Genomic DNA, 115,343 nt, shown 5'->3' on the forward strand with positions numbered 1-115,343 from the left:
CAAAAATCAATCCTGCGGCAAGCCAGATAAGGCCGCCGGTGTTGAATTGTGACGCGGCACGCTGAACTGTGTCGCCGTCGCTACTGGAAATGCCTAGCGCTTCGTTGCGCGCCGCCTCGAACCCGGCAAGCTCGTCGGGTGAATACTCTTTCGTCTTGAACACCGTCCATGCGACCGCAGCAAACAAGGCCGCGCCGCCAATGTAGAATGCCCATTGCACCGTTTCGGGAATCTCGCCTTCGGGCGCGACGTTGGATAGCCCCATCCAATTGGTCATAATCCACGGCAGCGCCCCAGCGATCACCGCCCCCACACCGATGAAAAAGCTCTGCATCGCATAGCCCTTGGTCCGCTGCCTATCGGGCAAATTGTCGCCGATAAAGGCGCGGAACGGCTCCATCGTGATGTTCAGGGACGCATCCATGATCCACAACATTCCAGCGGCCATCCAGAGCGTGGGCGAATTGGGCATGATGAAAAGCGCGAGGCTCGCAAGGATTGCACCGATCAGGAAGTAAGGACGGCGTCGGCCAAAATTGCCCGCAAATTTGGCCCAAGTGTTATCGGAAAGGTGGCCAACAATCGGCTGGATCAAGAGGCCGGTCATGGGCGCTGCAATCCACAGGATCGCCAGCTCGCTCACTTCGGCGCCAAGCGTCTGGAATATCCGGCTGACATTGCCGTTTTGCAGGTCAAAGCCGATCTGGATCCCCAAAAAGCCGAAGCTCATGTTCCAGATCTGGCCGGCATTCATTGCAGGCTTACGGCCTTCCCCGCCTGGTTGCGCTGTCGCCATTATCCCTCTCCCTTCCAGCCCGGTGCAGTGGTACTGCCTACAAACTGGCGTCAGTATCATCCAACTCGGCCCGCATTGCAGCCGCAGATTTCTTCGCTCTCGTCGATCAAATTGCCGATACTGCAAAATTTTGCAAGTTTGTTTGCATATTTGAATTAAGCGCTCTCCTAATATTCTCGGTTATTCCATATTATATTGCTATTTTTCCTGTGCTTAAGCCAACTTTTCTCGCTCTTGATAGGCTCGCACAAAGATTTGCAAAAATTCTCATTTGATGGCAATTAGCGCGCGGGAGACATGAGCATGAGACGAATCTGGGTTGCGGGCTTGGCCGCGTTAGCAGTGTTGGGCGGGACCGTATCCGCGATGGATGGCCCGCCCGAAGCGGAAAGCGCATTGCGCGAACGCCCGCCTGAGGACGAAGTGATCTATTTCGTGCTCCCCGACCGCTTCGCCAATGGCGATCCGACTAATGACAAGGGAGGCATTGAAGGCGAAGCTCTCGACCATGGTTTCGACCCCGCTCACAAAGGGTTTTATCACGGCGGCGACCTTGCCGGCCTCACCGCAAAGCTCGATTACATTCAGGGCATGGGCGTCACGGCTGTCTGGTTTGCACCGGTGTTCCAGAACAAGCCCGTTCAAGGGCCTCCGGGGCAGGAAAGCGCAGGCTACCACGGCTATTGGGTGACCGACTTCACCAGCATCGACCCGCATTTTGGCACCAATGAAGAGTTCAAGGCATTCGTCGATGCGGCGCACACGCGCGGGATGAAGGTCTATATGGACATCATCACCAACCGCACCGCCGATGTGATCCGCTATGCCGAAGGAGACGAGACCGGATATGTCTATCGCAGCAAGGGCGATTTTCCTTATTCGCGCAAGGGCGGAATTGGCGGCGAGCCCATCAATGAAGGATTTCTGGGTGATGAGGTTCAGACCGAAGAGAACTTCGCCAAGCTAACCGATCCGTCCTACGCCTACACGCCGGTTGTGCCAGAAAATGAGCGCGACGTGAAAGCGCCCGCGTGGCTCAACAATCCGATCTATTACCATAACAGAGGCGACACGACCTTCCGCGAGGAAAGCAGCCGCCACGGCGATTTCGTGGGCCTTGATGATGTGTTCACTGAACACCCGCGCGTGCTCGCAGGTATGATCGACATTTATGCGACCTGGATCAAGGAAACCGGCATCGACGGTTTTCGCATTGATACCGCGCGCCACGTGAACCCTGAGTTTTGGCAGACTTTTATCCCGGCCATGCTGGAAACCGCACGCGAAGAGGGCATTCCCAACTTCCATATCTTCGGCGAGGTTTACCGCGATGGTTCGGACAATGGATATATCGCGCAATACACCCGCCGCGATACGCTTCCCACGGTCCTTGATTTTGCCTTTCAGGCCGCAATGGTCGAAACGATCGCGCAAGGCCAAGGCACTGTGAAAATTGCAGAAATGTTTGACGGCGATGTGCTTTACGAAGGCGGCGAGGAGACAGCTCTCACTATGCCGACCTTCCTTGGAAATCACGATGCTGGGCGTTTCTCCACCTTTGTGCGCGGGGCCAATCCCAGCATCACTCAGCAGGAATTGCTCGACCGGGTTATGCTGGGCCATGTCATGATGATGACGCTCAGGGGATCTCCCACGATCTATTCCGGGTCAGAGCAAGGCTTTGTCGGGGACGGCAACGATCAGGCCGCGCGCGAAGACATGTTCGCGAGCCTTACCGATAGCTACAATGACAATGATCTTATCGGAACAGATGCAACAACGGCGAGCGAGAATTACGACACCGAGCATCCGCTTTACCGCCTGATTGGCGAGATGGCCCGCATCCGCAACAGGAACCCGGCCTTGAGGCGGGGCCTGCAAACCATGCGTGCCTACCGCGATGAGCCTGGCATCTTTGCTCTCACTCGCCATGATCCAGCAAGCGGGCAGAAGGTCCTGCTCGCCTACAACACTTCGTCTGAACCAATTGAGGTAAACGTGCCGGTTGACTATGCCTCGCGCAGCCTCAACACGCTTGCCGGAAGTTGCCCTGCCGCTGTCGCAGCACCGGGGGCCGTGACCGTCACTCTCCCGGCTCTCGGCTATGCCGTGTGCGAGTTGGTGGGCGAAACGAAGGCTCAGGTGCAATGAACAGACAGGTCGATATTTTGGCTGCGACAGGCGGCGAAACGACGCGCGAATGGTGGCGCGGAGCGGTGATCTATCAGATCTATCCGCGCAGCTTTCGCGACACCAATGACGATGGCATTGGCGACCTTAAGGGCATTGCCGAAAACCTCGATTACGTCGCATCGCTTGGGGTCGACGGCATCTGGATTTCGCCCTTTTTCACATCGCCGATGAAAGATTTCGGCTATGATGTCGCCGATTACTGCGGCATTGATCCAAGCTTTGGTGATTTTGACGACTTTGACGCGATTATCGAGCGCGCGCACGCGCTTGGCCTCAAAGTCATCATCGATCAGGTGTATTCGCACACCTCGGACGAACATGCTTGGTTTCAGGAAAGCCGCAAGGACCGCACCAACGACAAGGCGGATTGGTACGTTTGGGCCGATGCAAAGCCCGATGGATCGCCCCCTTCCAATTGGCAATCGGTGTTCGGCGGTTCAGCATGGCAGTGGGATGGCCCGCGCAAGCAGTATTATCTGCACAACTTCCTGAGCAGTCAGCCTGATCTCAATGTGCATAACCGCGATGTGCAGGACGCTCTGCTTGACGCCGCGCGTTTCTGGCTCGACCGGGGTGTTGATGGCTTCAGGCTCGATGCGCTCAATTTTTCGATGCACGATCCCGAATTGCGCGATAATCCGCCTTCGGGTGCTGCGTTAGAAGATGTGACCAGACCGTTTGATATGCAGATCAAGCGTTACAACCAAAGTCACGACGACATTCCCGCCTTTATAGAGCGCATCCGAGCAACGATTGAGGAATACCCCGACCGTTTCACTGTTGCCGAAGTGGGCGGCCCTGATCCTTTGGCGGAGATGAAGGCATTCACTGCAGACGGCAAAAGGCTCGATTCCGCTTACAATTTTGACTTTCTTTACGCCCCTGAGCTGAACGCTGAACGGATCAAGGCCTCGCTTGGCAATTGGGATGGAACGCCGGGTGAAGGTTGGCCTTCCTGGGCGTTTTCCAACCACGACGCACCGCGGTCGACGACGCGTTGGTCGCGGCCGAACAATTATGAACGGATGGCGCGGCTGTCGATGATGGTCCTGCTGTCCTTGCGCGGCAATCCGATCATTTACCAGGGCGAAGAGCTTGCCCTACCCCAAGGGCAAGTGGCTTTTGAAGACCTGCTAGACCCAGAAGCCATCGCCAATTGGCCTCACACATTGGGACGAGACGGGGCGCGCACACCCTTCCCATGGGCCGCGCACCAGCCTCAAGCAGGCTTTTCAAACGCGAACCAGACGTGGCTCAAGGTCGATCCGGCCCACGCAGATCGCGCGGTCGACGTCCAATCCAAGGACCATACTTCCTCACTCAATTATACGCGCCGCTTGCTCACCTTGCGCAAATCCCTTGCCCCTCTTTTGACCGGGACAAGCGAGCTACTCGACACCCCCAAGGAAATCATCGCCTTCGTCCGGCGCACAGACACTGGTGCCACTGGTGCTACTGGTGCGGTGCTTTGCGCCTATAATCTGAGCGAGCGAATTCTTGATTGGGCCCCACCCCCAGAGTTTTGCGATGCAAAGGTTGTCGCAAGCGAAGCAATAAGCGATGAGCATGGGAGAGTTTCAGGGGTAATGGCCCCGAGAAGCGGATATTGGGCAGTTCGAAAAGGCGAATAGAGCGATGGCTGGGGGCTCAGGTAAGGCCGGCAAAAATGCCAGATTGGAAGATATTGCGCGTCAGGCCGGCGTATCGATCTCCACCGTATCCAGAGCGCTCAATGACAGCCCTGCCGTCAATCGCCGCACCAAACAGGAAGTCTGGCGCATTGCGCGCGAGCACGACTATGACTTTCGCTCGACCATGCCCAACGGGCCGATTGGCGCGGACGCAACAATTGCCGTCATTGTCCCTGCCCCGCAGGCGCGCGAAACACGGGTGTCAGACCCCTTCTTCCTCGAATTGCTCGCCGGAATTGCGGAGGCTGCGCGCGACCGCAAAGTCGACCTGGTGATCAGCCACATCTTCCCGCGCACGGTCGAGGACCTTGAGTTTGCGATGACCACAAGCCGCGCGAAAGGCATGATCTTCATCGGCCAAAGCTCGCTTCATGATGGTTTCAACGAACTGATCGACCGCGATGATCGCTTTGTGGTGTGGGGCGCCGACTTTGCCGATGCGCTCTATTGCACGGTGGGTTCGGACAATGTTGCAGGCGGAAGGCGCGCCACCTCGCACCTCATCCGATTAGGCCGTGAACGCATCTTGTTCCTTGGCGACACCGAAGCGCCCGAAGCAGAGCAGCGCTATCGCGGATATCGCATGGCATTGGAGCAAGCAGGGCGCGATATTGATGATAGCCTGGTTTTGCCTGCCCATTTCGATGTGCAATCAGGCGAATCCGCTACGCGCTCAGCGATTGAGCGTGGCCTTGAATTTGATGCCATTTTTGCCGCAAGCGATTTGATCGCAATCGGCGCGATGCGCGCGCTCAGCCTGTCAGGCCGGTCGGTCCCTGACGATGTCGCCGTTGTGGGTTATGACAATATCCCGGCGGCCCGCCTTGTAACACCGCGCTTGACCACGATTGACCAGGACACCAATCTGGCAGGGCGAATGCTGGTCTCGAAACTGATCGACACGCAGGGCGGACAGGCAATTTCAGAACGGTTGGAAACCAGCCTTCTGATCAGAGAAAGCTGCGGAGGATAACGTGACCCCAGGTGAGGGTTTGGGGGAGCCCAGACCGCTTCAAAAAATCGTGATCGTGGGCGGTGGCAGTGCGGGCTGGATGACGGCGGCTGCCCTTTCCGACGCGCTTGGGACCGCTTGCAACATCACCCTTGTCGAATCCGAGGCAATCGGCACTGTGGGCGTTGGCGAGGCTACAATCCCGCCAATCCGCACCTTCAATCAGCGTATCGGCATCGACGAGGCGACCTTCGTCAAAGAGACAGCGGGCTCATACAAGCTGGGCATTCAGTTCGTCGATTGGTCACGCAAAGGGCACAGCTACTTCCACCCCTTTGGCCAATATGGCGCAGAGTTCGATAAGGTGCCTTTCTACCATTATTGGATGCGAGAGAGCCTTGCTGGACGCATGGAAGGGCCGATTGACGATTTCTCTATGTGCTGGGCCATGGCGAAAGCTGGCAAGTTTGCGCATCCCGTTCCCGACCGCCGCAAAATCCAATCGACATTCGATTACGCCTATCATTTTGATGCAGGGCTTTATGCAGCGTACCTGCGCCGATTGTCCGAAGCGCGCGGCGTCACCCGCATCGAAGGCCGCGTCACAGATGTCACCCAGCGCGCCGAAGACGGCTTCATTCAAAGCGTCACTTTGGACAGCGGCGAAGTTGTTTCGGGCGAGCTCTTCATTGACTGCAGCGGGTTTCGCGGGCTTTTGATCGAGGGCACACTCAAAGCGGGTTACGAGAATTGGCAGCACTGGCTACCATGTGACCGCGCTGTGGCTGTGCCGTGTTCCAAGGGCGAAGAGATCACGCCCTACACGCGCTCCACAGCCAAAGAGGCCGGCTGGCAATGGCGCATCCCGCTTCAACATCGCACTGGCAACGGATATGTCCACTGCAGCGAGTTTATCAGCGAGGATGAAGCCACTGCAACGCTCATGGGTTCGCTCGATGGGGAGCCTCAGGCAGACCCGCGCACTCTTCGCTTTGTAACAGGTATGCGGCGCAAGTTTTGGGACAAAAACTGCGTTGCTATCGGGCTTTCAGCCGGCTTTATGGAGCCGCTGGAATCGACCAGCCTGCATCTGATCCAATATGGCATTTTGCGTCTGCTCGCTCTGCTACCCGACAACGCGATGTCGCCGCTTTTGGCGCGCGAATACAATCGCCAGACGGCGAGTGAATATGAACGCATCCGCGACTTTCTGATCCTGCATTACAAGGCGACGACCCGCGATGATACGGAGCTGTGGCGGTATTGCAGCGCGATGGAGATACCGGACAGCCTGCAATACAAAGTCGATCACTTCCGCGAGTACGGCCTGCTTGTGTCAGACGAGCGCGAGCTTTTCGCCAACCCCAGCTGGATCGCGGTGTATTTGGGCCAGGACATCACCCCCAAACGCGCGCCCGCCATCACGCAGATGCGCGAGGGCGTGCCTGTGAGCGAACGGATGGGAATGGTCGCAGCTGCCATGGAAGGCGCAGTAGCTGAGATGCCTGCGCACGCAGATTTCCTGCGCCAATTTTGTCCCTCGCCGCTCGCTGTTTAGTCTCGGCTGACGGCAGCGCGCGCCTCAGGACAAATCTCAATCAGGCACCAAAAAGGCCCGCTGTTTCCAGCGGGCCTTTCAGTCTCGGGAATGCGACCCGGAGAGACTTTAGAAGTTCTTACGGATCGTGAAGTTGAACGTGCGCCCATAGATTTCATGACGGCTCGGGAATGCGCCGATCACGGCACCATTTGGACCCAGCAGATCGTTCTGCGTAACAAACGGTTCATTGGTGAGGTTAAACGCCTCAACCAGAATACCCAGACCTGCAAGCGGTCCTGTGTCATTCTGGAAAGTATACCCGATTTGCGCATCAAGGATCAGCTCATCGCGTGCATCGGCACCCGCAAGTGACCCATCGAAGTTCTGCACTTCAGACAAGAACCCGCTACGATAGCGCGCAGCCAGTTTCGCGCGGAAACCATCACGCTCATAAAAGATGTCACCCGACCAAGTTTCATCCGAATAGCCCGGGATGGGTAGCGGGTCATCATTCTGGTCATCAACCGTTGCATCAGCGTAGGTATAGCTGAAGAAGCCACCGAACCCTTCGAGTGCCGAGGTCAAATCAGCGAAATCGACACGGACTGTGCCTTCGATGCCGGTAATCGAACCATCAGCAAAGTTGACGGGCCCACTAAATACGCCGGTTGCCAATTCTGGCGCGTTCGTGAGAATGCTACCGAAACCAGCGTTCTCGATTGGCTGTGTCAGATCGACGATCTCGTTAAAATCGATGATCCAGTCTGACAAATCCTTATGGAAGGCAGCGATGATGATCGCGGAACCGGGTGAGAAGTATTTCTCAAACGACACGTCAAACGACAAGGATTCGTATGGATTAAGAAGCGGGTTTCCGCCGCTGAGGTTGAAACATACCAATTGCGGCGGGTTAAAGCCAAGCACCGTATCAGGGATTTGGTCTCCATCCGTATCAGCGCAGCTGAGCGGATTGACGTTGATATTCTGGTTGGCCGCTAGTTGATCAAGCCTTGAACGCGTGATTGTCTTTGCCGCTGCAAGCCGGATGAAGGTGTCCGTTCCAACCTCGAAGCTCAAGTTCGCGCTTGGCAGGAAGTCTTCATAGTCCGTGCCAACCGTGTTGACGAAACCGCCGCTGATCGTGCCGGTCGAGGACTGGTCAGTGAAAGCATAACGCAGGCCGATGTTACCTCGAACCGGGATTTCACCGAGCATTCCATCGATATTGGCCTGAACGTAAAGATTGTGGACTTCCTCGTTCACGACCCACTCGGTGTCATCTGTGGCGCGCTCAAGCAGATAGGTGCCATCAGTCAACAATCCTGATGGATCATAAGCGATGATGTTCTGGCCCAGGTTGCCAGTGTCAGTCGCGCCGCGGATCAGCCCTGTTGGGATAGGAGCCGCACCGTCAACAAAGCCAGCGCCAGCACGAAGGAAGGTCCCGTTGTTGTCGAAGTCTTTTTCGCGGTCTGTGTAAAGCCAACCGGCAATCACACTGTCAAACAAGCCGCCGTTGAATTCATAGGCGAACTCTGCACGCAACTGATGCAGCTCGTCATTGATCTCTGGCTCACGCAGGAAGCCGACCTGGCCCCAGCCGCCTGGATCAGTCAAAAGAACATTTGCCGGATCTGTGTAGTCGATCAGTCCATTGATCGAATACTCGCCGTTGCGCGGGAAAGTGAAATTCAACGTATCTTGCGCGCCGGAGCGTGCTGGACCTGTTCCTGCATAGGACTCATAATCGATATCCGTCCGGCTAAGCGTCGAATAACCGTAATCGAGGATCAGGCTAATATTGTCGGTGACATTGAAATCCGCATTCGCGCCGATAGCGAAAATCTCGCTATCATTGCCCTCGGTGTCGGTACGAAGGATCGGAACAACCGCGCTGTACGTTGCGCTATCGGCGAACGGACCGTTACCGGTGGCGCCTTCGAACTGTGCGCCGCTCCACGATGCAATCGGCGTTTCAGTGCCGCGGAAGATCCCGGAATCCTGAGTATCGGTATAAAAGCCGTCGATCATCAGGGCAAAGTCGTCGCTTGGCTCAAACTGAAGTGTACCGGCGATAGAGGTGCGCTCAAACTCGCGGCTCACCGCGCCCTGGCGCGGGTTATCTGATGGATAGATCACACCGTTAGCATCAGTTGTGACCTGGAATTGGTTGGTTTTCAACTCTCGCGAGATTGTCTGTTGAGGGTTCGATTGAACCGTAACACCAAGCGACCAACCCAACGTCCCAGCCGCGTTTTGGTCAATGTAAGAGCCAAAGAAACGATACCCATCATCTGGGAAGTCGGGGTTGCGCTGACCAGCGTCGTTTAGAACATAGGTAGCCTGTGCAGTGATCTTTCTCTCGTTATAGTCGAGCGGACGCACAGTGCGAAGGTCGACCGCACCAGCGATACCGATCGCTGCCAAACGCGCATCACCTGTCTTATAGACAATACCCTGGCTGATAAGCTCTGAGGGAAACTGGTCAAATTCAATGCCGCGGTTGTTGCCAGAAGAGACAACCTCGCGGCCATTAAGCAGTGCGAGCGAGAAGTCTGGACCAAGACCGCGGATCGAAATCTGCTGTGAACGGCCACGAACACGCTGCGCTGTCACGCCCGGAAGGCGAGCAAGCGAGTCAGCGATCGAAAGGTCGGGAAGCTGCCCAAGATCCTCAGCAGAAATCACTTCGACGATCGAAGTAGCATCGCGCTTTGTATCGAGCGAGGTTTGAATGGCGCTGCGAATGCCGGTTACGACAATCGCATTGTCTTCATCCTCAGTAACCTCGGTGGTGTTGCCGTCTTGCGCAGCAGCAGGAGCTGCCATTGCCACAAGCGCGAGCCCGGTCGCTGCTCCAGACAGCAAGCGAGCGTTAGCGGTGAAACGCTTCAATCCCATAATTCAGTCCTCTCCAAATCGCATCACGACTTTTGCGTAATTTGCATTTTTTTTCATAGCGGAGATTCGTTGACTCGTAAAACAGGAATTTTCAAACGACACCAAAATAACCAGAATTTCCCTTTTCTCATTATTTATTAGATGTTTGGGTATTCATATTTTCGCCAAAAGCAGCAAAATACGCGGAACAATGTGAGGAGTGTGGCGACTGGGTCACACTCTGATGCGTGCTGGTCGAAGGAAATTCGATTTTACCCTGCAACTGCGACCACCCCTTCGATTTTAAGCTCAATATTTATCTTATTTACAGTGTGTTAGTAGGTTCTTTTGGTGTTCTCCGACGGATTTGATATCCTTTGACACCTGACAGAAGCGCGACCGAGGTTTCTTTGATTCATGCATGATTGGACAATCTCGGTAGAACAGGCTGAAGCGGATCATTTTTCCCAATTAAATCATAGCTATGTTTGTATTAAGCAGTTTCTGAAGGCACCTGAAACAGCGATTGGTTTTGCATCTTTGCAAAATTTTGCAGCAATCACTCCGCAATATCCCGGGATACGCGCGCCGCTACCCAAAGCTGTTTCGACCGATTGGCTTCATGCCCTCACACCTATGCTCGACAGCGCGTTCGGGAGAACGGACGATGGCTGGGAAATTCAAGCTTGGTTTTCGCTCGTCACTGCAAGGCCGCAAGACCTTATACCGATGCAGCGCTTTCCCCATGTCGATGGGACCGACCCCAATCAATTGGCCATGATGCTTTATCTCAACGAGACCGATCACGGCGGAACGGGGTTTTTCAGGCATCGCTCAACCGGGTTTGAGGCACTCACAGACGAAAATTTCCCCGCCTACCGGAATGCATTGCAAGCCGATGTTCAAAAGTCAGGCCTGCCTGATGCTGCATATGTTACGGATGGTGCACCGTATTTTGAAATGATCCACAAAAGTACAGGCGCATTCAATGAAGCCATCTTCTACCGTGGTAATGTGCTGCATTCAGGGATTATCGACAATTCGGCAGAGTTGTCAGCTGACCCCAGAAAAGGTCGATTGACCATAAACGCATTTTTCCGGCCATCGGCAAAGCCGTAAGAGAGAACAGTGAGCGATAGTAAACCAAGTAAGCTTGTGATCGTCGGCGGGGGCACCGCGGGTTGGATTTGTGCAGCGGCTTTTGCTCGCCTCATGGGCAAGGCGATTGACATCGAGCTTGTCGAATCTGAAGCCATCGGGACCGTAGGCGTAGGCGAGGCGACAATCCCTCAGATCATCCGCCTCAACACGATCCTTGGCCTTGATGAACGCGATTTTGTGAAGCGTACCAACGGCACTTTCAAGCTTGGAATTGAATTTGTGGACTGGGGTAAGCCTGGCTCCAAATATCTCCACACCTTCGGCGATGCGGGAATGAGCCTGGCGAGCGTGCCCTTCCACCAATATTGGTCGCGTGCGGCGTCATTGGGGCACGACAAAGACCTTTGGCACTATTCCTTGCACCAAGTGGCGGCTGATCAGGCAAGGTTTGGCAAGCTCGACCGGGTGGGCAACACGTCGATGACAGGGCTTGCCTACGCGTACCATTTCGATGCGAGCCTTTATGCCGCATACCTCCGCGAGTTTTCCGAAGAGCGCGGGGTCACTCGTACCGAAGGGATTGTAAGCGCGGTTGCGCGCGATGCCCAAAGCGGGGACATCACCTCCATCACCCTCGAGAGCGGCAAAGAGGTCAAAGGCGACTTCTTTATCGACTGCACCGGATTTCGCGCACTGCTTCTGGGACAGGAGTTGGGCGTGGGTTATCAGGACTGGTCCCACTGGCTCCCCTGCAACAGTGCGCAAGCCGTGCCAAGCGAGCGGCTGGACACACTCGTGCCCTTTACCCGTGCCACGGCAAAGCAAGCTGGGTGGCAATGGCGTATCCCGCTGCAACATCGCACCGGCAATGGCCATGTCTATTGCAGCGATTTTATCACCGATGAAGCAGCGGGCGATGTGCTGCTTGAAGGACTTGATACCAAGCCACTGGCGGACCCGCGTACCATCCGCTTTACCACGGGGCGGCGGGAACAATTCTGGTCACACAATTGCGCTGGCATCGGCCTTGCAAGCGGGTTTTTGGAACCGCTGGAATCGACCAGCATCCACCTCATCCAATCACAGGTGAGCCGCCTGTTGCAGCTTTTCCCGACGAGCAAGGACGCCTCGAAAGAGCGCGCGGAATACAATCAGCGCTGTTCCAATGAGTTTGAGCAAATTCGCGATTTTCTTATCCTGCATTACCACCAAACGGAACGTGAGGATTCAGAGTTCTGGCGCTACTGCAAGAATATGAAAGTGCCAGACAGTCTGACCCACAAGATGGAGCTGTTTGCGTCAAGTGGACGGATTGGCCGCGATGCTGATGACCTCTTCCGCGAGGCGAGCTGGGTGCAGGTGATGCTTGGTCAGGGAATAACCCCGCGCGGATATGATCCGATGGCTAATTGTTTAACCGACGCAGAATTGACCGAGTTTCTTGGCAATGTGCGCAAGCTTATCGAGCGCGCTGTTGGTAGTCTGCCAAGCCACGAAGCCTTCCTCGCGCAATAGGTAGGCTCAGCCGATTAGCCGCTCAATGAGCCAGAAGCTACCAATCGCCCCAATGCCATAGGTTGCGCTGGTGAGTGCCCTGCTCTCTACCAAAGGCGGGAACCGTCTGAGGCCTGCGAGGATCGCGACGGTAAGCGCCACCACCAGCAACTGCCCCGCTTCAACGCCGAGGTTAAAGGCAAAGAGCGCAGCAGCAAGCTGGGTCTGGGGGAGGCCGATGTCGGCCAAGGCGCCAGCAAAGCCAAAGCCGTGGATCAACCCAAAGGCAAAGGCGACCGCCCACGGAAAACGGCGCGTCAGGGTCTGCCGCTCTGGATCACGCAGAAGCAGCGCAACCTCAACCGCAAGGAACACGATAGAAAGGGCAATCAGCGCCTCAACCGGCCGGGATGGCAGCCCTGAATACCCCAGAACTGTCGCCACAAGCGTGATCGAGTGGGCAATGGTAAAGGCCGTCGTAGCCTTCACCACGGGCCAGGGATTGCGCACCAAAAGGACAAGCGCGATAACGAACAGCAGGTGATCCCAACCAAAGACTATATGCTGCGCCCCGATCACGAAATAGTCGCCAAACACGCTTAACGGATCGGGCTCTGCCAGGATGGTGGCCGCAGGCTCGTCGGCAGTCAGGCGAAAGCTTTGCGTGGGTGCATCAACCGGAACAAAGCGGGCTATGGCGTCAGACTTGCCAAGCAATTCGCTAAGGCCAAACTGGCCGCCTGCGGGATCTCCGTCGCACGCAAGGCTAGCCCGGCCCATTAACGCCGCCGATTGGATGCGCTGCACCTTTTCGCCTTGGATCGTGCAATTGTCGGGGATCACCGGCTCAAGTGTATTGGTCAAAAGCCCCGCGCTTCCAACCGAAAGCGTGACCTTCCAATCGAGCGTATATCGCCCCTCGCCCGCCTCGCGCATTTCTACGACTGATGGGCGCAGTTCATGCGCGCTCAGCGGAAATGCCAAGAGGATGGCAATCACGCCAATAGCCCAGCGCAGCACACCTCTCACCGGTCGATGTCGATGCGGTATGCGCTGCGCAGGGTTTCGTAGGCACGCTCTTTACGCGCCTCGATCTCTGCTGTGCGCCAGTCGTTGGCTATGCGCGTGCGCAAGGGTTCAAAATCGGGCTTTGGCACGTCGCGTTTGGTCAGTCGCACCACGTGCCAGCCGAAGCCTGATTGCAGCGGCCCTTGCCAGTCGGCACCGGGCTCAAAATCACGCAAAGCCGTAGCGAATTGCTGACCGAACCGAGCCTCCACATCGCGCATGGCGGTGTCTGAGATGCTGCCCGGCAGGCTTGTCGCTTCGCCGCGTGGAGCAGAGGCGCCCAAGGCGGCGCGCGCGCTCGCTTCGCTTGAAAACACCTCTTGTTCCAAGGTTACGCTTGCATTGGCCAAAGCCTCATTGGCGTAAAGCTTAGAATTGTCATTGAGAAACGCCCGCAGCGTCTCGTCAGATGGCTCTGCTGTTTCCGCAGCAAGACTTGCCGACAGGTCCATTTTCGACACTAACCGCCGGCGCACAATCGCATCGCTTTCATCAAAGCCAAGCCGCAATGCCTCGCGGTAAAGCACCTCTTCGCGAACGTAAGCGTCCACCGCCAAGTCCAATTCCGCATCCGTCGGCGCGCGGCCCATGGTCAGCGTCCAGCTCTCAGCGATCTTCTGCTCTTCGGCCGCCCCGACTTTAATCACCCGTGAAGAGGGATCAGGCGGCGAACCGCCCCAAGTGAGCGCCAAATACAAAACTGCACCCAAGACTGTGAAATGGACAAGCGGTTCGCGCGTCCAACCCGGTAGGTTCATCTATGCCTCTTAACTCGCAGGTTTAAGCCATATGGGCGAGGTGTACGCCCGCTCCTGTGCGACGGCATCGGCCATCGCCTCTTGGGTCAAGGTCACGCCAAAGCGCACTGCATCAAACAAGGTCCAGCGCGGCGTAGGGATTTCCAGAACGCGAACGTAATAGAACGCGCGCGCGCCCTCGCGGAAATCGGGGTCGATCCATGTGGTGCGCAATTCAGCGGCGCCAATATCGTTGGTATAGGTCGCATCCTCGCGGTTCACCGTATCACCAACCGAAGGCACCTTGCCTCCCAGTTTACGGCGCGTGTCCATATCGCTCCAAACGACGTCATAGACGCGCTCCTGCATCTCGCCCGAGGCATCGAGCCAGCCTTTGATAACCTGCACCCGGTCAAGATTTGCCCCATCCGGGTCCTTTATCGCGCTTATGAGGAAGCTTGGCGCACTGCCCGTGTCCTCCAACTCGCCGCCCATGGGAACGCCGCTGGTGTAGCCTTTGCGCACCCAATCACCGTCCCAATCATCGGCGGTAAAGCCAAAGCCGCCAAACACGCGCACGCTCATGCGCGGGCCAGTGGTTGCGTAGACCTCACGCCGGGCAAAGGCGTCGAAGATTTCTGCACGCGTATTGCCCCTTGCCCAGGCCGCCGCATAGCCGCCTGCAAGGTAATGCCAGCCAAAGCGCCCTTCGCGCGTGCCAAGGTTTTGGCCCTGAATGGCCCGGTCGGTATAAGACTGCTCGTTCCCGGTGTGCTTGCCCCAGAAATTATCCTCATCACCCGTGGCAAGCGAGGTATGGCTATCAGTCGAACCGATCATCCCAAAGGCGTATGGGTTGACGCCCAGCTGTTCTTCCAGCGTTAGTCCGCGAAGCAAAGCGGAGCGCGCATAAGAACCCGCATACATCGATGGCTCGGTCTTTTCGCTTAGGCTCAAATTGCCAAAGTCCCAGCCCTGAACACCAAAACCGGCCATCTCATCATTGGGGGATAGATAGGGGTGGGTTTCGCTGTCCCCTTTGATTTGTGTCGCTTCAATCACCGGCTCTGCCCAAGCGCGAAGGGCGGCATATTCCGGGGTCATGGGGGAGCCATCCTCCATGGTCATTTGAAACATCAAGCCATTGGAAAGGTTGGAATTATGGGGAATAGCAAGCACTCGCCCCCCGGTCTTTTCCTCATAGCTTTTCATATACTCCCACAATTGCGGGGCGGTGGTTTGTAGGCCGGGGAAAGGCACGGTCTGCCGTGTCTTGTCCGATCCATCGCGGAACATCACCACACGGTGCAAATTGTTGCCATTGGGCATAGCGGTCCACTCATAGCCCGCAAGCGCGGTAAAAACGCCCGGCTCGTTATAGCGGTCAAGTATGGAAAGCTGCGTGTTCCAGATATCCTTTGTCGCCTTGATCGCCGCGTCGCCTTCTGGAGCTATCCCTTCGGGCACCCGGTCTTCTGCTGCTGCTGAAATAAGCTCGCCAATCGCCCGGGTCGATTGCTCAGGGCTTTCGTGCATCATGTCATACCAGCGAAGCACGGTTTCATCGCCGATCACCCAATTTACATACCAACGCGGCGCATCATACAGGCGACGGGTCGCGCCAAGCGCATCGGAATGATCAGCGATCACCAGAAAATCGAGCGGCCGGGAAAGCTGTGTTTCAGCCCCCGTGGTCGCCGTCACCGTCTCCCCGCGCGCAAAGCGCAAAGCTGCCTCCGGACCAAGCCTTGTACCAAAGCCGAAGGCATCGACCGAGTTATCGGTGTGGAGGTGAGTGTCGCCCCAGTAAGGCCGGTCAGGAAATTCTGCGAGCTCGATCGTATCGGTGCCATCGCCCGATGCTTCCGCGCTGGCCTGCGGTTCGCTGTCTGAACAGCCCGCAAGGCTAATCGCCATAACGCTGGCAAATGCAAGCGAGCTCCAGCTCGATTTTGCCTGATCCGATTTCGCGATAATGACGCGCATCAGCCCCTCCCTTTTTATGTTTTCCCTCATCGTGCAGCATCGCTTCCAACATGCGCACCGTCAAGCACCATGGGGTAAACGTGTCCGGTCTAATCGGAGAAGTTGGGCCTGCGTTTCTCAACAAAAGCCGTGCTGCCTTCGAGAAAGTCAGCCCCCTCAAAGCTTTGCGCGAAAATGCGTAGAGTTTCCGTATCCTCTGCCATCTGTCCATCAAGAGCGCGCCGCACGAACCGTTTATTTTCGCGGTTTGAATGCGGGCTTACAGCGAGCATTTCAGCGATGATTGCATCGGGCTCATCGCGCAGCATCTCAACTAGCCCGATCCGCAATGCCTCATCGGCATCGATCAGTCCGCCAGTGAACAAGATACGTTTCGCCTGACCCGGCCCGACCAGATCGGTGAGCAGCTTCACATCGTGAAACGGATACACAAGGCCAAGCTTTGCAGGCGTAATCCCAAACCGCGCAGCCGATGTGGCGACACGCAAGTCACAGGCCAAGGCAATGCCGCAGCCCCCGCCAATGCAATCGCCTTCGACAAAGGCGAGCGTAGGCAGATTGAGCCGCGCAAGTTTGTGTTGGACAAGGTTGATTGCCGCTTGGTTGGCCTGGCGCCACTGGGCATCATCCTTTTGCGCGAGCATTTCCTTGATATCGGCCCCTGCGCAAAAACTCGCGCCTGCCTGCGCCGAACGGATCACCAGCAGGCGCAGGTCGCTGTTGGCTTCGACCTCGTCAAGAAGGCTGGGCATGGCGCTCCACATATCCATGTTGAACGCATTACGTTGATCGAGCCGGTCGATCAGCAAATGCCCGGTTGCCCCTTCAATTTCCAGCCGGAGTGTCATGCGCCATGCTCGCCCTTCTTTGGCACTGGGCGAGGGCTCCATTCTTCTCCTGCAAACCGAATAGCGGGCGCGATATGGTTGCCGCCTCCTTCCGCCTCGACGAGCAAACCGCGCTCAGCAATATGCGGCTCATCGAAAGCCTCACGGAAGTTCAACACAGGCGAAAATGCGACGTCCTTATCAGCAAACCATTCCACCCACTGGGCGCGGGTTTTGGTCGCGAAAGTATCCTTCAAGAATGCGATTAACTCCCTCTGCTCCCCCGCAGGTGCTTCGGCAAGAGGCAACAGGTCCAACTGGTCAAGCGCCGTAAGCAGGTTTGTCGCAAACTTGATCTCGCGCCCACCCAACGCCACGTGCTTGCCATCTTTTGTCGCATAAATTTGATAGAAAGCCGCACCGCCAAGCGAGCGCTGTGATTGCGATTGGGGGCTTTCCCCACCCGCAATCGCGCTGCCAGCAGTATGCGCGCACCATGGCAAAAGGCTGTCGAACATGGCGCAGTCGATATACGCGCCCTCGCCCGTGCTGTTCCGTCCGATGAGCGCCATAAGCACCGCCGATAATGCCGTCAGACCCGAGGCCAGATCAGCGCTTGCCGCACCTGGCACGACCGGCGTTCCATCCGGGCCATCGTTGACCGCAAGAAAGCCTGCCAGCGCCTGAACCGCCATATCGTGCGCGGGGTGATGGGCGAGTGCGCCATCCTGACCAAAGGCCGAGATCGAGCAATAGATAATGTCGGGCTTGATCGCTTTGACGCGATCATAATCAAAGCCCAGCCGCTTCATCACGCCGGGGCGAAACCCTTCGACAAAAACATCCGCGCTTCGGATAATTTCGCAAAGACGCGCCTTGCCCTCCTCCGATTTCAGATCAAGGACAACGCTTTTCTTGCCGCGATTGAGGTTGGCAAACCAGACCGAATTCTCCTCACCATTATAGGTGTCAAACGGAGCCTGATCGCGCGCTGGATCGCCGTTTGCGGGCTCGATCTTGATCACTTCCGCACCCTGATCGGCCATCATGACGCTCATCATGGGGCCAGGCAGAAATTGCGACAGGTCCACTACGCGAATGCCGGAAAGCTTGCCCATAAATGCGTGTCTTCTTCCGTTTAAGAGCCGGTTTAGTCGGCGCGCACTAATGAACGAGGCAGGACAAATGTCCTAGCCGTAAAATTCGCTCATCAGATCATCGGTCAAAAGCGGCCCTGCAAACGTGAAATCGTCTCCGATGTCGTCCAGCGGAATAGGTTGTGCAATGTCTGGCACGTCGGGACTTGCAAACAGCACAGCTGGCCCACCTGATACCGGCTCGCCAGATGCAGATTGCGAACCATTGTCGAACCAATCGCCATAGGTTTCTTCACCAAAACCGTTTGCGTTCAGGAATTCGATGACCTGCTCTTGTGACTGATAGTTGGCGTAGCGAATGTTCCCGTCTGCCTCCATCACTGCGCGCAAGAATGCGGTGCCATCGTTGAGCGCAAAATACACGTCCTGAAGGCCATCACCGTCATAATCATCAGCGCCAAGCACGCGGTTGATGTTTTCGATCTCCAGATCGTTCTGGAAACGGCGTTGGCTGTCATTGGGTGAGCCCTGCACCACATCGCCAGATTGCACGAGAGGATCAATGTAGATGCCGGCGACGCGGGTTTCGCCCGCCCAGCTGAAGTCTTCAAAGTAGACGAGGCCTTCGCTGTCCGCACCAACCGTTGCAAACCGGCCAATGGCATCGTTGACAAGGATTTGGTCGATATCGCCATCTCCGTTGATGTCGGCCGCACCAATGCGCAGCCAGTTCCCATTGCCGCCAAGCGCGTTTCCGTCGAAATCGCGGATATTGTTCATCGCCGCTTGATAAATGGCCGGGTCCGGCGTGTCGAAATTGACCGTTACACCAAGCCCTGGGCGAAGGCGCAGGATCTGATCATCAAACTGCGCAAACTCGATGCCGATGAGAAGGTCGTTTCCATCGGGGCCAGAAACGCCGAAAGAACGGTCTGTAAACTGCACCACAGTGTAATTCGCAAGAGTGCCCCGGAAGATGGCTGTGTCGACGTTCGAGCCCCCTTCGATTACGTCATCTCCAAAGCCACCGGTGAAAACGTTCACCGCATCATTGCCGATGATGGTGTCACCGCCGCTGCCCCCGATAACACGTTCAATGCTGATCAGGGTATCGACGCCATAGTCGCCAGTGTCCTGCGCCGTTTCAATGGTCAGATCGATGCGAACCGGCCCAAACGCATTGCTGTAATCAGCCGTATCATCGGCCCCGCCACCGTCTAGGACGTCATCGCCTAAGCCACCATCGAGGAAGTCGGCGTTGTCTCCGCCGCGCAAGATATCATCGCCAAAATCACCGAACAGTGCGTCATCGCCCGATCCGCCTTCAAGCACATCGGCTTCGTCACCGCCGCGCAGGATATCATTGCCTGCATCACCGAAAAGTTCGTCATTGCCAAAGCTGCCATCAAGCAAATCGGCACCATCGCCGCCGCGCAAAATGTCATTGCCAGCAAGCCCTTCGAGGCGGTCATCGCCGCCCAGACCCGAAAGCTCGTTATCGCCGCCAGTTCCTGTGATCACATTGCCAAGTGCATTGCCGGTGCCAATGCGCGCATTATCGCGCAGCTCGAGCGTCTCGATGTTTTCGCCAAGCACGATGTCGATGGAAGAAATAACCCGGTCATTGCCCCCACCTGCTGCCTCAACCAGAGTGTGAGTGCCGCTGGTGATGACATAAGTATCGTCGCCAGACCCGCCGTCCAGAATATCCGACCCTGCGCTGCTACGCAGGATGTCATTGCCGGTGCCCCCAAGTGCAATCGCCTGTTCAGACGCGCCGATCGTGAACATACTCAGCTGAGTGTAGTCAGTCTCTAGCGCGGTGCGGGATTCAAAGTCACGGTAAGAGCCAATATAGGTGAGGTCGCCAATCGGCGTCTCAACATTATACTCTGCGGAAACACCCCATGTCTCAAACGGTGTATCAAACTGGCCATCGTTTGAGCGCAGATCATCGAGGGCATCGGCTCCGATATTGGGAGCGCCGCCATTGGCTGGTAACCCGAAGGCGGGGAAGTTTACAGTCGGCCCATCCTGTAGCCAGATCGCATGGCAGCATGCATCATCGCCTTCGGTGTAGTCGCCGATCAAACGCAGTTCGCCGCCCGAACCCAGATCGAAGAGAGCCTGCCCGCGCATGACAATGCGCTCGATTGTGTTGCTTTCAACACCGGTCGGTCCTTCGATAAAGCCGCCACGGTCGCGAAATGCACCGGCGAGGCGAAGGGCGAATTTGTCAGCGACAACAGGCACGTTGATGCCCGCTTGAAGGTTGACCAGATCGTAGTTGCCATAGGTCGCGTTGGCGAAGCCTTCGACGCGGTCGAGACGCGGTTTCTTGGTCCTGATATCGAGCGCACCAGCAGAGGTGTTGCGCCCGAACAGCGTGCCTTGCGGGCCGCGCAGGACCTCGACCCGCTCAATATCCAGCAGGTCTCCCAGCGCGACCCCCGGGCGAGAAAGGTACACCCCGTCGAGGAACACCCCGACCGCGCTTTCAAGGCCTGTGTTGTTGCCGGTTGTTCCAATGCCACGAATGCGCAGCGTAATACCGCCGGTGGTTGTGCCCGATGCATTCAGGTTGAAGCTGGGTGCGACGTTATCGAGCAAAGTGATGTCCGCCACAGCCGCGCGCTCAAGCTGCTGCGCGTCGATTGCGGTGACAGCGATAGGGATGTCTTGCACGTCGCCTGCGCGGCGGGTCGCGCTGACGATTATGACGGGAAGTTGGTCATTGTCTTCGCTCGCCTCAGCCCCGCTTGTATTGGTCTGCGCCATGGCTTCGTTGGAAAGCGAGACCATCGCCAGGGCTGACGCACCGGCAAGCAGAATGCGGTTTGAGTTTTTTGTGAACTTCATTTTCCCTACCTCCCGATCGCAATCCTTGCGGGACCACGCTTCTTTTATTTCGGGAGTCTCTATCAGCGACGTCGAAAACCGAATGTCTAAAATGAGACAATCGTGATTTTCGCATGGCAAGGAACGTATGGGGCGAACCAAGGATCAATAGTCGCCGACCTCAGCCTGAAGCCATTGGTGCATCTCGTGCAGGCGCAGCACTTCTATGAAATTGTAGTTTCTTTCGATGAAGCCAAGGTCTTCAAGTTTGCCAAGAGCGCGGTTCATGGATGCACGAGACAGGCCAATCGTTGCAGCAAGATCGGTCTGCTTGAAACGCAATCGCGGCTTTGCAGGCGGCGGCGGAGTGAGGATCAGGAGAAATTTTGCCACACGCGGAACTAGCGGCAAGATTCTGACCGCGTGCAACATCTCAAGCAGGATATGCGAGCGCATCAAGGTCGCGCGCATTAAGGCGCTCAAATAGGCCGGCTGTGCCTCACCCAGTTCTAGGAATGTCCGGCTTGGTATTCTGATTACACTGGTCGGACCGACTGCCGAGACATCGTGACTAAGCGGGATCTGCGTAAAGACGGTGAACTCACCGAATGAATGTCCCGGACCGAGGAATGAGGTCAGGATGAACTCGCCATCGGTTCCGTAGATCCCGGCCTTCGCAGCGCCGCTTTCGATAATTGAAATGCCGGGATCAGTGTCTCCGCGGCTGTGAATGAACTGACCATCGTTAAGCGTGCGACGATGCCCCGCCTTCTTCAGTCGTGCCACTTGGTCGTCGGTCAGGAAGCCAAGAAACGGGGTGGGCGTGTAGCGCAAGAAATCCATAGCGTTTGAATGTTGCATTTTCGACATTCTAAGCCAAGGCCGCTTGCTAAGCTGTGCGAAACGGGAGGGTTTTGCCCCATGCGGCCAGCTGCCATCATATCTCTCGCCGCATTTCTTTCGGCTTCTTGCGCGAGCATCGACATGGATTCATCGAAGCCTCCCCGGCCGCAATGCGCGGCTACCCAGTCTGAGGCTGAGGCAATCCGCAAAGCGTTCTTCTTCGGCTACCCGGTCTACGAGATGAGCCGTATGCGCCAACGCACTCTCTCTTTGCCCGGAGCAAGGCCAAATAGTCTGCTTCATCGAACCAGGTTGTCGGGCCCAAGCGATCGCTCAATCACAATGCCCAACACGGACACACTTTATTCGACCGCTTGGCTGGATTTGTCAGGCGGACCCTTGCGTTTTTCGATCCCGGAGATGGGAACACGCTACCACAGCATCCAGTTGATGGACCCGTTCTCTGACGTTTTTGCGATCCTGCGAAACGAGACGACCAAGGCACGTGAGTATCTGATTGTGGGCCCGGACTGGGAGGGTGAGGCCGCAGCTGGCGCCACCGTGATCGCTTCACCCAGCCGCGACGTCTGGTTGGTCGGCAGAACCTTTGTCAAAGGACCCGGTGACCTCGCCGCAGCTCAGGAATTACAGCAAGCCTACACAATCGAGGAAACGGGCACATTGGCTGCAGGCACATTGGCTGCGGACACCTTTTCAGAGGCGCAGATACCAAAGACGCCTAGCGCCCAGGAATTCCTGTCGGTGGTAAATGGCGCGCTTTCGAGGGGTCCGGTTCGAAGCATTCATCAAAAGAGGCTGGGGTGTTTTGCAAGGGCAGGAATTGGCCCTGCCTCAGACATGGCAGTTCAGGTGCCCTCACCCGGCATCAAGAAGGTCTGGGATACCGCGCTCGGACAGCTATTTATCGACACGAAGGAAGCGTTGGAGAATTCAGGTACGCTTCGAAATGGGTGGCGCTATCCTGCGTCCAACATCGGGCAATTTGGCGAAGACGATCTTTATCGCTCGGCAATTGCGCTGGGAGGTCTTGCTGCGCTTCCAACCCAAGAGGCGATCAATCCAATCACTACCCGCGATGCAAACGGCGACACTCTCAATGGCGCGTTTCGGTACCGTTTGCCTATCCCCGCCGATGTGCCTGTCGATGGCTTTTGGTCGCTGACTTTGTACAAGAGCGATGGTGCGGGAAGATGGTTCTTGCATGAAAATCCGTTGGATCGCTATGCCATACGTTCCACCAACGGCGGCCTTGTGCGACAACCAGATGGGACCATCATTCTTGAGATATCACACCAAAGGCCGCCCCATCACCTGAATTGGCTTCCCGCGCCCAAGGGGCCATTCCTGCTTGTCTTTCGTGCCTACAGACCTCAGTCCGCCTTTGCTCGGGGCCACTTTGTGCTGAGCGCGGTTAAGAGATTATCCGATTACTGACTGAACGAAGGCCAATCAGCCTCCCAAATTAGGCAGTTTGGAAAAGTCCGGCGCTTCGACGAATATACGATCAGACTTAGCCGTTTCGCCGCGCATAAAAGTGTGCATCGCCTCGCCAACCTCGGGCGTCGTCATGAACAGGTTATGGCCGGTGTTCTCAACCACGATATGCTGCACATTGCTGAGCCCAGCCGTCGCTTCAAGATGCGCTTCGGGATAGGTCCGCCCGTCCAACGTCCCGGTCAACATAAGGACCGGCGTATCCCCAAACGGCCCGTCACGAAAATCCGGCCCCAAATCGACTGACTGCAGTTCATCAAGAACCTGCGGCATCGGGAAATTCAGATATTCGCCAACAGGAGAACTCTCAGCCTGGTGTTGAAATGCCTGGAGGCGAGCAGGCGTGATGCCCGATGCGCGGTCCATCAATAGCGACATGGCAGACAAAGTAATCGGCTCTTCCGGGGCCCAGAAACGTTGTAGAATGAAGGTGATCAAAGTTGGGTCGCCCTCGTCAATTTGCCGGTACATCATCAGAGCGACCGCCGCATATTGGGGATCAGCAATCAATCCGCCCGTAAATTGCTGCAAATGACGCTTCTGCAAAAGCAGATCATAAGTCGTCCCATCACGCTTTGGCACGGTGACAGTCATCGGTTCGGCGTCGAGCTTTGCATGAACGCGGTTCATCAGGCCCAGAATATCGGGATAAAGCCGCGCGGCTTCTGGCTGTGCATCAACGGCGGCTTGCAAGCGTTCAAAATAGCCAAGGGTGCGCGCAGGCAATTTGACCGTTTGGTCGAGGCCCTCAGTCGCCGCCATGATTACGCGGTCCAGTTCGTCAGGGATTGCCGCAAGGGCCGCCAAAGCCAGATGGCTTCCATAAGAAATCGACCACAATGAAATCTGATCCGCGCCGAGATGTTTGCGAAGATCAGAGAGGTCCTGTGCGCTTTCAATGGTGTTAAAGCCGCGCAGGTCAACGCCAGCCTCTTGCCAGCGCGCTGCGCATTCGCGCACGGCTTGGCGATAACGCTTGTTATGCTCTTCGTCGCTGACCCGCTCCATGTCGCCTATCGTGACGCTGGAAGCGCAGCGTTCCGGTTTCTCAGACTGGCCAGTGCCGCGTTGGTCGAATGCGATGACATCTCCGTGCTGGCGCATCGCCATGAAAAGGGGGAAGCGCTCGCCTCTGGCCGTGCCAATTCCAGAGCCACCGGGCCCGCCTGAGAGATAGACAATCGGACTGCCAGGCGTCTTTGTCGTTGCCGGAAAGCGTACATAGGCGTTCTCAGTCGTCCCGCTGTTCGGATCGCTGCGGTTCATCGGCACGGTTAGCGTTCCGCGAAAGGCCTCCACGCTTTCGCCATTGCCAGCCTCAAAAGTGATTGCTTCTTCATTGGGCGCAGCATGCGCAGAGCCAGGCGAGAAGGTGAGGGAACTGGCAGCCATCAAAAGTGCAAGGGCACTGACAATTTGTGGTTTTTTCATAACGGCTCTTTCCGATTGGTTGATCGTGGATTGAGCCTGAAACTGGCCGATTTGCTGGCTTTGAACAGGGGGCGATCTGTTAACGGGGGGTTCTAATCGGTGAGCGGGGGGACTTCCCGTTTATCGGGAGCTATACGTGTCCAGGTGTTTCGCATTGCCATCCTCATATTGTCGTTCCTGACATTCTCTGTCGCCGCAAGGGCGCAGGATTATCAGAGCCTCATCGATCATCCAGCACGCGTTTGTGATGCGGATCTGACCTTTGAACCGCCCTCGGACTTTGCAGGAGCCGATTGCCGTACAGTCCCATTTTATCTCGCAGATCCTCAAGACCGGATGGTGCGGGTGGAAATGGTGTTTGATGCAGAGCCAGCTCTTCTCGAACTGGGCAAACCGCTTGGCCTGTTCGTAAGCGCAAAGGCGTCAAGCGAGGCCATCCTGAATGGAGTGCCGATTGGTACGAACGGCAAACCGGGCGCATCGCAAAGCAGCGAAGATCCCGGCAATATGGATGCGGTGTTCTTTGTGCCGGAAGGAACGCTAAGGCCGGGAGAAAACCGTCTTGTGATGCGCCTGTCTTCGATGAACGGCGGTATCACGCTCAATTCGCCGATCCACAACATGGCTCTCGCGCCCTATCGAGACCCGCGCCAGCCAGGGCCAGCGACTTGGTTTGCTCTCGTCACCCTGGGGTTGTTTGTCGCAGGCTTTGTGTTTTTTGGGGTGCGATCCTTTCGCGGCGATGATCGTACAGGTTCAGCGCTGATCGCTGCGCTTTCGCTGGCCGCCGCCTTGCAGCTCGCAGCGGAAGCCGCGCGTGACATAATGCCCTACCCCTATCCATTGCACGATTTGCGATTGTCGCTGATCCTCACCTTTGCGATTTTTTTGAGCCTGAGCTTTGTCGCCTATGTGCTGCTACTCCTTTTTAGGGCCTACCCGCGGCGACGTTTGATAGCCTTGTCAGCCGTGCTTGCCGTAATGCTCGCAATCAGCGCGTTTCAACCCGGCTTTGACCTGAAAACCGGCCTCGTCTTTGTCACCGCCATGCTCGCGGTTGGTACAGCTGGCGTCACAGCGTACCTTAGGCAAGGAAATCGCAGCGGGGCGTGGTTGGCGCTTATCAGTGCGGTACTTGCGGTTGTGATCTATTGGCTTGGCGGGTTCTTTCTCGACACCATCCTCTTTCTGTTGGTTTCGGCGGGCCTGCTGTGGCTGTTTTTCAAACAAGCGCGTGGCGGCGGATTGACTGAAAATCCGGTGGCCGAGGACAGCGCTCCAAAACGCATAGAGCTCACCAGCAATGGCAAGGTCGAATTTGTCGCTGCCAGTGACATTGTGCGTTTCAGCGGGGCGGGCGATTATGTCGAAGTGTTTCTGAGCAATGGGCGCAGCGCTCTTTACAACGCGAGCCTCGCGGCGTTGGAGCGAGAGTTATCGGACGGCTTTATCCGGGTGCACCGCTCTCACATAGTCAACGCGTCCTGCGTCAAATCGTTAACCCGCGAGAGTGCAGGCACAGGAAATCTGGAGATGTCCGACGGCAGCGTAGTGCCGGTGAGCCGCCGCAACATGGCCAGCGTAAGGGATGCACTCACACTTGGGTGAGGAAAAGCGCATTCCAAATGGTGATGCCATCGTCACCATGGATGCTTGACGCGAGCGAGTTGAAAAGCGACTTGGCCATGCCAAGCCCATAAGGTCCTGCCTGTTTACTCCGCAAAGGCGTGTGGCCTATGGAGCCTTTAGATTTACGCAGTAATGCCGTGGTTGGGGGAACAATTGATGACCAAGCTATGGGCAGTGAGTGGGTTTGCGCTGCTCGTCAGCACATCACTGGCAAATGCAACAAACGAAGCATCTGGTGCAGGTCCTGAAGGTCTCCAAAGCTCCAACGCGGACACTTCGATTGTTCTTCGGAAACCAGGTGAAAAACCTCTACCCAGAATAGAAGCTACGCCGCGTAACCAGCAGAGGTGGTCCAGCCGCATTGGCCGATCATACCCAGCGATGTCATTGTTCTTAGAACAAGATGGTATGGTGGGATTTGTGGCCAGAGTTAACGTGGGCGGCCGTGCGGACGATTGTAGGGTTACTCTATCGAGCGGCTACTCTTTGCTGGATCGCAGGACCTGCCAATCTATCGTGCGTTACGCCCGGTTTGAACGAGAGCTCGATCAGGACGGCAACCCTGTGGAAACGCGCTATACAAACAGCGTTGTTTGGCAGATTGCAGGCGACAGCGAAGGTATCTTCTCTTTCGACGACCTTGGTCTAACCTATCCCGCTAAAGCGCTTGAAGAAGGGTTGGAGGGACAAACCCAAATCGAAATTGTTGTCGGCGTCGATGAACGCGTGATTTCCTGTAAGGTATTGGCCAGCTCAGGATACCCTATGCTTGACGATGAAACGTGCAAAGGCGTCATCGTTCTTGATGGGGGCAAACGTGTCGACGGTTCCTATCGCGGAGATGAGAAGCGCACGCTTGTGCGCAGCATCCAATGGGAAGTCCCGGAAGAAGAGGATGAGAATGACGATTACTGATCCTCTTCTTCCTGACCTTGCCAGAGTTCGCGTTTTAGCAAGTCCACACGATAAGCTAGCCACCTGCACCAATGAGGCTAAACGGAGCCCATTGACTTGGATGAGCCCAACTCTCTTCAAAGCCAAAACGATTGACCCCATCGTGTTTAGGGTTCTCCCGTATCTCACGCATCGCTTGCTGAAAGGCTGCTGCTCGACTTAGCGATGGATTGTCGCGGCCAATTTCAACAATACGCACGGTAAGCTTTGATGCAATCTCGTCATCAACCACCCAGTGTGATGCCAGAAGGTTGCGTGCGCCAGCATGGAAGAAAGCGCGCACCAATCCTGAAAGACCGGGCGCTCCGGTGGAAGGGTCGCCGGCCGCTGTGTTGCAAGCGGACAAAACGACCCACAAAGCGTTAAGATCAAGAGCGGCAATTTCGCTGGCACTAAGGTAGCCATCGTTGGCAGGTGAAGCCGTTTCTGGCGGGGTTAGCACCAAGCCGGGTTCAGTAAATCCGCTGCTGTCATCTGCAACCAGCGCGTGGGTGGCAAAGGCGAGAATTCGCGTGTCGGACAAGTCCATTGCTCGAATGGTCTCTTCGGTCAAATCACCAGCCAACAGCAGGGTGCGATCTTCATCTGCCCCAAGTGCTCGTGCCATTTCGCGCAGCTCGGTTTCAGTGTTTTTGAGACTGGACATGGCGCGAAGAGCCTCGACGTCAGCCAGCGAACCGAATTCGCGCTGGAACAGGTTAGCGGACAAGGTCTGGCCCCCACGTTTGCGCCCACGATCGCTCCGGTCGCTTTCAACATCAGAAAGAATTGGCGCTCCAAACCCGCGAAAAACATCAACAGCTTGCGTATCATCCGACACATAGCGGCGCAGCGAAGCAAAGGAATTGAATGAAGGCACCTGCACCATTGGAAAGGCTTCAGCGAGCCACGCGGTTGCGCGCAAATCATCGGGATTATCATCCCGTCCTTGCGGTTCCTCTCTTACCAACATGCCAAACGGCAAAGTGGCAAGCGCACCCGATGGCGCAAGAAAGACCTGCTCACTTCCTTGCAGCTCACCCATCAAAGGAGCGATCAATTTTGAATAAAGCGCAAATGCGGCGTCACGATCATAACCGGAAAGGCCACCATCTGTACCCTCGATCCATTCATCATACCCTTCACCCGTTGGCTCAATCTCTCCTCCGGCAAACCACAAGAGCCGTCGCACTCCTCGGGTCACTCCATCTTTGTCGATTTCCAACAGTTTCCAGGTGGTCGAGTTTGGCGTGATGACAAAGCCATGCGTTCCGCCGCTTGTCGGGATCAGCATCAGCAAAGCTTCGCTGGGTTTCAGGAGCGCCTGAGCCTCTGCAATCGACATGGGATCAGCTTTCATGAACTCAAGATAATCCGAATGATCCTTCGCAATCTGCGCATCGATTGCCTCTAGTTCTTCGAGGAGAGGAGTAAGTGAAACCTGCGCTTCCAATGCAGCAAACTCATTTTGACTCATTGCACTTATGACCAATTGGTACGTCATCAGCTGTTCGTTGCGTCGATCAAGCAGTTCGATCAACTCTGGGCTTTTCTCCCTGAACAGGCCGTGCGCAATCGCGCTGTTCAACGTTAAGTCAACGACGTTGTAACTGCCCCGCTGGAGGAGCCGGAACACCTCTTCGCGGTCCGCTTTCTCGCCGCCTTCAGCTTCAGCTTTCCAACGCAAGCTGGCTTGTCGCAGATAATGCTGCGGGGCATTGATAAGGTTACGCAATTGCCATTGAGTATCGAACGAAGTCGACTGGCTCAGCGACCATTGCGCTTCAAGGCGAGAAAGCAAGTTTTCTCCAGCGCTCAGGCCCTCCTCAAGACCAATTTGGCCGTTCTCAGCCAACTGCATGCGAACTCCGGTGAGTGAAGTCGTTGTCTCTCTGCTGAGGCGGTTAAGATTGGTTATTCGCCCTTCTTCTGAGACAAGAAAGGATGCATAAACGGGACCGAACCGATCCATGAAACCCGGATTCGTGTCTATCGTGCGCAGCATGTTGTGAGTGTAGTTGCCGCTTTCATATTTTTCAGGTGTCGGCACAGTTTGAGTGATCATGCGAAGAAACGCAGTGCCGGCGGCAGCAAGTTCACTTTCGCCGCGTTTTCGCGCTGCGCCTCTTTGAGTATCGCGCACGTCGAAGATTGCATCGGCGAAACGCACGACCACTCCTGCGGCACCATAATCCCCGCTTCCTGCTAGCGCTTCAGCGAAATATCCAAGAGAACGGTAAACCTCGCCGGCTTCCTCCGCATTTTCGCGCTCGATTTGACGAAAGATGCGACGAATGGCTGACTGACGCGCAAGGTCGACAGCATCGTCATACCTTCGATCGGCAAGATAAAGCCGACCGAGAGTTTCGCGTACATCAGCCTCCTCTTCCCATGGCATAAGATAGAAGTGGGGGTCTGACCGCGTACTGATGTGATTGCCCTGGAATTCTGAATAGTTCAGGGCGGCTTGAGCGCGGCGGATAGCGCCCACCAGATTGCCTCCAACATAATCTGTCTCGGCGAGGAATGCCTGGCCACTCAACCAAGTCTTATATGACTTTTCAGTCTCGAAGCCCTCAAGCTGCGCAAAAGCTTCATCGCTCAACGCGGAAAGGTCGATGGGGCGTTCGTCAGGATAATTGGCTGCGATGATACCTCGCGCTTGATCGGCTTTTCCCTGTTTCAGGTAAATATCGATCAACAGCATGTGAAAATTGGGTGCAAACCACATTTCCAGCCCGCGCAGACCTACCCGCTGCGTATTGCCGGTCCCACCGATCGGTATGTTCATCATGCGCAAGGCTAGAGCTTCGGCCCGATCCCAACGACCATAACGCTCGTACACAGAAACCAATGAAAAGAAGGGACTATGCAGATCCTTAAACTCAAATCCCTCCGGTCGAGAGAGAAGGTCATCAATCACTGCTAGATATTCGCGCTCTGCGAATTCGAAGTCATCGGACTGAGTGGCAAGAGTTGCCCTGAGGTCGGCCATCTCTTTGAACATAAGCCCGCCATAACCCGCTTGGCTCATCGCTGAAACGTGATCATCGAGGATGGTGTAGGCAATGGCCTCAAGGCCTTCGCTTAGGCAGACATTGGAATAGGCCAAAATCTCTCGATAAGGGAGCAGCAGCCTTCCATCACGGTCATTTTGAGGAATGATGTCGTCGTTGAACGGCAAACGATTGGTATCAATTTGCTCATCCAGAGGCGTTTGATACGGTGGCGGCAGTGGCGCAGCAGGTGCACGCACCGAATATTGATAAGCTGGTTGTGGAACGGTTGGATTTATCCTTCCTGATGATGCCGCCTGCGCTTCGGGTTCCGGTTCTGGATCCCCAAGCGGATATGCTCCGCATTTAAGCCAAGTAGCGGGCGGCTGAAAACCACCGTCATAGACAAAGAAAGCCAATCTTAGCTGCCAAGCCCATTTGTATTCGATTGCATCGGGGCTGAACAAATCAGCGCCCAACTGTTCCATCTCATAAGCAAGCTCGCGCGCTTTCTGGACTTTGCGAGGTTCCTTGGGATTGTATGCTGCGTCGATCAATGCGGGTATGGCAAAATACCTGGCGCGCTCGCGATCACCCCTCTTGGCGTAGATTTTGGCCATGCGATCCATTGCCAAACGCCCGGCGAAATTTGGGCGATCTTCGCGATTCTCGTTCCCGCCAGGGCCCATGAATGACGATACCGTGGCAATCCATTTATATGCCGATAGCGCGTACTGCTCATCGCCGTGGCGCGCGATTGTGTCAGCGAGATCGAGCCAACCGATCAGCAAATAGCCAGCCGAACCACTTACCGATTCTTTCTCAAGTTCAAACACGCGAGTATATTCGCGAGCTGCAACAGCATCATTGCCCTCTGCAGCGGCCAGTCTTGCCAAGGCTAAGAAAAGGCGCTTTTCGGATACACCGGGAAATCTGAGCTGCATCAAGGGCTCAAGCCGAGCGCGCGCTGCGTCAGTCTTGCCCAATTCAGTCAGAATCTCTGCGTGCGCCACCGAAAGTCGATTGTAGTCATTGGAAGTATCGACAAATTCGAAATACTCAGCAAGAAACCGATTCGCATACTCAAGATTGCCAGCCTCACGCAGATTTTCATGCATCAGCGAGAGTAGAGTTAGCCGCGCGAGTTGGCCGTCGCCTTCGGCTTCAACCAGCGAAAGCAGTTTATCAGCAAGGCAGGTCGCCACTTGCGTCTTCCCGTCGCGCCCCGCATCCGCGATCCATTCGCGAAAAGACCTTCTTGGACCAGCTTCAACATAGATAATCGGATCTTTGGCCGGGTCAGAACCGCATTCCCTCAGGGCTGCAGCTTCAGATTGGGTGACCTCTGGTGATGTCTGTGCAAGCGCCGGCGTTGCTATCGCAAAAAACAGCAAAAGCGTCTTCATTACCCAGCCGCTATTGCGCCGCATTCTGTTCTCCCCACCAATCCGACGCAAGTGCATCAGCATATTCCAGTCTGATGTCAAATAATGACAGGCCGCCGCGATGTGTGACCAACTGCTTATTGTAAGCATGATGTGGCCCAGTAGGCTGGTCCAATTTCATTTGGCGCACGCGGAATTGGTCACACATCGGGCCGATTCCGCACAGTTTGACTATGCCTGCTTGGAGGCCAGTTGTGGACACTTGGAACAGGCCTCTAATTCACCCGTCTGTCGAAGATTTGTGGGGCATGGTTTGTTGGATCAAAGGCTGGCAAGTTGCGCTTTATCATGTAATCCGACCTAGAACTCTGTTTGGTCAGGACCTCCCGATGCGCGCTTTTGTCTCATTTCTTATGCTACCGTTTGTATTCCTCCTTGCCGGTTGTGGTGACGTGGTCTCGCAGGACACGGCTCAAAGGGGCAAAATCGCGCCGATACTGACAAGTGAAGAAGCGTTTGATGATCAGACCTTTGCAAAGCCCAAAGAGGCGCGTGTCACGCATATCGACCTTGATCTTGCGATGGACTTCGATGCGAAGACGATTGGCGGGACGGCCACTCTCGATGTGCTGGCCGCGGATGAGGCAGATAGCATTATCCTCGATTCCAATGGCTTGCGTGTCTCTGCGGTCACCGATGAGGCTGGTAACGCTCTGGAATTTGGCCTTGGCGAGACGGTAGAGGGCAAAGGCGAACCTTTGACCATTGAGCTTCCGGCTCAGAAACTGGAACGCGAAGCCGATCTTGGCGAGGGCGACCTTGCTCCTACGCACCGGATCGTTGTCGAGTATGTTTCTGCGCCCGAGGCCGAGGCTTTGCAGTGGCTCAGCCCTGAGCAGACAGCAGGCGGCGAGCATCCGTTTATCTTCAGTCAGGGACAGGCGATCAATAACCGCACATGGATCCCCACACAGGACAGCCCCGGCATCCGTCAGACGTGGGAAGCGACCATCTCGGCTCCCGAACCCCTCAATGTCGTCATGAGCGGTGTGGTTCAGGGTGATCCGAAGGAAGAAGGCAATCGCCGCGATTTTCGATTTGTGATGAACAATCCGGTTCCGCCGTATCTGATTGCCATTGCCGCCGGGAATATCGAGTTCCGCGAACTTGGCCCGCGTTCAGGTGTCTGGGCCGAACCCGAAGTCATCGAAGCAGCCGCGCAAGAAGTTGGCGATACAGAAGAGATGATCGATGCAGGCATCGCGCTGTTCGGTGACTATCGCTGGGGCCGATATGACATGATCGTCCTGCCGCCGGCGTTCCCTTATGGTGGGATGGAAAACCCGGTGATGACCTTTCTCACACCGACGTTTATCGCTGGTGACCGGTCCAACAATGGGCTGGTTGCGCATGAATTGGCACACAGCTGGTCAGGTAACTTGACCACCTATTCGAGCTGGCGCGACGGATGGCTCAACGAAGGTGTCACCTCCTATTTCGAGAACCGCATCGTCGAAGAAGTCTATGGCAAAGAGCGCGCCGAGCAAGAATACGCTCTTAGCTATGCCGGTTTGGTCAGCGGTATCGAAGATGCGGGCGCAGACAATCCCGCCACGGCCATGCGCTCTCCCGATGGAATTAGCCCGTTCGATACGAAGGGCTTCGCGATCTACGACAAGGGAACGGTGTTCCTGCGCACAGTGGAAAACATCATTGGCCGCGAAAAATTCGATGCCTGGCTGACCCAGTGGTTTGACAGCCACGCATTCGAGCCAGTGACATCCGAAATGTTTCTGGCTGATCTGCGCGAGAAGCTGATCGGTGATGACGCTGAATTGGAAGAACGGTTGATGCTAAACGAGTGGGTTTACGGCACCGGCCTGCCTGAAAACGCGTGGAAGCCTGACGATGCTGCCTTTGCCGAAGTGGATAGCGCGGTCGCTGCTTATGCCAGCGATGCAACGCTGCCCGATGTCGATGCCTGGCGCGGTTGGACAGCGGCAGAGCAGCGACGGTTCCTTGAGGAACTCCCTCAGGAATTGTCCAACGAGCAGCTGTCAGCTCTGGACACGGCTTTGGGCCTTTCGCAAACTGAGAACAATGAAGTGCTGTTCCTTTGGCTGGAGGCGGCGCTACGCAACGAATTCGATCCCGCCGTTCCACAAGCCGAACGCTTCTTGGCGAGGGTGGGACGTAATAAGTTTGTCAGCCCCTTATTCAGCGCACTTAATGACACTGCTTGGGGCAAACCCATCGCTCAGCGCATCTATGCCAAGACGCGCAGCAGCTATCACGCTTACACACGCGGCAATGTGGACGATACGCTTCAATATGAAAAGCCCGCCTGAACGATACGATCAGACGAAAGCTACTTTGCAGTAATTCAGCCGAGGCGCGAGATGGTGAATTCACGCTCCGATGCCTTTCGTCCGGTTGCCGCGTGAATTTGTGTCCCAGACCTAAGCGAAAGCTTGATCGAAGTAGGCGCTACCAAAGCAAGCGGTGCACCAAGAAAATTCGACCCAGCAACATCGTCAGTGTCCGAAAGAACGCAGCGTTCGTGTGGAACAATGATTGTCTTGGGCTCGCTATCTGCAGCCTTGCCACTTTGTCCTATTGGATTAGCAGGATTACCCAGAGGCAGCGCGATTAGCGCTACGAGAATCCGACACTTGGCTACGCCCCAAAAAACTCATGTATTGTACCGGGTGTTTATTCCTCGCCCTCGGAATTGCTATCGACAAGCTTGGTGACGAGCTCGTTTAGCTCATACATTTGCGCAAGGTTTGGTGTTTGTCCGCTTACCACGCTTTCAAAGACAATCTCGAACTTGGCCTTTATCTCTCGCAATTGATCGATCACACCCGTTTGCGCGCCAGGAGCGGCAGTGCCTTGCGCGGGTTTCATAGCCAACTTGGCTTCCAGCTCTTTGCGCAGATCGATTTCCTCGCGAAGCTCAGTTTCCATGTCGGCCAGCACAAGGCTGCGCATTGTCATGCGTTCATCAAGGACCGCGTTGCAGCGACGCAGTTCGCTCGTATCACCGGTCTTTGCAAGATGGCTTTCTATACGTGCACGCAGGACTACGAAATCTATCGGTTTGGTCACGTAATCATCCGCGCCCGCACTGAGAGCTTCGGCGGTCGCCTCACTCTCTGCGCGCGCTGTGACCATGATTACCGGGAGATCGGACGTGTGCGGATTGGCGCGCAATTCGTGCAAGACTTCGATGCCGTTCATCTCCGGCATCATGTAATCGAGCAAAATGATATCTGGCCGCGAGCGCGAGAGCAGTTCGAGGGCTGCTTCACCGCTATCCACGCTGATGACTGCGTATTTGTGCATTTCAAGCTGGCGACAAAGTACGGCTCGGTTTGCCGCCATATCATCGACAACAAGCACGGTTTTGGTCTCAGTGTCTGGCCTGATATCGAAACTTTCCATCATGCGGCTCCTCCGTTCAATCTTTCGGTCTCGGCATAAGACAAAGCCTCTGCAAGCATGCGAGGACTGAGGCCGTTTTTGGCAATAACGCTCGCGACTTTCTTCTCAAGTTCGTTGGTATCTGCGTTATTCATCGCTTTACCGGTTACTACGATAACAAATGGTTTTGTCTCGGCCGGCAATTTGGCGATCCAGTCTATGAGTTCGTGCCCATCGATCTCTGGCATTCGAAGATCGGTGACGACGAAGTCGTAATCCGCTTGGCTAAGAAGTGCCTGCGCCGCCTTACCATCATGGGCAATCGAAGCCGTGTATCCGACCTGTTCAACCCCACGACTGTATAACTTGGCGGTAGCTTCATCATCGTCCACCACCAGTACTTTGCCAGTGCGCGGTTTGGAGTATTGGGAGAGCACATCGCTAATTTCGCTGCGACTGATCGGCTTGATCAAATGGTCGCTTGCTCCTGCCTCTATCGTCTTGTTTCGATCATCGCTGACGGACACGACCACAACGGGCGTAGAGGCAAGCTCCTCATCCTTTCGCAAGGCATCCAGAACCCCCCAACCATCGACCTTGGGCATCGCGATATCGAGCAAGATTATCGTTGGACGATGTTGCCGCACAAGATCGAGACCCTCTTGGCCATTGCTGGCAAGGAGCGTCGCGTATCCTGCCTGCGTCGCCATACGCAGCAGCAGTTGGGCTGCGCTGGGTTCATCATCGATAATGACCGCCAAGGGCTTTGACTGATCGACTTCCTGAGGCGCTGAAACATAGTCATCTGGTGCATCAATCAAGACGGTGTCGCTGCCTTCTGCGTTTCCTGCGCTGAGATCGGCCTTGATACGGAGCGTGAATGTCGAACCGGCACCGGGCTTGGATTCCACCTGAACCCCTCCACCCAGCATCGCTGCAAACCTGTGAGTGATCGCAAGGCCAAGGCCCGTACCTCCAAACCGGCGTGTCGTCGTAGAATCGGCCTGATTGAAGGGTTGGAAGAGCTTGGTCACCTGCTCTTCGTTCATGCCGATCCCGGTGTCCGAGATTGCAAAGACCAGATCATCGCCATCACGCCGGGCAAGCATGAATATCTGGCCACCGTCGGTGAACTTGCAAGCGTTGGAACCCAGGTTCAGCAAGGCCTGCCGAAGCTTGACCGAGTCCGAATGTGCAACTCCGATTTCATCCGAAACCTGAACATGGATCCGATTGTTTCTCTGAGCAGCGGTCGGTGCGAGCATCTTCTCGACTTCGCGGACTGTCTTGGAAACATCGAACTCGTGAATCTCGATGTCCATCCTTCCAGCTTCGATCTTCGATAGATCGAGGATCGAATTGATCAGTGCAAGCAATTGCTGGGCGGAACTGTATATCCACTGGATGTCCTCAAGCGAGCGGGCATTCGCAGTATCCTTCAATTCTTCGCTCAGGACATCGGTGTAACCAAGAATGGCGTTGAGCGGGGTACGCAGCTCATGGCTCATGTTGGCGAGAAATTGCGATTTGGCGACGTTGGCGTTTTCGGCATCATCGCGCGCTTTGCGCAGCTCTTGGGCATTTTCGGTAAGCACTACGTCGCGATGCTCGACCGCTGCAACCATCGCATTGAAATTGTTCGAAATAGCGGTGAAATCAGGATCCGGCTCTTCTGCCAGCCGCATGCTGTAATCGCTGGACACTGTGATCTTGTGCATCGCATTGTTCAAACGGCTGATCGGGCGGAATGCCATTCGATTCAGGCCCCTTGCAAAACCCATTGAAAGCGCAAGGCACAATGAAAACAAAACGGTCATCGCGAGCCAGGTCTCGCTCAAAATGTTGGCAAAGGTTCTGGGGCGAACCTGCATCTCAAGGGTTCCGAGCAATTCTCCGTCCAGAACAATGGGACGCTCGATGATTTGCAGTGTCGACCCGGCAGCGTCAAATTCGGCAGAGGCGTTCTCGTGCCGGACAAACAGCGTTCCATTCGCATCACGAACCGACACCCTGTTAACATCGTCGATCCCGTTAATGGAGATCAAGTTTTCGCGTGCTGCTTCCGCATCGGCGAACATCAAAGCAGGGCCAGTGTTTGCCGCAATGACCTGCATGATCTGGTCATGACGTTGTTGTGAAAGCCGTTGTTCAGTGAAAAATTGCAGGCCCAAAAGGCCAACACAAGCGAGCAGCAGCGCAACAGACACAAGCATCGCGCTCGAAACTGTCAGCTTCGTTTTGAACCGCATCTTGGCGAAGACGTCAGAGGTTTTTTCTCCTGTCACCGTTCCACCCTCGCCGCGAGGCGAATAAGCTTGGAGCTGATCCGGACATTCGATTTGGCAGCGGCATCGAGATTGATCTCGAAACGGATCTGACTTCCCATGCGAACAAGACCGACGCTCCCGCCCCGGTCAATAAAGCTTCGGCCATCCCCCATTACCAGTCTGCCTGATGCGGAGGCGTTAGCCACTGCCCGCGAACTGGCTGAGCCAAGATAGACCACATCGCAACCGTTAAAGGCCGTATTGCGAACCGTGCGTACAGAGACCGTTCGTGAACCAACGGCTCGCCCTGAAAATGCTTGAAAGCTGCGCGCCGCTGGATCGTTTGCGGATACGCAAAAAACCATCGGTCCGCGCCCGCTATCTGGCAGATCAACGAACCTTAGGACGTTGAAGACAATGGCGGCTTTCAGGCGCTCTGGATCGCTGCTTTGGGCAGCGAGCGGTGCGACGACCAGCGCACCCGTGGCAAGCGTTAGAACGGCTTTACCCAAGACTTTGGAGAAGCGTGAAATAGTAAACATATCTAGCTCCTCCTCAAAACCGGTAGCGCAGTTCGAGCGAAACGCTGCGCGGGTTGAAGGAAGCGGGTGCAGGGTAGGAATCCTGCAGGAATTCCAGTCGCCTATCCTCGAAAAGGTTCTCTCCGATTAGTGAGACATCCAGCCCGTTGGGCGCCTCGTAGCGGAGCTGTACATCACCTGCGAAATAGGATGGAACCTGCCCACCAAGCAGCGAATCCACGTATCTCAACTGCGTATTGAGCGCGAGAGACGACCCGATCTGGAAGTTATTGGTGAACGCGGCTTGGTGTTTGGGCGAACCTTTAAGTGCCAGGAACCCAGTGAACGGCGTGCCGGTTGTCGGATCGATGCCCTTTTTGAAGTTGAAATGAGAGTAAGAAAGCTGCGTTTGCCACCACGACGCGATCTCACCTTTCAAAACCGCTTCCACCCCCCAAGTGTCGGTGACGCCCCGCGATTGAAATTGAACGTCTGCGTCAATGCTGACGGGAAACGGGACACCGGGGATGAATACCGGATTGGCGCTGATGGCTGTTGGTTGGTTGAGGTTTTCATACAGATTGTAATATGCGGCAACATCAAAGTTCCACTTTGGCGCAAGGTCCGCTCTGAACCCGCCCTCAAAAGCGGTGACGTTCTCGCTTTCAAGATCTTGTGAGCCCAACAAGGTCGGGAAAAGAGTTAACGGGGATGGATTGGTTCTCGAGAAAGCCGGAGCGGCCACAAACTGCAAATCGGCATCCCGTTCAAATCGTGAAGGCGTTCGAACGGCGCGTGTGGCGGCTGCCCAAACCCCGATGTTTTCATCAGGGCGATAGAAGATGCGCACACCTGGCTGAAATTCGAAACCGGTGAAGTTGTTGCGCTCGAGTTTGGCTCCGATTGTCAGTCGCAATGTGTCCTGGATGAGCGAGATATCATCCTGAATATAGCCACTAATCCAAAGGTCGGTGTTCTCCTCTCGCTGAAAAGTTATGTTGGGCTCGATAGTCGAAAAATCGTCCCATATGGCGCGACCATTGATCCCGAAATTGATGTCATGGGTTTCGTTCGGTCGCCAATTCGCACCGAAATCAACGTCGGCTATCGACCATTGAAGATCGAAGAACCCCAATTCTTCACGGTGAATATGTGAATAGTAGGCCTGAACCGACCAGTTCAAATCATCCGATTGCTGCCGCCGCCAACGCGCCAGAACGTTGGCGGCGGTGTATTTCGTTTGGGTCACCACCTCTATTGGGGTCGGATCAACTAGAAAGGGATCAATTCTGATCGTCGTGCTGTCTCCTGATCCAGCACTTAAATCCGCTTGGAGCGTGTAGGTATCGCGTTCAGTCGGCTCCCAGTCCAGACGCAGGCCAAGTTCGCCACTGTTAGTGGCGGTGCCAAGGTCTTCTCCATCGATCGACTGCAGCCCCTCGTCACGGCCGTATGAGCCGTGAGCGCGAAGCGTGGCATTATCGCCCAGACGTGCTCCGTATGACAGAGCCGCTTCCTGATTACGATTGCCAAGCCTTGCGTGCGCCCGGGCACCTAGCGTTTCGCCGCTATGTTTGGTGATGATGTTGATGACACCATTGACCGCATTTGCGCCCCAAAGCGTAGCTCCTGGGCCGCGGACCACTTCGATCCGCTCGATGTCTTGCAATGGCAAGTTGAGTTGGTCCCAAAAAACGCCAGATAGCGTGGAGACATAGATCGTGCGCCCATCGACCATCACCAGAAGGGAATTGGAATTGCGACCGTTAAAGCCGCGGATTGACACAGCGGTCGCACCGTTAGCGATCTCGCCGACCTCGAGGCCCGGAACCCTCCGCAAGAGATCGGGTATGGTGCCGCCGGGAGTGTTGCGGATCTCTTCTTGGGAAATCACGTAAACAGCCGCTGCTGAATCGCGAACATTCTGTCGTTTTTTCGCGACAGATGTCGACTCCAGCACCAACAGGTCTTCGAGTGCGATGTCCAGCAGTGGATCGTTGGATCCGCCTTCTTGGGTAATCTGATCCAGCTCCTGGGCCTGAGCTTGTGCGGGCGCTGAGAGCACCCAGAGGGCGGCACCTAATGCCCACAGCGACTTGTGCTTCGACAGCATTTTGAAGAAATCCTTGAATCTGAATTAGGCTGCGGCGGAGGAATCTTCGCCTTTATGGTCCACATTCATTGCGGGGCTTTGCCCACTGCGCTGCGCAGTATTTCGGCAAAGAAGCTTAAGTTTCTCGAAAGAGATTGCTCGGGAGAACAGGAACCCCTGCAAAACGTCACAGCCCATCGACTGTAAGATGCGCTGTTGATCTTCGCTTTCCACACCCTCTGCGACCGAATGGAAACCCAGACTGTTCGAGAGGTTGATTATCGTCTGAACAAGCACGTAAGCTTCAGGCTTGTCCTCAATGCTTTGCAGCAAGGATCGATCGATCTTGAGCCGTGAAATCGGCAGCATTATGAGATTGGCAAGATTGGAATAGCCGGTCCCAAAGTCATCGATCGCAACGCTGACACCGACATCGTTCAATCTGCCCAGGCTGCGCGCTGTCATGTCCGGGTCGCGCATCGCCGCATCTTCGGTGATCTCCAACTGCAGTAACTTGGCGGAGCATTGCCACCTGTTGATGCAGGACCGTACGAGAGAGGGAAACTCGAGGTTCTCAAGGTGTGTTGGCGATACGTTCGCCGCAATCATCAACGGTGTGCCCGCTCGTTCAAGCTCGGCGATACGGCGGGTGGCTTCATTGATGACCCACTCACCGATCTGCGCGCTCATGTTGGATCGGTCGATGGCTGCGAAAAAGTCACCGGGCAAAAGAAGACCGCGGCGCGGGTGCCGCCATCTTAACAAGGCCTCAGCAGAGCAGACCTCCATGGTCCGCGCGTCGAACAAAGGCTGGAAGTGAAGTTCCAGTTCCCCCCGTGCGAAAGCCTCACGCACCTCGTTTTCTTCTCGCTCAGCTTGCCGAGCGTTTTCGAGCAGCGCTACGCTATAAAATTCGCAGCGATTTCGACCGAGACGCTTGGCCTGATACATTGCCGCATCAGCCTTGCGCAGAAGCTCATCATAGTCTTCGCCATGGTCCGGGGCGAACGCAACACCTATGCTAGCCCCCACCTGCACGGATTGAACGCCGAGGTGAAAGGGGTCTGACAGAACGCGCAAGATGCGTTTAGCAAGGCGCTGTGCCGTGTTACCCGACCCGGCGTTGCCGACGAACAGAACGAACTCATCGCCGCCAAATCGAGCAATTTCGACCCGCGCTGTTTCTTGGCCGTTCTCTTCCGGGAAATCGAGCTTCGCCGCCAGCCTGAGCCGGTCTGCGCAAGCCACCAGCAATTTGTCGCCCTGACTGTGGCCCAAAGCATCGTTGATCTGCTTAAACCCGTCCATGTCGATAAACAGCAGGCAGTGCGGGGACCCTGGCTCAGCTGATTGCATGCATTTGGCAACCACCTGCTTAAAATGGGAGCGGTTGTTTAGGCCCGTTAGCGAGTCTTGTTTTGCCAGCAGACGAAGACGTTCGACATCGTTGCTCAAATGGAGATCATCTGCCCCGCTTAGCGCAACCTTACTGCTTTTGCTGCTGTCGCTTTGTCCAGCGGCAAGACCTGTTCGCCCCTCGGGTGTTGCGACAGCGAAAATTTGCCAGCGTCCAACAAAGAACCCGGACAAGATGCACGCAGGAACTATCAGCGCTGCGCTCAAACCGTCTATAGCAAACCATGAGAGCCCAAAAACAAGGGTCACAATGAACGCAGCGAACGCGAGGACCGCAATCGCGGTGAAGTGCCTTTCGCCAAGAGCAATAAGTGTTGGGGTCAAGAAGGATTTGCCGTTCACATGGCGCGAATGGCATAAACTGCTGAACAGACTTTTAAAGGCAGTATATGCGCTGTGAAGTCATTTCTCACCTGATGGACAACAACGGTCGTCCGCGATGGACGGACGACCGAAACTTGCTTGAACTCATCCCAATTGCTGGGCTTTTTATCGAGAGTGCGCTTAGTCGCCCACAAAAGAGCCTCCAACTCATTTCATCATCAAGCGTTGAAGAGGGGGCGCCTGGAGCAGGCAATGCGCCTGATCAGAACCTCCAGCCAAGTGAGACAGAACCGGTCACGAAGCTGTCCTGCGTGTCGACGTTTCCTCGTGCCTCAGCCCCAAGGGACCAACCATCGCCGAGTTCGAAGCCACCAGCCACTGTAAGTAGAACCGATTGTCCATCGGTCAGCGGCGAGCGGACCTGAAACGAAGTGCCGGGCGCTCCTTCCAGGGTGAACCGGGAAGCTGCAAATTCACTTGTTCCGTCAACATATTGCACAGCAATGTCGAAATAGCGGTTTTCTTGCGTCCAGTTTGCGAAGAGCCCGCCGCCAAAGCGAGAGATGGAATAATCATCGCCCGTGCCCGAGAGGTTCAAGGCACCGGCCCCAGTTTCTTGCACGCGTCCAAGATCGGAGTTCCCAAGGTGGACCGATGCCAACGGGCCGACTGCCAGTCCTCCATCGCCCACGGCAAAGCCAAAGCGTCCTTCAGCGGAGAACGCGAAACTGTCCACGTCGACCGAGCTCGTAGCGGACCGGTTCTGGGTCGGTATGCTGATGGTTCGTGAAACGCTGGCATCAAGGCTGGAATAATCGGCTGCTAGCGACACGCTAACACCGGCATTATTGTCGCCATAGCGCGCATAAGCCCCCAAACTCCAACCATCATAATTCGCCTCAGACCCACGATCATCAACGTCCAGATCGCCATCACGCCAGCCAAGCGAGAGCCCAGCTGCCCATTCATTTTCAGCCCCGCGATAATCAATGCCCAGATCCCCACCAAAGGTGCTCCGATCGGCGGTGGCGGCGTTGTCATCAGCATCAATCTCCCCGGAATTGAAGCCAAGGTTGCCCCAAATGCCCCAGCCTTCGCCAAAACCTTCATGCGATCTGGCAAGCAAGCGCTGCGAACGCTCCAATCCAGCAGACGCAGCACTGGCCATGACCGAGGAGTATATCTCGCCGGAACTTGTATCGAATGCACGTCTGGCCTGATCCCCGGTAGTGAACAAGATGGCCATATATGCAGCAGCTGAATCGCTACCGACAGTCTGATCAAGATCATCAAGCGCCATCGCCGCTTGCGCTTGGTTGAAAGTATTTGCGGCTGTCGGGAACAGCGGCATCGGCTCAGGATCGGGTTCAGGCCCCGGATCTACGTTGTTTGCTGTCAAAGTAAGTTGCACATCGTTTCCGTCCCCTGCAACATAAGAAATCGTCGGCGTAAGGAACGCGAGTTCATTGGTAATCGTGCCAAAAGTGCCGTTCACTGCGTCTGACAAATCGTTATCAATAATGATGAAATTGAACGGATCGTTCCCTGCGAAATTTCCACCTGCCATGTCGAGGACAGACAGAGTTCCGTTTTGGAGATTAACCGTTCCCACCACTCGAAGTGTGTCATTTGTGCCGTTTTCATTCACTTCGACTTCAAACGTGGAAGCAGCGTCGAGAAGCAGATTGCCAGTGGTAAGTGAACCAATGCTGTTACCGGGCGCAAGAGTGCCGCCAAGAACCGACAAATTGCCGATTGTTCCATTGCCCCCCAATCGCGCACTAGCCTCGACTAGGAAATCGACGTTCGCCAAATTCGCATTCGCAAAGGTTTGGCCATTCACTACCCTGTAATCGCTGAAAACTGACCCATCGGCGCCAATTGTCAAAATGCCCGTGCCACGTTGTTCAAAAGTTTCGACATTGGTGAACGCAAAATCATTCAGGTTGAGCATCTCGGAAGAGCCCGCTGCGGTTTCGAACACCGCACTGTCAACATCATCACCGCCGTCGGCCTGAATGCTGCTGGAGAGCGCGTTCAACAAAATGGTGTCATTGCCGGAACCCAGATCAATGATTCCAGAAACATCTGATGTGCTGGTGAAAATTACCGTGTCGTCGCCCCCCTGCAAGTCGGCTGCCAAACCACTTGTCGAAGTCAAAGTCCCTGCGATTGTCAGCGTGGTCTCGATGGTTGACCCCGCCCGCTCTGCAATCGCAGCGCCGTCTCCCGTCGCGATCCGCGTGCCTGCACGAAGATCAATCGCAACCTGAGCCGCGCTTACGCCATCGGCTGTTTCACCCAGCGAGCCGATCAAAAGTCCGTTCGATCCCGCACCGCTTGCCTCGATCTGCGCATTGTTCCTCAGGCTGACGAGCATGGAATCAGTGCCTGCTGTTACGTTTTCGATTTCCAGCCCGTGCGACGCCGCGCCGCTGGCTGCGATACGGCTGTCATCGAGGACAACCAAACCGCGCCCCCCAAGCCCGGTTGCACCGCCAATCCTGACAGCTGTCGCATCGCTCGCCCCGCGCGTGGTAAGAGTCGAGCCACTTAGAAAGACCTGATGGACGGAATTCCCGCCAACCGTGCCGACTTCAATTGCTGACGATCCAATCCCGTCCACGGTGACTTCCGCCGAGAACAGGCCAATCGATTGAGCCGTATTGGATCCCAGAGTGCCGACAGAAATGCCGTCGCTGTTCGCACCGGCTGTTACGATCCGGGACTCGGTCAAATCGATATCGCGGGCACTGCCGTTGCCCATATTTCCAATCGACAGGCCGAATCCGTTGCTGCCCTGCGTAATAATATCGACGTCGTTCAGCTCGATCGTGAGCACGCTGCTGGGTCCGATATTACCCAGCTGGATTCCGCCCGCATTTTCTCCGGTGGAACTGATCGAAGTATCTTCAATCACGAGCGTACCCGAGTTTGTCCCGACATCTGTTGATGTCAGGCTGTCGAGGATGATCGCAGTTGATCCAGCGCCCGCCGTCGAAAGTGTGCTCTGGCCGATAAAGACATTAGCGATGGATGTATCGTCGATAAAATCGATATTGATGATGTGGCTGTCTGCACCCGCAGTGGACAATGCGGAGTTACGGACAATTGCCTGAGTGTCAGTGACGGTGGGGTTATTGGTCCCGCTCAATGAGCCAAGGAACAGGACATCGGAATTATCCCCGGCGGTCGTGATAGTGCTGTTTTCAATATCAATGGTGACTGCTGCCGGGCCGAGATCGAGCAGGATCGCATCGGAGTCTGCCCCGCTGGTCGCAAAAGTCGCCCCTGTAACTCCGAAAAAGCTGGTGGCTGATTGGCCTGGCCCTGCGATGAAGCGCACCGCATTGGATCCCGCGCCAGCCGTCGTGATATCCGCATCAAGCTCAAGATTACCCGTGGTGGCGCCAGTTACATTAATTCCATGGGAGTTTGCGCCGGTAGTGATCAATGCCCCGGTGTTCTCAATACTGACAGGATTGGCGCTGTTTGGATTGGCGGCGACGGTGATCGCGGATCCCGTACCCATCGTGATATTCCCGCTGTTGACAATAGCTACGCTGCTGCCTCCAGTCGCGCCATTTGCATTGGCGTCAACGAAATCGAAGGTAACGCGAAGCCCTGCCGACCCTGCATTTGTGGTGTTGGACAAATCGAGATTGCCGCTGTTGGTGATAATCGCTCCGGCGCTGTCATCCGCCGTAGAAAAAACGGTAATGCCTTGGGCTTGCGCACCGTCCAGCGTGATGTCGCCTTCATTGACAAGCGTGAACAGATACTCGCCGCCTGGCACACCGATATTGCTGGAAAGGCCAATACCGCGCAAAACGTCTCCACTCGCGGTAATATCTCCGCTGTTATTAACCGTGACATCCCCGGTTGCCCCCTCATTCGCGACAAAGATCGCATTCTGATTGAACCCGGTCAGATTGATGGCACCGGTGTTGGTGACGCTCAGATTGAATTCGGTCGTTTGCGGATCGGTTGCATCAAGCGCGGTACCGGTTACGAAAATCCCGAGGTTGAAGTCGCCGCCAAGAGAGATGTCGCCGCTGTTTTCGACATTGATATCGACCCCGTTGGCAAAACCTTGCGCATTGATGCCGCGCCCGCCGATTTCCGTCCCGGAAATCGCTCCGCTGTTGACGATGTCAATTGTCGAAATCCCGGCCGCGGCGTTGTTGAACGTTGCGGCAACAATGCCAAAAACCTCGGGCCCAACAAGCGCAATATCACCGCTGTTATTGATGTCCGTATCCGAAACCTCGCCAAAAGCGTTCGTGACGATACCGCCTGCAATGCCTGCGAAATCGGTGTCGAAGTTACCTGTATTGGTAGTCACCGTAATCGCACCGGAATTGGTGACCGATATGGCTCCGCCGCCCTGCGACGACTGAGCCAAGATGCCAGCAACGGGAAAGTCCCGCTCTCCACTGCTCGTAGAGGTTGCCGACAACGCGCCGCTGTTTTCTATGGTGATATCACCTGAGCCCGCGAACTGGCGCACCAACAGAGCGTTTGAAAACTGGCTGGACGTCGTGACGGATACGTCACCGGTATTGGTCAAACTCAAATTACCGTCGCCAGATACAACGTCGAGCTCTACCGCAGCGGCGGCTTCCCCCATGCCGTCGGTGGTTACAGTCGCGCCGGTTACCAAAGTGACATTGCCGGTTCCGGTGAACAGAATGATGCCTTGAGCGGGCGACGGAATGGCGACATCGTCGAATGTGTTTATTGTGACGCCTGCCGCCACCTCAACGTCAATATCTCCTGTATTTCGCGAAACTCCGATCCCGAAAATTCCGGGAGGGGCGATGGGAGCATCTGCGTTTTGTACGATTAAACGATCAAATTCTGGGTCGCCAGGCTGAGAGTTAACGCCACCAGCCAGATCGCCCTCACAGATCGCCTCACCGTTGACGATCGGGCATTCTGGATCAACACCGGGCACCGTTTGTTGCGCAAATGCAGGTGTGCTCCACATGGCCATCAACGCGAGCGACGAGATCGAAAGCTTGTACTTTGTCGATGCCAAGCCGCCATGCTTGGACCGTTTATTGATGGCTGATTTCGACATTCGGATTTCCCCTTTTTGAATGGACCTTGTTTGTTGAAGCGCAACTTTCAGACAAACCGGGTCAGGGGGCGCAATTTTCTTGTTTTGACCATGTCTTCAGGGAACACAGATAAAGGGATCAGAAACCGGGATCGGATGCGTTCTTCGCCCGATCCGTTCGTCATTCCAACGCCTCAATCGCGCGGTTAATGGGTCCTGACCCCAGACTCTATTGGTTGTAGGAGCTTGGGAAAATGCCGGGCTAGCCTAATGCTTCAAGCAACCACGCACGCGATACGCGCCAACCGCGCTTGACAGTGGATTCTGACTGGCCGGTAGCTGCGGCAATCTGCTCAATCGTCATGCCGCCATAATAACGCATCTCGACAATTTTCGCGCGGTCAGCATCAATAGCGGCAAGCCTTTGCAACGCATCGTCCAATTGCCAGCTATCGACCTGATCGGGAACATCGACCATCTCTGTGGCAAGAGTAACAGCATAGTGGTGCCGCTTGGCTGCGTTGTTTTTTCGCGCGCGGTCGGTCAACACCCGTCGCATGGTCAGAGCTGCCAGCGAGAGAAAATGCGCCTTGTCATTCAAAGAGAGCTTTTGCGTCCCGATTACGCGCATCACCGCTTCATTGACCAAATCTCCCGCCGTCAGCGAGATATCGCCCTCTGAACGAAGCAAATTGGCGGAGATTTTGCGAAGTTCGACATAGAGCAAGTCAAACAATGCGTCGCGCGCGCCAGAATCACCAGCGCGCCACGCAGCAAGCAATGTCTCCTGAGTATGAACGTCGATATCGGCCACAAGACCCCCCGCGATTTTTTGTTTCATAATATGAAACTTTGCAAGACTTTTGGAGATTCGGGTTGGTCAAGGACCATTTCTGGCCGAAATTGCGCTCCTAAGAACATGGAGTAGTATCGACGACTGCAATTGGGGTGCTGGAATGACCAGAAAAAGCGAGAAACTTGAAAGAGAGGCGTTGGCTCTTTTCGAAGCTGCGCTCGATCAGCCGTCCGACAATCGTGAAGAATGGATCATGGAACAAGCTGGGAGCGACCTCGAGCTTAGGAGCAAGGCCCTTTCTTATCTGACTCACGACAAATCGGCAGGACGCAGGTTTAACACGGGCGGTGCGTTTCACGATACATTGGATGATACCGCTATGCCGGACCGAATCGGAGCATATCGGATGACAGGCGTTGTTGGCCATGGCGGCATGGGGACTGTCTACCGCGGAGAACGCGCCAGCGGCGATTTCGATCACGATGTTGCGGTAAAGGTGATCAGGCCCGGCGTTATGTCAGACAAGCTGATAGACCGGTTCCTAGACGAACGGCAGACTCTCGCCAAGTTATCACATCCCAACATTGCGCGTCTTTTCGATGGCGGAACGCTCGATGATGGCGCCCCTTACATCGTCATGGAATACATTGATGGTTTGCCCATTACGAAATGGGCAGACGAGCAAAGTTTGCCCTTCGAAAAACGTTTAAACCTGTTCGGCTACACCTGCGAAGCGGTCGCCCACGCCCACCAGAACCTAATCATCCATCGCGATATCACTCCGTCAAATGTGCTGGTCGAAAAGACTGGTCAGGTGAAGCTAATCGACTTCGGAATCGCGAAGGTTTTCGACACTGATGAAATTTCGTCGATTGGCACGAATTCGCTGGCGAGTCTGAGTTTCACGCCGGGCTTCGCCGCACCGGAGCGTTCAAAGGGCGCTGCGGCAAACACTTTGTCCGATGTATATTCGCTAGGCAAACTGCTCGAAGCGTTGCTTGTTCGGTGTCCTGACAACAGCGATGCCAAAGCCATCATAGCTAAAGCCACCAGTGACAAACCCGAGGCCAGATACGCCACGGTCGATGAACTGCGAAATGATGTCGAAAATCTGGCCCATGGGTACCCTGTTCGGGCAGTGCCGCATTCATCTTGGTACCGGATCCGCAAATTCGCGTCGCGCAATAAGGTGGGCAGTGCGACGGCGTTTGCTGCGGCATTGGGACTTTTCGCAGCGTTTGTGATTACGCTGATCCAATATCAGAGGGCAGAGACGGCCTTGGCCGATGCAGACCGACGCTTCTCCGAAGTGCGCGAACTGGCCAATTTTCAGCTCTTTGATCTTTACGATCAACTTGCCGAAATTCCGGGGACGACAAATGTCCGTTCTCAGATCGCGGACAGATCCAGGACGTTCCTTGATGCACTAGCAGACGATCCAAGAGCAAGCATCTCGTTGCAAGTTGAAATCGCCCAAAGTTACAAGAGGCTGTCGGATGTGATGGGCAATCCAGAAGGCGCGAACCTCGGTCGGCGCGTTGAGGCGGGTGTCCTGCTGCGAGAAGCCTACAATCGGTTGTCGGACTTGAACGAACGCTATCCCGAGAATGCTCAGGTTACCCGGGCTCTTGCGGAAACGGCTTATGCACTCTCAATTTTTGCATTCATTGCCGAGGACGATCACGAAGCTACGATAAGATATGCCGAGCAAGCGGAAAGCCTTTATGGTCGATTAATTCAAAAGCGGCGGGGCGATCAGCAAGATTACATTCGCCAAATTGCCGCCAGCTTGCAAGCGGCCAAACCGCTCCTGTGGCTCGATCGAGGTGCTGAAGGATATGCCGCGTTGGTTAATTTGAGCGATCAGATTGACGCATTAGTTACCCAGACGCCAGATGATCAAGCTGCGCAGCGCCTAAATGCCACGATAAATGTAGAACTTGCAGCTCTTATTAGTTGGGAGTTCCCGACTGAATCTCCTGAGTATCAAACAGCAGTCCCGATAATGAATAAAGGTATCACGATTTACGAAGATATCTTGCATACTGCTCCCGAGAATTATGAAATTCGCCGAAGCTTGGCTGCCGCATTTTACGCACGCGCCCAAATATACATGGGATTTGAGAACGATGTCGAAACCTTGCGCGACATGCGTCGCGCCGAAAGAATTCTTAATCAGCTGCTTCAGGACGACGCTGAAGATCGCAACAGCATGCGCATACTTGAAATCGTCCAAGGGGAAATGGTCATGACCCTTGCCCATTTAGGGCAAGCGTCCGAAGCCATCTCGTTGGGTCAAGAGGTTCTCGATCAAAAAAGGGAGGCGCATGAAAGGGAACCCGACAATCCCGGGTTCTTGAGGGACTACGCAAACAGTCTTTTCACCTATGGCACTGCGATGAAAGTATTGGGCAAGAAGGAAAAATCATGCGCCCTGTTCCGGCAATCAATGTTAATCTGGAACACGCTCAAAGACGATAGAAATCTTGCGAAATTAGATGAACAAGGCGCCGTCAAAGAGATCGCAGAGAATTTGTCAGAATGTGCATGACAAAGCACAAGACGGGAGGCCGATACGCGATATCGGGCCATCACCATCCACCAATCTCCTGCAAATGCTCGTTTTTGCGCTAGTGGATTGCGCTTGTCCGTTCTGGGATCAGTGGCCACCAGTTCCACTTACCTGCAACCATCATTAGTGCCGGGCCAAGCACCGCTCGGATCAAGAGCGCATCAACCAGAATAGCAGTTGCAAGACCCAAGCCGACCATCTGCACGATTACAATCTGAGAGAAGGCAAATGCGCCAAAAACCAAAGCCATGATGAGCGCAGCACTGCTGATGACCGATCCGGTGTCGCCCAGCGCTTCGACAATGCTCCCCTCATTGTCTCCGGAGCTGAGATATATCTCCTTCATCCGGCTTATGAGAAAAATTTCGTAGTCCATACTAAGGCCAAAAAGAACGGCGAAGATGACTACCGGTACAGAGCTTGGGATCAGTCCGGTGGGGCCCGGCACTCCAAAAAGCGTAGCGCCGTAACCCAGCTGGAAGACGAAAACGACCATCCCATAGCCTGCTGCGACTGACAGAAGGTTGAGAATGAGCGCCTTAATAGAAGCCAGTGGCGCACCGAGCATCAAGACGAGCGCAAGACCCGTTGCAACTAGCACCACCAAGATGACCGGCAAGTAGCTCGCGGTCACGCCATCGTCGAAGTCATTCAGGAACTGGGCTTGCCCCCCTGTCTCGATCGTGACCCCCTCAAGCTCGATCCAAGTGGGTATGTCGCGCGCGAGACCGCGAAGCGCAAAAAGACTGGTGTCAGATTGAGGTGTCACGCGAAACAGGATTTTGTTTCCGCTTTCGCTAACAAGGTTTTGGACGCGGGAAACCGGGATCGGCATGAGAGAAGGACGGGTCGACAACCGCGGTGTAGATACTTCTGCAACGCGCGGATCGCCCTCGATCGCAGCCTTCAAATCGCGCAATTTCGGGGCACTTTGTGATGTGATGACTTTGCTGTCATCTTCGCGTGAAATCACCACGAATACAGGCGCGCTAAAGCCCTTGATCTCCATGTCCCCGAGCATGTTGGCGCCCCGTATTGATTCAAGCTCAGAGGGGAAAAACTCGTCGTCCGGAAATCCTGACTGTGTGAAAATCGAGGGTAACGCCATCAACAAGATAAGAGCAAAGCTGCTCGCAATTGCGATCCAAGGATAGGTCACGACTATCCGGCCCCATTTGCACCAATGTTTTGAAGTTGCAGCATAGCCGCGACCAGACTTCGCCAGATTGGGCCAATCGAGAGCTTTTGCTCCGATAAGCGACAACATGGCTGGCAGCATGGTCAGTGCGACGGCAACACTGATCAGGACAGCGGCCAAGCCCCCAAGACCGATCGAGCGCATTTCCATCATGGGAGTGATCACAAGCGATGTCATGCCGATTGCGACCGCAACCCCGCTGTAGAGGACAACAATGCCCGATTGTCCCATCGCATCGATCAGCGCATCGCGTCGCTGGCGATCAATCTCGCCCGGGGTAATCCCCCCTGTATCGCCAAGGATTTGCCGGTATCGATGATAGACAAAGAGCGAATAATCGATCCCCAGAGCGATCGCGAGCATCGTCACAATCGCCTGTGAAACTGTTGAAATTTCGAAAAGACCGGCAAAGGCTACAACACTGGCGAAGGCGATAGTGCGTGCGGCAACCGCAAGGATGATCGGGAGTAAGGCAGAAAGTACAGCCCCAAAAGCAAACAGCAAAACAATCAAGGCAAGGGGCAAGGCCCGAAGCTCAGACTTCATGCTGTCTTCGTTGCTGAAGACGGCAAGGTCATACCCAATGGCACTTCGCCCGGTTACCGCCCATTCAACTTCCGGCTGATCCACCAACATGGCACCAATCGCATCGCGGATCACAGGAACCTGTTGCTCAGCTGCAAGAGCGTCCTTCGTATCAAGCGCGATAATCAACGCGTGGCCCTTGTCATCACGAGGTGTCTCGACAAGGTCAGAGGCAAGCAGCACCGTCTCAACCGCCGGGATCTCGGACAATTTGTCCTCAATGCACGCGACGAATTCGCTGCGGGCATTCTCGTCAGCATTCAGTTCGGGATTGTCATATGTCAGGATCAGCGTCTGACTGTCTCTTATACCAAACGAGCTGATGAGTTCGGCATCAACGCGCGCAGATTGGCTACCCGCAATGCTGCCAGAACCGCTGACCAGATTGTCAGAATAGGCCCCCACAAATAGGCCCGCTGCGATGGTGGCAATGAGCCAACCGCCGAGCACCTTCCAAGGTCGATCCCAGCAAAACCCTCCCAGCCTTGAAAGAGCTTTCTCCACCCGGGAGGATTTCCGTAGGCGAGCGTTCATAGCTCTTGCCTGCAAGAACAGCACAAGGGGCCACGCTTGTCGCAAGCGAAAGTAAAAGCCGAAACGGCCAACAAATGATGCAGAACCCCGAATGCCACTGTTTTTCTTATCCCAGCGAAATGGCTGTAGCGGTAAGTGAACGACGACTGGTGCAGGGTCAAGCAGATGCTCTGAAGAATGCCAAAACTCTAACGCTCAAGACATGCTCCCCCGATTGTTACCATTCAGAGGTAGAGTCACAGATTAGGTAGCAGAGACGATGTGACGTGACACCCAGCATTCCCCCAGCTGGGATTAGAGCCGGGCGGTTGTTTTGCGCATAAGCGCTGCTGAAGCAATGGGCTGCGTAGCGGAGCCCGTAGGGCGTAGCGAAGCAGGCCATTGCTTATCCAGTTCGGCGGCGAACGCCGCCGGTGTTGCGTAGCCAAGCGATGAGTGCGGTCGCTCCCGGTTGTAATCATCCACCCAGGCGGCGATCTCGACCCGGGCATGGGCCACGCTCAAGAACAGCGTCTCTTTGAGCAGTTCGTCCCGCATGCGACCTTTGAAGCTCTCGACATAGCCATTCTGCATCGGCCTGCCTTGCGCTATGTAATGCCACTCAAGGCGATCTCGCCGCACCATGCCAGCACGGCATTGCTGGTGAGCTCCGTCCCATTGTCGCTGACGATCATCCCCGGCTTGCCTCGCTGAGCGATCAGCCGGGTCAGCTCACGCACTACACGGTGCCCAGAGATCGAGGTGTCCGGCACCGCGGCTACGCACTCCCTCGTTACGTCATCGACCACGTTGAGCACCCGGAACCGTCTGCCAGAGGCCATATAATCATGGACGAAGTCCAGGTGGTTCGGCAGAGCCAGAACCGGAGCAGGTGCCCTCGTGCCGAAAGCGCGCCTGCGGCTTCGTGGTCGCCTCACTGCCAAGCCTTCCTCCCTGTAGAGCCGCTGGGTCTTCTTCCGGTTGATCATGATCCCCTCCCGGCGCAGCAGGATATGTAAACGCCGATAGCCGAACCGGCGACGCTGGTTGGCCAACTCGCGCAGCTTCTCACGCAGACCTGCGTCATCATCCCGCGTGGAACGGTAACGCACGCTCTTGCAATCGGCACCGATGACACGGCACGCCCGCCGTTCGCTCATCCCGTGACAGGTCTGGAGATGAGCGACAGCTTCCCGCTTGGCGGCGGGCGTCAAAACTTTTTTGCAAAGAGATACTTCAGCGCTGCCTGGTCGAGCATCGCATCGGCCAGCAGACGCTTCAGCTTCGCGTTCTCGCTTTCCAGCTCCTTAAGCCGGCGAGCCTCCGACACATCGAGCCCGCCATACTTCGACTTCCAATTGTAGATCGTCGCTTCTGACACCCCGTACCACCGGGCCGGTTGAGCGGTCTTCGCGCTAGCCTCTGCCTCCTTCAGCACACCAATGATCTGCTCTTCTGAAACCCTCGTTCTCTTCATCTCGTCCGTCCTTCTGTCAGGGCGGGACTCTAATCCAATTTGGAGGAAAATCAGGGGGGCACGTCAAGCCGCTTCCACGCCCCTGTTGGCGCTATGGCTGAATGGTGTGCACCTCAGCCGATGAGACAATGATCGTCAGGATCGCGAAGGTCACCCAAGCCCAACGATTGACCCGAACGCCCATGAGGCTCCCAGTCTTTGCGAGGATGATCGTGTTGGTTAGCGTGATTGCTACGAGCAATGCAATGAACGCGCCGATAGCTGCTAGCCATCCATAAACTGTCCCTGCCCATACGCTAACTGCGATCACCGCAAACCAGTGCAGGTAGTGGTCTACGCGAACCCGTTCTGCATAACTCCTGAATTCTTCACCCATTTAACATCCCCTTAAACGGAACGCCAAAACAGCGCCGCGGCACAGCTTGTAGAGTATACTCCGTTGTGAAATACACAACACGTGTCAGCCATCGTGGTGATGGCACTACGTCAGATCTTCGCCGATAATCTTCGCTGCGCCCGTGTCGCAGCAGGCTTGTCGCAGGAAGAGCTAGCTGACGCCGCCGGCGTCGACAGGACCTACGTAAGCGCTTTAGAGCGGTCTAGGTATGCCGCCTCTCTGGACGTTATGGAACGTCTCGCAGCGGCCTTGAGAGTCACCCCTGCTTCTTTACTGGCGGAAGCAAGCGAGGTGTCGCTCCTCATGGATGACGGGCAAGAGTAGCGCAGGCCCCCGGGCGAAGTGAGAAAGCCAGAAAAGCGAGGGGGTCGGTAGGAGGGGGCGAGACCTATCGCTTGCGCTCAGGCGGCTAGCAAGATCGCAGCGACCCGCCTGTGAAAAGATGGGATCACTGGAGCGACGTCTGCTCGGACTCTGCGGCAGCAATTTTGCTGAAGGCTTTTCGCAGCCGGTCGGCAAGCATATTCCGCTTTTCATCCTCGCTGTAGCTGGCGAGATCAGTGCCGACCACTGGAGCAACCTCAGCTTTATTGGTGAACATCTTGAGGTGCTTACCCAACAGCTCAAAGCCTTTGAGCGCCTGCGCCGGATTGAACGCCTCACCCTCACCACGGCACCGCTCGATCGTGTCCTTGATCCCCTCTAGGACGTAGTCGGCGGTGATCTCGGTACGCTTGGTGCGCTGATCCATCGCGACCTCAATGGCGGCGGCGATTTCAGGTTTTTTTAGGTTTTCATGCCCAATCACGTGTGCTGTGCGCTTGCTGTAACCAGCACGAATGGCGGCCTGGGTGGCATTCAGGTCAACGAGATACTCGCGCACGAAGGCTTTTTGTTTGGGCGTCATAAAAGCTTCCTTCTTAGGGAGTCATCGTTAGATATTCTCTCAATTCGGCTGCAGCAGCAATAGCCGGCTAGAGATAAGCGTGGTTCGAGCCATTTCAAAGTAGTTGGTCCGTAGCCGGCCATACGCGGTCATTTTTACCGCGGTCCGCTTTGCGCCCCAGTTTCAGACATGAGATACTCAACGAAGAAACCTTAAAGGCGTGCATCAAACCAAGGGCGCGAGCATTAGAGCTCCTGCGAGCCCAGCATTTTGATCTAGGTCTGGTGAGACGATCTTGTGCTTCGACCCACCCGGAAAATATCGTGCGCCGAATTCCGATGCCTTTCGGTCCACACGCTCAAGCAAGCCACCCGTTCTCATGACGCCCCCGCCAAAAACGATGATCTCAACTGCCATCATGGCAATCAGCGAGTGCGCTAGCTGTGCCAGATAATCGGCGATGATTTCATGCGCGATGTGATCTGCCGGTAACTCGGAAAGCGACACTCCCCAACGCGCCTTGATTGCCGGACCGCTCGTCAGCCCTTCTAAGCAGTCGCCGTGGTGAGGGCATATTCCCTCGAACTCGCGATCATCCGCATGGCGGCGCGGGAAAATGTGGCCCATCTCTGGATGGGCGGCTCCGTGGACGGCTCGTCCGTCAAGCACGAGACCTCCACCAATCCCGGTGCCTACGGTGACATAGGCAAGCGATGATGCCCCTTTGCCTGCGCCGTGCTGATACTCAGCGAGCGCGGCTGCGTTCACGTCGGTATCAAAGCCGATCGGCACTCCAAAGCGGTCGGCAAAGTACCCCGCCACATCGCAGTTTTCCCAACCGGGTTTGGGCGTGTTGGTAATGTGACCCCAGAGCGGTGATGACCGATCAAGTTCGACAGGACCGAAGCTCGCAATTCCAAGCGCGTTGATCGATCCCTGCGCCTCAAACCACTCACTGGCCTGAGCCAGTGTTGTCGCCGGATCGCGCGTAGGAATCTCATGCCGTTCGATAATCTCAATCGGTGAATATCCCACCGCAAGCACGAATTTGGTTCCGCCAGCCTCGATACCACCCATTAGGAGTTTGCCTGCCGAGCTCATGCCTCAACCGTTTCCGCCAGTTCGCAGCGATCACCATCAATGGTAAGTTTCAGAAGTGGAGCGGGAACGCCGCCAAACAGTTTGTTGGCTTCGTCGGGATTGGTGGGAACAGGTTCTCCCTTCAGGCCGCGAAAATCGACGAAGCTGGAAACGAGAAGCTCACGCGTCACAAACCAGCTATAGCTTTGAAGGGGTTCTTCGTCAGGATTGGCAAGTACCAGACCCGATCCATTGAGTGGACGATAGTCACCGAATAAGCTGTCGGACACCATGCCATACAGGCCGTTAGGCGCATGGCTCAGCTCGGGTGCGAACGTCGAGCCCTGGGTCACCCAGAACGCGTAGTAGCAACCTTTGTGATAGACAACATGCGCCCGCTCGAGCTCATTATTGACGCCGTCAGCATGGATCAGCGGTGGCAACAGCTTCCATCCATCGTCGGTCTTTCGGGCGATGCCGACTGCGCCGTTGTAGTCGCTACGGGTACCGGCAAGAGAGGCCGTGAATATCAGATATTCCTGCCCGTCGGCAGGATCGCGGAAATAGGCGGGATCGCGGAATGCCTTGATCTTGCCTGCCTCCCCTTCATGCGCGTCTGCGAGCATATATTCCGGCGCAAGTTCGCTGATTGATGCGCGGGGCTCAGTCCACGAGTTTGGTAGCCCGTCTTTGCCGATAATCGCATGAGCCTCCACGAGGCGCTGTTGATAGCCACGTGGACGATGATTTGTCCCCGCCGCCGTAAAGTACAGGCTAACGCCTTCGCCATCGGTGACCGCAGAACCTGCCCATTCGCGTTCATAGTCTACAGTGAATTCAGGGAGCACATCGCCGAGATCGAACCATTTTCCTGCCCTGTGCTCGATCAGGCGAATTTTCGCCTCGAAATGGCGTAGGCTTGGATCGCCGCGATCAGGTGCGGACAAGGCCATCCATAGTTCGCGCCCATGGATTGATGCGACGCGGCCGTCCCGATCCTGTATCGGCCACATATCCCAATAGACGCGCCCCGTCTCGAGGGTGGTCGGATCTTCCTCTTTGATGAGTGGAATGCGCGGAATGCGTGAGGCTTTGATCTTGCGCACACAGTCAGCGGCCCAGGCGGTCGTCATGCCAACACCTTAAACAATTGGTTGGAAAAGATAAGGGCCGACCCACAGCGAGGTGTCTGGTCGGCCCTTATCCATTGCATCAGAAATCGAACCGTACCGACGCGGCGATCGTGCGGCCCGCGATAGAGCGAGCCCGGACGATACCGTTTGCCGGAATCGAACCTTCTTCTGCCTCGGTAAAGCCCTCGCTGTTGAACAGGTTGGTAGCATTGAGCGCCACTTCGACCCGGTCAACGGGACGAACTGCGAAAAATGCATTAACCTGCGCGTAGGCTGGCAGCTTCAGCTGGTTGCTGTCCTGCGTGAAGCTGTCCGTAGTACCGATCAGATTGGCGCCCGCTTTGAAGAAGCCGTCATCATATTGCGCCGTCGCCTGATAGACGAAGTCGGCTTGACGACGCGGCGTGTTTCCGATGATCGCTGCGTTGAGAGAGTCCTTGATTTCGGCATCGGTCCAAGTGGCACCAGCGCTCAAAGTGAACGGTCCGGTCGAATACGAACCCTCGAGCTCAATACCGTAGGCTTCGTAGTCGGTGTCTGTCAGAAGCAGAGGGGCGATTTCCACGTTCGTTTCGCTGGTTTCTGCATAGAAGCCGGTGGCGTAGATCGACAGCCCACTTGCCTGATACTTCAGGCCCATTTCAAGCTGATTGACATCGGCAATCACACCATCATCGCCGCCGGGCAAACCGCCATCGGTCCTGCTGACTGCGGGCGAGAACAGGCTCCGGTCGGCGGTGTGGCGTCCGCCCTGGCTGTACCGTGCGAAGATGCCCAGATCATCTGTCAGCAGATAATTGGCACCCAGCGACCATGAGAAATAGCCAAAGTCATAATTTACCGGGCTCGCATCCCCGAGTGGCAGGACAGAGGTCAGCGATTCAGCCGTGCTGATCGCACCGTCATTGTTGAAGTCAAAGTCTGTGACCGGACCATCGCCAGTGATCGTGCCGTTGGCATCGCCGTAATCATAGCGGATGCTGGCATCCACGGTCAGACGGTCAAACTCAAACGCAAGCGATGCAAAAGGTGCATAGGTGCTGTACTGCACATCGTAATTCCGGCGGCAGCAATTGCCGAAGAAGTTTGCGCCAAAGCCTACAACACCGTTGTCTGTTACGGTGTTGCCGCCTGCATCGACGATGTCGACCAGCACGGACTGGCCATCGCCCTGAACGGTCTGGACGTGAGCGGTCCAGAGCCAATCGGTGTACACGTCCTGACGCGACAAATAAAAGCCCGAGGTGAACGTTGCCGAGCCGCCACCAAAGTCGAAGTCCTTGGAGATGCGGAAATCGTTTGTGACGTTGTCGAGGCTGTTCAAGCGAACATTGAAGTTCACGATATTGGTGAGCAATCCATTGCCACCAATGTCAGCGGCATTGGCAACGCTGCCTGAGTTCGGGCCGGAAGCAAAAACAATGCTCGATCCTGCGCCGCCGATACCATCAGCGATATCTTGCGCCGCGCCCGCGCTGGCCGGGAAAGGTGAGACGAAGCTGCCCGAATTGTTGGCGTAACGGAAGCGGTTGGTCAGCGTCCAGCCTGAACCAACGTCAATTTCGGCCTCAACGCCAAATGCCTGTGATTCGACCGACAGGCCGTCTTGGAAATTGTAGGTCGTCGGGTTGTTGCCACCATCAAGGGTCGTGATGGTCGTGATGAATGGGCTGTAAAGCGAATCTGAACGCGGGTCGAAGCCGGCAATCGCATTGTAGTCCGGGTTACCATCCGTGCCGGTTACCGAAACAGGCTGAGGCAGGATTGTGGGCGTGCTGTCGTCAAGGAATTTGGCGTGGAAACGCACATAACCGCCGTCGAATTCCTTTGTGAGGTTGGCCTTGATCTGGCCGCCATCATAGCCGTTATAACCAATATCGCGCGGGCCTTCGCCGGTGCGATAGAAGCCGCCGACGTGGAAATAGAGATCGTCGGCGAGCGGTGCGCCATAATCGAAATCGACGCGGTAGGTTTCAAAGTCGACCCCCACAGTACCTTGAATTGCGCCACCTTCACGCTGGCCGGTCTTTGAAATGAAGTTGATCACACCGCCGGGGGCATTCGAAGCGAATGTGGAGGCAGAGCCACCGCGAACCGCCTCGACGCGCGCAACATTGCGGTCGGCGCGCAGGAAGTTGTCGGCGTTGCCAAAAATGATATCGCCAAACTCGAGAACGGGCAGTCCGTCTTCCTGAAGCTGGATGTAACGCGCACCGCCGGTTGAAACTGGCAAACCGCGCACAGCGATGTTGGCGTTGCCTTCGCCGCCCGAGGCTTCGGAACGGATGCCGGGGATTTGGCGGATAAGGTCAGCTGACGATGGAGGAGCAAGATCAGCGATTTGCTCTGCGCTGACCGCACTTACAGAAATCGAGCTCTCGAGGCGGTTCTGGCCGCGTGCAACGGCGGTAACGATGATCTCGTTACCTTCGTCGGCGGCTTCCTGAGAAGCGGTTCCCTGATCCTGTGCGAAAGCAGGCGTGGAAAAGGCACTTAGCGCAACGCCAAAGGCCAAAGCGTGACGGAACTTCATGGCAATACTCTCCTTTGTGCTCGCACCATTTTGCGCGATTCGCATTAATGCATAATCTTGTTGCAATCGATTGCAACAGCAAATTGCAAACGATTGCAATTGTGCGCAATCTATGTCACGAAAATGCCATAACGCCGGTAACAAAACGGCGAGTGAGAGGATTTGAGATTATGCAAACCGCCGTAAAGCCTCGGCTTTCGCTGCTGCGAATCATCGAAATGAACATCGGTTTCTTCGGCCTGCAATTCAGTTTCGGCCTGCAACAAGCCAATATGGGACCGATCTACGGATTTCTCGGGGCGGATGAAGCAACCATGCCGCTCCTATGGCTTGCAGGCCCCATGACCGGCCTGATCATCCAGCCGATTGTCGGTGCCATGAGTGATCGCACCAACACGCGTTTCGGACGGCGGACACCCTACTTCCTGATCGGCGCGATCATCTGCACGATCAGCCTGTTCTTTATGCCCTATTCCTCGACGCTCTGGATGGCTGCCTCGCTGCTTTGGATTCTGGATGCTGGCAATAACATCACCATGGAGCCCTATCGCGCTTATGTCGCAGACCGGCTTGTGCCAAACCAAAGATCGATCGGCTTTCTCACGCAAAGTGCTTTTACAGGCCTCGCGCAAACCCTGTCCTATCTTGCGCCCACTTTGCTGACGGCCTTTGTTGCGCAAGACGTGCTGGACGATAACGGCATTCCCGTCATCGTTCGCATCGCCTTTATCATCGGCGCGATCCTCTCGATCTCGACGATAGTCTGGTCGGTCTGGCGCGTTCCCGAATTGCCAATGACCGAAGATGAGAAGGCGGTTCTTGAGCAGAAACCGCTAACCGCAAAGGACACGTTTGCGGAAATCGTTGATGCCATCCGCGACATGCCAAAGCCGATGCGCCAACTCGCGCTCGCCATGCTGTGCCAATGGTATGCCATGTTCGCCTACTGGCAGTACATCACGTTCGCGGTGGGGCGTTCAATCTACGATACGTCCGACCCGTCCAGCGCGGCATTCCGCGAAGCGACGCTGACCACGCAGCAGGCGGGCGCTCTATACAACTTTATTGCCTTCGTCGGGGCGTTGTTGCTGATCCCGATCGTGGCGAAGCTTGGCGCGCGATCTGTCCATGCGGTGTGCCTGACCGCCTCGGGAATTGCGATGCTGCTCATTCCCGGAGTGGAGACTGCACCGGCCCTTTTCGCGCTCATGCTCGGCATTGGCATTGGCTGGGCCGGAATGATGGGGAACACCTATGTAATGCTGGCCGATTCAATTCCGGCGGAACGCAATGGAATTTACATGGGCATCTTCAACATGTTCATTGTTATTCCCATGCTGTTCCAGACATTGACTATGCCGCTGATTTACAATCCAGTGCTAGGCGGTGATCCTCGCAATGTCTTGATGCTGGGCGGAGCGTTGATGATCGTAGGCGCGATCGCGACCCTCTTTGTCGATGCAGGGCATAGAGTTCCGCGTGAACAAAAGGCGCTCGCGAGCTAAGGGGTATTGATGGCTGACACAGACGTTCAAAATGGCGCAGAAAGCGCGGCCAAAGTTCGCACTCTTGCGGACCTTGCCAGAATTGCAGGCGTCTCGGCGGGGACTGTTTCGCGGGCGCTAGCGGGCAACAGTCTGGTCAATACGAAAACGCGTGAGAAGATCGAGGCCATCGCGCGCGAGCACGGTTTCCGCCCAAACCAAATGGCAAGCAAACTTCGCAGGCAGAAAACGGGCGTTATTGGCGTGGCAATCCCGCTCGGCCATGATGTGAGGCAACAGATCTCGGATACCTTCTTCATGACCCTGCTAGGCTATCTGGCAGACGAGCTGACCGAAAAAGGGTATGACCTCATGCTGAGGCGTGTCATCCCCGCTCAGGACGAAGACTGGCTGGACCGATTTATCGGATCAGGCATGGTCGACGGTGTGATCGTGATTGGCCAGTCCGACCAGTTTGAGCGAATTGAGGATGTGGCCGATGGCTATCTACCAATGGTCGTCTGGGGGAACCACCAAGAGGGCCAGCGACATTGCGTTGTCGGTTCCAACAACCGTTTAGGGGGGAAGCTCGCCGCCGAAAGGCTTATCGCGTCGGGAGCTAAAAGCCTCGCATTCTTGGGCGACACTCAGCCAATAGAGTTCGCCGCGCGCTACGCTGGTGCAAAAGAGGTCGCCGCCAAAATGGGTGTAGCGATCCGCCCCCTTCCGACGCACTTGTCGCCCGAGCGGACCGGCGAAGAAATCGCCAAGCATTTGCGAGAGATCGAAGGCAAGGTCGACGGCATCTTTGCCGCAACCGACACAATCGCCGTCACCTGCCTTAAAGAACTTCGGGAACGTGGCATGGAAGTGCCAGGCCAGATTAAGATAGTCGGCTTCGACGATCTTCCAATCTCAAGTCAGACTATGCCCCCGCTCACAACAGTCAGGCAAGATATCGCTGCCGGTGCAAAAGGGCTTGTGGACTTGTTGCTGCGCCGCTTGGAGGGAGAAGACACAGAAAGTCTGGTTCTTCCCCCGCATCTGGTCCTTCGCGAAACCGCTTGAGAAGTTCTAGCACGGCGAAGTGGTTGCCAGCGGGGCCTATCATTCCGGTGTTTTAGTCCGATTACTCCTTGGGTGACCCGCAAAACGAACGTTCCGCTTTTGGGCAGCAAGCCGAATGTCCGCTATCCGCGCCTTGTCTGCCAATACCTGACTGACCGCTACCGGCCCAAATTTCTCCCAAATTTTACCTTCTTCGGGCCCTCTTCCGTCGGCCAATGAAGGCCGAGGAGAAAATCAATGGGATACTCACAATATGATCCGATGACGCAGCGGCGAGTTGCTTGGAACGCAGGCAAGAATGTAGGAACGAAACGCCTGCTCACGCAGAAGCAGATATGGGCGTTCCGTTTCCACCTCGATCGCGAGGGACGATTGCGGGACAAGGCTCTGTTTGACCTGGCTATCGATAGCAAGTTGCGAGGTTGTGACCTGGTCAAGATCAGGATCGGTGATGTTATGGCTGGACCCGATATCCACACTCGAGCAATTGTCATCCAGCAGAAGACCAATCGCCCGGTTCAATTCGACCTGACTGCCGATGTGCGCGCGACACTTCTTCCGTGGCTGGAGCGCCGCGGCGGATCAACTGGCGAGTACCTGTTCCCAAGCCGGATCGATCCGAACGGTCATATGAGCACGCGACAGTACGCTCGTCTGGTCGACGAATGGGTAACAGCGAGCGGGCTACGCAAAGCTGAATATGGGACACACTCCCTTCGCCGGACGAAGCCAGCGATGATTTATAGCGCCACAGGTAACATCCGTGCAATCCAAATCCTGCTCGGCCACACCAAGATCGTAAATACAGTTCGGTATCTCGGTGTCGATGTGGGAGGTGCGCTGCTTTTGGCAGAGCGAACCGAAATAGGATCGCACCTGCGGTCGGCCAGCATCGGTGGTCGACCGCTTTTGGCATGCGCAAAGGGCGATGCTCAGGACGAGAATTGGGGTAGAAAGCGGACTTTGCTGTCATAACTGTCGGTGATCCGAAATTCTGGCGGCCTAAAAATGTACTGCTTGCGAAATAGGGCGCGGTCGAACACATACATGCGGGCATGGATTTGATCGTTCCCACTGCGGCGATGCTCGCTACCTTCATGGCTATCTTGCTTGGCGCGTTCTTGCTGCTCGTGCCCTCGGCTATTGGGCTTGCCAACTCTTTGCTTGCGCTATTTCTGTTTATCACGGCGATCGATATCAGCGGCTGGTTCATGTCCAGTTGGTGGGACGCTCATCCGGAGATCAGCAGTTTCCGCCCGGTTGCCGCGATGCTGCAAATGCCATTCTATACCGGTTTCATTTGGTTCAGCTGCTTCCAGCGGAGGTCCTTGCGAGCCCAAGATGCCCTGCATTTTTCACCTGCGGTCTTGATCCTGGTTTTCGTCGTACGAGGGGAAGATATCCCTTTCCTGAGCTTCTTGTTTGAAGCGCAATACGCGATCTATATCGGCGCGGCTATCTACGCTCTTTGGCGGGTTCGTCAGGTAATGAAAGCTCACTTTGTCGGACAATCGGCGAGCTGGCGTTGGCTGGCCTTGCTCGTCGCGTCTTCTCTCATCGCGCATGGCCTGTTTGTGGTTCGCACCTTGTTTGCGGCTTCCTTTCCCGCAGGTATTGCGATGACGCTGCAGATGATTGCGGCACTCCTCGTCCTTGCGATTACCGTGGCGATTGCTTTCCAAGCCTTGCTGTCACCGCAGATCTTTCGCGCAGCGGACAGGCTGCTTGTTTCTGCGGCCAAGGAAATTGATGACTGCGGCACTGACGAAAGTTCTGCCAACCATCGGCATCTGACTGCATTCATGGAGCAACAGCGGCCCTATCTCGACCCCGATATGTCGATATCAAGGCTGGCCCGCCGCAGTGGGATTGCAGCCAAGGACCTCTCCGCGATTATCAATCAGCGACATGGCTTGCACTTCTTCGATTTCCTTAACCGCTACCGCATCGAACATGCGCAAGGTTTGCTGACCGAAAGCGACCTAAGCGTGACCGAGATTCTCTACGCATCAGGCTTCAACGCAAAGTCATCATTTAACACTGCGTTTAACAAACATGTGGGGATGACTCCGTCGGCTTATCGCAAAAACCTCCGCAGAGAATAGGTTCGACTTCGCGTAATCGGACGCATGGTCAGGTCTTTGTAGGCATTTTGGCAGTCTCCAACCGATGAACCATAAGGGCTTGCCAATATGATCCATTACCTTGCGTTCGCCTCCTCCCTGCTCTGCATACTTGCAGCAGGATTGTTGGCCGCATCGCCTGCTCAGGCCAGTGATCCTGATTGGGAGGCGCTCGACCGATTGATCGATAGTCATCAACAACGCAGCGAACCGGGTATCAGCGTCGCGGTATCGGTCGGTGGACAGCTGGTTTATGAACGCTGGGCGGGTCAGGCGGACCTTGAGCGCGGCGTACCCATTGGTGCGGATACGCGGTTCCACATCGGCTCAATTAGCAAGCAATTCACGGCATTCGCGATCATGCTGCTGGCTCAGGAAGGCAAGCTCTCGCTCGATCAGGATGTGCGCGACTTTATCCCTGAGTTGGAAAAGCGCTCCGCGCCTGTGACGATCCGGCATTTGCTGAACCACACCAGCGGACTGCGCGAAGAGAACGGCCTGCTACTACTGATCGGGCAAACAGAAGCGACGCCGACCACGGCAGATCAAGCGCTCGATCTGTTTGTTCGTCAGCGTGGAGGCAATTTCAACGCCGGAGAACGTCAGGAATATAGCAACACTGGGTATCAATTGCTCGCTGAAGTGACCGCCCGAGTATCAGGCCAACCCTTTGACGAGTTCATGCAATCCCGGGTTTTTGGGCCGCTCGGTATGACGCACAGTTTCGTGCGCTCAGATCCCCGTCAGATCATAGACAATGTCGCAGTGAGCTATGACCCAGCGGGGGCTGGCTTTGCCAACGCACCTCTTTTGTCGGCCACATATGGCTCGACCGGCATCGTTTCCCATCCGCGCGATCTGCTGCGCTGGGCACATGCTTTGAATTCTGGCGAGATTGGCGGGTCCGATGTGAGCGGCGCAGTCGCCGCGATGGCATCTCGCTCTACTCTTCCCGGTGGTCGCCGATTAATCGCCACCAACGGCCAAGAATATCGTAATTTTCGCGGGCTCGACACATGGTCGCATGGCGGGAGTACAGGTGGCTTCAGAAGCTTCCTTCTGCGTGTGACTGACGAGCAGCCAGATAAACAGGTCGCCATCGCGGTGATTGGCAACCGTAGCGATTTCCTGAAAGCGGCCTTTGCTTTCGATGTGGCCGAGATCGTGCTCGCGGATAGGCTGGAGGCCGAGGAGATAGCAGAATTTGTCCCTGAGACAGGTAAGCAACTTGACCGATATGTCGGCGATTACCGCCTGTTTGCCGGGGTTGTTTTCTCGCTGCGCCGCGACGGTGACGCGCTGACCTTTGCGACATTCGGCGAAGAGGGGACGCCGTTGCCGCAGATTGGCAAAGGGGTGTTCATGCTCAACCCATCGAGGGACTTGCGGCTGGAATTTCACGACTTTTCTAAGTGGCCATCAGGAGCTGAGCGTGCGACTGAAATGCGGTGGCAGGTGAGCGAAGATGGCTACATCCCCGCACCGCGCCTCGCAATGCAGCCAGTACCGCACGAATCGCTCAACACAGATGAACTGGTCGGCACCTATTACAGCGACACTCTGCAACAGACGCTCACACTATACGCTCAGGACGGAAAACTTTGGCTGCGCACTGGCGATGCCAAACACATCCCATTTACTAGGTATCAACGTGACACTTTCCGGCCTGATGCGGAAACAGGGTTCCAGCGATTGAGATTTATGCGAGATGGGAGCGAGGCAGTCGAGGGCCTGCTTGTGTCAGCACCTTTGGCCAACGATATTGAATATCGGAGAATTGGCGGGAACAGTGTTACCAGACCGTGAAGCCGCCAAGGTCGATGGTGATCGCAAATTGACCTAGTCACACCGATGCCGCGGTAAGACACTGTCACAACAAATGCACCCGATCTAAGATTGAAGGAGTGCTAGCATAGCTCCGGCAACCTTTGCCCGATCAACTATGTCGGCAATTCGGTCGTTAGCTGAAAGGCAGCTTTTCGTATCGCGCTATTTCAAACCGGACATTCTGCAATCGGCCCAATTCATGCCGCAGAGTGCTAGCTGCAATTTCTCCTGCTAAATCCGCAACTCGACGATGATCATATGCTGAAATTGGCAGGTGTAGCCCAGTCTTGTCGCTTTATCCGTCGGCTTCGGAGAGATCATTACGCGGATTGGTGAGTGCGCCGCGCGCCGGCCCCAAGGTAAATCCTCCACGAATCCCGGCGCAACGGCGCCTGCAGAGTCAAGCGCCACCCCTTTCGAGGAGCGGTTATGGTAACCTTTGGGAAGATCGCTAAATTACCTAAATATATCAGCGCAAAATGGCGGAGACGGTGGGATTCGAACCCACGATACGGGGTTACCGTATACACACTTTCCAGGCGTGCGCCTTCGACCACTCGGCCACGTCTCCGTTGGGAAAGCCCCCTAAACGCAGCGGGCTTGAGGTGCAAGCGCTGTAATGTCATGAAAGTCCCGATGAAACACACTCTTGCCCCAGCCGCCGCTTTGATCGCTCTTGCATCGCCCGTTTTTGCACCGCTTTCAGCGCAAGAAGAGGCAGCAACTGCCCCTTCCCCCAATGAGATCGTGGACGCCGCGCCGGATAGCGAATGGGTCGCGATACCGGCTGAAGATTTGCTGGTGATGACGCTGGCTCCTGATCGTGACGGGAAGAGCCGCGAAGTCGTGATCCAGTTGATGCCAGCACCCTTTAGCCAAGGCTGGGTGGAGAACATCCGCACTCTCGCTCGCGCCAAATGGTATGACGGGATTTCCGTCAACCGCGTGCAGGACAATTACGTCGTCCAATGGGGCGATCCGGGACATGATAATCCTGAGGGTGATGATGTGGAGACCAAGCCTCTGCCTGACGGGCTGAATGTGATGGGGGAGGATGATTATGTTGTCGACGCCACCACATTAGGGGCATTGGCTGACGAGAAGCGACGTAATAGCCCTAGAGATGCCAGCGGGCGATATCTTCCGCTTTACGAGGAACGCGAACGCATCGCCGCCATTTCGATCGAATCCACAAAGACAGCATCTGCCCCTCAGGGTTGGCACCAAAGGGATTCATATACTGCCTTTGTCGAAATGTTCGAAGGGTGGCCAATAGGTACTGACAACTACGAACAGCCTCTCTCGTTCGCACCCATCCACTGCTACGGCATGGTTGGCGTTGGCCGGAACTACTCCCCCGACACAGGCTCCGGCGCGGAACTCTACACCGTCATCGGCCATGCGCCTCGGCACCTTGATCGCAATATTGCGCTCGCAGGCAGGATTATCAGCGGGATGGAGCATCTCTCCTCCCTTCCGCGTGGTTCAGGCGTCTTGGGTTTCTACACCGAGGAAGAGGCCGACAAGCGCACTCCGATCCTTTCGATCCGCGTTGCCTCCGACCTTCCCGAAGCCGAGCGCCCCGCATTCGAGTATCTCTCGACCGAGACCGAAACCTTCGCCCGCTATGCCGAGGCACGCGCCAATCGCCGCGATCCGTTCTTCATCGTGCCAGCAGGGGGCGCTGATATCTGCAATATGCCAGTGCCCGTTCGCCCCGTTTCAAACACCGTTAGCAATGAGTGACACCATCACCGCCACCCTTCCCTTGCGCCGCTGGCAGGGGGGGAAGGCGACGTATCACCTTGTGAGTTTTACCGGTGATGAGGCAGAGGCGCTTGCAGGGCACGCCTTGCTGCAAAAATTGGAGTTTGGAAGGCAGCGCGGCTTTGGTTCGGTCAAGGTTACAGCGGCCATTGGCGACACGACATGGAAAACATCCGTCTTTCCCCAAGACAAGCAAACGACATGGATATTGCTGGTCAGCAAGAAAGTGATGAAGGCGCAAAACCTTGCCCCCGGTGACCAAATCGCAGTGAGCGTGTCGCCGGTCTAACTGGGCAGCTTTAGGCAGCCTGATTGTCTGCTTCTAGCTCACGCGCAGAACGGCGCACATCGGCAATAAACTTACCTGCTTTGTCGCGCAGATCATTTGCGTGATTGCCAAGCGCATTGGCGCTTGCCACCACATCGCTAGCCGCAACGCCGGTTTCCTCGCTCGCCTCGCGAAGGGCAAGAAGGCGTTCACTCACCTGACGCGACCCTTCGGCAACCGTGTCGATATTGCGCGCAAGTTCTTCGCCCGAAACGGACTGTTGATCAACAGCGGTCGCGATCACAACGGCGACTTTTTCAAGCTCGCCAATCTGGTGATAAATCGAGTTAAGGTCACGGGCGCTAGACCGCGTGGAATCCTGCATTGATGTGATCTTTTCAGCCACGGAGCTTGTCGCAGCCGATGTTTGCATCGCGAGCTCTTTCACTTCGCTTGCCACCACAGCAAAGCCGCGCCCCGCCTCGCCGCCTCGTGCCGCCTCAATCGATGCGTTCAAAGCGAGCAGATTGGTGCGCTGGGCGATGGTTTGGATAAGCCCTGCGATCTCGCCGATTTCTTCGGCCGCGCCTGACAAATCATCCATGCGGGTATTGGCGCTTGCTACAAGGCTTGTCGCATCGCGCGCAAGGGTCGCCGAAGCGGTCGCTTGCTGGCTAATCTCGTGGATTGAAAGCGCAAATTCATCCGTCGCAGCAGCGGCCGCTGTCACATTGGTTGAAGCATTTTTCATCGCCGCGCTGGCATCATCTGCCTGATCATTTGACCCTTCTGCGACTTCGACCATGTGCGATGATGTGGCTTTCAACTGCTCTGCCGCCGCAGAGACCGAGGTGATGAGCTCGCCGACTGACACCTCGAAGCCGTTCGCCAGATTTTCGAGAAGCAGGCCCTTTTCACGCTTCAGCTCGCGCATTTCCTCAGCCAGCATCTTTTGCCGCCTGAGTTGATCTTCAATCTCGTTGGCGCGCTTTTCGCTCAGTTCGCTAAATTCCAATGAGGAACGCCGAAGCACTTCCAGAGCCCGCGCCATACCGCCAATTTCATCGCTGCATTCGCGGCTGGGAATTTCAACAGAAGGGTCGCCGGAAACGATCTTTTTCATCGCGCGGGTAAGCCCGGTGATCTTTCCAGACACGTTTGCAGCGATATAGCGCGCCCCGAAAATTGAGAGGATGACGCACACCGTACTTACGAGGGCGAGAGCAAGCAGAAAGGCTGAAATGTCTGCAAATAGCGAGGAGGTGCTTTCCTTGAGCCGCCCTTTCAGAAACGAAGTGAATGCCTGCAGCTGCGTTCTTGTTTCCACCACAGCGCCGCGGATTTGGGCCAATTGCTGAGGTTCTGTGCCCGATCCACCAATCTTACGATCCAAGGCACTGACGTCGTCGCGAAGGTCCATGTACGTGTCGGCATAGTCATCCGGAAGCCATCCTCCGGATGCCACCATCGGTTCATCAAGCAAGCCAGATGCTCGGACTATCGCTTCGTGAGACTGAGAATGCGCCGCATCACGCTCTGCTTGCGACTGCGCGTTTTGTGCGACCTCAAGAGCTTCGCTTGCCTCGTATAATGCGACTACCGCATTGTTGCTGCGCGCTTCTACAGCGTTAGAGATCGAATGGTCTTTGCCAGATTGCGTGAAAAACCATGCAGCCATCAAAACGATGCAGACCAGACAAGCCAGAACGACCGTATTGCCAAGGACACCTATCCTGAGCTTTTGTTCAACCGACCACCGATCAAGCCATTTGGCGCTGCGCTCAACACCGTCGTGATTTGGTGCGCTGGTCTCCAAAGGGTTCGAAGACAGGTCAGGCTCAAAATTATGTTCCAGCGAGGTCACAGCCCCATTTCCCCTTTTATGCGACAGTCCGCGACCAGACCGACACTTCTTGAGGGGGTTTACGCAGAAGGCCTTAAGGTATCGTAAACCGATATTTAACCATGAAGGCGAGCATGGTCAGGTCTTTTGCATTATCTCGATACGATTGCCGAACGGATCATTGGTGAAAAACCGGCAATAGCCGATGATTGGCTTGTCAATCGCAATGGGATAGCCAGCTGCGGCCAAGCGCGTCTCGATATGATCGAGATCATCAACCAGCAGTGCCGGGTGCGCCTTTGACGCTGGCTGGAAGTTGGGATCAACTCCGATGTGCAAGTTAAGTGAGCCTGCCTCAAACCAACACCCTTTGCGAGAGAGGTTGGCGGGCTTTGCGACCTCGCGCATGCCGAGCAAATCGCCGTAAAACGCCCTAGCCTTGTCTTCACCGCTCTCGGGTATGGCCAATTGAATGTGATCAAGGCCGATGATGGCCATTAAATCCTGTCCGCTTGAGCCACCGCATCGCTTGCGCGAAGGGCGGAAAGGATCCGCGACAAGTGCGCCACATCGTTGACCTCAGCGTCAATCTCGTAAGTGGCAAACGGCAGGTCGAAATGGGTCTGGGTCAGGCTCGTCACATTGATCTTATGCTGGGCAAAAACACCGGCCATTTCTGCCAAGGTGCCGGGACGATCATAGATCGTGATTGCAAAGCGCCCCACTGCCCCGTGCGAACGTTTGCCCCAATTGAGGTCCAGCCAATCGCTATCGACACCATCGGCCAGTTCGAGGCAATCAATCGTGTGGACGATTACTCGTTCACCTTTGCGCCTTAGACCAACAATTCGGTCACCTGGCACCGGGTGACAACATTCGGCCAACTCAAAGCCAACGCCCGGTGTCAGACCGCGGATGGAAATCTGACGGTCGCGCGATGACCACTCTTCTTCTTCATCGAATTCCGAGGTGCAGCCCGGAACAAGCGCTTCCATCACTTCGCGGTCGCTGATCTTGCCTGCACCGATCGCAAACATCAGATCATCGGGCTCTTCCATATCCAGCCGCTCAACCGCGACCCGAATTGCCTTCTTGCCGATTTTCGCAGGCACCCGCGCTGCGATTTGGTCAAACAGCTTGGAGCCGATTTCCGCTACCTCTTCACGTTCTTTAAGTCGAACCGCCCGCCTGATCGCAGCGCGCGCTTTACCGGTCACGACAAAGCCAAGCCAAGACAATTGCGGGCCTGCATCACCGCCTTTGATGATCTCGATCACATCGCCGTTGTTAAGCTGGGTGCGAAGCGGCATGTGCCGCCCGTTGATCTTTACCCCGACCGTTGCCAGCCCCAAATCGGTGTGTACGGCAAAGGCGAAGTCAACCGCCGTTGCGCCTTTGGGCAATTGGAACAGCGCGCCTTTGGGAGTGAAAGCGAAGATGCGATCCTGATAAATCGCAAGCCGCGTGTGCTCCAGCAGCTCTTCTGCATCATGGCTTGCATCAACGATTTCGATCAAATCGCGCAGCCAGCCAACCTGTCCGTCGGCTTTATCATGCTGTTTGTAGGCCCAGTGCGCTGCAAGCCCGAATTCGTTGCGGTCGTGCATTTCTCGGGTGCGGACTTGCACCTCTACCCGCATTGAATTTTCATACATGAGGCTGGTGTGGAGGGAGCGGTAGCCGTTGGTTTTGGGCGTTGAGATGTAGTCTTTGAATTTACCCGGCAAAAACTGCCATGTCGTATGCAAGACCCCCATCGCAGCATAACAATCCGCAACCGTTTCAGTGATGACCCTAAAGGCCATAATATCGGTAACCTGCTCAAAGCTCACATGACGCTCTGACATCTTTTGCCAGATCGAATAGGGGTGCTTTTCGCGGCCCGTGACCTCAACCGAAAGCCCCGCTTCGGCCAGGACCTGCTTGATCTTCAATGCAATTGCATCGACCTCGCTGCTATCCTCGCCCCGCAAAGCTTCGAGCCGGTGCGTGATCGTCGCATAGGCTTCAGGCTCAAGTTGCTCAAAAGCAAGCGCCTGCATCTCGCGCATATATTCGTACATGCCCACCCGTTCTGCAAGCGGGGCATAGATATCCATTGTCTCACGCGCGATACGCTGGCGCTTCTCTGGCTTCTTGATGAAGTGGAGCGTGCGCATATTGTGCAATCGGTCAGCGAGCTTGACCAACAGAACGCGAATATCCTCAGACATCGCAAGCAGGAATTTGCGCAAGTTCTCAGCCGCCCGCTCATTTTCGGGCATGGTTTCGATTTTGGAAAGCTTCGTCACCCCATCGACAAGGCGCGCAACCTCTTTACCAAAGTTGGCTTCGATGTCCTCAATCGTGACCAGAGTGTCTTCGACCGTATCATGCAGCAGCGCGGTCATGATCGTTTCTTGATCAAGCTGCAAATCGGTCATTAAGCCTGCAACTTCAATCGGGTGCGAGAAATAGGGATCGCCGCTCGCGCGCTTTTGGCTCCCGTGTTTTTGCACCGTATAGACATACGCGCGGTTAAGCGCCGCCTCATCGGCGTCAGGGTCATATCCAAGGACCCGTTCCACAAGTTCATACTGGCGCAGCATTGACAGTAATGTGCGTGTCTAAACCAGAAGCTGCAAGCCTAAAACAGATGTCCGAGAGCGAAATCCGTTGTCACGGTATCTCAGCCTCAGCTCCATTCAGCCCGTGGCGGAAGACTCATCAAGATCGCATCGATATTGCCGCCTGTCTTAAGGCCAAAGATTGTGCCCCGGTCATAGACCAGATTGAATTCGGCATAACGCCCGCGATATTCAAGCTGCTGCGTCACATCCGCGTCGGTGAAATTGCTTTCCATCCGTTTGCGCACAAGCTTTGGATAGATGTCGAGAAACGCCTTGCCCACGTCCTGTGTGAACGCAAAATTGCGATCAAAGCTGGGGTCATCGTCGCATGCAAGATGGTCATAGAAAATCCCGCCAACGCCGCGATGCATTTCGCGGTGAGGGATATAGAAATACTCATCCGCCCACTTTTTATATTTCTCATAATACGTCGGGTTATGTGCCATGCAGGCGGCCCGCATTGCGGCGTGAAACTCTTGCGTATCCTCTTCATACGGGATCGGCGGATTAAGATCGGCCCCTCCCCCGAACCATGCCGATTGCGTGGTCAGGAAACGCGTGTTCATGTGAACTGCTGGCACGTGAGGATTGTGCATATGGGCAACCAGACTGATGCCCGTGGCGGTAAACTCGGGGTGCTCGGCGCTAGCGCCATTCACCTGATCGGCGAATTGTTCGGAAAAGCTTCCCCGCACGGTTGAAACATTGACCCCGACCTTCTCAAAAACCTTGCCCTTCATCAGGCCCTGAACGCCGCCGCCGGGGTCTTCATTGCCCTCTTCCTCGCGGTTCCACGGGGTGTATTGAAAGCTCGCATCAGAGCCAGCTTCGCGCTCAATGCTTTCAAAAGCAGCGCAAATCTGGTCACGCAGGCTCTCAAACCATTCTTTTGCGCGTCCTGTATGGCCGGCCCAATCACTCATAAGTATCCCTCGTCCAATATCCGACTTCGCATTTGCCCTATGACAACAAAGGTGTCCACCCGCTTTGACACTTGTCAAATGGCCTGATGCAAGTCAGAAGGCACCATGGTTCCCGTTTCGTTCCCATCTGATTCTGCCCCGCTTGAATTTGCGGGCGAGGAGATGGTGCTGACCAAGTCGCACGCGCTCTATTGGCCGCGCGAACGCACGCTTCTTGTCGCCGACCTGCACCTCGAAAAGGGCAGCTGGTACGCGCAGACCGGGCAGATGCTCCCGCCCTATGACAGCCGCGCAACGCTGGAGCGCTTGGCTGACACGATCAAGGCGACGGATGCCAAGCGGATCATCACCTTGGGTGACAATTTCCACGATGATGAAGGCACCAACCGGCTCGATCCTTATGCAAGCGGGATGCTCGAAGCGTTGATCCGCAGCGTTGACTGGGTGTGGGTGACGGGCAATCACGATGAGCAGATGGCTCGGACGTTCGGTGCTGAGAGCTTTAGCGAGCTTGAGCTCTCCGGCGTCATCCTGCGCCACGAAGCGCGCCCGGGCGAGACAAGGCCAGAGCTATCGGGGCACTACCACCCCAAGATGCGCCTGAAGGTGAGAAACCGCCATATCGCAAGGCCCTGCGCCGTGGTAAGCCGCGCGCCGGATGGCCCTGACCGCATGATCGCGCCCGCCTTCGGATCCTACACCGGGGGAATGGATGCAGGCGCGCCCGAGATCCTGAAAGCGCTAAGCCCCGCACGCGAAATCGACGCCATCCTGCCCGCAAAGGGTAAATTGGTCACATTCCCGCTTTATCGCGAGGCGGCTTGATGGAGTTTGCGCCGCTTCGCTACGCTTGGAACACAATCACCATTTGGCATTTTGTGGCATTGGCTGCCTTTATGGCGCCAGCTACGTGGAGCTACCTCTCCGGCCGCGCTCCAGATTCCTCAGTCACTTCTGAATTTGGCGGGCTGCTATTCTTCACCTTCATGATTTGCTGGATGTATTTTCTTGTGGCCCCTGTCATGGGGCAGATTTTTGGCGATAAATTCAGTTTTTCCGCAGTTTGGCCGAGCTCCATTCTGCTTGGCGTTGCGATGTCTGCGGCCTTCGTCACCTTCGGCTTTTCGCGCGACACTGAGGTCTTAACTAGCGAGCTTCTGGGCTTCGCACTTATCGCATTTGTCTTCTTTTCCGTGTTCCTCGGGTTGGCATTGAACCTATTCCTGTGGCTCGCGCCTCGCATGGTCGGTTACGGGATGGTCAACTTCCCTAAGTTCACTTGGGGCATCCAATTGTGAGCACCATCATCCCCCAAAGGGCAAATTGGTCACATTCCCGCTTTATCGCAAGGCGGCTTGACGGTTGCGCCTAGTAACTTAAGGGCTTTGCGCCTATATTGAAGACTCACAATTAGGCTACCACAGGAGAACCCACATAGCCCGTCCACCTCGGCGTCAGATGGCCCCGCCAACGAAAAGCGGCCCTCGTTATGATAATTTTATTCAGGTACCCAAGGTCCGCGTCATTGATGACGAAGGCGAAAACCTTGGTGTGATGTTTACACGCGAAGCGATGGAGCAGGCGAATGACAAGGGTCTGAACCTTGTCGAAGTGTCCCCCAATGCGGACCCGCCCGTGTGCAAATTCCTCGATGTCGGCAAATATCGTTTTGAGGCCCAGAAAAAGGCTAACGCTGCGCGCAAGACTCAAAAAACGCAGGACATCAAAGAAGTCAAAATGCGCCCCAACATCGACACGCATGATTATGATGTGAAGATGCGCAACGTGAACAAATTCATTAACAATGGTGACAAGGTGAAAGTCACCCTGCGTTTTCGTGGCCGCGAAATGGCGCACCAGCATCTGGGCATGGATCTGCTCAAGCGGGTGCAGGAAGACGTAGAAGAGACCGCCAAGGTCGAAGCATTCCCGCGCCTTGAAGGCCGGCAAATGCTGATGGTGCTTGCACCGAAATAAGGCGACAGAATTGGGACTTATACAGCAATCAAGGGCGAAGGCGGTCGGCGCTTTTGCCCTTTTTTGTTGTGCGTATGCCGTATGCGGGTGCGCCTCGGCGCAGAACGATGGCTCGCCAAAGATTAGCGGCGTGCCTTCGGCGATTGATGACAATGCCACACACGCTGTCTTCATCGGAGAGATCGTCGACTACAAGTTTGACCGCAGGTTATGGGATTGTTCGGGTGACCAAATCTGCATTGACTACATTCCAGCCGAGTATGTTCTGACTGTGAAGCCCCAGGACATCATATCCGGCAATCCCGATATTGGCGAGCTTACTTGCTCGGTGGTGATCGAGGATGGTCGGCGACCTATTGGACCGAGACCGTTTACAGCCCAGCGCGATGAGAAGGGAAACTGGCGATTGGAGTGCTCGGACAGGGTTTCAGACCAACCGGGATGAGCGCTGCGGGCCTCAAGGAGCCGGGTGGACCATCGTCCAAAACTTGGGGCCGCCACCCGGCACCTTCCACTCTTCAATAATCTCAAAACCCAGCCGGGTGTAGATCGTGACGTTATCTGGCGTCGCGGTCTCCAGCAGCACGCCCTGCCCTTGCTCTGCCGCCCTTGCGATGCCTTCGCGCACAATCGCCCCGCCCCAGCCCTTGCCTTGGGCCGCTGGCGTTACGCCGACATAGCGCAGGTAGGAATAGACCTGCGGGGATGGATGGCGCTTGTACATCTCCTCGGCCACCTTAAGGCCTCTGGGAAGGGTAAGCCCAAAACCTGCGAGCAGGCGCAGATTGTCATAGATCGAGGCAATCACTCCATCGCGCACTTCGCCAGGCGGATACCAAAGGCTTGCAGCGCCACCATCAGGCGTTGCCAATATCTCTCCATGCCGCCTTGATTGCTCCGCCATCACTTTGAAAAAGGCGGGGAGCATGGCTTTGCGCCGTGCGCCGTCTTGCACGATCCAGCTGAGCGCAGGGTCATCTTGAAAAGCAGCTGCCAAAGTGTGTGAGAGGCGGTCCAGCGGGGCATCCGTTGGGACGAGCTCTACAGGTCGATCATCGCGCATGGCTTTAATGCCTAGAGGTTTTTCTCCGGCCCGCCAATCATTCCACAGGTCAGGATGCTTGCTTCTTGCGCTTGAGCGCGAAGCTGCCAGTCTAGGGGAAACTTCGTAAGGCGAGGAAACACAAAACCCAATGACCGCCCAAAGGATTGGCCTTTTTCTTGGCCCCCTCGCCTTTGCCATCACCGCTATTGCGCCCGCGCCCAGCGGTATGAGCGGCGAGGCGTGGCTGGTCGCGGGGCTCGTCATCTGGATGGCAGCCTGGTGGATCACCGAGGCGGTGCCTCTGGCCGTCACAGCATTGCTGCCATTTGTGTGTCTGCCGCTCTCCGGCGTGATGACAGCACGCGAAACCGCGAGCGCTTACTATGCGCCAATCCTGTTTCTTTTGCTGGGCGGCGCATTCATTGCCCTTGCGATTGAACGGACCGGCCTGCACAGGCGGCTAAGCCTAGCGATATTGAAAGCGATTGGCAGTCAAGGAGGACAAGTGCGCCTGCTGCTTGCCTTTATGGTGAGCGCCGCGATTTTGTCCGGGCTGATCTCCAACACATCCACTGCGCTTATTATGATGCCGATGGCTTTGGCGGTGCTCGCAGGAGGCGCTTCTTTGCAAACAGCGGAGGGCGAGACCATTGAAACGGGCGGCATTTACGGTGCGCTTCCCATGGGGATTGCTTTTGCCGCCAGTATCGGTGGGCTTGGCACAATTGTTGGCTCACCCACGAATGGCATCGCGGTGCAACTGCTCGACGATATGATCGGGCTAAAAATCTCTTTTGCACAGTGGGTGGTTTTCGGCATGCCTATCGTGCTGATCGGTGTTCCCATTGCCTGCCTGATTATTGCGAAGGTCCAAAAGGTCAGCGATCATCCCTTTGATGTTGCCGCCGCGCGCGCCGCCATCGATGATCATGCCGCATGGAGCCCGGCGGAAAAGCGGCTTGTGCCGATTGTGGCGATCACCTTTTTTCTCTGGATGACCAAACGCTGGGTTGCGCCCTATCTTCCAGAAGATAGCTGGACCGACGGCACTATCGCTGTGATCGCAGCGCTGTCTTTGTTCCTTTTGCCCGATGGTACCCGGCAAAACGGAAAGACTCGCCCGCTCCTCAATTGGCACGAGGCAAACCGCGCGCCTTGGGGTGTCATTTTAATGTTTGGCGGGGGACTTGCCCTTGCCGCTGGAATGCAGGCGAGCGGATTGGCAGACTGGTTGGGGCAGTCCTTGTTGCCTTTGGAGGCTCTGCCGCTCTTCATCATCGCCTTGGCCGTGGTGGCGATGGTTGTGCTGGTCACCGAATTTGCGAGCAATGTTGCCACTGCAAGCGCCATTATCCCGGTTGTCGCGAGCTTGGCGGCCGGGCTTGGCCTTGGCGAAGCGGCGATTTTGATCGCCATGCCAGCGGCGCTCGCAGCAAGCTGGGGCTTTATCCTGCCTGCGGGGACCGGCCCAAATGCGATTGCGTGGGGCACAGGGCATTTGCGGATCGAGAAATTGGTCAAGGCAGGCCTTCTCCTTGATCTTATTGGAATATTCCTGATCGTTGGCCTTGTTTGGGGGATCGCTGCGTTCGTCTAGTTGGGGAAACCGCTGAGGAACGGTCACGGTTCAGGAAAGCTGCATCGGACCAGGCCCTCAGGGTTTCTACTCAGCGTATGCCCTGATGCAGCTTTCCTGAAGATAGGGCCCATGCGTAACCACCTTGGGGATTTCCCAGATAAATCCGGTTGCACATGAAACCTGTTCAGAATATCCATTCAACCAGCAAGTGGACCATGGGGAGAGGCGTTTCTGCGGAGGTTAGAAACGGGCGCTCCATCGGCCTCACATATGTGAGTTCCCTGCCTTCCTAGGGACATGTACTTGGAAGGAGATCGGCATCATGACCGACGCAATCGACGCAGCCGGAAACCCGACACCCAATATCCCAAGCCAGCGCCGTAAACCAAAACCAGAGCGTACCGAGATCGCGGGTCGCCCATTGAAACCTTCAACCTTGATGATGGGGCATGGCTATGATCCGACCCTGTCCGAAGGGTCGCTAAAAGCGCCGATTTTCCTCACCTCCACATTCGCCTTCCCAAGCGCTGCCGACGGCAAGCGCCACTTTGAGGGCATCACCGGCAAACGCGAAGGCGGGGCAGAGGGCCTTGTCTATTCGCGCTTCAACGGGCCAAACCAGGAAATCCTCGAGGACCGCTTGGCGATTTGGGACGGGGCAGAAGATGCGCTAACCTTCTCAAGCGGCATGACCGCGATCTGTATCTTGATGATGGCTTATGTGAGCCAAGGGGATGTGATCGTCCACTCAGGCCCGCTTTATGCCGCATCCGAAGGCTTCGTTGCCAAGGTTCTGTCCAAATTCGGCGTCACCTACATCGACTTTCCAGCCGGTGCCAGCCGCGAGGAATTGGATGAAGTCCTCAAGCGCGCCAAGAAACAGGCGGGAGAGAACGGCGGCAAGGTCGCGATGATCTATCTCGAAAGCCCCGGCAACCCAACCAATGCGTTGGTAGATATTGAGGCCGTGAAAGAAGCGCGCGATGCCAATCTCAAATGGGATTGCCCGATTGCGATTGACAACACCTTTCTGGGACCATTGTGGCAGCGCCCTCTGGACCACGGAGCAGACATCGTCGCCTATTCGCTTACCAAATATGTTGGCGGCCATTCTGACCTTGTGGCGGGCAGCATTGCGGGCGCGAAGAAATGGATGGACCCGGTGCGCGCTCTTCGCAACACGATGGGCGGGATTGTCGATCCCAACACCGCATGGATGCTCCTTCGCAGCCTTGAGACTGTCGAACTGCGGATGCAGCGCGCAGGCGAAAACGCGGCGAAGGTTTGTGCTTTCCTGAAAGATCATCCCAAGGTGACGGGCCTTGGCTATCTCGGCATGATCAAGGATGCACGTCAGCAAGACATCTATGACCGCCATTGCCTTGGCGCAGGCTCCACCTTCAGCGTGTTCCTGAAAGGCGGGGAGGCAGAATGCTTCCGCTTCCTCGACCATTTGCAAATCGCAAAGCTCGCCGTCAGCTTGGGCGGGACAGAGACGCTCGCAAGCCACCCGGCATCCATGACCCACCTGTCCGTGCCCGAAGAACGCCGCGCGGCCTTGGGTATCTCAGATAGCCTCGTTCGGATCAGCATCGGCATCGAAGACGCTGACGATCTTATCGCTGACTTTGAACAGGCGCTTGAACATGTATAAATGACCTGATGAGGTCATACAGATTAGCGAGGGTTATTGCGGCTTGCGCGGCGCTGCTGACAACAGCGCCCGCGCTTGCCCAATTTGGACCGGCCTATGCCAGCACTCCGCCCGAAGGGGGGCAAACTCTGCTCGATTGGGCCGACCCACCAATCTTGAAGCACACCATTCCTGAAGAGGAGCGCGCAGACACGTAAGCGTGCAGTGAAACGAATGAGTATAATCTGGACCAAGCAGCGCAAACCTGCTGGCCAATCCTTCGTGCAGCGCAAATGTATTTGCTCGCAGACTTCACCGCCGCTGAGCTAACAGGCGATGCGCGTAACAATCTGCTACAAGGAATTGCGTTAGCGGATGAAGCCATTGACTTTATTGGTACGCCGCAATGGCCGCTCGAAGAATACCTGCTCATCAAGGCCAATGCGACCAAGCTGAATGCATTGATGCGGCTGGGCAATTGGGAGGCGAGTTATGAGGCAAGCGACAGCCTTATCTCTGCAATCAAAGGCGACCTTTTCCAATACGATGAGTTTCGCCTCGCTTTTGCTTATCGCAAAGGCGGGGAGGTGTTGGGTCCGCTCCTGACCGATAGCGAGATCAGGCGTGTGCTCATTGAAGGTGGGTGCGCCAAGAGCAGTCTTGAGCCTGTTTTGGACAAGCCAATACAGCGTATCGACAAGCGAACTTTACCTTCGTTCGAGTGACTTGGCGTGCGCTCCTCTTTGCTAACGAGAACGAAGCTCGCTAGGCTCTGTAAAGGGGAGACAGAAATGAGCGATAGTCGAAAGCCAGTGTGTCTGGTCATTGGCGCAGGCGCTGGCATTGGCGGTAATGTTGCGCTGCGCTTTGCTTCTGAGGGCTATCACGCAGTGCTCGCACGGCGCTCTGACAAAGCGGGGCTCGATCGCCTTATCGCCCAGATAAAGGAGTCCGGCGGGAGCGCATCAGGCGCGATTGTCGATGCAAGCGAAGATGGATCAATCGAAGATCTGGTGGCGCGAACCGAGGCTGACATCGGGCCAATCGACACAGCGCTCTATAATCTGGGCGCACAGATCGGAAACCGGGCGCTTTCCGACACGCCCCACCGCACATTTGAGCTGGGTTGGAGGCTGGGTTGTTTTGGCCTGTTCCGCTTGGCTCATGTGTTGCTTCCAACAATGGCTAAACGCGCAAAGACGGGGCGGCACGGCACACTTCTGGTCACGTCCGCTACCGCCGCAGTGCGCGGCAATGCCGGCCAGCATAGCCATGCGGCGGCCATGGGCGGCAGGCGGATGCTGTGCCAAACGCTGAACGCAGAATTTGGTCCGCAAGGCGTACACGTTGCGCATATTGTGGTCGATGGATCGGTCAACGCACCCGACACTCTAGGCAAACTTCTCGGTGACAGGTTTGAAGCCTATAAAGCATCAAAGGGCGAGGAAGGCGTGATCGATCCGGCCGCTTTGGCACAAACATATTGGAACCTGGCTCAGCAGCCGCGCAATTGCTGGACCCATGAGATTGATGTGCGCCCATGGACCGATGTGCCGTGGTGGAATGACAATCCACCACCTGCAATCAACACCAGCGCACGCAAGCCCAAATAGCCGCGCGGAAAAGCGGGCAAACAATTGTAAGCCTGCGCGAACCAAGGCCCAGACGGAAACTCGCGTTAACTATGAATTGACCAAGTTTTACTAGGAGAAGACACAACTAACCGCGCCGCGATGCGCTTCTGACATTTGTGAGGGGCGATGACCGGGGCGATTATATTTGAGGAAGCTGCCATGCGCTTTGATCTTCTGCTCGCAATACTCAGCTCAGGGATTTATGCGCCCTTGGCGCTCATGGCTGGCGGCTTTATTGTCGCGGTAGGCGGGCTTGCCGCCTTCCTTTGGCGTCGCAAAAAAGCGGGAGCGCCTGTGTCAGACATTGATAAGGCACCAGGTGAAGCGCTCGAAACAGAGGCCGAGGACGAATACGCCTCCATTTCTGTCCCAGCTGCTGCTCCCGAAGCACCAGAAGGCAGACGGCGCAGATCACTGGTCAGCGGCGCAGAGCGTGAAACTGGCACTCCTGCGGGCGAGCTGAGGACTGATGAAGATGCGGACGTTGAGGCCCCCGAACTGAACACGCTGGAGGATGTGGCAGTCTTCGACGCGCAAACGGATGCGTCAGGCGAAGAGCCAAGTGATACAGTCGAAGCCGAATGGACTGAGGCCGAGCCCGAAGATCTGACCGAAGAGCCCTCAGAGACAACGCAAGTCGCCCTCGCACGCGCAAACCCGATCGTCTTTCGCCAATTCATGCCACAATCGCCACAAGAGGACGGCCTATCCTTTTACGGTGGTGAGCCCATTGGCCCATCAGATTTTGAATGGCCGCGCCAGGAAGGAACGCCACTCACCTTCATAATGCAGTGGGATTGCATGCAATTGGCCAGCCAAGATGCGACGGGTCTCCTACCAAAAGACGGGGTCCTTTACTGCTTCCTCAATCTCAGCTGGGGTGAAGGTGACGGCAACGGCCACGCATTCATCCACTGTACCGGTCCAACCGATGGTTGGGCGCCCATTTCGCCGCCGGATGACGCACCTGCGATCTTTGGTTCTGAAGGCGCATGGCAGGTGATTGGCTGCACCAGCGAAGTCGATAACGCTGATGATTATGTGCCTCGCATTATGCCGCACTTCCCGTTTGACCCGGTCGCATTCGATTATCCAATCAACGAAGCTGCCAAGGAACAGGGAGAACACAGGTTCTGGTCCGATGGAGTTCAGACGGCAGAGGCGCTTCTGGCTGTGGAGCAACGCGGCAAGGCCGAACCAAGCGACATTCCCGATATCGAAACGCCGCACCAACCCTTTGCGCGCCCCTTCCCTGCTTTCCCGCACGATTTCGGAGCGATCCGGGTCATTGCTGCGAAGATGATCGAGGTGCTGAGCCATCTGCCTGAACACAAGGTCGAGCGTCTATTCCCAGACCTTTCAAAAGACGAAAGGGAGGCACTGTTTGCATCATGGAAAGACGAGGCCAAAGAGGTCTATATGCTTGGGACCCAACGCCCCATAGGGCACCGGGTTGAGCAGAATATCGCAGACGACATCTGGCAATGGGTGGAAGACCGCAAAGCCGTGATCGACCTCGGCTTTCAGCAAACAGTCTTGGCTTCGGTTGAGCTAAGCCTTTGCGTCGGGAGCAGTGCGCTGGGCAGCATCCCCGATGAAATGATCGAAAGAGCGATGAGCAACCACGTTCTCGCGCGTGAATATATGGTCGATGAGAGCTTTGGTCCTGACAAGCACGGAAGCCAGGACGACTGGCTCCAGCTCAAGGAGGCGGGCAAGCTAGAGCGCGTTCGCGCAGTAATGGCACCAGCCCCGGCACGCATTTTCGGCCCACCCAGCTATGTTCAGGGATATGTGGAAGAGATGGTCGATGATCATATCCTGCTGCTCGAACTGCCGGGCGGTGGCGGCCCTGGACACCATTTTGGCGAAGGGGTTCTGCAATATATGATCGCCCCCGAAGACCTTGCCGCCGGGCGCTTCGATCAGGTGAAATCTGTAATTAGCGCCTATTGATCAGGCTTTTGTGAGCTCTGCGACAAGGCGGCGGAGCTCTTTTTGAATTGAACCGTTGGCAAGCTTACCGGCATCGCGGTCAAAATTGTCGCCAAAGCTCGGCACCGAAAGTTGGCCCACGACATTTGCGCCAAAGCGCGGCGAAGAATTCACGGCAAACTCAAGCACGCTCTTGGCCCCGCGCTCGCCCGGTGATGTTGCGAGAAGCAGCATTGGCTTATCCTGCCACACATCGCGATCAGTCCGGCTGCACCAGTCAAACAGGTTCTTAAACGCCGCGCTATACGTGCCGTTGTGTTCGGCAAAGGAGACAATCAACGCATCAGCGGCCCCGATCTTGTCGAGGAAATCGTATGCCAGTTGCGGGATGCCGTCCGCCTCTTCGCGGTCATGGCGATAGATCGGCATTTCGTAATCATGAATATCAAGAGTTTCGACCTCAGCGCCTTCGGCAAGGCTGGCGGCATACTCGGCCAACTGCTGATTGATTGAAACGCTCGAATTGCTGGCTGCGAAAGCCAAGATACGCATTGAATTCACCCTTTCCATTCGCGGCGCTCTTCGGCCACGCGCAACACGTCATAGGCGACCTGCAGCTTTTGAAATTCTTGCGCTGCTTCATCATCGCCAGGCTTCACATCAGGGTGAACCAGCTTTGCCTTGACGCGGTACGCTTTCTTGATCGCGGCAAAATCGGCATCCGCTTCAAGCTCCAGAAGCTCCAGCGCGCGCATTTCATCGGCACTACGTGATCCATCACCAGATCCCGTCCAGCCATAGTGCGAGGCTTCTGCATATCCTTCGGATTCCTGCCGCTCTGCCTTGGCGCGCGCGGCTTTTTCTGCCTTGTCCAGACCTTCGAAGTAATCCCATTTGGAATTGTATTCCGCCGCGTGTTTTTGGCAAAAATGCCACCTGTCCGGGCTGTTGGGCGCTTTGGGGGCTGGGCAATTGCCCGGCTCATCACAGCCATGCCGGTCGCAAATGCGCACATTGGTTGCTTCTCGCGAGGCGGAGTATCCGCGCCAGCGCGGAAAACCCCAATCGTTTGAGCGCGTCGCCTTAGGCATAGGGCCCCGCACTCAATGTCGGCATGTCGTTCATCGGATCAGTCACGCGGGCTGTCTAGGGGTTCTGGCGGACAAAGTGAAGATATGTGCAATGCCTTGGGAACAAGTTTCTAATTGAAATGTTGCATCGCAATAACTCATTTAGATATTTTTCATAGTAGAGCACCGCTCTTCAACAAGGATACCGGCCCGTTTCATGAGCCAGCAATTGCAAATTTCCAGCCTGTTTAGCGCTTTGGCCTTGGTGTGCCTGTGCCTTATTGCACGCGCTGGTGGGGAAGGCGAATTGCATATTGGAAACGGGGATGGCCCGATTGTGCAAGTGATTGGCCAGATCACGAAGGTTCGCTGACCGATAGACGCCCTGCTACAGAACAAAGACGCGCCCGCCCCCTTCGAAAAGAGGACGAGCGCGCAGCAATCTTGAAAACGATTTATCGGCTGATGATAACGCTCGCCGCACGGCGGTTTTGCGCCCATGCTGCCGCATTCGAGGCAAGCGCAACCGGGCGTTCCTTGCCATAGCTCACAGTGCGGATGCGGTCAGGCGATACGCCGATGCTTACCAGATAATTCTTGGCTGAATTGGCGCGGCGTTCACCCAGCGCCACGTTGTATTCGCGCGTACCGCGTTCGTCGGTGTGTCCTTCGATAGTGAAATTGACTTGCGGGAACTGTGCAAAATACTGCGCCTGAGTCTGAAGCGCGGCGGCATCGGTGCTGTCAATGTTGAAGCGGTCGGTGTCGAAGAAGATCGTGGTTGAAGACCCAACGGCCTGCTCAAAATGGCCTTGTGTCCCAACGGTCGGGCCCACAGGTCCGGTTGGACCAGTTGAAGGCGTAGAGGTTGGAATACTCACAGGCGGCGGTGGAAGCTCCTCGGGCGCTTTCTTGGCGCAGGCCCCCAGAGCCATCGCAGAAGACAGAACACCAAGAATTGCGGCTTTACGTGCAGAGAACTTCATCAATTAACTCTCCGAAAAAATGCCGGTGAATGCCACGCGGCAAGGTTGGGGACTGGCAGCTAGAGCCATTATCAGATTTACAGAAGATTTACGAGCCGTTCTCACGGTCGAATTGGACCCCACGCAGGGTCGGATGCGTCAACCGGAGTTGGCAAGCGCCGTTCATTGCGGCCAGTCAAATCAACCTGCCACAGCGACGAGCGCCCGGAATTGCGCGTGGTGCGGAAAAACTGAATGATCCGGCCATTGGGAGCCCAGGTGGGTGCCTCATCCTGCCATCCGTTGGTCAACACTCGGATGCTTCCGCCAGAAGGCGTCATCACTGCGATATTAAAGTCGCCTGCGATGCGCGTGAAGGCAATCTGGTCACCGCGCGGGCTCCATTCCGGCGTGGCACAGCGCCCGCCAAAAAAGCTGATTCGGCGTTGGTTGGAACCATCGGCATTCATCACATAGCATTGCTGTGTGCCTGAACGGTCGCTTTCAAACACAATCTGGCGGCCATCGGGAGAATAAGACCCGCCAATGTCGATCCCGGGCGTATCGGTAAGACGCGTAGCGCGCCCTCCGTTGACGGACACCCGGTAAATGTCGGTGTTGCCTGCCACAGCCATGGAATACAGGATGCTGTTCCCATTAGGCGCCCATCGCGGCGCAAGGGTAGGATTGGTGTTCTCTGTGACCAAAGTCTGCTTACCGCTATCAATGTCATAGACATAAATGCGCGGGTTCCCATCGACATAGGACAGATACATGATCTTCGAATAGTCGGGCGAATATCGCGGGGTCAGCGCGGTTGCGCTGCCGAGCGTTAGAAAACGGTGGTTCGCGCCGTCTGAATCCATAACCGCCAGACGCTTGACCCGGTTATCTTTAGGTCCCGTCTCAGCGATATAGGCGATGCGGCTGTCAAAAAACGGGCTTTCCCCGGTAAGACGCGCATAGATGAGATCAGAGCATTTGTGCGCAGCCCGGCGCCAATCGGAAGGGGTCACGACATAGCCTTCGCGGATAAGTTCCTCTTTAAGCGCGACATCAAACAGATAACAGCCCACAACAAGCTGTCCATCGCTGCGTGCCTGCACATATCCCTGAACTAGCATTTCACTGTCTCGGCTTGTCCAAACACCCCAGCTAGGAGCCCGGATCTCTCCAAAATCAGGGCGCGGCAGCGTGTCGGGGCCCGTGGGCCGGAACAGTCCATTGTTGCGCAGGTTTGCGGTAATGACACGCGCCAATTCCACGCCCAGCGCGCGCGTGCCGTCCGCATTGGCAGGGGTTGCAACATCACGCTCAGGGGCAAAGGCCGCAATGGCAATCTCAAGGTCATCCCCCTCAAGCGAGCCCACCACAGTCTCTGTTCCAACGCCTGACTGGTCATCAGCTTGCGCTGTGGACGTCGCCTCATCGGGCAAGGGTGAACCCTCATCCTGCGCGTGCAGAGCCGGTGCAGCGCCAAGCGCTACGAGTGCGGAAATGGTAAGAAGAATTCTCATATTCTGTCGTTTCAACCTATTTCTTCACAAATCTGAATTGGTAATTGCGCCACAAATCATAGTGTTCTGGTGGAAGCCCTTGAAAGGTTCCAACCAGCTTTAGAGCGCGTTCAGCGCATTCCCCAAATCGCCCAGCCTGCGCGGAATTGCTGGGGTTGGTGCCGCTCACGCGGGGCTCACCGATATTGGTGATTTTGCCGCTGCGATCCATGCTGAAGGATACTGTGGCGCTTAGCTTGTCGATGTCTAGCCCAGTGATCCGGCAGCGGTTCCACTCCCTCGACACCTGCTGGCCGATGCTGACTTTGATGTCTGCCTTGACCGCTTCGGCGCTTCCTGTCCCTTCGCCCTCGCCAAACGCATCCGCAAAGCCGGTATCACCGCTCCCATCACGCTGGCCCGTTTGTTGACCGCGCGATGAAGGAGACGGGTTCCTTTCTGGCCGCTGGGTGGGTTGCGGCCTTGGCGCAGGGTCATCGCGCGATGGCACCTCATCGGGTGTAGGCTCGTCTGCCACCACGCTCGCGTCAGGCATCGGCTCGTCAATGGCGTCCAACGCATCAGGAATACCAAGCGCGGTCGAACTGCTCGCCTCATCAAAGCCGTCTTCGATCGTGACCGAAATCGCGCCATCACCGCCGAAGGTCACCGGTTTTGATTGCTGAAATTGCATGACAAGGACCGCTGCAAGAGCAGCATGCAAGATGATGGCGACACCAAGGCCAACACGATCATCTGAGTGGAACGTCCTTTGGGTCATTGCACCTGTCGCTATGGCGCTGTGTCTGAACCGTCGGTGACCAACGATATGGATTTGAAGCCTGCACGGTTCAGTTCACCCATCACGGCCATCACCCTGCCGTAATCCAGCCCCGTGTCGCCACGAAGAACGATCACTGGTTGTTCCCCGTCATTGCGGCGGATCGTGGCCAAAGCGTCGGCAAAGCCGCCCGGTGCCACAGGATCGTTTTCGAGATAGATGCGCCCCGCATTATCGACCGAGATGTTCACCTGATCGGGCAATTCCTCGACCGGATTGGCGCGGCTTTCGGGAAGTTCGATCGGAACTCCCACCGCGGGCAATGTGACGGTCACCATAAAGATAATGAGCAGCACGAGCATCACATCAACGAGCGGCGTTACATTGATCTCCGCCATTGCGGCGCGACGGGTGCGATTGCCCCGCCTGCGCCCGGATGAGGCCATCCCCATTGCCATTACACTTTGTCCAGTTCGCGGCTGAGCCCTGCGTGAACCTTGTCGGCAAAGCGCTGGAGCTTGGCTTCATACTGGTTCACCGAATTCGAAAAACGGTTGTAGAAAATGACTGCTGGGATGGCTGCGAACAGCCCGATTGCGGTCGCAAACAGCGCCTCTGCAATACCGGGAGCAACCACGGCAAGCGATGCAGACTGCGTCTCACCGATCTGGAAGAAGCTGTTCATGATCCCCCAAACGGTTCCGAAAAGACCCACAAACGGGGCAACCGAACCGGTGGTCGCCAAAAAGGTGAGCTTGCCCGACAATTCATCGGCTTCCTCGGCAACCTGGCTTTCCATTGCCTGGCCGATGCGTTCACGCGCGGCATCGCGGTCAGGCGCACCGTTCTTGGTCGAGCGCTTCCATTCGTCGAGCCCAGCGCCAGCGACGCGGGCAGAAGGGATGGATGCGCGCTTGCTTTTGGACAAGGCCCCTTCGCGGTCACTGGTGGACCAGAAATCGCCCTCATATTCGCGCGATGCGCTGTTCAGCTTGCCGAGCCTCAAGACAAAGGAGACTATGATCGCCCAGCTCCAGATGCTGGCAAGAATAAGGCCGACCATCACCGCCTTCACGACGATATCGGCGTCAAGAAACAGCTCCAGCGGGTCAAGCCGGGTCGGCACCCCGGCCACTGCATCTACCCCTGCGACCTGTGCTGCAACAGCGCTCAAATGGTTCAAATCCACGCTATCAATTGTCCTTCTGGTCCATAAACTTCTGAAATGCCGCGCGCCAATCGGCGGGCTGGCGTTTGGGTCGGCCATCCAATGAGATAAAACCTACGCGAAGGCTGGCTTCGCAGAGTTTCTCTTCATCGCCCTGACCGACACGCCGCGCGATCTGATGCATCCGGCACGACGCAGCGCCAAGTTCAGTGCACGTGGTTTCGATCACCACATCATCATCCAGCCGCGCCGGGCGCAGATATTTGAGGTTCACCTCAGACAGAGCCCACGCGCCCTCCCCCGCTTCAATCGCGGCGCGCTGATCAATTTTGAGCATCCGCAGCAAGTCCGAACGCGCCCGCTCAAACCAGCGCAAGTAGTTGGCGTGATAGGTTATTCCGGACAGATCGGTATCCTCATAATAGACGCGCACAGCAAAATGATGGCGCGAGCCGTTTAGGACGCCGCCGGGAAGCATTGGTTTAACACTCATTACGCATGCCACTTAGCCCAGCGCAAACCTCAAGGACAAGTATGCGTTTTTTACATTGGCCTGCATAACGATGGAACGCCATTGTCAGGCGATCATCCGACCCAAAGGCTGTCCGCCAAAGATATGCACATGAAGGTGCGGGACTTCTTGCCCGCCATGCACGCCGATATTGGCAAGCAAGCGATAACCTGGCTCCACCAAGCCTTTGGCCCGCGCAACGGTGCCCACCGCGCGCACAAATCCGCCGATTTCTGCATCGGATGCTTTGGTGCTGAAATCGTCCCAGCTTACATATTCGCCTTTGGGGATCACCAGTGTGTGCACTTCGGCCTGAGGATTGATGTCCTCAAACGCGTAGGCCCATTCGTCCTCATAGACTTTGTTCGAGGGGATTTCCCCGCGAAGGATCTTTGCGAATATGTTGTTCGCATCATAGGGAAGCGTGGGGTCGATTGGCATCTTATTCGCTCCGCATCATTGAGTTCTTTGGGCTTTTTCGTCGAGCCCCGAAAGGCCCTCTCGCCGATCCAATTCGGCGCACACCTCGTCCAGCCCTACGCCTTTGGCCTTGAGCAGCACGAGGAGGTGGAAGAGGAGGTCTGCGCTTTCGCTGACCAGTTCCTCGTTCGAGCCGGAAACCGCCGCGATCACTGTTTCGGTCGCTTCTTCGCCGACCTTCTGGGCGATCTTGCTCACGCCCTTGGCGTTCAGTTTCGCCACGTAAGAGCTGTCCGGCGAGGCGCTCATGCGCTCCGCAATCGTGGCTTCAAGGCGTTTGAGTGTGTCCATATCCGGCCTCTTTCCTCAAGTGCTGCGCGCAGGCAAGCCCGCTTGGCGCAAAGCCTCGTGCGCCTCTGCGATGGAATGCGTGCCGAAGTGGAAGATCGAGGCGGCAAGAACCGCACTTGCCCCGCCTTTGGTCACGCCATCGACAAGGTGATCGAGATTGCCCACGCCCCCGCTGGCGACAACGGGAATAGAAACCGCGTCCGCGATAGTGCGGGTAAGTTCAAGGTCATAGCCTGCCTTTGTGCCATCGCCGTCCATGCTGGTGACAAGCAACTCGCCTGCGCCAAGGTCGGCGACGTGTTTGGCATATTCAACCGCATCAATTCCGGTGGGTTTGCGGCCGCCATAGGTGAAAATTTCCCACTTGCCCTCAGACACGCGCCGCGCATCGACACTAGCGACCACGCACTGGCTGCCGAATTTCTCGGCGATCTCGCTCACCAGCTCTGGCCGAGCGACGGCCGCTGAATTGATCGCAACCTTATCAGCGCCCGCCAGCAAAAGCGCGCGGGCATCCTCAACACTGCGCACCCCACCGCCGACGGTCAGAGGCATAAAGCACACTTCGGCTGTGCGTTTGACGATATCAAGCAGCGTGCCTCGCCCTTCGTGGCTGGCAGAAATGTCGAGAAAGCACAGCTCATCTGCGCCTGCAGCATCATAAGCGCGCGCTTGCTCCACCGGGTCGCCAGCGTCCTGCAAATCGACGAAGTTGACGCCCTTCACCACGCGCCCATCGGCAACGTCGAGGCAGGGGATGACGCGGATACGGACGGTCATAGGAACACAAAGGCGCCTGCACCGCCGCACAAGAGGACACCATAGCCGATGATGCCCAGCCAATACTGCCTTGCGAAATGCTCGCGAGAGAACGGGAGGCCGTGAGCGATCGGGAAATGTACTTTCCTTTCGACCAAGCCCCAAAAGAGGCCTGTGCCGCCCATTCCGGCCACAAACGCAGCCACAATCTTCAAGAACAGAATCACGCCCGAGCCCCCATTTGGATCGCTGCCGCCAAATCAAGCTTGCCCTCATACAGAGCCCGCCCTGTAATAACGCCTTCAATGCCAAGATGCGCTTGGATGGAGAGGATGTGGATGTCGGAGATGCCCTTCACCCCGCCGCTGGCGATTACGGGTATATCGACGCGCTGCGCCAGTTCCACGGTCGCGTCGATGTTCACGCCCTTGAGGAGGCCATCACGGCCAATATCGGTGAAGAGCAGCGAGGCAACGCCTGCATCCTCAAACCGGCGCGCGAGATCCACGACGGGCACATCGGACACTTCAGCCCAGCCTTCGGTCGCTACATGTCCGTCTTTCGCGTCCACAGCGACAACAATACCGCCTTCCCATTCGCGGGCCATTTCTTTCACAAATTCAGGGTCTTTGAGGGCCGCTGAGCCCATCACAATGCGCGCGACTCCAAGGTTGAACCAACCCTCAACCGCCTTTGCATCGCGGATACCGCCGCCGAGTTGAACATAGCCGGGGAAGCGCTCGATGATGGCTTTCACCGCTTCGACATTGCGCCCCTCACCTGCGAACGAGCCGTCGAGGTCCACCACGTGCAAGTGCTCCGCGCCAGCGTCGGCAAAGATCATCGCTTGGGCCGCTGGATCATCGCCATAGATGGTGGCGCGGTCCATATCGCCCTCGGCAAGCCGCACGACTTCGCCGCCCTTAAGGTCAATGGCTGGGAATACGATCAAGGTTTCCACTCCAGAAAACGTTTAAGCAGGTCCAGACCGAACTTCTGGCTCTTTTCGGGGTGATACTGCACGCCCAGAATATTGTTTTTCGCCACCGCTGCAACAAGGGGCGATCCGTGCGAGGTGTGGGCGGCTATGTCGTCTGCATCCTCAGCCATAAAATGATAGGAATGCAGGAAGTAAGCTTCCCCCCCCTCGATCACCGGATGCGGTGTAGAAACGCTCACATCATTCCACCCCATGTGCGGCACCTTGATGCGCGCATCAGTTGGTTCAATGATGCGGACTTCGCCTGCAATCCAGCCTAGCCCTTCGTGACTGCCATGCTCAAGCCCGCGCGCCGCGAGAAGCTGCATCCCCACACAAATCCCAAGGAAAGGCGCGCCGCCGTTCTTGACCCGCTCTTCCAGCGCATCAACCATGCCAGGCACAGCGCGAAGACCATCCGCGCACGCCTTGAACGCGCCAACCCCGGGAAGCACAATGCGGTCGGCCCGTCGCACAACTTCGGCATCGGCAGTGACCGCCACATTCGCGCCAACTGCTTTTAACGCATTGTGGACCGAGTGAAGATTGCCCGCGCCGTAGTCTACGAGCGCTACAATCTCACCCACCAAGCTGCCCCTTGGTGCTAGGGATGGCCTCGCCCTTCCTCGGGTCACGCTCAACCGCGATACGCATCGCGCGCGCAAAGCCTTTGTAGAGGCTTTCGCAAATGTGGTGATTGTTGGTGCCGTAGAGGAGCTCGAGATGAAGCGTCAGGCCAGCGGATTGCGCAACGCTTTCAAACCAGTGCTGGATCAACTCAGTGTCCCATTCGCCCAGTTTTTCCTGAGAAAACTTGGCGTTCCACACGCAATAGGGCCGCCCGGAAATGTCGAGCGCCACCCGGCTGAGCGTTTCATCCATTGGCGAATAGGCACTGCCATAACGGCCAATCCCCGCCTTATCGCCAAGCGCCTGCGTCAACGCCTGCCCCAAAGCAATCGCCGAATCCTCGGTCGTGTGGTGCTGATCGACATGCAGATCGCCATCGACCTTCATCGTTACGTCGATAAGCGAGTGCTTGGAAAACTGTTCAACCATATGATCGAGAAAGCCGATTCCGGTCGACACGTCATATGCGCCCGTCCCATCGAGATCGACTTCAATCAAGATCGAAGTCTCAGCGGTTTTCCGCTCAATTCTACCTGTGCGTGTGGTCATGCTCATGGGGCAAAGCCTATAGACCCGACAGGGATGCTTGCAAGCGGTCAAAACCCGCTCTTTTGTTGCGTTCACAACAAGTGACACACAAATCCTGCACGAAACGCTTGACCAAGGGCGCACGTCTCGCCACTTCTACTCAACGTGATGACAGAAAACACACCCGATAGCCTGATCCCTTATGATGAGATTGTGCAAGAAGCGCTGCGCGCCGTGGTTGGGCGTGTGCTCGGCGAAATTGTGGCAGGCGGGAGCGAGCTTCCGGGCAATCACCATTTCTACATCACATTCAAGACCGGCGCTGTAGGGGTATCGATCCCCGATCACCTGCGCGAGAGGTTTCCCGATGAGATGACCATCGTGCTTCAGAATAAATTCTGGGAATTGGAAGTGCGCGATGATGGGTTTGGCGTGGGGCTTTCCTTCAACCAGATCCCGGCAAAGCTCAACATTCCGTTTGCTGCGATCACAGCTTTTGTTGATCCGGCGGTGGATTTTGGCCTTCAATTTCAGGCATCTGGCGATGAACTTGAACCCGAAGAGCATGATATTGCCGAAAACGATGCGGAAACAGGTACGTCCGATAACGCCGCGCCCGATGCCGAAGCAGATGGCGGCGATGGATCGAACGTGGTGACCGTCGATTTTGGGCGCAAGAAGTAAGGCGTAGCTGGATGGCTCAGCCCAGCAAACCTGAAAATGCAAACCTTCAAAGCCAAGGCAAGGGCTCAAACACGGGCGGCAAAAAGAGCAAGCTTCCCCCTGCGCCTGCCACCGGAACAGCTGTAAACCTGGCGATTGCAGAGATCGTGCTGCGAGGGCTCGCGGACCGGATGCGCGGCAAGGTTCAGGCCGATATTTCGCAGGCCGACGCGCACAAACGCAAAAGCGGTGAGCGCGACGCGGTTGATGGCCGCTCGTTGATCACCTCCGTTGGCCTTTATGGCGCGGCAAAACTCGCCAGACGCTCGCGCGCAGGACTTGGCCTTGTTGCCGGCGGCCTCCTTGCAAAATCGCTCTATGATCGGGGCAAGGCTGTTCGCGAAAGGCGTGCGAAACGCGGGCGTTAGAGGCTGGTAACCTTTGCGTGGCACTTGATTTAAATCTCAGCCACGCGCAAGGGCACAGCCGATGAGCGACACCAAGAGCACCGATAAACTTGCCCGCCGCGGGCTCCTCTTTATCCTTTCTTCGCCCTCCGGCGCAGGCAAGACAACCTTGTCGCGCAAGCTACTGCGCAAGGATGAGGACATCCAATTGTCGGTATCTGCCACCACGCGCCCCCCGCGCCCGGGCGAGGTCGATGGCAAGGACTACTACTTCGTCTCAGATGCCGAATTTGATCGCATGATCGAAGAAGACGATTTTTACGAATGGGCGCACGTTTTTGACCACCGATATGGCACGCCAAAGGGTGCGATCCGGGAGGGGCTCAAACGTGGACAGGATTATCTGTTCGACATCGACTGGCAGGGGACGCAGCAATTGAAGCAGAAGGACGACCAAGACGTCGTCACCGTCTTCGTCCTTCCCCCCAGCCTGACCGAACTGCGCCGCCGCCTTGAAAGCCGAGGACAGGACACCGCCGAAGTGATCGATGGGCGAATGCAGCGCGCACGCGATGAAATCAGCCACTGGGCAGAATATGACTATGTCGTTGTGAATGACGATATGGACGCGTGTTTTGCGCAAGTGTGCGAGATCCTGCATGCAGAACGCATGCGCAGGAAACGCCAGACTGGTTTGATCCCGTTCGTGCGCGAGTTGATGGTCTAAGGCCCCATCTGATGGCAAAGGCCACGATCGTTCTTGAGGGCCTTGAGCTTCCGCTTGACCTTGGCACCTATGCACCGGGCGATGTTGTGCCTGAGGCGCATCTGCTGGATGCGACGCTTTCAATCGACCCTGCTCTTGTGCTGGTTGATAAAGACGCGATGGAGCGGATTTACGACTATGACCCGTTGATCGCCGCGATTGAGGCGCTGGCGCGCGATGGCCATTACGAGACCCAGGAATATCTTCTCTCTCGCATTGCGAAGGCTTGCGCAGCCGAGCCTACGATCCAGGCTGTTTGGCTGAAGCTTTATAAGCGCCCTGTGCGCATTGTCCCCGAAGGCCGCAAGACGGGCAGTCTTGGCGTGACGCTTTCGCTTGACCGGGCGGAGCTGGACGACCTCATTTAGAGCGTCCGTTCCAATCCCCACACCAAAAAGCCCCGCTGGTTAGGCGGGGCTTTTGTGTTTTCGTGCGGTGGCGGGATTACTCGCCCGATGGGTCGACAAAATTGCCAGCACCCACATTGGCGTTCACCACGCCGCCGTCGATGGCGAGGGTCGTGCCCACCACATAATCGCCTGCGCGGCTGAGCAGATAGATCGCGCCGCCTGCCATATCCATCGTGTCGCCTACGCGCTTTGACGGAATGCCGCGTTCGACCATGTCTTGATTGTCGCGCGCCGCCTTGTTCATTTCGCTTGGGAAGGCGCCCGGGCCAATGCCGTTGACGATGATATTATCATTCACAAGCTCGGCTGCCATGCGGCGGGTGAGATGGATAAGGCCAGCTTTCGACGCCTGATACGGATAGGTCGGCCAAGGGTTGGTCTTCATACCGTCAATCGAAGCGATCATAAGCACTTTTGCTGGGCGCTCAGCCGTACCAGCCGCTTTGAGAAGCCCGTGCAGTTTCTGGGTCAGGAAGAACGGGGTTTTGACGTTCAGATCCATCGTGCGGTGCCAGCCCGCTTCGCTGAATTTGGTGAAGGGTTCACCCCACGCAGCGCCTGCATTGTTGACCAGAATATCGAGCTTGTCCTCGCGGGCTCCAATCTCGTCGGCGAGCGCTTGAATGCCGTCCATCTGGCTAAGGTCGGCGACAAGACCGATGACTTTGTCGCCAAGCTCGGCGGTGGTCGCATCGACCTGCTCTTTCTTGCGAGCGCAGATGTAAACACGCTCCGCACCTGCTGCGAGGAGGCCTTCGACAATCATTTTGCCGATACCGCGCGAACCGCCTGTGACAAGGGCAACGCGTCCCTCAAGGCTGAAAAGTGAATTGATATCCATGTGTGATCTCTCTTCTTTAGTAGCCGCTGAGCTCTGCAACGCGATTGGCGTGGAAATATGCATCGCCGAGGAATTCGGCGAGTGCGCGGTCGCGCTTCATGTAAAGGCCGATGTCGTATTCGTCGGTCATGCCGATCCCGCCGTGCATTTGGACGCCTTCCTTGACCGCGAGGCCCGCCGCTTTCGCAACTTTGGCTTTCGCAACGCTTGTCATCAGGTCAGCGCTAGGCGCTCCTTCGTCGAGGAGCTGCTGGGCCTTGATCGTTGCAGCGCGAGCGATTTCAACCTCGGAATAGAGGTGGGCTGCACGGTGCTGCAGCGCTTGGAACTCGCCGATCACTTTGCCGAATTGCTTGCGCTGTTTGAGGTAGTCGATGGTCATATCCATCGCCCCTTGCGCAACGCCAACGCCTTCGGCAGCAGCGCCAACACGGCCCGCGGCGAGCATGGCGTTCAAGACTTCGCGTCCGCCATCGACCTCGCCGATGACAGCATCACCATCAAGCTCGACGCCGTCGAATGTGATGTGGCTGGCCATGGAACTGTCGACAAGACGAACCGGGTTCTGGCTCATCCCATTCACGTCTTTGGGGACAGCAAAAAGCGTGATCCCGTGCTCGTCTTCATCCGAGCCGCTGGTGCGCGCTGCGACAACGATCATGTCCGAGCTTGCGCCTTGGATGACGAAGCTCTTGGAGCCGGTGAGCTTGAAGCCATTGCCGGACTTTTCCGCCTTTGTCGCAATGCGGCTTGGCCGGTGCTTAGCAGTCTCATCGATGGCAACCGCAAACACACTCTCCCCTTCGATGAGGCCCGGCAGATAGCGACCTTTGAGGTCGGATGACGCATGGCCAAGCGCGGTTGCGGCAAGAACAGACGAGGTCAGAAAAGGCGAAGGCGTAAGATTGCGGCCGATCTCTTCGAGCACGATCCCCGCTTCGACATGGCCCATGCCTAGCCCGCCGTCGTCTTCGGCAACGAGCATTCCGGTAAAGCCCATTTCCGCCATTTGCTTCCACAGCCCGTGGCCAAAACCGTCTTTGCAATCGCGGTCGCGCCAATGGCGCAATTGTTTGTTTATGTTGCCTTCTTCGGCCAAAAAGCCAGAGGCGCTGTCGGCGAGCATCGCCTGATCTTCTGTATGATATAGTGGCATTGTGAATTTCTCTCCCGAAATCCCCTCCCGCTTGCGGGAGGGGCAGTGAGACTTTGCCGCGTCAGCGGCTTAGTCGCAGCGGGGTGGGCCTTGCGGCCCAGCGCATTGCGCGCCCACCCCCGCCCCCTCCCGCAAGCGGGAGGGGAGAATAAGGTTCTATCCGCCCGGAAGCTCAAGAATGCGCTTCGAAATGACGTTGAGCATCACTTCCGAAGTGCCGCCTTCAATCGAGTTCGCTTTGGTGCGAAGCCACTCACGCGAAGGCTTACCGCCGCGCGTTTCGTCGCTTTCCCATTCAAGGCTGCGCGAACCGCCAGCGCTCATCATAAGCTCGTGGCGGCGCTTGTTGATCTCGGTCCCGACATATTTCATCATGTTGGGCTGAGCCGGGTGGCCCTTGCCCGCTTTCATCTCGTCCATAAACTTCTCAGCCATGGCGGTGAAGGCAAGCGCATCCACGTCGAACAATGCCATTTCACTGCGCAAAACAGGGTCGATATCGTCACCGGTCTTGGCCGCATGGCGCTTCATCGCGGTTCCAATGGCCGTGGTGCGATCACCGCCGCCCATGCCGGAAATCATCTCGCGCTCGTGACCCAGCAGATATTTCGCCACATCCCAGCCGCGATTGATCTCACCCACAAAGCCGGGGCAATCATCGCCGTAAGACTTGGGCACTTTCACATTGTCGAAGAAGGTCTCGCAAAACGGGCTATTGCCGCTGATCAGGAGGATCGGCTTGGTCGTGACGCCCTCACCCGCCATATCGAACAGCATGAAGGTGATGCCCTTGTATTTGTCTTCCTTGTTCGTGCGCACAAGGCAGAAAATCCAGTCGGCCTTGTCTGCGTAAGAGGTCCAGATTTTCTGGCCGTTGACCACCCAGTGGTCGCCCTTGTCTTCGCCATAGGTCTGCATCGAGACAAGGTCAGAGCCTGAACCGGGCTCGGAATAGCCCTGACACCAGCGGATTTCGCCGCGGGCGATTTCATTGAGAAAACGCTTCTTCTGGCCTTCGGTGCCGAATTTCAGGAGCGCCGGGCCAAGCATCCAGATGCCGAAAGAGCTGAGAGGAGGACGCGCGCCGATCGCTGCCATTTCCTGGCGCAGGATTTTGGCTTCAGCGGGCGAAAGGCCAGCGCCGCCATATTCCTTGGGCCATGATGGAACGGTGTAACCCTTGTCGCGCGCTGCCTCGAACCAGGCCTTTTGCGCATCGTTTTGGAAGGTAGCTTTGCGCCCTCCCCAATATACGTCGCTGTCGTCGCGAACAGGCTTGCGCATTTCTTCGGGGCAGTTGGCTTCAAGCCAGCTCTTCGTCTCTTCGCGGAAGTTTTCAAGATCGGACATGTTGGCCGACTCCTCTCTCATTTGATCCCTAGTTGACGCTTACGTTATGGTCATTTGCGCGTCGCCTGCAAGCTTCCAAACGCGCGAATTTTGCAAACATCGGCATTCCGTAACGTCACTTGCATGAGCGTTGACGGCCCTGTGCTTCCCGTTAGGTTGCAAATCGAGATTGAGAGAGGAAATGGGATTATGCGATTCTCAGGGAGAACCGTAGTCGTGACCGGCGCTGCGTCGGGAATTGGCGCTGAAAGTGCGTGGCTGTTCGCCCGTGAAGGCGCAGTGGTTTTCGCCAGTGATATCGATGAAGAAGGCGGGAAGACACTCGCCGCCGAAACGCAAGGCGATGTCCGTTTCGTTCATTGTGATGTGACCGACCCCCAATCGATCAAAGCCCTGATGGATCACGCTGCTGCTGAAACAGGCGGGATTGATGTGGTCTTCAACAATGCAGCCGCAGGCGGTGCGCGCCCTTCAATCGACGAGATTGAGCCTGAGGAATGGGATATGACGATGGACCTGGTCCTTCGCTCTGTTGCCCTGGGCATCCGATATGCCGCCCCGCATATGAAAGGGCGCAAAGGTGCCTCCATCGTCAATGTGTCGAGCGTTGCGGCGGTTGGCCCGGGATATTCACCCACCGCATATGCCGTGGCAAAAGCAGGGGTTTTGCACCTCACCAAATGCGCAGCAGCCGACCTTGCGCGGTACAACATCCGCGTAAACGCTGTGCAACCCGGCTTCATCAACACCAACATCTTCACTGCCTCGATCGAAGTGCCCGAAGAGATGAAAACGGCTGCCAAAGGCATGATCGCGCAGATGTCTTCCAACGCGCAGCCGGTAAAGCGCGGCGGTCAACCCAGCGATATCGCAGAGGCTGTCGCCTATCTGGCCAGCGATGCGGCAGGATTTGTCACTGGCACATCGCTTATCGTAGATGGCGGCATCACCATCGGGCCGCGCCATTGCTGGGACGAAGAGGAAGAGACTTTGTTCGCGGGCCTTGAGAAGATGGAAGAGGAAGCCAAGGCTGCCGCGCAGGCGAGCGGAGCGGCAGCCAGCTGATGCAAAGCGCAATTCAGGGGCCCATTCCTACCAAATTCAAGCTCATCCACGGCTTTGGCGCTGTGGCCTTTGGCGTGAAGGACATCGGGTTCCAGTTCTTCCTGCTGTTCTATTACAGCCAGGTCATGGGCATGGATGCCTCGCTCGTCAGTCTGGCGCTGCTTTGCGCGCTACTGATTGATGCGGTGGTTGATCCCATCCTCGGCAATTTATCCGACCGCACTTACACCAAATGGGGCAGACGTTTGCCGTGGCTTTACGCAGCGCCCGTCCCGCTCGCCTTTGCGTGGGTGGTGTTATGGTCAGCGCCGGGCGGTAGCGTGCCCACGTTTTGGGAGTTGCTCGGAATTGCCGTGGTGGTGCGCGTGCTATTGTCTTGCTGCGAAGTGCCCTCTGCCTCGCTCATCCCGGAAATCACCGCCGATTATGACGAGCGCACAACGCTTTTCCGCTTCCGCTATATCGAAGGATGGCTGGGCGGCATTTTGATGCTGACCTTGTCGTATACGATATTTCTTGCCGGCGAGAACGGACAGCTCAACCGCGAGGGCTATCAGGATTTCGCCATTTTCGGCGGCATATTGATGGTTGTCTCGGTCATCGGATCGGCTTTGGGACAGCACAAGGTGCTTGCCCGTTTGCCTGAGGTGAAACCAGAGCCTTTCACACTAAAAGCCTGTTTCAGCGAAATCACCGAAGCGTTCAAAGAGCGCGCCTTCCTCATTTTTGCGGCAGGCGCGCTTACCGCTTATGTCAATCAAGGGATCAGCTTTTCGCTCACCCCTTATGTGACCGCATATATCTGGCGACTGGACACGGTGGTCATTCCCGGTCTTCCTGAAAGCATCACCGCGCTCAGCCTGTATCCTTTGATCCTTGCGATATCGGCCTTTGCCATGTTCTTCCTCGTTGGGCCGATGCACGCACGGTATGGCAAACCGGTGAGCGCGGCTTTGGCCGCCCTTGGGACGGCCGTCTTTACGCTGCTTCCCTACATGGCGCTGTATTTCGGATTTTGGCCACCGCTCGACACTCTCGTGTCAGCCGCGATCCTTTATGCAATGCTGCTTGTCGGCAATACGCTTTCCATCGTGACCCTCATTTCAGCGTCATCCATGTTGGCCGAAATTGTCGAAGCCTATCTGGAACGCACCGGTCGCCGCGCAGAGGGTGCATTTTATTCGGGCAACTGGCTTGTCCAAAAGTGCGCAACGGGTCTTGGCATCTTCATCACCGGACAGTTTTTGACCGCCATCCAGTTTGCAACCGATGCAAAGCCGGGCGAAGTGCCCGAAGCGGTCATCGGCAATCTTGTGCTGTTCTATGCCCTTGGGACGGCGGCTCTGCTGGCCAATTCGGCCTATTGGCTGTGGCGTTTCCCCATCACCCGCCAAGAACACGAGGCGCGTGTTCAACGGCTGAGCAAGAGTGCTGCATAAATTACACCAAAAAACCACCTTGGCGTCGGGCGTAAGCCATGCCACGGTAAATTCAAATTTCTACAAACCAATTGAGGCAAGAGAGGTAACCCCGAAATGGATTTTGAACCCACAGAACGCCAGGTCTATTGGCGCGACCGCGTACGCAATTTCATCGAAAAGCACGTGCGCCCCAACATGGACGTGTACAAAGCGCAGGACGCCGAAGGCGACCGCTGGAAAGTCATCCAGATCATCGAAGACAAGAAGGCTATCGCCAAGGAAGAGGGCATTTGGAACCTCTTCATGCCGCCGCGCAATGATGGGCACCACCACGTCGAAGAGACATTCGAGTTCGAGGGCCCCGGCCTCACCAACCTCGAATACGCTTTGTGTGCCGAAGAAATGGGCCGCATTGGCTGGGCATCGGAAGTGTTCAACTGCTCTGCACCCGACACCGGCAACATGGAAGTGTTCCACCGCTACGGCACCTTGGAGCAAAAGGAACAATGGCTGCGCCCGATCATGAACGGCGAAATCCGTTCCGCCTTCCTTATGACAGAGCCTTTTACTGCCTCATCTGACGCAACCAACATCGAAACACGCATTGAGCGCGATGGCGATGAATATGTGATCAACGGCCGCAAATGGTGGTCATCGGGTCTGGGCGATCCGCGCTGTAAGGTCTCCATCGTGATGGGTAAAACCGACCCGACCGCTGGCCGTCATGCTCAGCAATCCATGCTGCTTATGCCGAACGATGCGCCGGGGGTGAACATCATCCGTCACCTGCCAGTGTTCGGCTATGACGATGCACCGCACGGCCATATGGAAGTGGAAATGAAGGACGTTCGCGTTCCTGTCACCAACATGCTTCTTGGTGAGGGTCGCGGGTTCGAGATCGCGCAAGGGCGCCTTGGCCCAGGCCGTATCCACCACTGCATGCGCACCATCGGCGTTGCCGAAGAAGCGCTGGAGAAGATGTGCAAGCGTCTTCAAGAGCGCGAAGCATTCGGCAAGCCGATCTACAAGCACTCCGTTTGGGAAGAGCGCGTGGCGCGTGCCCGCATCGACATCGACATGACCCGTCTCCTGTGCCTGAAAGCCGCAGACATGATGGACAAGGTTGGCAACAAAGCGGCCAAGCAGGAAATCGCCATGATCAAGGTGCAAGCGCCAAACATGGCCTTGAAGATCATCGACGATGCCATCCAGGCCCACGGCGGCGGCGGTGTGTCAAACGACTATGGCCTCGCCAATGCATACGCGCATCAGCGCACACTGCGCCTCGCGGATGGTCCTGATGAAGTGCACGCCCGTTCCATCGCACGCATGGAGTTTGGCAAGCACGCGCCCAATGAAGGGCCAACTGCCAACGCTCTTCGTGGCGGTGCGAAGGCTGCCAATGATGGAAGCAGCTTTAGCTCAGGCGACATGGGCGTAGCACGCTGATTGGATGAGGCGTCGCCATTCGTGGCGACGCCTCCCACTCAAGCGGTATTGAAAAACAGCAGGGACGTCTGATGGAAATCGATTTCGACAAGGAAATGGTCGGCACTGTTGAGGTGTCTGGCAATGACAAACTCGACCTTGAGGCTCTCACCGCTTGGTTTGAGGCCAATGTCGAAGGGTTCGAAGGCCCGATCAGCTACACCAAGTTCAAGGGCGGCCAATCCAACCCGACCTATAAGATCGAAACGCACCCCAAAAATGGGCAGGCCACCAACTACGTCCTTCGCCGCCAACCCTTCGGCAAATTGCTCCCCTCGGCCCACGCCGTGGACCGCGAATATGCGGCGATGACGGGGCTGTATCCAACCGGCTTCCCCGTGCCCAAAACCTATGGCCTTTGCGAAGATCCAGAGGTGATCGGCTCCAAATTCTTCGTCATGAGCATGGCCGATGGACGCTCGCTCTGGAATGGCTCGCTTCCGGGCATGGAGCCAGAACAGCGGCGCGAGCTTTACAACGCTTTGATCGATACGATGGCGGATCTGCACCTCAACAAGCCCGAGGAAATCGGCCTTGGCGATTATGGCAAGCCAACCGACTATTGCGCGCGGCAAATTGCGCGCTGGTCAAAGCAATACAAGCTTTCAGAAACAGAGCATATGCCCAAGATGGAGCGGCTGATCGAGTGGCTCCCTCAGACAATCCCGCCGCAACACGAGAGCAGCGTCGTTCATGGTGATTACCGTCTCGACAACGTGATCTTTCATAAGACCGAGCCGCGCATCATCGCTGTGCTCGACTGGGAGCTGTCGACATTGGGCGATCCGATTGCCGATTTCTCCTATCTGATGCTCAATTGGTTCCAGCCCGGTGATGGGCGTGCGGGGCTTTTGGGTCTTGATCTTGAAGCGCTCGGCATTCCTTCGGTGAAAGAAGCGGTTGAACGCTATGTCGCACGCACGGGTTATCCTGTGCCGCCGATGGAGTGGTATTTTGCGTACAACCTCTTCCGGCTTGCGGGCATTATCCAAGGCATCAAGAAGCGCGTCATTGATGGCACCGCCTCATCTGCTCACGCCAAGTCCATGAGCGACCGCGTCGCGCCGCTGGTTGATCGCGCGTATCAATTCGCCCTTGAAGCCGGAATGCCCGAATAAATCATCGCCGCAGCGCCGTCTTCAGAAGTATGAGCTAAGCGATACAAGCGCGCCAATATCACTTGGCGCGTCGCGGAAGTGGCCGGGTTGATTGCGGTAGTAAACGCTGGCCGAAACCGTGCCCACAGGCAAGCGCCCGCTCCAGCCAAGCTCGCCAATGAGCTCGCGGCCCGATGGGGTCAAAGACAATGCCTGCCGCCCGAGAACAGCGCTCTCAGTGCCGTAATCATAATCCACCGGAAGCTCCAATTGCAGCGCGCCCCCGCTCACCCGCAAAGGCTGGCTCAAGCGAAGACCAAGGCTGTCGGACTTCGAGAACACCCCGAAGCGGGTCACGTCGAATGACCACCCTGAAGTATTGATTTGAGAGCCTACGCCGATCAATGCACCGCCTCGTGGGCGGGTAAAGCCGGACCTGTAGCTTGCTCCTACCTGCCAATGCTCACCCAAAGCCCGCGATACCCTACCATCAAGGAACAGACTTTGCGCACCTTCAAGACCCAAGACGGAATTGAAGTGTGCACCAAGCAGTGTTTCCTCCTCCAATAACATTGTCGCCCCCGCGTTTAGGCCAAATCCCAACCATTGGCGGTCTGCAAGGACAGCCATGCGCGTAGTTGGGGTTCTGTCGGCCCTCCCGTCCAAGGCATCGCCTGCATTGCGAAAATCGGAGAGCCAGGCACGCCCGCGCTCGGCGGATAGTGTTACGCCCCAACCGCCGATTGTGCGCCGCGTGGCGATGGCGATCTCGCTATTGCCAAGAAAGCCGCTGTCATGGCCAGCCTCGGGCGCAATTTGGAACGCACCGCGGCTTGCGCCTTGAAGCTGTGCCACCAGACCAGAAGCGTTCTGAGATAACGCAAAACCAACCTGCATTTCCGGCGCAATGCGCGCCACCACCTGCCCCGCAAGAACGCGCGCACCAAAGGCCTCTTCGCTGGTGAGCTGCAGGTTTTGCGCCCAGCCCACTCCGCCTGCGCGCTGACCTTGCCCAACTGTAACCGCCACCGATAGCTGATCACTGCCGCCCGTGCGCGTGCGGGCGCCCTGCCCCACTGCGGCGCGAAGGCGTTGCAGTTGGGGGGCGTTGCGCGTGTTGCGGCCCAGTTGCGCAGTAAAGGCGCGGTCATATCGGTCGGTCACAATCGTGGTGAGTGACGCGCTGTTCAATGCATCGCCCATGGCCGCAGAACCAATGGCGAAATTATCAGCCAGCGCGAGCACCCGTCCTGTTCCTGCGATACTTGTTGTTCCAATCGGCCTGAATGCCGCACCAATGTCCAAAATGCCCGTGCCAAACACATTATCGGTGCCAACCGCGCCTGCATCACGCGCGGTATCAAGCAGGATTTCCGCGATCTCCTGCCCGGTTAGATTGGGGAAGGCTTGCGCCAACAAGGCGACCGCCCCTGCTACTTGAGGTGCGGCAAAGCTGGTGCCACCAAACAGCGTCACAAACTCCTGCCCGTCGATGTTTTCGACAAACAGATCGCCGTCGTCATAGACGCAGCAAATCCGCTCTCCCCGGGCAGAGATGTAGTTTTCGGCAAACTGGCCTGCGCGGTTGCTGAAACCGGACATCTCGCCATTGTCGTTGACTGAGCCAACGATGATGACGTTATCACCACCAGCATTGATGAGAGTGCGCGAGAATTCATCCACCTCATCAGGCGACAGTCCATCATTGCCAGCCGCCGCCACAATAACGACGCCTGCGTTGGCTGCGCGGCGCACCGCATCTTGCAATTCGGGTGAGGCCGCACTTCCACCAAGGCTCAGGTTCACGACCGCTGCACCGGCCGCAACCGCCACATCAATGCCGCGCGCAATATCGCTGTCGGCAAAGACACAGCCAAGGCTTGCATCTTGGGGGGTATCAGCGCCGCACGATCCGGGCCGATCCGCCCTCAGCGCCAAAACCTGCGCGTCAAAGGCAATGCCAAGCACACCAATGTCGTTACGGGCAGCCGCTGCGATAAGTGCCACATTCGTGCCGTGATCATTCAGCGGGTCAACCGAACGCCCCGCACCCGTCACATCCTGGGAATCCGGATGCAACCGGCCCGCAAACTCGGGACTGTCCGTGTCGAGCCCGGTGTCAACGATGGCAATGATCTCTCCGGTTCCCGTATTTCCACCAAGCCACGCGACCTCTGCGCTGTGGAAGCTGGGCCCGTCTGAGCGCCTTAACTCCGGCGAATCGAAGGACGTGACCGGCGGTGGTGGGGGCGGCGGCGGAGTGGGTGTGGGGGACACAGGAGGTGGCGGTGGAAGATTGCTGATGCCTTGCCCGCCTCCGCCACCGCCGCACGCCGACAGCGCCGCGCAAGCAGCCGCCGCGCCAACGGTTTTCCAGACGATTGGTGATGCGGCGCGATGCCCGGTATCAATTTCCGCAAAGGCGAATCTAGGCCGCCCTTGCCGCATTGCTCTTTCATAAAAGACTAAGACCTGTTTTGAGGCACCGGCAAGCAACCAAGAGGTAACACACATCCGAGATTTCCTTTGCGTTCACCCAGCCGGGCTCCTGCAAATTTAGCTATCACCGCAACCTTGCCGGGCTGCTCATCAAGGGCTAGCAGCAACTGCGTATCGGACGCTTGCTGCTTTCAAGCCGCCTACTTTCTTCGCCAAATGCGCCTCTATTCTGGAGTTTATATGACCGACACTCTCATCAAAAACATCGAAGACGCATGGGAAGCGCGAGACACGATCACCCCGCAAAGCGAGGTTCGCAGCGCGGTTGAACACGCGCTTGGGCTTCTCGACAGCGGGGAGGCACGGGTCGCAGAGCCCACATCCGATGGCGGGTGGCAGGTCAATCAATGGCTTAAGAAAGCAGTGCTTTTGTCCTTCCGCCTCAATGACAACCGCATGATGGACGGTGGTTCTGCGGGAGCGCCAGCCTATGACAAAGTGCCAAGCAAATTCGAAGGCTGGGACGAGGCTCGCTTTGTAAAAGCAGGTATCCGCGTGGTTCCAGGCGCGATTGCGCGTCACGCCTCCTATATCGCTCCGGGGTGTGTGCTGATGCCAAGCTTTGTGAACATCGGCGCGTATGTCGGTGAAGGCACGATGGTGGACACCTGGGGTTCGATCGGGTCTTGCGCGCAGATCGGCAAGAATTGCCACATCTCGGCTGGCACAGGGATCGGCGGAGTGCTGGAACCCATGCAGGCAAACCCTACAATTATCGGCGACAATTGCTTCATTGGCGCGCGTTCTGAGGTCGTTGAAGGCGTGATTGTTGGCGAAGGATGCGTTGTGGCGATGGGCGTCTTCATCACTCAATCGACCAAGATCGTTTACCGCGATACGGGCAAGATCATCAAAGGTCACATCCCGCCTTATTCGGTGGTCGTTCCAGGGACTCTGCCTGATCCCAACGGTGGCCCCTCGCTTTCTTGCGCTGTAATTGTTAAGACTGTGGATGCGCAAACCCGCTCCAAAACTGGTATTAACGAACTGCTACGCGACTAACTTGGAACCATCGGACCGCGAACTAATTGGTCTAGTGTAACAAAAACACAAGCGAGGAACATATGGCCGACGACAAAGACGCAATCCACATCGAGGACGATGACGCGCGCGCAGCAAGCACACCGGGTATCTTGCGCTATATTCTGGGCATAAGCCTGCTGCTTGCGATCATTGCGATGAGCTTGATCTGGATCGTTCCAGCGCTTTACGGCTGAGCCTAAGTCTTATTCAGTTTCAGGGATCAACGTCTCAATCGGGCGTTGGTCCCTTTTGCTTGCGGCGTATTGTTCTGCACCGCGCAGCACCCGCAAAGCATTGCGATTTGCGATGAGCTCCAATTCAACCTGACTGTATCCCCGGCGCACAAGTTCAGCGAAAAGCTGAGGGTAGCCGCTCACATCCTCAAAGCCGACAGGGCCATTGGGTATCCCATCAAAATCTCCGCCGATACCGATGTATTCGACCCCGATCAGCCCGCGAATGTGGTCGATGTGATCGGCCATATGGCCAATGGTTGTTTCGGGTTCAGGATTAGCATCATCCCAATCGGCCATCGCTGCCTCAACAATGTCGGGTTGTCCGGGGTACAGGGATTTTTGCCGCGCTTCGACAGCGACGCGCTCTGCAAACCACTCGCGCCGTTCTTCGTTGAGATATCCGGGTACCGCATCGACCATCACGATGCCGCCATTGTCTGGCAACCTCATCAAAACGCCGTCGGGCACATTGCGCGGATGACCATTGATCGCGCGCGCTCCTGAATGGCTAAAAATGACTGGGGTACCCGCCACATCAAGCGCGTCCATCATCGTCTTCTCGCTCACATGGCTAAGGTCCACCAGCATCCCCAGCCGGTTCATTTCGCGCACCACATCCTTGCCAAAATCGGTCAGACCATTGTGAACCGGGTCATCGGTCGCACTGTCAGCCCAAGGCGTATTTTGAAAGTGAGTAAGCGTCATATAGCGCGCGCCAAGCTCATACATCTGGCGCAGCACTGCGAGGCTTGACCCAATGGAATGCCCGCCTTCCATGCCGATGATGGAGGCAATCCGTCCATTCGCCATCGCAAATTCAATCGCGTCGGCTGTATCGGTGTATGCCAATTGCCCTGGATATTGATCGATCAGGCGCTTCATCACGTCGATCTGTTCGAGCGTCTGGCGCACTGCCTCTGCCTCGGTCTGGTTCACCGAAACAAAAACCGACCAAAACTGCGCGCCCACGCGCCCCTCGGCCAGCCGATTCAGATCGGTTTGCATCATGCGGCCATCCGGGTGGTTTTCGCCCGTCCGCGTGGTGTCGGTAAAGTCGAAATCGCCTATCTGATTGTCGTTCCTGATACGCAGTTGATACGGCACGTCATTGTGCCCATCAAAAACAGGCGCCACATCCAGCGCAATCAAGGCCTCTTCGAGGGCTGGATCAGGTGGAGGAGCAGGCTTTTCCTCTTCCACCTCAACCACATCCGCCATATCATCGCCGGCCAAGGGTTCTGCGTCCTGGCCCCAAACAGGCGTACCTGCGGCCAAAGCCAAGGTGGCGAAAGCCAATGCGGTCAGGGACAAATAGGATTTTTGCATCTAGGCACTCTCTTCCGGTAGGCGAAGGTGTGATAGGTCACATCTGCATTTTCTGAATAGCGGTCTTACGCCAATCGAACAATTGCGCTTTACCACCAGTCCAGACGACAGGGCTGCGAACGAACAGGACCGCAAAGGAAGAGCATGATGATCAAGGCCGTTCTGCGCATCGTGATGGGCGTGTTTTATGGTTTTGCCGGATATATGCATCTGGCAAAGCCTGATCCGTTCCTTTCCATCATGCCCGGTGCCATTCCTTTTCCTGAACAGATCGTTTTCTGGACCGGAATTGCCGAAATCCTGGGCGCGGCCGCGCTCCTCCAACCTTTTCATCAGCGTTTGCGGCAAGCGGGGGGAATTGGCCTTGCGCTTTATGCGCTGTGTGTGTGGCCGGCCAATATCAATCATTTCATCCTAGATATGGCGCGCGAGGATGGCGGTCTTGGCCTTGCCTATCATGTGCCGCGCATGATCGCGCAGCCGGTGCTCATCTGGCTGGCGCTTTGGGTGGGCGATGTGCCGATGCCTTGGACAAAGCACACGCGCAGCGATTAGGAAAGCACAAACATTCAGGCCGGCAAAAGCGGTGTTCAACACACCACTCCGCCGGCCCAAATTAAAGCTCGTTGAGGCTTAGGTAAGGTGCTTAGACACCGCAGCCGTCATCTTGAACATGGAGATCTGGTCTTTGCCGATCACCGCGCCAAGCTTGCCGTCTGGATTGATCTGACGCTTGTCCTTGCTGTCCTGAAGGTTGTTCGCCTTGATGTATTCCCAGACTTTCGAAGTCACTTGAGCACGGGTCATCGGGCCTTTGCCGATTACCGCTTCAAGATCGCCTGAAAGTGTTACGGGCTTTTGAAGTGCGTTTGTCTTGCCAGCCATGGTTAGTCTCCCTTGTAATTATGGCAGTTCAATCAAAATCGAAATTGGTCACAATCGAAATTAGTCCCAATCGCAATCAGTCCAAGTCAAAATTCTCATCGAAATCGGCATCCGCCGCCTCAACGCCAGTAAATGGCGCATAAAGAACAGCGCAGCCGGTCACAAATCCTTGTATTGCTTTCTTCAGTTCCTCAACGCTAGCCCCCGGCATGAGAGTGAGCGGCAAGTCTGTGGAGAAAATCTGAAACACATAATGGCGCGTCTCACCAATCGGTGGATCGGGCAACAGCCATTCGGAATTGCCCAGCGCGTTTTTGCCAGCCCTTGGCGGCACTTCGCCTTCGAGCAATTTGCCCTTCTGCCCCGGCAATCCCCACAGTGCCCATTGGCACGGTGGTACATCGTTATCACTCGACGCTTCCTCGACAATGATCACGATCTCTTGTGATCCCGGAGGAGGCGCGGTCCATTCCAAAGGCGGGGCAACCGCATCTTCTTCAACAGCGGTAAAGCACGGATCAAGCACTTCCCCGTTGCCAAAGGCAGGGCTCCATAACTTAAACCCGCCTTTGCCAAGCGTCTTCCCATCACCAAGGCTTGCTATCGCAAGCCCGGGATGGCGCGCTGCTTCAGGTAGAGCATTTGAGAGCCAGTCAGGCAAATCAGGCATGATTCTGTCTTTCCATTCCTATGTTGCTAGTCCGAACACGGGGGCAAAACGAGAGAGGTCTGGGGGATTTGCCCCGGTTTCTGAGGAAAACTCCATAAATTTTACACTCAAAAACCTCCAGTCCCGATCAATTGTCGTGATAGGGGCGCAAAGACAAGCCTTGCCCGCTGCTTCGATGTATGCATGAATGCTCATCGCTAGGGGTTATTGAAAACACGATTAAGATGCGGGAGCACACCCTTTTTCATGACATTTGACCTGAATGTAGCTGGGCGAACCGCCCTTTCGGCAACACTTGCATTGGCGCTTGCAGCATGTGGCGGCGGTGGAAGCAGTCCGCCACCGACCGCTGGTCCATCCCCATCACCCGCTCCTCCGACAACGGGTGCCTGTTCGGTTGGCAACCAGATTGCGTTTGCTGATGATGTGCTCAATGATTGGTACCTCTTCCCAGACCTTCTGGACAACACGGTCAACCAAGCGGATTTCACCACAGTCCAATCCTTCCTTGATGCGCGCGTGGCACCCGCACGAGCGCAATCGCGCGATGTTGGCTTTACCTTTGCAACCTCGATTGCGGATGAAAATGCGCTGATCAACTCAGGCTCCAGCGCAGGCTTTGGTGTGCGGTTGAGCTTTGATCAGATCAACAACCGCCTTTTCATCCTCGAAGCGTTTGAAAATGCCCCCGGATTTGCCGCTGGCATTGACCGAGGCACCCAAATCCTCGCGATTGGTACGAGCTCTGCCAATCTTCAAACCGTCAGCAGCCTGCTTGCAAGCGGTGGCCCTGGCGCTGTTGTCGATGCACTTGGTCCAACGGAGGCCGGGATCACCCGTGTGCTGCGTTTTGCGCAGGCCGATGGGACAGTGCTGGAACGCAGCATTGCCAAGGCCGACTTCTCGCTTGATCCGGTGTCGGACCGATATGGCGCGGTCATTATTCAGGATGGCGGGCGCAACGTCGGATATCTCAATCTGCGCACCTTTATCGTGGGTTCCGCAGCCGACGAGCTGCGCGGTGCATTTCAACTGTTTGCCGCAAATAATGTTGACGAGCTTATCATGGACTTTCGCTATAACGGCGGCGGGCTCGTCAGCGTCGCGGAGACGCTGGGCGATTTGATGGGCCGTGACCAGATCGGATCGCTGTTCAGCAGCACCGTCCTTCGGCCAGAGCGTGCTGATAACAATGCAACACGCCTGTTCCGAAGCGAACTCAACGCTCTGAAACCTGAGGCCCTCGTCCTTATAGGCACAGGCAGCACCGCCTCGGCAAGTGAACTGGTGACCAACGCCATGCTTCCTTATGTTGCCTCCAATCGCATCGCATTGGTGGGTTCGGACACTTCAGGCAAACCAGTGGGCCAGTTTGCCTTCGACCTTGACGAATGTGACCTGCGGGTTCGTGCAGTCACTTTCCAGACATTGAACGCCAATAACGAAGGCGAATATTTCACCGGCCTTGCCAGCGTGATGCCAAACACCTGCCGGGCCAATGACGACTTTACCCGGCCGCTTGGCGATCCGAACGAAGCGTCAATCGCAACTGCGCTCGACTTTCTCGCGGGGCGCAGCTGTACCGCGATCAGCGGCGTTCAACGCCAGATTGCACAGAGCGCTCCGGCGATGGAAATGATGAAGCCGAAAGCGCCCACCGCTGCGCAGTATCAAGTGCCCGGACTTTTCTAAAGAACTGACCCAAGCCATCCAGTTATGGCGCCATTGGCTGCGATTATCAGGGGATCGTCTCCCCTTCGGTAAATAGCTGCGCATCGGTGTGCGCACAGCCAAACAATGTCACCTCGTCCAATTGCAATGTCGCGGTGTAGGGATAGGTGCGATCGCTCATGCCATCGCTGCATTCCCCCGGTGTCAGCGCGAGGGTGACCGGTGCCCCTGCCCAATCGCCAGAGAAACCAAGGCCGTTATTGCCTGCAAAACGCGTGAGAGAAAAAGTCTCGCCGTCGATTAGCTCTGGCGTTGAATATTTGGCTTGATAGCCGTCGCCGTGGGGGATGATGGTAAGTGCCCAGAACGGCTCTGTTCCGCCTACGTCGATGACCTCGGCTTCGTCGATGCCATCGAACGGCTTTGTATCGCGCGATATTTCGCCGGGAGTTTCACTGCATCCAGCAAGCAATGCTGGCACGAGGACCAAAAGGGCGAAGCGATTGTAAACCAAGGGCCGTATCATGCCGATCCCTTAGCATTGTCTGCGGACGGTAGGAAACCGCCCGCAGAACAACATTATTGGCTTAACCTGGCATCAAAACGGTGTCGATCACGTGGATCAGGCCGTTTGACGCTTCGACATTAGTCGCAGTGACGGTCGCGGTTCCGCCTGTTGCATCGGTGAGCACAACTGCGCCATCAACCAGAGTTGCAGTCAAAGTACCGCCGCCAACGGTGGTGATGGTGTAGCCTGCTTCGCCAGCTTCTTCGATCGCAGCGGTCAAGGTGGCTGCATCAACAGCGCCTTCGACGACGTGGTAGGTCAGAATGCTGGTGAGGGTGTCAGTGTCGGTGGTGGTGAGCGTTTCAACGGTGCCTTCTGGCAGTTTGCCAAACGCATCATTGGTTGGCGCAAACACGGTAAACGGACCTTCGCCGCTAAGGGTTTCGCCAAGATTGGCAGCGGTTACGGCTGCGACGAGGGTTGAGAAGGTTTCATCGCCTGATGCAACTTCTGGGATAGTGCCAGGAGCAGCGGCTTCTTCTGCCACCATCGTGTCATCGGTCATCGCGTCTTCGGTCTCCGCTTCCGCGCCGCAAGCTACAAGTGCGAGCGCGCTGACCGCGGTAAAGCCGGTGATGAGGGTTTTCTTCAGCATATTCATTTCGGGGGATCTTCCTTCAATTGTTCGGCCCCTTGGGGACCGACTGGGAACTTCGAGAAGCCGCAGGGGTTCTGACGACTTCACTATGTAGTACGCACGAGACTTAGTGATGGATCCATTTACCTTTGCAGGACTTTCGCATGACCTTCATATCTACCCGCCAAGCGGGCCTTGACCGGCTGCAAGAATTCACGCCTCATGCGGGCACTGCCTATGCGCGCTCGCGCAATTTTGACGATGGTACGGTCAAGGACGCGATGCGCGGCAATGTCTCGCAATTGTCGCCCTGGCTGCATGCCGGATTGCTGAGCGAAAGCGAAGTGATTGCGGCGGCCCTGGCTGAGCATGGTCCCGAAAAGGCAGAAAGTTTTGTCTCCGAAGTGTTCTGGCGGGTCTATTTCAAAGGATACCTCGAACAGCGTCCCACCGTCTGGGCAAGCTTTGTCCAGGGGCGCGATGCGGCGCTCGCAAGCGTGGGCGGCAATGCCGGGCTCGCGAAAGCTTACGCCGAAGCGACGCAGGGGCGCACCGGCATCGAAGCGTTTGATCATTGGGCGCGCGAACTTGTTCAAACAGGTTACCTTCACAACCATGCCCGCATGTGGTTTGCGAGCATCTGGATATTCACACTCAAGCTTGACTGGCAGCTTGGGGCCGATTTCTTTTTGCGCCACCTTGTCGATGGCGATGCGGCCTCGAACACGCTGTCGTGGCGCTGGACCTGCGGGCTTCACACCAAGGGCAAGACCTATCTGGCGCGCGCCGACAATATCGAGCGCTACACCCAAAGGCATCCGCAAGGCCCGCTCGCCGCCCAAGGCCTGGCCGAAGAAGCAGAGCCGCTTGAAGAGGCGCAGGAACATTCCCGCGCCATGCCCGACCTGCCCCTCCCAGAGCTGGGCGATGAACCTTTTGCCCTGCTCCTCCATGACGAGCGGGCAAGCCACGTCCCGCTCAGCCTTTCCGCAAAGCCTTCGCTTGTCATTGCCGCTGCCCGGCCAGAGGCAAGGTCACCCAGTGAGATCGGCAAGCTTGCGCAAGACTTCGCTCATCATGCGGTCACTCAAGGGGCCAAGGCGGCTGGCAAAGCCTTCAGTTGCAACACCGCCGAATGGGCCGCTGACACCAGCCTTGCCGATATCCTTGCCGATGCAGGGATCGAAAATGTGGCAACGCCTTACCTTCCCACCGGATGGACCCGCGATGCGCTTTGGGGCGAGCTTTCCACCTTGGAACGCCACGGTGAGCTTACCCAGCTGGTCAGCGATCTCGACCGGGCGACCTGGCCCCACGCAAGGGCCGGGTTTTTCCGCGTCAAGAAAGCCATTCCCGACATTCTGGCCGAGCTAGGCATCACGGGCGGTTAGGCCCCAAGCCGCGGGTTGATCACATCACCTTGTCGGGGCGAGGCTCGTGCTTGTGGCGCTCTTCCTTGCCGAACAACCGCTCAAGCCGCTGGGCCAGAGTGTTGGCAGCCTTGCGTGCCGCATCATCGACCTTGTCCGCTTTACCGGTGACACCAATCGGGCGACCACCGCGCGGACGCGCTTCGATTGTGCAATGCTTGTCATCAGCGCCATGTTTGGAGCCGTTGACGTCGCTCACATGCACCTCAACGCG

96 protein-coding genes, 1 tRNA gene and 3 pseudogenes (2 of these 100 running past the window's edge) are annotated in these 115,343 nt (G+C 56.3%); 43 read left to right on the forward strand and 57 right to left on the reverse strand.

Translation table 11 applies throughout. From position 1 onward, the window contains the following. Nucleotides 1-796 carry the start of an MFS transporter gene (locus EH31_RS05165; protein WP_034958468.1) on the reverse strand. 824 nt of this gene lie to the left of the window's left edge, so only the first 796 of its 1,620 coding nucleotides appear in the window; the start codon lies at nucleotides 794-796; its stop codon lies beyond the left edge, outside the window. A 303-nt stretch (nucleotides 797-1,099) separates the two neighbouring features. Between EH31_RS05165 and EH31_RS05170 the strand changes: the two genes are divergently transcribed. From EH31_RS05170 to EH31_RS05185, 4 genes are read left to right on the forward strand one after another with little or no spacing between them, the layout of a single operon-like run. Continuing rightward, on the forward strand, nucleotides 1,100-2,947 hold the full coding sequence (locus tag EH31_RS05170; RefSeq protein ID WP_034959057.1) for an alpha-amylase family glycosyl hydrolase: 1,848 nt from the start codon (nucleotides 1,100-1,102) through the stop codon (nucleotides 2,945-2,947). Then, nucleotides 2,944-4,620 (forward strand): alpha-amylase family glycosyl hydrolase, encoded by a 1,677-nt coding sequence (locus EH31_RS05175; protein WP_051698951.1) that lies wholly within the window; start codon nucleotides 2,944-2,946, stop codon nucleotides 4,618-4,620. The genes EH31_RS05170 and EH31_RS05175 overlap by 4 nt, the downstream gene beginning before the upstream one ends. 4 nt (nucleotides 4,621-4,624) lie before the next feature. Next, nucleotides 4,625-5,653 carry a LacI family DNA-binding transcriptional regulator gene (locus EH31_RS05180; protein ID WP_034958469.1) on the forward strand — a complete coding sequence of 343 codons (1,029 nt, stop codon included), beginning with the start codon at nucleotides 4,625-4,627 and terminating at the stop codon, nucleotides 5,651-5,653. A 19-nt stretch (nucleotides 5,654-5,672) separates the two neighbouring features. Further along, complete coding sequence (locus EH31_RS05185; RefSeq protein ID WP_034959061.1) at nucleotides 5,673-7,190, forward strand: tryptophan halogenase family protein; 1,518 nt, start codon at nucleotides 5,673-5,675, stop codon at nucleotides 7,188-7,190. Between the two features lie 108 nt (nucleotides 7,191-7,298). Here EH31_RS05185 and EH31_RS05190 read toward each other — a convergent pair whose 3' ends face one another. Continuing rightward, nucleotides 7,299-10,073, reverse strand: a complete 2,775-nt coding sequence (locus EH31_RS05190; protein WP_034958470.1) for a TonB-dependent receptor — start codon at nucleotides 10,071-10,073, stop codon at nucleotides 7,299-7,301. A gap of 396 nt (nucleotides 10,074-10,469) precedes the next feature. Here EH31_RS05190 and EH31_RS05195 point away from each other — a divergent pair, with 396 nt between their 5' ends. Continuing rightward, nucleotides 10,470-11,171 carry a DUF6445 family protein gene (locus EH31_RS05195; RefSeq protein WP_241765831.1) on the forward strand — a complete coding sequence of 234 codons (702 nt, stop codon included), beginning with the start codon at nucleotides 10,470-10,472 and terminating at the stop codon, nucleotides 11,169-11,171. 9 nt (nucleotides 11,172-11,180) lie between these two features. Further along, nucleotides 11,181-12,668 carry a tryptophan halogenase family protein gene (locus EH31_RS05200; RefSeq protein ID WP_034958471.1) on the forward strand — a complete coding sequence of 496 codons (1,488 nt, stop codon included), beginning with the start codon at nucleotides 11,181-11,183 and terminating at the stop codon, nucleotides 12,666-12,668. Nucleotides 12,669-12,674: 6 nt separating this feature from the next. Here the strand turns inward: EH31_RS05200 and EH31_RS05205 are convergent, their stop codons facing one another. The 8 genes and pseudogenes from EH31_RS05205 to EH31_RS05235 form a co-directional block, all read right to left on the reverse strand. After that, on the reverse strand, nucleotides 12,675-13,631 hold the full coding sequence (locus EH31_RS05205; protein ID WP_241765832.1) for a HupE/UreJ family protein: 957 nt from the start codon (nucleotides 13,629-13,631) through the stop codon (nucleotides 12,675-12,677). Between the two features lie 41 nt (nucleotides 13,632-13,672). Beyond that, entirely contained in the window at nucleotides 13,673-14,473 is an 801-nt protein-coding gene (locus EH31_RS05210) for a peptidyl-prolyl cis-trans isomerase (RefSeq protein WP_034958474.1), read from the reverse strand. Between the two features lie 9 nt (nucleotides 14,474-14,482). Next, nucleotides 14,483-16,438: a DUF3604 domain-containing protein gene (locus tag EH31_RS05215; protein ID WP_169738763.1), complete on the reverse strand. Its 1,956-nt coding sequence runs from the start codon at nucleotides 16,436-16,438 to the stop codon at nucleotides 14,483-14,485. Nucleotides 16,439-16,527: 89 nt separating this feature from the next. Next, nucleotides 16,528-17,286 (reverse strand): enoyl-CoA hydratase/isomerase family protein, encoded by a 759-nt coding sequence (locus EH31_RS05220; RefSeq protein WP_034958475.1) that lies wholly within the window; start codon nucleotides 17,284-17,286, stop codon nucleotides 16,528-16,530. After that, the gene (locus tag EH31_RS05225; RefSeq protein WP_034958476.1) at nucleotides 17,283-18,383 is read right to left on the reverse strand and encodes a CaiB/BaiF CoA transferase family protein; all 1,101 of its coding nucleotides are present in this window, start codon (nucleotides 18,381-18,383) and stop codon (nucleotides 17,283-17,285) included. Before EH31_RS05225 ends, EH31_RS05220 begins: the two co-directional genes overlap by 4 nt. Before the next feature lie 72 nt (nucleotides 18,384-18,455). After that, on the reverse strand, nucleotides 18,456-19,523 hold the full coding sequence (locus EH31_RS18125) for a hypothetical protein (RefSeq protein WP_422110918.1): 1,068 nt from the start codon (nucleotides 19,521-19,523) through the stop codon (nucleotides 18,456-18,458). Between the two features lie 45 nt (nucleotides 19,524-19,568). After that, a pseudogene (locus EH31_RS18130) lies at nucleotides 19,569-21,221 on the reverse strand (TonB-dependent receptor plug domain-containing protein); the annotation flags it as partial. Between the two features lie 144 nt (nucleotides 21,222-21,365). After that, nucleotides 21,366-22,061 (reverse strand): Crp/Fnr family transcriptional regulator, encoded by a 696-nt coding sequence (locus EH31_RS05235; RefSeq protein ID WP_206742010.1) that lies wholly within the window; start codon nucleotides 22,059-22,061, stop codon nucleotides 21,366-21,368. Between the two features lie 123 nt (nucleotides 22,062-22,184). On the opposite strand from EH31_RS05235, the gene EH31_RS05240 reads away from it, so the two are divergent. Then, nucleotides 22,185-23,498, forward strand: a complete 1,314-nt coding sequence (locus tag EH31_RS05240; protein WP_161782128.1) for a DUF1254 domain-containing protein — start codon at nucleotides 22,185-22,187, stop codon at nucleotides 23,496-23,498. A 15-nt stretch (nucleotides 23,499-23,513) separates the two neighbouring features. On the opposite strand, the gene EH31_RS05245 is transcribed toward EH31_RS05240, so the two are convergent. Further along, complete coding sequence (locus tag EH31_RS05245; protein WP_206742011.1) at nucleotides 23,514-24,950, reverse strand: alpha/beta fold hydrolase; 1,437 nt, start codon at nucleotides 24,948-24,950, stop codon at nucleotides 23,514-23,516. Nucleotides 24,951-25,133: 183 nt separating this feature from the next. Here EH31_RS05245 and EH31_RS05250 point away from each other — a divergent pair, with 183 nt between their 5' ends. Continuing rightward, entirely contained in the window at nucleotides 25,134-26,597 is a 1,464-nt protein-coding gene (locus EH31_RS05250; protein ID WP_152553460.1) for a LytR/AlgR family response regulator transcription factor, read from the forward strand. Between the two features lie 177 nt (nucleotides 26,598-26,774). Further along, on the forward strand, nucleotides 26,775-27,533 hold the full coding sequence (locus tag EH31_RS17180; RefSeq protein ID WP_161782129.1) for a TonB family protein: 759 nt from the start codon (nucleotides 26,775-26,777) through the stop codon (nucleotides 27,531-27,533). A 55-nt stretch (nucleotides 27,534-27,588) separates the two neighbouring features. Here the strand turns inward: EH31_RS17180 and EH31_RS16765 are convergent, their stop codons facing one another. Next, nucleotides 27,589-31,977 (reverse strand): CHAT domain-containing protein, encoded by a 4,389-nt coding sequence (locus EH31_RS16765; protein ID WP_161782130.1) that lies wholly within the window; start codon nucleotides 31,975-31,977, stop codon nucleotides 27,589-27,591. 344 nt (nucleotides 31,978-32,321) lie between these two features. On the opposite strand from EH31_RS16765, the gene EH31_RS05265 reads away from it, so the two are divergent. Beyond that, nucleotides 32,322-34,280 carry a M1 family metallopeptidase gene (locus tag EH31_RS05265; protein ID WP_034958485.1) on the forward strand — a complete coding sequence of 653 codons (1,959 nt, stop codon included), beginning with the start codon at nucleotides 32,322-32,324 and terminating at the stop codon, nucleotides 34,278-34,280. A 364-nt stretch (nucleotides 34,281-34,644) separates the two neighbouring features. Here EH31_RS05265 and EH31_RS05270 read toward each other — a convergent pair whose 3' ends face one another. The 7 genes from EH31_RS05270 to EH31_RS05300 form a co-directional block, all read right to left on the reverse strand. Next, entirely contained in the window at nucleotides 34,645-35,376 is a 732-nt protein-coding gene (locus EH31_RS05270) for a response regulator (protein WP_051698954.1), read from the reverse strand. Continuing rightward, nucleotides 35,376-37,640 carry a response regulator gene (locus EH31_RS16770; RefSeq protein ID WP_051698955.1) on the reverse strand — a complete coding sequence of 755 codons (2,265 nt, stop codon included), beginning with the start codon at nucleotides 37,638-37,640 and terminating at the stop codon, nucleotides 35,376-35,378. Before EH31_RS16770 ends, EH31_RS05270 begins: the two co-directional genes overlap by 1 nt. Beyond that, a complete protein-coding gene (locus EH31_RS05280; protein WP_034958486.1) occupies nucleotides 37,637-38,164 on the reverse strand; it encodes a YfiR family protein in 528 nt (175 codons plus the stop codon). Before EH31_RS05280 ends, EH31_RS16770 begins: the two co-directional genes overlap by 4 nt. A gap of 13 nt (nucleotides 38,165-38,177) precedes the next feature. Further along, complete coding sequence (locus tag EH31_RS05285; RefSeq protein WP_034958487.1) at nucleotides 38,178-40,256, reverse strand: TonB-dependent receptor plug domain-containing protein; 2,079 nt, start codon at nucleotides 40,254-40,256, stop codon at nucleotides 38,178-38,180. Nucleotides 40,257-40,280: 24 nt separating this feature from the next. Next, on the reverse strand, nucleotides 40,281-41,993 hold the full coding sequence (locus tag EH31_RS05290) for a putative bifunctional diguanylate cyclase/phosphodiesterase (RefSeq protein WP_051698956.1): 1,713 nt from the start codon (nucleotides 41,991-41,993) through the stop codon (nucleotides 40,281-40,283). 244 nt (nucleotides 41,994-42,237) lie between these two features. Next, on the reverse strand, nucleotides 42,238-47,058 hold the full coding sequence (locus EH31_RS05295) for a beta strand repeat-containing protein (protein ID WP_034958489.1): 4,821 nt from the start codon (nucleotides 47,056-47,058) through the stop codon (nucleotides 42,238-42,240). A 241-nt stretch (nucleotides 47,059-47,299) separates the two neighbouring features. Beyond that, nucleotides 47,300-47,878 carry an ECF-type sigma factor gene (locus tag EH31_RS05300; protein WP_081853229.1) on the reverse strand — a complete coding sequence of 193 codons (579 nt, stop codon included), beginning with the start codon at nucleotides 47,876-47,878 and terminating at the stop codon, nucleotides 47,300-47,302. Between the two features lie 115 nt (nucleotides 47,879-47,993). Between EH31_RS05300 and EH31_RS05305 the strand changes: the two genes are divergently transcribed. Further along, entirely contained in the window at nucleotides 47,994-50,384 is a 2,391-nt protein-coding gene (locus EH31_RS05305; RefSeq protein WP_034958490.1) for a serine/threonine protein kinase, read from the forward strand. A gap of 79 nt (nucleotides 50,385-50,463) precedes the next feature. Here EH31_RS05305 and EH31_RS05310 read toward each other — a convergent pair whose 3' ends face one another. The 3 genes and pseudogenes from EH31_RS05310 to EH31_RS05325 all read right to left on the reverse strand — a co-directional run bounded on the left by EH31_RS05310 (nucleotide 50,464) and on the right by EH31_RS05325 (nucleotide 54,554). Further along, entirely contained in the window at nucleotides 50,464-52,722 is a 2,259-nt protein-coding gene (locus tag EH31_RS05310; RefSeq protein WP_081853230.1) for an MMPL family transporter, read from the reverse strand. 294 nt (nucleotides 52,723-53,016) lie between these two features. Then, nucleotides 53,017-54,178 (reverse strand): annotated as a pseudogene (locus EH31_RS05315) (IS3 family transposase). A 91-nt stretch (nucleotides 54,179-54,269) separates the two neighbouring features. Continuing rightward, nucleotides 54,270-54,554 (reverse strand): hypothetical protein, encoded by a 285-nt coding sequence (locus EH31_RS05325; protein ID WP_034958493.1) that lies wholly within the window; start codon nucleotides 54,552-54,554, stop codon nucleotides 54,270-54,272. 99 nt (nucleotides 54,555-54,653) lie between these two features. Between EH31_RS05325 and EH31_RS05330 the strand changes: the two genes are divergently transcribed. Further along, nucleotides 54,654-54,899, forward strand: coding sequence for a helix-turn-helix domain-containing protein (locus EH31_RS05330; protein ID WP_034958494.1), 246 nt, complete (start codon nucleotides 54,654-54,656; stop codon nucleotides 54,897-54,899). A gap of 124 nt (nucleotides 54,900-55,023) precedes the next feature. Here the strand turns inward: EH31_RS05330 and EH31_RS17185 are convergent, their stop codons facing one another. From EH31_RS17185 to EH31_RS05350, 4 genes are all read right to left on the reverse strand, one after another. Next, nucleotides 55,024-55,482, reverse strand: a complete 459-nt coding sequence (locus EH31_RS17185) for a terminase small subunit (RefSeq protein ID WP_081853231.1) — start codon at nucleotides 55,480-55,482, stop codon at nucleotides 55,024-55,026. 204 nt (nucleotides 55,483-55,686) lie between these two features. After that, nucleotides 55,687-56,562: an ROK family protein gene (locus tag EH31_RS05340; protein WP_034958495.1), complete on the reverse strand. Its 876-nt coding sequence runs from the start codon at nucleotides 56,560-56,562 to the stop codon at nucleotides 55,687-55,689. Beyond that, entirely contained in the window at nucleotides 56,559-57,674 is a 1,116-nt protein-coding gene (locus tag EH31_RS05345) for a glycoside hydrolase family 68 protein (RefSeq protein ID WP_034958496.1), read from the reverse strand. The genes EH31_RS05340 and EH31_RS05345 overlap by 4 nt, the downstream gene beginning before the upstream one ends. Nucleotides 57,675-57,753: 79 nt before the next feature. Beyond that, the gene (locus EH31_RS05350) at nucleotides 57,754-60,207 is read right to left on the reverse strand and encodes a TonB-dependent receptor domain-containing protein (RefSeq protein ID WP_034959084.1); all 2,454 of its coding nucleotides are present in this window, start codon (nucleotides 60,205-60,207) and stop codon (nucleotides 57,754-57,756) included. Between the two features lie 170 nt (nucleotides 60,208-60,377). On the opposite strand from EH31_RS05350, the gene EH31_RS05355 reads away from it, so the two are divergent. The 5 genes and pseudogenes from EH31_RS05355 to EH31_RS16785 all read left to right on the forward strand — a co-directional run bounded on the left by EH31_RS05355 (nucleotide 60,378) and on the right by EH31_RS16785 (nucleotide 66,688). Then, nucleotides 60,378-61,712 (forward strand): MFS transporter, encoded by a 1,335-nt coding sequence (locus EH31_RS05355; RefSeq protein WP_034959085.1) that lies wholly within the window; start codon nucleotides 60,378-60,380, stop codon nucleotides 61,710-61,712. Between the two features lie 9 nt (nucleotides 61,713-61,721). Then, nucleotides 61,722-62,759: a LacI family DNA-binding transcriptional regulator gene (locus EH31_RS05360; RefSeq protein ID WP_034958497.1), complete on the forward strand. Its 1,038-nt coding sequence runs from the start codon at nucleotides 61,722-61,724 to the stop codon at nucleotides 62,757-62,759. A 237-nt stretch (nucleotides 62,760-62,996) separates the two neighbouring features. Further along, a pseudogene (locus tag EH31_RS05365) lies at nucleotides 62,997-63,626 on the forward strand (tyrosine-type recombinase/integrase); the annotation flags it as partial. A gap of 188 nt (nucleotides 63,627-63,814) precedes the next feature. Further along, nucleotides 63,815-64,864, forward strand: a complete 1,050-nt coding sequence (locus tag EH31_RS16780) for a helix-turn-helix domain-containing protein (RefSeq protein ID WP_051698957.1) — start codon at nucleotides 63,815-63,817, stop codon at nucleotides 64,862-64,864. Between the two features lie 87 nt (nucleotides 64,865-64,951). After that, the gene (locus EH31_RS16785; protein WP_051698958.1) at nucleotides 64,952-66,688 is read left to right on the forward strand and encodes a serine hydrolase domain-containing protein; all 1,737 of its coding nucleotides are present in this window, start codon (nucleotides 64,952-64,954) and stop codon (nucleotides 66,686-66,688) included. Nucleotides 66,689-67,189: 501 nt separating this feature from the next. On the opposite strand, the gene EH31_RS05380 is transcribed toward EH31_RS16785, so the two are convergent. Beyond that, a tRNA-Ser gene (locus EH31_RS05380) sits at nucleotides 67,190-67,280 on the reverse strand. Between the two features lie 65 nt (nucleotides 67,281-67,345). On the opposite strand from EH31_RS05380, the gene EH31_RS05385 reads away from it, so the two are divergent. Together EH31_RS05385 and EH31_RS05390 are read left to right on the forward strand one after the other, a co-directional pair. After that, nucleotides 67,346-68,455 (forward strand): peptidylprolyl isomerase, encoded by a 1,110-nt coding sequence (locus tag EH31_RS05385; protein ID WP_034959090.1) that lies wholly within the window; start codon nucleotides 67,346-67,348, stop codon nucleotides 68,453-68,455. Continuing rightward, nucleotides 68,448-68,765 carry a DUF1905 domain-containing protein gene (locus tag EH31_RS05390; RefSeq protein ID WP_034958498.1) on the forward strand — a complete coding sequence of 106 codons (318 nt, stop codon included), beginning with the start codon at nucleotides 68,448-68,450 and terminating at the stop codon, nucleotides 68,763-68,765. The genes EH31_RS05385 and EH31_RS05390 overlap by 8 nt, the downstream gene beginning before the upstream one ends. Nucleotides 68,766-68,775: 10 nt before the next feature. Here EH31_RS05390 and EH31_RS05395 read toward each other — a convergent pair whose 3' ends face one another. The 4 genes from EH31_RS05395 to hemF form a co-directional block, all read right to left on the reverse strand. Continuing rightward, nucleotides 68,776-70,608 carry a methyl-accepting chemotaxis protein gene (locus EH31_RS05395; RefSeq protein ID WP_051698959.1) on the reverse strand — a complete coding sequence of 611 codons (1,833 nt, stop codon included), beginning with the start codon at nucleotides 70,606-70,608 and terminating at the stop codon, nucleotides 68,776-68,778. Nucleotides 70,609-70,725: 117 nt separating this feature from the next. After that, complete coding sequence (locus tag EH31_RS05400) at nucleotides 70,726-71,085, reverse strand: VOC family protein (protein WP_034958499.1); 360 nt, start codon at nucleotides 71,083-71,085, stop codon at nucleotides 70,726-70,728. After that, nucleotides 71,085-73,175, reverse strand: coding sequence for a RelA/SpoT family protein (locus EH31_RS05405; protein WP_034958500.1), 2,091 nt, complete (start codon nucleotides 73,173-73,175; stop codon nucleotides 71,085-71,087). The genes EH31_RS05400 and EH31_RS05405 overlap by 1 nt, the downstream gene beginning before the upstream one ends. A gap of 86 nt (nucleotides 73,176-73,261) precedes the next feature. Beyond that, complete coding sequence (gene hemF / locus EH31_RS05410) at nucleotides 73,262-74,119, reverse strand: oxygen-dependent coproporphyrinogen oxidase (protein WP_034958502.1); 858 nt, start codon at nucleotides 74,117-74,119, stop codon at nucleotides 73,262-73,264. Nucleotides 74,120-74,224: 105 nt separating this feature from the next. Between hemF and pdeM the strand changes: the two genes are divergently transcribed. From pdeM to EH31_RS05430, 4 genes are all read left to right on the forward strand, one after another. Next, on the forward strand, nucleotides 74,225-74,944 hold the full coding sequence (gene pdeM, locus EH31_RS05415; RefSeq protein WP_034958503.1) for a ligase-associated DNA damage response endonuclease PdeM: 720 nt from the start codon (nucleotides 74,225-74,227) through the stop codon (nucleotides 74,942-74,944). After that, nucleotides 74,944-75,417 (forward strand): hypothetical protein, encoded by a 474-nt coding sequence (locus EH31_RS05420; protein WP_034958505.1) that lies wholly within the window; start codon nucleotides 74,944-74,946, stop codon nucleotides 75,415-75,417. The genes pdeM and EH31_RS05420 overlap by 1 nt, the downstream gene beginning before the upstream one ends. Nucleotides 75,418-75,577: 160 nt before the next feature. After that, on the forward strand, nucleotides 75,578-76,096 hold the full coding sequence (gene infC / locus EH31_RS05425; protein WP_034958506.1) for a translation initiation factor IF-3: 519 nt from the start codon (nucleotides 75,578-75,580) through the stop codon (nucleotides 76,094-76,096). A gap of 130 nt (nucleotides 76,097-76,226) precedes the next feature. After that, nucleotides 76,227-76,541, forward strand: a complete 315-nt coding sequence (locus EH31_RS05430; protein WP_152553463.1) for a hypothetical protein — start codon at nucleotides 76,227-76,229, stop codon at nucleotides 76,539-76,541. A 12-nt stretch (nucleotides 76,542-76,553) separates the two neighbouring features. Here the strand turns inward: EH31_RS05430 and EH31_RS05435 are convergent, their stop codons facing one another. Then, on the reverse strand, nucleotides 76,554-77,159 hold the full coding sequence (locus tag EH31_RS05435; protein WP_051698960.1) for a GNAT family N-acetyltransferase: 606 nt from the start codon (nucleotides 77,157-77,159) through the stop codon (nucleotides 76,554-76,556). Nucleotides 77,160-77,289: 130 nt separating this feature from the next. Between EH31_RS05435 and EH31_RS05440 the strand changes: the two genes are divergently transcribed. From EH31_RS05440 to EH31_RS05465, 6 genes are all read left to right on the forward strand, one after another. Beyond that, nucleotides 77,290-78,738, forward strand: a complete 1,449-nt coding sequence (locus EH31_RS05440) for an SLC13 family permease (RefSeq protein ID WP_034958508.1) — start codon at nucleotides 77,290-77,292, stop codon at nucleotides 78,736-78,738. Between the two features lie 304 nt (nucleotides 78,739-79,042). Then, complete coding sequence (locus EH31_RS05445; protein ID WP_034958510.1) at nucleotides 79,043-80,374, forward strand: cystathionine gamma-synthase family protein; 1,332 nt, start codon at nucleotides 79,043-79,045, stop codon at nucleotides 80,372-80,374. An 8-nt stretch (nucleotides 80,375-80,382) separates the two neighbouring features. Then, nucleotides 80,383-80,571 carry a hypothetical protein gene (locus tag EH31_RS17850; RefSeq protein WP_034958512.1) on the forward strand — a complete coding sequence of 63 codons (189 nt, stop codon included), beginning with the start codon at nucleotides 80,383-80,385 and terminating at the stop codon, nucleotides 80,569-80,571. Between the two features lie 75 nt (nucleotides 80,572-80,646). Further along, nucleotides 80,647-81,078, forward strand: coding sequence for a hypothetical protein (locus EH31_RS05455; protein WP_034958514.1), 432 nt, complete (start codon nucleotides 80,647-80,649; stop codon nucleotides 81,076-81,078). A 66-nt stretch (nucleotides 81,079-81,144) separates the two neighbouring features. Then, nucleotides 81,145-81,966, forward strand: a complete 822-nt coding sequence (locus EH31_RS05460) for an SDR family NAD(P)-dependent oxidoreductase (RefSeq protein ID WP_034958516.1) — start codon at nucleotides 81,145-81,147, stop codon at nucleotides 81,964-81,966. 180 nt (nucleotides 81,967-82,146) lie between these two features. Next, nucleotides 82,147-83,943, forward strand: a complete 1,797-nt coding sequence (locus EH31_RS05465) for a DUF1963 domain-containing protein (RefSeq protein ID WP_034958517.1) — start codon at nucleotides 82,147-82,149, stop codon at nucleotides 83,941-83,943. On the opposite strand, the gene EH31_RS05470 is transcribed toward EH31_RS05465, so the two are convergent. Together EH31_RS05470 and EH31_RS05475 are read right to left on the reverse strand one after the other, a co-directional pair. Next, nucleotides 83,944-84,474, reverse strand: a complete 531-nt coding sequence (locus tag EH31_RS05470; protein ID WP_034959094.1) for an NADPH-dependent FMN reductase — start codon at nucleotides 84,472-84,474, stop codon at nucleotides 83,944-83,946. It lies immediately after the preceding gene. 5 nt (nucleotides 84,475-84,479) lie between these two features. Beyond that, nucleotides 84,480-85,013, reverse strand: coding sequence for a J domain-containing protein (locus EH31_RS05475; protein ID WP_034958519.1), 534 nt, complete (start codon nucleotides 85,011-85,013; stop codon nucleotides 84,480-84,482). A gap of 196 nt (nucleotides 85,014-85,209) precedes the next feature. On the opposite strand from EH31_RS05475, the gene EH31_RS17640 reads away from it, so the two are divergent. Further along, nucleotides 85,210-85,365, forward strand: a complete 156-nt coding sequence (locus tag EH31_RS17640; protein WP_161782131.1) for a hypothetical protein — start codon at nucleotides 85,210-85,212, stop codon at nucleotides 85,363-85,365. An 82-nt stretch (nucleotides 85,366-85,447) separates the two neighbouring features. Here EH31_RS17640 and pal read toward each other — a convergent pair whose 3' ends face one another. From pal to hisB, 13 genes are all read right to left on the reverse strand, one after another. Then, nucleotides 85,448-85,978 (reverse strand): peptidoglycan-associated lipoprotein Pal, encoded by a 531-nt coding sequence (pal, locus tag EH31_RS05480; protein ID WP_034958521.1) that lies wholly within the window; start codon nucleotides 85,976-85,978, stop codon nucleotides 85,448-85,450. 101 nt (nucleotides 85,979-86,079) lie between these two features. Beyond that, nucleotides 86,080-87,474 (reverse strand): Tol-Pal system beta propeller repeat protein TolB, encoded by a 1,395-nt coding sequence (gene tolB / locus EH31_RS05485; RefSeq protein WP_034958523.1) that lies wholly within the window; start codon nucleotides 87,472-87,474, stop codon nucleotides 86,080-86,082. Nucleotides 87,475-87,490: 16 nt separating this feature from the next. After that, entirely contained in the window at nucleotides 87,491-88,234 is a 744-nt protein-coding gene (locus EH31_RS05490; RefSeq protein ID WP_034958524.1) for a hypothetical protein, read from the reverse strand. An 11-nt stretch (nucleotides 88,235-88,245) separates the two neighbouring features. Further along, on the reverse strand, nucleotides 88,246-88,692 hold the full coding sequence (locus tag EH31_RS05495; RefSeq protein WP_034958525.1) for an ExbD/TolR family protein: 447 nt from the start codon (nucleotides 88,690-88,692) through the stop codon (nucleotides 88,246-88,248). Further along, complete coding sequence (gene tolQ / locus EH31_RS05500; RefSeq protein WP_241765844.1) at nucleotides 88,692-89,417, reverse strand: protein TolQ; 726 nt, start codon at nucleotides 89,415-89,417, stop codon at nucleotides 88,692-88,694. The genes EH31_RS05495 and tolQ overlap by 1 nt, the downstream gene beginning before the upstream one ends. A 10-nt stretch (nucleotides 89,418-89,427) precedes the next feature. Continuing rightward, entirely contained in the window at nucleotides 89,428-89,895 is a 468-nt protein-coding gene (locus EH31_RS05505) for a YbgC/FadM family acyl-CoA thioesterase (protein ID WP_034958527.1), read from the reverse strand. 84 nt (nucleotides 89,896-89,979) lie between these two features. Beyond that, nucleotides 89,980-90,354 carry a histidine triad nucleotide-binding protein gene (locus EH31_RS05510; protein ID WP_034958529.1) on the reverse strand — a complete coding sequence of 125 codons (375 nt, stop codon included), beginning with the start codon at nucleotides 90,352-90,354 and terminating at the stop codon, nucleotides 89,980-89,982. A 15-nt stretch (nucleotides 90,355-90,369) separates the two neighbouring features. Continuing rightward, nucleotides 90,370-90,684, reverse strand: coding sequence for a phosphoribosyl-ATP diphosphatase (locus tag EH31_RS05515; protein WP_034958532.1), 315 nt, complete (start codon nucleotides 90,682-90,684; stop codon nucleotides 90,370-90,372). Nucleotides 90,685-90,699: 15 nt separating this feature from the next. After that, on the reverse strand, nucleotides 90,700-91,464 hold the full coding sequence (gene hisF, locus EH31_RS05520) for an imidazole glycerol phosphate synthase subunit HisF (RefSeq protein WP_034958534.1): 765 nt from the start codon (nucleotides 91,462-91,464) through the stop codon (nucleotides 90,700-90,702). Next, the gene (locus EH31_RS17645) at nucleotides 91,461-91,670 is read right to left on the reverse strand and encodes a hypothetical protein (RefSeq protein WP_034958535.1); all 210 of its coding nucleotides are present in this window, start codon (nucleotides 91,668-91,670) and stop codon (nucleotides 91,461-91,463) included. Before EH31_RS17645 ends, hisF begins: the two co-directional genes overlap by 4 nt. Next, nucleotides 91,667-92,395 (reverse strand): 1-(5-phosphoribosyl)-5-[(5-phosphoribosylamino)methylideneamino]imidazole-4-carboxamide isomerase, encoded by a 729-nt coding sequence (gene hisA, locus EH31_RS05530; protein ID WP_034958536.1) that lies wholly within the window; start codon nucleotides 92,393-92,395, stop codon nucleotides 91,667-91,669. Before hisA ends, EH31_RS17645 begins: the two co-directional genes overlap by 4 nt. Beyond that, nucleotides 92,392-93,009 carry an imidazole glycerol phosphate synthase subunit HisH gene (gene hisH, locus EH31_RS05535; protein ID WP_034958538.1) on the reverse strand — a complete coding sequence of 206 codons (618 nt, stop codon included), beginning with the start codon at nucleotides 93,007-93,009 and terminating at the stop codon, nucleotides 92,392-92,394. Before hisH ends, hisA begins: the two co-directional genes overlap by 4 nt. Next, a complete protein-coding gene (gene hisB, locus EH31_RS05540; protein WP_199796996.1) occupies nucleotides 93,002-93,607 on the reverse strand; it encodes an imidazoleglycerol-phosphate dehydratase HisB in 606 nt (201 codons plus the stop codon). Before hisB ends, hisH begins: the two co-directional genes overlap by 8 nt. Nucleotides 93,608-93,748: 141 nt before the next feature. On the opposite strand from hisB, the gene EH31_RS05545 reads away from it, so the two are divergent. From EH31_RS05545 to EH31_RS05560, 4 genes are all read left to right on the forward strand, one after another. After that, complete coding sequence (locus tag EH31_RS05545; protein ID WP_034958541.1) at nucleotides 93,749-94,264, forward strand: SspB family protein; 516 nt, start codon at nucleotides 93,749-93,751, stop codon at nucleotides 94,262-94,264. Between the two features lie 11 nt (nucleotides 94,265-94,275). After that, on the forward strand, nucleotides 94,276-94,671 hold the full coding sequence (locus EH31_RS05550; RefSeq protein WP_034958543.1) for a hypothetical protein: 396 nt from the start codon (nucleotides 94,276-94,278) through the stop codon (nucleotides 94,669-94,671). A gap of 61 nt (nucleotides 94,672-94,732) precedes the next feature. Continuing rightward, nucleotides 94,733-95,377 (forward strand): guanylate kinase, encoded by a 645-nt coding sequence (gene gmk, locus EH31_RS05555; RefSeq protein ID WP_034958545.1) that lies wholly within the window; start codon nucleotides 94,733-94,735, stop codon nucleotides 95,375-95,377. Between the two features lie 11 nt (nucleotides 95,378-95,388). Continuing rightward, nucleotides 95,389-95,784: a dihydroneopterin aldolase gene (locus tag EH31_RS05560; RefSeq protein ID WP_199796997.1), complete on the forward strand. Its 396-nt coding sequence runs from the start codon at nucleotides 95,389-95,391 to the stop codon at nucleotides 95,782-95,784. Between the two features lie 76 nt (nucleotides 95,785-95,860). Here EH31_RS05560 and EH31_RS05565 read toward each other — a convergent pair whose 3' ends face one another. The 3 genes from EH31_RS05565 to EH31_RS05575 all read right to left on the reverse strand — a co-directional run bounded on the left by EH31_RS05565 (nucleotide 95,861) and on the right by EH31_RS05575 (nucleotide 99,173). Further along, entirely contained in the window at nucleotides 95,861-96,667 is an 807-nt protein-coding gene (locus EH31_RS05565) for an SDR family NAD(P)-dependent oxidoreductase (protein ID WP_034958547.1), read from the reverse strand. 16 nt (nucleotides 96,668-96,683) lie between these two features. Next, nucleotides 96,684-97,823: an acyl-CoA dehydrogenase family protein gene (locus tag EH31_RS05570; protein ID WP_034958548.1), complete on the reverse strand. Its 1,140-nt coding sequence runs from the start codon at nucleotides 97,821-97,823 to the stop codon at nucleotides 96,684-96,686. A gap of 156 nt (nucleotides 97,824-97,979) precedes the next feature. Next, the gene (locus EH31_RS05575) at nucleotides 97,980-99,173 is read right to left on the reverse strand and encodes an acyl-CoA dehydrogenase family protein (protein ID WP_034958551.1); all 1,194 of its coding nucleotides are present in this window, start codon (nucleotides 99,171-99,173) and stop codon (nucleotides 97,980-97,982) included. Between the two features lie 189 nt (nucleotides 99,174-99,362). Here EH31_RS05575 and EH31_RS05580 point away from each other — a divergent pair, with 189 nt between their 5' ends. The 4 genes from EH31_RS05580 (at nucleotide 99,363) to EH31_RS05595 (ending at nucleotide 104,265) form a co-directional block, all read left to right on the forward strand. Beyond that, the gene (locus EH31_RS05580) at nucleotides 99,363-100,238 is read left to right on the forward strand and encodes an SDR family NAD(P)-dependent oxidoreductase (protein WP_034959099.1); all 876 of its coding nucleotides are present in this window, start codon (nucleotides 99,363-99,365) and stop codon (nucleotides 100,236-100,238) included. Continuing rightward, complete coding sequence (locus tag EH31_RS05585) at nucleotides 100,238-101,677, forward strand: MFS transporter (protein ID WP_034958552.1); 1,440 nt, start codon at nucleotides 100,238-100,240, stop codon at nucleotides 101,675-101,677. The genes EH31_RS05580 and EH31_RS05585 overlap by 1 nt, the downstream gene beginning before the upstream one ends. Nucleotides 101,678-101,773: 96 nt before the next feature. Beyond that, nucleotides 101,774-103,108, forward strand: a complete 1,335-nt coding sequence (locus EH31_RS05590; protein WP_034958554.1) for an acyl-CoA dehydrogenase family protein — start codon at nucleotides 101,774-101,776, stop codon at nucleotides 103,106-103,108. A 71-nt stretch (nucleotides 103,109-103,179) separates the two neighbouring features. Continuing rightward, a complete protein-coding gene (locus EH31_RS05595; protein WP_034958557.1) occupies nucleotides 103,180-104,265 on the forward strand; it encodes a phosphotransferase family protein in 1,086 nt (361 codons plus the stop codon). 21 nt (nucleotides 104,266-104,286) lie between these two features. Here EH31_RS05595 and EH31_RS05600 read toward each other — a convergent pair whose 3' ends face one another. Then, nucleotides 104,287-106,692, reverse strand: coding sequence for a S8 family peptidase (locus tag EH31_RS05600; protein ID WP_081853235.1), 2,406 nt, complete (start codon nucleotides 106,690-106,692; stop codon nucleotides 104,287-104,289). Nucleotides 106,693-106,923: 231 nt separating this feature from the next. On the opposite strand from EH31_RS05600, the gene dapD reads away from it, so the two are divergent. After that, complete coding sequence (gene dapD / locus EH31_RS05605) at nucleotides 106,924-107,745, forward strand: 2,3,4,5-tetrahydropyridine-2,6-dicarboxylate N-succinyltransferase (RefSeq protein ID WP_034958560.1); 822 nt, start codon at nucleotides 106,924-106,926, stop codon at nucleotides 107,743-107,745. 62 nt (nucleotides 107,746-107,807) lie between these two features. Then, nucleotides 107,808-107,960 (forward strand): hypothetical protein, encoded by a 153-nt coding sequence (locus EH31_RS17720; protein ID WP_169738764.1) that lies wholly within the window; start codon nucleotides 107,808-107,810, stop codon nucleotides 107,958-107,960. Nucleotides 107,961-107,969: 9 nt separating this feature from the next. On the opposite strand, the gene EH31_RS05610 is transcribed toward EH31_RS17720, so the two are convergent. Further along, nucleotides 107,970-109,328, reverse strand: coding sequence for a dipeptidase (locus tag EH31_RS05610; protein WP_034958562.1), 1,359 nt, complete (start codon nucleotides 109,326-109,328; stop codon nucleotides 107,970-107,972). A gap of 147 nt (nucleotides 109,329-109,475) precedes the next feature. On the opposite strand from EH31_RS05610, the gene EH31_RS05615 reads away from it, so the two are divergent. Continuing rightward, nucleotides 109,476-109,883, forward strand: coding sequence for a DoxX family protein (locus EH31_RS05615; RefSeq protein ID WP_034959102.1), 408 nt, complete (start codon nucleotides 109,476-109,478; stop codon nucleotides 109,881-109,883). Nucleotides 109,884-109,961: 78 nt separating this feature from the next. On the opposite strand, the gene EH31_RS05620 is transcribed toward EH31_RS05615, so the two are convergent. After that, nucleotides 109,962-110,213: an SWIB/MDM2 domain-containing protein gene (locus EH31_RS05620; RefSeq protein WP_034958565.1), complete on the reverse strand. Its 252-nt coding sequence runs from the start codon at nucleotides 110,211-110,213 to the stop codon at nucleotides 109,962-109,964. 76 nt (nucleotides 110,214-110,289) lie between these two features. Next, on the reverse strand, nucleotides 110,290-110,883 hold the full coding sequence (locus EH31_RS05625; RefSeq protein ID WP_034958567.1) for a YbhB/YbcL family Raf kinase inhibitor-like protein: 594 nt from the start codon (nucleotides 110,881-110,883) through the stop codon (nucleotides 110,290-110,292). Nucleotides 110,884-111,129: 246 nt separating this feature from the next. On the opposite strand from EH31_RS05625, the gene EH31_RS05630 reads away from it, so the two are divergent. After that, a complete protein-coding gene (locus EH31_RS05630) occupies nucleotides 111,130-112,575 on the forward strand; it encodes a S41 family peptidase (protein ID WP_051698961.1) in 1,446 nt (481 codons plus the stop codon). A 46-nt stretch (nucleotides 112,576-112,621) separates the two neighbouring features. Here EH31_RS05630 and EH31_RS05635 read toward each other — a convergent pair whose 3' ends face one another. Together EH31_RS05635 and EH31_RS05640 are read right to left on the reverse strand one after the other, a co-directional pair. Beyond that, the gene (locus EH31_RS05635) at nucleotides 112,622-113,080 is read right to left on the reverse strand and encodes a COG3650 family protein (protein WP_034958568.1); all 459 of its coding nucleotides are present in this window, start codon (nucleotides 113,078-113,080) and stop codon (nucleotides 112,622-112,624) included. A gap of 61 nt (nucleotides 113,081-113,141) precedes the next feature. After that, entirely contained in the window at nucleotides 113,142-113,723 is a 582-nt protein-coding gene (locus EH31_RS05640; RefSeq protein ID WP_152553465.1) for a fasciclin domain-containing protein, read from the reverse strand. 140 nt (nucleotides 113,724-113,863) lie between these two features. Here EH31_RS05640 and EH31_RS05645 point away from each other — a divergent pair, with 140 nt between their 5' ends. Next, entirely contained in the window at nucleotides 113,864-115,090 is a 1,227-nt protein-coding gene (locus EH31_RS05645) for an FAD-binding domain-containing protein (protein ID WP_034958570.1), read from the forward strand. Between the two features lie 19 nt (nucleotides 115,091-115,109). Here EH31_RS05645 and EH31_RS05650 read toward each other — a convergent pair whose 3' ends face one another. After that, a protein-coding gene (locus tag EH31_RS05650) for an HPF/RaiA family ribosome-associated protein (protein WP_034958572.1) crosses the window boundary here: on the reverse strand, nucleotides 115,110-115,343 show its 3' portion. Its footprint extends 111 nt past the window's final position; 234 of the gene's 345 nt are visible here — the last part of the coding sequence; its start codon lies off the right edge, out of view; it ends in the stop codon at nucleotides 115,110-115,112.

It is taken from the genome of Erythrobacter longus, from assembly GCF_000715015.1.
Taxonomy (GTDB): Bacteria; Pseudomonadota; Alphaproteobacteria; order Sphingomonadales; family Sphingomonadaceae; genus Erythrobacter; species Erythrobacter longus.

What these genes read in the sequence shown, in the direction of transcription:
- EH31_RS05635 (WP_034958568.1), bottom strand. Translation starts at nt 113,080, where the DNA reads ATGATACGGCCCTTGGTTTACAATCGCTTCGCCCTTTTGGTCCTCGTG.
- EH31_RS05245 (WP_206742011.1), bottom strand. Translation starts at nt 24,950, where the DNA reads ATGGCTGCCAGTTCCCTCACCTTCTCGCCTGGCTCTGCGCATGCTGCG.
- EH31_RS05240 (WP_161782128.1), top strand. Translation starts at nt 22,185, where the DNA reads ATGGATTCATCGAAGCCTCCCCGGCCGCAATGCGCGGCTACCCAGTCT.
- EH31_RS05345 (WP_034958496.1), bottom strand. Translation starts at nt 57,674, where the DNA reads ATGACGACCGCCTGGGCCGCTGACTGTGTGCGCAAGATCAAAGCCTCA.
- EH31_RS05360 (WP_034958497.1), top strand. Translation starts at nt 61,722, where the DNA reads ATGGCTGACACAGACGTTCAAAATGGCGCAGAAAGCGCGGCCAAAGTT.
- EH31_RS05445 (WP_034958510.1), top strand. Translation starts at nt 79,043, where the DNA reads ATGACCGACGCAATCGACGCAGCCGGAAACCCGACACCCAATATCCCA.
- EH31_RS05235 (WP_206742010.1), bottom strand. Translation starts at nt 22,061, where the DNA reads ATGCAACATTCAAACGCTATGGATTTCTTGCGCTACACGCCCACCCCG.
- EH31_RS05180 (WP_034958469.1), top strand. Translation starts at nt 4,625, where the DNA reads ATGGCTGGGGGCTCAGGTAAGGCCGGCAAAAATGCCAGATTGGAAGAT.
- EH31_RS05270 (WP_051698954.1), bottom strand. Translation starts at nt 35,376, where the DNA reads ATGGAAAGTTTCGATATCAGGCCAGACACTGAGACCAAAACCGTGCTT.
- EH31_RS05295 (WP_034958489.1), bottom strand. Translation starts at nt 47,058, where the DNA reads ATGTCGAAATCAGCCATCAATAAACGGTCCAAGCATGGCGGCTTGGCA.
- EH31_RS05590 (WP_034958554.1), top strand. Translation starts at nt 101,774, where the DNA reads ATGGATTTTGAACCCACAGAACGCCAGGTCTATTGGCGCGACCGCGTA.
- infC (WP_034958506.1), top strand. Translation starts at nt 75,578, where the DNA reads ATGGCCCCGCCAACGAAAAGCGGCCCTCGTTATGATAATTTTATTCAG.
- EH31_RS05400 (WP_034958499.1), bottom strand. Translation starts at nt 71,085, where the DNA reads ATGGCCATCATCGGCCTTGATCACATTCAATTGGCCATACCCGAGAGC.
- EH31_RS05325 (WP_034958493.1), bottom strand. Translation starts at nt 54,554, where the DNA reads ATGGGTGAAGAATTCAGGAGTTATGCAGAACGGGTTCGCGTAGACCAC.
- EH31_RS05470 (WP_034959094.1), bottom strand. Translation starts at nt 84,474, where the DNA reads ATGCGTATCTTGGCTTTCGCAGCCAGCAATTCGAGCGTTTCAATCAAT.
- EH31_RS05385 (WP_034959090.1), top strand. Translation starts at nt 67,346, where the DNA reads ATGAAACACACTCTTGCCCCAGCCGCCGCTTTGATCGCTCTTGCATCG.
- EH31_RS05215 (WP_169738763.1), bottom strand. Translation starts at nt 16,438, where the DNA reads ATGCGCGTCATTATCGCGAAATCGGATCAGGCAAAATCGAGCTGGAGC.
- EH31_RS05190 (WP_034958470.1), bottom strand. Translation starts at nt 10,073, where the DNA reads ATGGGATTGAAGCGTTTCACCGCTAACGCTCGCTTGCTGTCTGGAGCA.
- EH31_RS05285 (WP_034958487.1), bottom strand. Translation starts at nt 40,256, where the DNA reads ATGCTGTCGAAGCACAAGTCGCTGTGGGCATTAGGTGCCGCCCTCTGG.
- EH31_RS05405 (WP_034958500.1), bottom strand. Translation starts at nt 73,175, where the DNA reads ATGCTGCGCCAGTATGAACTTGTGGAACGGGTCCTTGGATATGACCCT.
- EH31_RS05210 (WP_034958474.1), bottom strand. Translation starts at nt 14,473, where the DNA reads ATGAACCTACCGGGTTGGACGCGCGAACCGCTTGTCCATTTCACAGTC.
- EH31_RS05465 (WP_034958517.1), top strand. Translation starts at nt 82,147, where the DNA reads ATGCGCTTTGATCTTCTGCTCGCAATACTCAGCTCAGGGATTTATGCG.
- EH31_RS05420 (WP_034958505.1), top strand. Translation starts at nt 74,944, where the DNA reads ATGGAGTTTGCGCCGCTTCGCTACGCTTGGAACACAATCACCATTTGG.
- EH31_RS05175 (WP_051698951.1), top strand. Translation starts at nt 2,944, where the DNA reads ATGAACAGACAGGTCGATATTTTGGCTGCGACAGGCGGCGAAACGACG.
- hisF (WP_034958534.1), bottom strand. Translation starts at nt 91,464, where the DNA reads ATGACCGTCCGTATCCGCGTCATCCCCTGCCTCGACGTTGCCGATGGG.
- EH31_RS05600 (WP_081853235.1), bottom strand. Translation starts at nt 106,692, where the DNA reads ATGCGGCAAGGGCGGCCTAGATTCGCCTTTGCGGAAATTGATACCGGG.
- EH31_RS05585 (WP_034958552.1), top strand. Translation starts at nt 100,238, where the DNA reads ATGCAAAGCGCAATTCAGGGGCCCATTCCTACCAAATTCAAGCTCATC.
- EH31_RS05570 (WP_034958548.1), bottom strand. Translation starts at nt 97,823, where the DNA reads ATGCCACTATATCATACAGAAGATCAGGCGATGCTCGCCGACAGCGCC.
- EH31_RS05560 (WP_199796997.1), top strand. Translation starts at nt 95,389, where the DNA reads ATGGCAAAGGCCACGATCGTTCTTGAGGGCCTTGAGCTTCCGCTTGAC.
- EH31_RS17185 (WP_081853231.1), bottom strand. Translation starts at nt 55,482, where the DNA reads ATGACGCCCAAACAAAAAGCCTTCGTGCGCGAGTATCTCGTTGACCTG.
- gmk (WP_034958545.1), top strand. Translation starts at nt 94,733, where the DNA reads ATGAGCGACACCAAGAGCACCGATAAACTTGCCCGCCGCGGGCTCCTC.
- EH31_RS05475 (WP_034958519.1), bottom strand. Translation starts at nt 85,013, where the DNA reads ATGCCTAAGGCGACGCGCTCAAACGATTGGGGTTTTCCGCGCTGGCGC.
- EH31_RS05350 (WP_034959084.1), bottom strand. Translation starts at nt 60,207, where the DNA reads ATGAAGTTCCGTCACGCTTTGGCCTTTGGCGTTGCGCTAAGTGCCTTT.
- EH31_RS05340 (WP_034958495.1), bottom strand. Translation starts at nt 56,562, where the DNA reads ATGAGCTCGGCAGGCAAACTCCTAATGGGTGGTATCGAGGCTGGCGGA.
- EH31_RS05440 (WP_034958508.1), top strand. Translation starts at nt 77,290, where the DNA reads ATGACCGCCCAAAGGATTGGCCTTTTTCTTGGCCCCCTCGCCTTTGCC.
- EH31_RS16765 (WP_161782130.1), bottom strand. Translation starts at nt 31,977, where the DNA reads ATGCGGCGCAATAGCGGCTGGGTAATGAAGACGCTTTTGCTGTTTTTT.
- EH31_RS17720 (WP_169738764.1), top strand. Translation starts at nt 107,808, where the DNA reads ATGGCCGACGACAAAGACGCAATCCACATCGAGGACGATGACGCGCGC.
- EH31_RS05610 (WP_034958562.1), bottom strand. Translation starts at nt 109,328, where the DNA reads ATGCAAAAATCCTATTTGTCCCTGACCGCATTGGCTTTCGCCACCTTG.
- EH31_RS05630 (WP_051698961.1), top strand. Translation starts at nt 111,130, where the DNA reads ATGACATTTGACCTGAATGTAGCTGGGCGAACCGCCCTTTCGGCAACA.
- EH31_RS05575 (WP_034958551.1), bottom strand. Translation starts at nt 99,173, where the DNA reads ATGTCCGATCTTGAAAACTTCCGCGAAGAGACGAAGAGCTGGCTTGAA.
- EH31_RS16785 (WP_051698958.1), top strand. Translation starts at nt 64,952, where the DNA reads ATGATCCATTACCTTGCGTTCGCCTCCTCCCTGCTCTGCATACTTGCA.
- EH31_RS05330 (WP_034958494.1), top strand. Translation starts at nt 54,654, where the DNA reads ATGGCACTACGTCAGATCTTCGCCGATAATCTTCGCTGCGCCCGTGTC.
- EH31_RS05460 (WP_034958516.1), top strand. Translation starts at nt 81,145, where the DNA reads ATGAGCGATAGTCGAAAGCCAGTGTGTCTGGTCATTGGCGCAGGCGCT.
- EH31_RS05510 (WP_034958529.1), bottom strand. Translation starts at nt 90,354, where the DNA reads ATGCCAATCGACCCCACGCTTCCCTATGATGCGAACAACATATTCGCA.
- EH31_RS05280 (WP_034958486.1), bottom strand. Translation starts at nt 38,164, where the DNA reads ATGTTTACTATTTCACGCTTCTCCAAAGTCTTGGGTAAAGCCGTTCTA.
- EH31_RS05615 (WP_034959102.1), top strand. Translation starts at nt 109,476, where the DNA reads ATGATCAAGGCCGTTCTGCGCATCGTGATGGGCGTGTTTTATGGTTTT.
- EH31_RS05550 (WP_034958543.1), top strand. Translation starts at nt 94,276, where the DNA reads ATGGCTCAGCCCAGCAAACCTGAAAATGCAAACCTTCAAAGCCAAGGC.
- tolB (WP_034958523.1), bottom strand. Translation starts at nt 87,474, where the DNA reads ATGAGAATTCTTCTTACCATTTCCGCACTCGTAGCGCTTGGCGCTGCA.
- EH31_RS05565 (WP_034958547.1), bottom strand. Translation starts at nt 96,667, where the DNA reads ATGGATATCAATTCACTTTTCAGCCTTGAGGGACGCGTTGCCCTTGTC.
- EH31_RS05545 (WP_034958541.1), top strand. Translation starts at nt 93,749, where the DNA reads ATGACAGAAAACACACCCGATAGCCTGATCCCTTATGATGAGATTGTG.
- EH31_RS05195 (WP_241765831.1), top strand. Translation starts at nt 10,470, where the DNA reads ATGCATGATTGGACAATCTCGGTAGAACAGGCTGAAGCGGATCATTTT.
- EH31_RS05435 (WP_051698960.1), bottom strand. Translation starts at nt 77,159, where the DNA reads ATGCGCGATGATCGACCTGTAGAGCTCGTCCCAACGGATGCCCCGCTG.
- EH31_RS05455 (WP_034958514.1), top strand. Translation starts at nt 80,647, where the DNA reads ATGTATTTGCTCGCAGACTTCACCGCCGCTGAGCTAACAGGCGATGCG.
- EH31_RS05355 (WP_034959085.1), top strand. Translation starts at nt 60,378, where the DNA reads ATGCAAACCGCCGTAAAGCCTCGGCTTTCGCTGCTGCGAATCATCGAA.
- EH31_RS05225 (WP_034958476.1), bottom strand. Translation starts at nt 18,383, where the DNA reads ATGGGCAAGCTTTCCGGCATTCGCGTAGTGGACCTGTCGCAATTTCTG.
- EH31_RS05595 (WP_034958557.1), top strand. Translation starts at nt 103,180, where the DNA reads ATGGAAATCGATTTCGACAAGGAAATGGTCGGCACTGTTGAGGTGTCT.
- EH31_RS17640 (WP_161782131.1), top strand. Translation starts at nt 85,210, where the DNA reads ATGAGCCAGCAATTGCAAATTTCCAGCCTGTTTAGCGCTTTGGCCTTG.
- EH31_RS05515 (WP_034958532.1), bottom strand. Translation starts at nt 90,684, where the DNA reads ATGGACACACTCAAACGCCTTGAAGCCACGATTGCGGAGCGCATGAGC.
- hisB (WP_199796996.1), bottom strand. Translation starts at nt 93,607, where the DNA reads ATGAGCATGACCACACGCACAGGTAGAATTGAGCGGAAAACCGCTGAG.
- EH31_RS17180 (WP_161782129.1), top strand. Translation starts at nt 26,775, where the DNA reads ATGACCAAGCTATGGGCAGTGAGTGGGTTTGCGCTGCTCGTCAGCACA.
- EH31_RS05490 (WP_034958524.1), bottom strand. Translation starts at nt 88,234, where the DNA reads ATGACCCAAAGGACGTTCCACTCAGATGATCGTGTTGGCCTTGGTGTC.
- EH31_RS05580 (WP_034959099.1), top strand. Translation starts at nt 99,363, where the DNA reads ATGCGATTCTCAGGGAGAACCGTAGTCGTGACCGGCGCTGCGTCGGGA.
- EH31_RS16780 (WP_051698957.1), top strand. Translation starts at nt 63,815, where the DNA reads ATGGATTTGATCGTTCCCACTGCGGCGATGCTCGCTACCTTCATGGCT.
- hemF (WP_034958502.1), bottom strand. Translation starts at nt 74,119, where the DNA reads ATGAGTGATTGGGCCGGCCATACAGGACGCGCAAAAGAATGGTTTGAG.
- pal (WP_034958521.1), bottom strand. Translation starts at nt 85,978, where the DNA reads ATGAAGTTCTCTGCACGTAAAGCCGCAATTCTTGGTGTTCTGTCTTCT.
- EH31_RS05300 (WP_081853229.1), bottom strand. Translation starts at nt 47,878, where the DNA reads ATGAAACAAAAAATCGCGGGGGGTCTTGTGGCCGATATCGACGTTCAT.
- EH31_RS05170 (WP_034959057.1), top strand. Translation starts at nt 1,100, where the DNA reads ATGAGACGAATCTGGGTTGCGGGCTTGGCCGCGTTAGCAGTGTTGGGC.
- EH31_RS05305 (WP_034958490.1), top strand. Translation starts at nt 47,994, where the DNA reads ATGACCAGAAAAAGCGAGAAACTTGAAAGAGAGGCGTTGGCTCTTTTC.
- EH31_RS05390 (WP_034958498.1), top strand. Translation starts at nt 68,448, where the DNA reads ATGAGTGACACCATCACCGCCACCCTTCCCTTGCGCCGCTGGCAGGGG.
- EH31_RS05505 (WP_034958527.1), bottom strand. Translation starts at nt 89,895, where the DNA reads ATGAGTGTTAAACCAATGCTTCCCGGCGGCGTCCTAAACGGCTCGCGC.
- EH31_RS05220 (WP_034958475.1), bottom strand. Translation starts at nt 17,286, where the DNA reads ATGACACTCCGGCTGGAAATTGAAGGGGCAACCGGGCATTTGCTGATC.
- EH31_RS05265 (WP_034958485.1), top strand. Translation starts at nt 32,322, where the DNA reads ATGCGCGCTTTTGTCTCATTTCTTATGCTACCGTTTGTATTCCTCCTT.
- pdeM (WP_034958503.1), top strand. Translation starts at nt 74,225, where the DNA reads ATGGTTCCCGTTTCGTTCCCATCTGATTCTGCCCCGCTTGAATTTGCG.
- EH31_RS05640 (WP_152553465.1), bottom strand. Translation starts at nt 113,723, where the DNA reads ATGAATATGCTGAAGAAAACCCTCATCACCGGCTTTACCGCGGTCAGC.
- EH31_RS05495 (WP_034958525.1), bottom strand. Translation starts at nt 88,692, where the DNA reads ATGGCAATGGGGATGGCCTCATCCGGGCGCAGGCGGGGCAATCGCACC.
- EH31_RS05620 (WP_034958565.1), bottom strand. Translation starts at nt 110,213, where the DNA reads ATGGCTGGCAAGACAAACGCACTTCAAAAGCCCGTAACACTTTCAGGC.
- EH31_RS05310 (WP_081853230.1), bottom strand. Translation starts at nt 52,722, where the DNA reads ATGAACGCTCGCCTACGGAAATCCTCCCGGGTGGAGAAAGCTCTTTCA.
- EH31_RS17850 (WP_034958512.1), top strand. Translation starts at nt 80,383, where the DNA reads ATGAGGTCATACAGATTAGCGAGGGTTATTGCGGCTTGCGCGGCGCTG.
- EH31_RS05625 (WP_034958567.1), bottom strand. Translation starts at nt 110,883, where the DNA reads ATGCCTGATTTGCCTGACTGGCTCTCAAATGCTCTACCTGAAGCAGCG.
- EH31_RS05645 (WP_034958570.1), top strand. Translation starts at nt 113,864, where the DNA reads ATGACCTTCATATCTACCCGCCAAGCGGGCCTTGACCGGCTGCAAGAA.
- dapD (WP_034958560.1), top strand. Translation starts at nt 106,924, where the DNA reads ATGACCGACACTCTCATCAAAAACATCGAAGACGCATGGGAAGCGCGA.